This is a genomic window from Brevibacillus nitrificans, assembly GCF_003710965.1.
Classification (GTDB): Bacteria; Bacillota; Bacilli; order Brevibacillales; family Brevibacillaceae; genus Brevibacillus; species Brevibacillus centrosporus.
Map to the genome: position 1 here is coordinate 1 of NZ_RHHU01000021.1, position 115,343 is coordinate 115,343.

Annotated in this window: 113 protein-coding genes, 1 pseudogene and 1 riboswitch (1 of these 115 running past the window's edge); of the genes and pseudogenes, 99 read left to right on the forward strand and 15 right to left on the reverse strand. The window is 50.7% G+C overall.

Annotated features, from left to right (window positions below; translation table 11 throughout):
* Positions 1 to 427 precede the first annotated feature (427 nt).
* The 5 genes from EDM59_RS27725 to EDM59_RS27745 all read left to right on the forward strand — a co-directional run bounded on the left by EDM59_RS27725 (position 428) and on the right by EDM59_RS27745 (position 5,960).
* A complete protein-coding gene (locus EDM59_RS27725; protein ID WP_122926604.1) occupies positions 428 to 1,546 on the forward strand; it encodes an amidohydrolase family protein in 1,119 nt (372 codons plus the stop codon).
* Positions 1,547 to 1,563: 17 nt separating this feature from the next.
* A complete protein-coding gene (locus EDM59_RS27730) occupies positions 1,564 to 1,986 on the forward strand; it encodes a Rieske (2Fe-2S) protein (protein ID WP_183193065.1) in 423 nt (140 codons plus the stop codon).
* A 35-nt stretch (positions 1,987 to 2,021) separates the two neighbouring features.
* Complete coding sequence (locus EDM59_RS27735) at positions 2,022 to 3,395, forward strand: M20/M25/M40 family metallo-hydrolase (protein WP_122926606.1); 1,374 nt, start codon at positions 2,022 to 2,024, stop codon at positions 3,393 to 3,395.
* An 85-nt stretch (positions 3,396 to 3,480) separates the two neighbouring features.
* Positions 3,481 to 5,133: a peptide ABC transporter substrate-binding protein gene (locus EDM59_RS27740; protein WP_122926607.1), complete on the forward strand. Its 1,653-nt coding sequence runs from the start codon at positions 3,481 to 3,483 to the stop codon at positions 5,131 to 5,133.
* 173 nt (positions 5,134 to 5,306) lie between these two features.
* The gene (locus EDM59_RS27745; RefSeq protein WP_122926608.1) at positions 5,307 to 5,960 is read left to right on the forward strand and encodes a TetR family transcriptional regulator; all 654 of its coding nucleotides are present in this window, start codon (positions 5,307 to 5,309) and stop codon (positions 5,958 to 5,960) included.
* A 281-nt stretch (positions 5,961 to 6,241) separates the two neighbouring features.
* On the opposite strand, the gene EDM59_RS31525 is transcribed toward EDM59_RS27745, so the two are convergent.
* From EDM59_RS31525 to EDM59_RS27755, 3 genes and pseudogenes are all read right to left on the reverse strand, one after another.
* Entirely contained in the window at positions 6,242 to 6,655 is a 414-nt protein-coding gene (locus EDM59_RS31525) for a GNAT family N-acetyltransferase (protein WP_281274598.1), read from the reverse strand.
* A gap of 108 nt (positions 6,656 to 6,763) precedes the next feature.
* Positions 6,764 to 7,357: pseudogene (locus EDM59_RS31530) on the reverse strand (GNAT family N-acetyltransferase); the annotation flags it as partial.
* The gene (locus EDM59_RS27755; protein WP_122926609.1) at positions 7,272 to 8,162 is read right to left on the reverse strand and encodes a LysR family transcriptional regulator; all 891 of its coding nucleotides are present in this window, start codon (positions 8,160 to 8,162) and stop codon (positions 7,272 to 7,274) included. The pseudogene EDM59_RS31530 and the gene EDM59_RS27755, both read right to left, overlap by 86 nt.
* 185 nt (positions 8,163 to 8,347) lie before the next feature.
* Between EDM59_RS27755 and EDM59_RS27760 the strand changes: the two genes are divergently transcribed.
* The 3 genes from EDM59_RS27760 (at position 8,348) to EDM59_RS27770 (ending at position 11,767) form a co-directional block, all read left to right on the forward strand.
* Positions 8,348 to 9,538, forward strand: a complete 1,191-nt coding sequence (locus EDM59_RS27760; protein ID WP_122926610.1) for an acyl-CoA dehydrogenase family protein — start codon at positions 8,348 to 8,350, stop codon at positions 9,536 to 9,538.
* A gap of 252 nt (positions 9,539 to 9,790) precedes the next feature.
* The gene (locus EDM59_RS27765; protein ID WP_122926611.1) at positions 9,791 to 10,798 is read left to right on the forward strand and encodes an AraC family transcriptional regulator; all 1,008 of its coding nucleotides are present in this window, start codon (positions 9,791 to 9,793) and stop codon (positions 10,796 to 10,798) included.
* A gap of 177 nt (positions 10,799 to 10,975) precedes the next feature.
* Positions 10,976 to 11,767, forward strand: coding sequence for an SDR family NAD(P)-dependent oxidoreductase (locus tag EDM59_RS27770; protein WP_122926612.1), 792 nt, complete (start codon positions 10,976 to 10,978; stop codon positions 11,765 to 11,767).
* 44 nt (positions 11,768 to 11,811) lie between these two features.
* Here EDM59_RS27770 and EDM59_RS27775 read toward each other — a convergent pair whose 3' ends face one another.
* Entirely contained in the window at positions 11,812 to 12,633 is an 822-nt protein-coding gene (locus EDM59_RS27775) for a DUF6492 family protein (protein WP_122926613.1), read from the reverse strand.
* Between the two features lie 116 nt (positions 12,634 to 12,749).
* Here EDM59_RS27775 and EDM59_RS31260 point away from each other — a divergent pair, with 116 nt between their 5' ends.
* Positions 12,750 to 12,902 (forward strand): cupin domain-containing protein, encoded by a 153-nt coding sequence (locus tag EDM59_RS31260; protein ID WP_183193067.1) that lies wholly within the window; start codon positions 12,750 to 12,752, stop codon positions 12,900 to 12,902.
* A gap of 31 nt (positions 12,903 to 12,933) precedes the next feature.
* A complete protein-coding gene (locus EDM59_RS27780) occupies positions 12,934 to 13,413 on the forward strand; it encodes a YbaK/EbsC family protein (protein WP_122926614.1) in 480 nt (159 codons plus the stop codon).
* Between the two features lie 249 nt (positions 13,414 to 13,662).
* Here the strand turns inward: EDM59_RS27780 and EDM59_RS27785 are convergent, their stop codons facing one another.
* A complete protein-coding gene (locus tag EDM59_RS27785; RefSeq protein ID WP_122926615.1) occupies positions 13,663 to 14,775 on the reverse strand; it encodes an N-acetylmuramoyl-L-alanine amidase family protein in 1,113 nt (370 codons plus the stop codon).
* Between the two features lie 182 nt (positions 14,776 to 14,957).
* On the opposite strand from EDM59_RS27785, the gene EDM59_RS27790 reads away from it, so the two are divergent.
* The 3 genes from EDM59_RS27790 to EDM59_RS27800 all read left to right on the forward strand — a co-directional run bounded on the left by EDM59_RS27790 (position 14,958) and on the right by EDM59_RS27800 (position 17,198).
* A complete protein-coding gene (locus EDM59_RS27790; RefSeq protein ID WP_122926616.1) occupies positions 14,958 to 15,848 on the forward strand; it encodes a fumarylacetoacetate hydrolase family protein in 891 nt (296 codons plus the stop codon).
* Positions 15,849 to 16,140: 292 nt separating this feature from the next.
* Positions 16,141 to 16,404, forward strand: a complete 264-nt coding sequence (locus EDM59_RS27795; protein WP_122926617.1) for a CD3324 family protein — start codon at positions 16,141 to 16,143, stop codon at positions 16,402 to 16,404.
* Positions 16,405 to 16,559: 155 nt separating this feature from the next.
* Positions 16,560 to 17,198, forward strand: a complete 639-nt coding sequence (locus tag EDM59_RS27800) for a FusB/FusC family EF-G-binding protein (protein WP_122926618.1) — start codon at positions 16,560 to 16,562, stop codon at positions 17,196 to 17,198.
* Between the two features lie 68 nt (positions 17,199 to 17,266).
* On the opposite strand, the gene EDM59_RS27805 is transcribed toward EDM59_RS27800, so the two are convergent.
* A complete protein-coding gene (locus EDM59_RS27805) occupies positions 17,267 to 18,793 on the reverse strand; it encodes an alpha/beta hydrolase domain-containing protein (protein WP_246011279.1) in 1,527 nt (508 codons plus the stop codon).
* 186 nt (positions 18,794 to 18,979) lie between these two features.
* Here EDM59_RS27805 and EDM59_RS27810 point away from each other — a divergent pair, with 186 nt between their 5' ends.
* The 7 genes from EDM59_RS27810 (at position 18,980) to EDM59_RS27845 (ending at position 26,482) form a co-directional block, all read left to right on the forward strand.
* A complete protein-coding gene (locus tag EDM59_RS27810) occupies positions 18,980 to 20,692 on the forward strand; it encodes a sigma 54-interacting transcriptional regulator (protein WP_122926619.1) in 1,713 nt (570 codons plus the stop codon).
* Between the two features lie 17 nt (positions 20,693 to 20,709).
* Complete coding sequence (locus tag EDM59_RS27815; RefSeq protein WP_122926620.1) at positions 20,710 to 21,423, forward strand: endonuclease/exonuclease/phosphatase family protein; 714 nt, start codon at positions 20,710 to 20,712, stop codon at positions 21,421 to 21,423.
* Positions 21,424 to 21,573: 150 nt separating this feature from the next.
* Entirely contained in the window at positions 21,574 to 22,344 is a 771-nt protein-coding gene (locus EDM59_RS27820) for a 3-hydroxyacyl-CoA dehydrogenase (protein WP_122926621.1), read from the forward strand.
* A 382-nt stretch (positions 22,345 to 22,726) separates the two neighbouring features.
* Entirely contained in the window at positions 22,727 to 23,875 is a 1,149-nt protein-coding gene (locus tag EDM59_RS27825) for a stalk domain-containing protein (protein ID WP_122926622.1), read from the forward strand.
* Positions 23,876 to 23,924: 49 nt separating this feature from the next.
* Positions 23,925 to 24,794 carry a hypothetical protein gene (locus EDM59_RS27830; protein WP_122926623.1) on the forward strand — a complete coding sequence of 290 codons (870 nt, stop codon included), beginning with the start codon at positions 23,925 to 23,927 and terminating at the stop codon, positions 24,792 to 24,794.
* Positions 24,795 to 25,060: 266 nt separating this feature from the next.
* A complete protein-coding gene (locus EDM59_RS27840) occupies positions 25,061 to 25,519 on the forward strand; it encodes a RidA family protein (protein ID WP_122926625.1) in 459 nt (152 codons plus the stop codon).
* A 12-nt stretch (positions 25,520 to 25,531) separates the two neighbouring features.
* Complete coding sequence (locus EDM59_RS27845; protein WP_122926626.1) at positions 25,532 to 26,482, forward strand: threonine ammonia-lyase; 951 nt, start codon at positions 25,532 to 25,534, stop codon at positions 26,480 to 26,482.
* On the opposite strand, the gene EDM59_RS27850 is transcribed toward EDM59_RS27845, so the two are convergent.
* Entirely contained in the window at positions 26,483 to 29,086 is a 2,604-nt protein-coding gene (locus EDM59_RS27850; protein WP_246011281.1) for a winged helix-turn-helix domain-containing protein, read from the reverse strand.
* Positions 29,087 to 29,319: 233 nt separating this feature from the next.
* Here EDM59_RS27850 and EDM59_RS27855 point away from each other — a divergent pair, with 233 nt between their 5' ends.
* The 10 genes from EDM59_RS27855 to EDM59_RS27905 all read left to right on the forward strand — a co-directional run bounded on the left by EDM59_RS27855 (position 29,320) and on the right by EDM59_RS27905 (position 38,466).
* A complete protein-coding gene (locus tag EDM59_RS27855) occupies positions 29,320 to 30,402 on the forward strand; it encodes a CapA family protein (RefSeq protein WP_122926627.1) in 1,083 nt (360 codons plus the stop codon).
* A 269-nt stretch (positions 30,403 to 30,671) separates the two neighbouring features.
* A riboswitch (cyclic di-AMP (ydaO/yuaA leader) is annotated at positions 30,672 to 30,806 on the forward strand.
* 210 nt (positions 30,807 to 31,016) lie between these two features.
* Positions 31,017 to 31,928, forward strand: a complete 912-nt coding sequence (gene ehuB / locus EDM59_RS27865) for an ectoine/hydroxyectoine ABC transporter substrate-binding protein EhuB (RefSeq protein ID WP_122926629.1) — start codon at positions 31,017 to 31,019, stop codon at positions 31,926 to 31,928.
* Positions 31,929 to 31,955: 27 nt separating this feature from the next.
* Positions 31,956 to 32,612, forward strand: coding sequence for an ectoine/hydroxyectoine ABC transporter permease subunit EhuC (gene ehuC / locus EDM59_RS27870; protein WP_122926630.1), 657 nt, complete (start codon positions 31,956 to 31,958; stop codon positions 32,610 to 32,612).
* Between the two features lie 3 nt (positions 32,613 to 32,615).
* Positions 32,616 to 33,266, forward strand: a complete 651-nt coding sequence (ehuD, locus tag EDM59_RS27875) for an ectoine/hydroxyectoine ABC transporter permease subunit EhuD (protein ID WP_122926631.1) — start codon at positions 32,616 to 32,618, stop codon at positions 33,264 to 33,266.
* 14 nt (positions 33,267 to 33,280) lie between these two features.
* Entirely contained in the window at positions 33,281 to 34,069 is a 789-nt protein-coding gene (gene ehuA, locus EDM59_RS27880) for an ectoine/hydroxyectoine ABC transporter ATP-binding protein EhuA (RefSeq protein ID WP_183193068.1), read from the forward strand.
* A 46-nt stretch (positions 34,070 to 34,115) separates the two neighbouring features.
* Positions 34,116 to 34,619 carry a diaminobutyrate acetyltransferase gene (gene ectA / locus EDM59_RS27885; RefSeq protein WP_122926731.1) on the forward strand — a complete coding sequence of 168 codons (504 nt, stop codon included), beginning with the start codon at positions 34,116 to 34,118 and terminating at the stop codon, positions 34,617 to 34,619.
* Between the two features lie 11 nt (positions 34,620 to 34,630).
* Positions 34,631 to 35,923 (forward strand): diaminobutyrate--2-oxoglutarate transaminase, encoded by a 1,293-nt coding sequence (gene ectB / locus EDM59_RS27890; protein WP_122926633.1) that lies wholly within the window; start codon positions 34,631 to 34,633, stop codon positions 35,921 to 35,923.
* On the forward strand, positions 35,920 to 36,303 hold the full coding sequence (locus tag EDM59_RS27895; RefSeq protein ID WP_122926634.1) for an ectoine synthase: 384 nt from the start codon (positions 35,920 to 35,922) through the stop codon (positions 36,301 to 36,303). The genes ectB and EDM59_RS27895 overlap by 4 nt, the downstream gene beginning before the upstream one ends.
* 33 nt (positions 36,304 to 36,336) lie before the next feature.
* On the forward strand, positions 36,337 to 37,209 hold the full coding sequence (gene thpD / locus EDM59_RS27900) for an ectoine hydroxylase (RefSeq protein WP_122926635.1): 873 nt from the start codon (positions 36,337 to 36,339) through the stop codon (positions 37,207 to 37,209).
* Between the two features lie 42 nt (positions 37,210 to 37,251).
* Entirely contained in the window at positions 37,252 to 38,466 is a 1,215-nt protein-coding gene (locus EDM59_RS27905) for an aspartate kinase (RefSeq protein ID WP_122926636.1), read from the forward strand.
* Between the two features lie 27 nt (positions 38,467 to 38,493).
* Here EDM59_RS27905 and EDM59_RS27910 read toward each other — a convergent pair whose 3' ends face one another.
* A complete protein-coding gene (locus tag EDM59_RS27910; RefSeq protein WP_246011289.1) occupies positions 38,494 to 38,922 on the reverse strand; it encodes a GNAT family N-acetyltransferase in 429 nt (142 codons plus the stop codon).
* Positions 38,923 to 39,050: 128 nt separating this feature from the next.
* On the opposite strand from EDM59_RS27910, the gene EDM59_RS27915 reads away from it, so the two are divergent.
* The 29 genes from EDM59_RS27915 to EDM59_RS28055 all read left to right on the forward strand — a co-directional run bounded on the left by EDM59_RS27915 (position 39,051) and on the right by EDM59_RS28055 (position 68,224).
* A complete protein-coding gene (locus tag EDM59_RS27915; RefSeq protein ID WP_122926638.1) occupies positions 39,051 to 40,430 on the forward strand; it encodes an aminotransferase-like domain-containing protein in 1,380 nt (459 codons plus the stop codon).
* 249 nt (positions 40,431 to 40,679) lie between these two features.
* On the forward strand, positions 40,680 to 41,597 hold the full coding sequence (locus EDM59_RS27920; protein WP_122926639.1) for a VOC family protein: 918 nt from the start codon (positions 40,680 to 40,682) through the stop codon (positions 41,595 to 41,597).
* A 45-nt stretch (positions 41,598 to 41,642) separates the two neighbouring features.
* Complete coding sequence (locus EDM59_RS27925; RefSeq protein WP_122926640.1) at positions 41,643 to 42,434, forward strand: SDR family oxidoreductase; 792 nt, start codon at positions 41,643 to 41,645, stop codon at positions 42,432 to 42,434.
* Between the two features lie 22 nt (positions 42,435 to 42,456).
* The gene (locus EDM59_RS27930; protein ID WP_122926732.1) at positions 42,457 to 44,142 is read left to right on the forward strand and encodes a thiamine pyrophosphate-binding protein; all 1,686 of its coding nucleotides are present in this window, start codon (positions 42,457 to 42,459) and stop codon (positions 44,140 to 44,142) included.
* A 16-nt stretch (positions 44,143 to 44,158) separates the two neighbouring features.
* Entirely contained in the window at positions 44,159 to 45,604 is a 1,446-nt protein-coding gene (locus EDM59_RS27935; protein ID WP_122926641.1) for an aldehyde dehydrogenase family protein, read from the forward strand.
* A 91-nt stretch (positions 45,605 to 45,695) separates the two neighbouring features.
* Positions 45,696 to 46,973 (forward strand): MFS transporter, encoded by a 1,278-nt coding sequence (locus EDM59_RS27940; protein ID WP_122926642.1) that lies wholly within the window; start codon positions 45,696 to 45,698, stop codon positions 46,971 to 46,973.
* 39 nt (positions 46,974 to 47,012) lie between these two features.
* Positions 47,013 to 48,317: an aromatic ring-hydroxylating dioxygenase subunit alpha gene (locus tag EDM59_RS27945; protein ID WP_122926643.1), complete on the forward strand. Its 1,305-nt coding sequence runs from the start codon at positions 47,013 to 47,015 to the stop codon at positions 48,315 to 48,317.
* A 22-nt stretch (positions 48,318 to 48,339) separates the two neighbouring features.
* Positions 48,340 to 48,849, forward strand: coding sequence for an aromatic-ring-hydroxylating dioxygenase subunit beta (locus EDM59_RS27950; protein ID WP_122926644.1), 510 nt, complete (start codon positions 48,340 to 48,342; stop codon positions 48,847 to 48,849).
* Positions 48,850 to 48,870: 21 nt separating this feature from the next.
* Positions 48,871 to 49,656 carry an SDR family NAD(P)-dependent oxidoreductase gene (locus EDM59_RS27955; RefSeq protein WP_122926645.1) on the forward strand — a complete coding sequence of 262 codons (786 nt, stop codon included), beginning with the start codon at positions 48,871 to 48,873 and terminating at the stop codon, positions 49,654 to 49,656.
* A 12-nt stretch (positions 49,657 to 49,668) separates the two neighbouring features.
* On the forward strand, positions 49,669 to 50,628 hold the full coding sequence (locus EDM59_RS27960; protein ID WP_122926646.1) for a VOC family protein: 960 nt from the start codon (positions 49,669 to 49,671) through the stop codon (positions 50,626 to 50,628).
* A gap of 58 nt (positions 50,629 to 50,686) precedes the next feature.
* Entirely contained in the window at positions 50,687 to 51,484 is a 798-nt protein-coding gene (locus EDM59_RS27965) for an IclR family transcriptional regulator (protein ID WP_122926733.1), read from the forward strand.
* 1 nt (position 51,485) lies between these two features.
* Complete coding sequence (locus EDM59_RS27970; protein WP_122926647.1) at positions 51,486 to 52,304, forward strand: dienelactone hydrolase family protein; 819 nt, start codon at positions 51,486 to 51,488, stop codon at positions 52,302 to 52,304.
* A 211-nt stretch (positions 52,305 to 52,515) separates the two neighbouring features.
* Positions 52,516 to 53,550 carry an ABC transporter substrate-binding protein gene (locus EDM59_RS27975; protein WP_122926648.1) on the forward strand — a complete coding sequence of 345 codons (1,035 nt, stop codon included), beginning with the start codon at positions 52,516 to 52,518 and terminating at the stop codon, positions 53,548 to 53,550.
* 109 nt (positions 53,551 to 53,659) lie between these two features.
* The gene (locus EDM59_RS27980) at positions 53,660 to 54,454 is read left to right on the forward strand and encodes an ABC transporter ATP-binding protein (protein WP_092275825.1); all 795 of its coding nucleotides are present in this window, start codon (positions 53,660 to 53,662) and stop codon (positions 54,452 to 54,454) included.
* Complete coding sequence (locus tag EDM59_RS27985) at positions 54,454 to 55,215, forward strand: ABC transporter permease (RefSeq protein ID WP_092275822.1); 762 nt, start codon at positions 54,454 to 54,456, stop codon at positions 55,213 to 55,215. The genes EDM59_RS27980 and EDM59_RS27985 overlap by 1 nt, the downstream gene beginning before the upstream one ends.
* A gap of 6 nt (positions 55,216 to 55,221) precedes the next feature.
* A complete protein-coding gene (locus tag EDM59_RS27990; protein WP_122926649.1) occupies positions 55,222 to 55,971 on the forward strand; it encodes an ABC transporter permease in 750 nt (249 codons plus the stop codon).
* 115 nt (positions 55,972 to 56,086) lie between these two features.
* Positions 56,087 to 56,626 carry a cupin domain-containing protein gene (locus tag EDM59_RS27995; RefSeq protein ID WP_122926650.1) on the forward strand — a complete coding sequence of 180 codons (540 nt, stop codon included), beginning with the start codon at positions 56,087 to 56,089 and terminating at the stop codon, positions 56,624 to 56,626.
* A 119-nt stretch (positions 56,627 to 56,745) separates the two neighbouring features.
* Positions 56,746 to 57,549: an alpha/beta fold hydrolase gene (locus EDM59_RS28000; RefSeq protein ID WP_246011282.1), complete on the forward strand. Its 804-nt coding sequence runs from the start codon at positions 56,746 to 56,748 to the stop codon at positions 57,547 to 57,549.
* Positions 57,550 to 58,332 carry an aspartate dehydrogenase gene (gene nadX, locus EDM59_RS28005; RefSeq protein ID WP_122926652.1) on the forward strand — a complete coding sequence of 261 codons (783 nt, stop codon included), beginning with the start codon at positions 57,550 to 57,552 and terminating at the stop codon, positions 58,330 to 58,332.
* 107 nt (positions 58,333 to 58,439) lie between these two features.
* The gene (locus tag EDM59_RS28010; protein WP_122926653.1) at positions 58,440 to 59,216 is read left to right on the forward strand and encodes an IclR family transcriptional regulator; all 777 of its coding nucleotides are present in this window, start codon (positions 58,440 to 58,442) and stop codon (positions 59,214 to 59,216) included.
* A 209-nt stretch (positions 59,217 to 59,425) separates the two neighbouring features.
* The gene (locus EDM59_RS28015; protein WP_122926654.1) at positions 59,426 to 59,608 is read left to right on the forward strand and encodes a YezD family protein; all 183 of its coding nucleotides are present in this window, start codon (positions 59,426 to 59,428) and stop codon (positions 59,606 to 59,608) included.
* A 41-nt stretch (positions 59,609 to 59,649) separates the two neighbouring features.
* On the forward strand, positions 59,650 to 59,931 hold the full coding sequence (locus tag EDM59_RS28020; RefSeq protein ID WP_122926655.1) for a DUF2325 domain-containing protein: 282 nt from the start codon (positions 59,650 to 59,652) through the stop codon (positions 59,929 to 59,931).
* A 237-nt stretch (positions 59,932 to 60,168) separates the two neighbouring features.
* A complete protein-coding gene (locus EDM59_RS28025; RefSeq protein WP_122926656.1) occupies positions 60,169 to 61,794 on the forward strand; it encodes a peptide ABC transporter substrate-binding protein in 1,626 nt (541 codons plus the stop codon).
* Between the two features lie 110 nt (positions 61,795 to 61,904).
* Positions 61,905 to 62,801, forward strand: a complete 897-nt coding sequence (locus EDM59_RS28030) for a serine hydrolase (protein ID WP_246011283.1) — start codon at positions 61,905 to 61,907, stop codon at positions 62,799 to 62,801.
* Complete coding sequence (locus EDM59_RS28035; RefSeq protein ID WP_122926658.1) at positions 62,801 to 64,225, forward strand: serine hydrolase; 1,425 nt, start codon at positions 62,801 to 62,803, stop codon at positions 64,223 to 64,225. The genes EDM59_RS28030 and EDM59_RS28035 overlap by 1 nt, the downstream gene beginning before the upstream one ends.
* A 104-nt stretch (positions 64,226 to 64,329) precedes the next feature.
* A complete protein-coding gene (locus EDM59_RS28040; protein WP_122926659.1) occupies positions 64,330 to 65,496 on the forward strand; it encodes a sensor histidine kinase in 1,167 nt (388 codons plus the stop codon).
* A gap of 115 nt (positions 65,497 to 65,611) precedes the next feature.
* A complete protein-coding gene (locus EDM59_RS28045; RefSeq protein ID WP_122926660.1) occupies positions 65,612 to 66,265 on the forward strand; it encodes a helix-turn-helix transcriptional regulator in 654 nt (217 codons plus the stop codon).
* A gap of 5 nt (positions 66,266 to 66,270) precedes the next feature.
* Positions 66,271 to 67,314 carry a dipeptidase gene (locus EDM59_RS28050; RefSeq protein ID WP_122926661.1) on the forward strand — a complete coding sequence of 348 codons (1,044 nt, stop codon included), beginning with the start codon at positions 66,271 to 66,273 and terminating at the stop codon, positions 67,312 to 67,314.
* Positions 67,315 to 67,507: 193 nt separating this feature from the next.
* On the forward strand, positions 67,508 to 68,224 hold the full coding sequence (locus EDM59_RS28055; RefSeq protein ID WP_122926662.1) for a 3'-5' exonuclease: 717 nt from the start codon (positions 67,508 to 67,510) through the stop codon (positions 68,222 to 68,224).
* Between the two features lie 91 nt (positions 68,225 to 68,315).
* On the opposite strand, the gene EDM59_RS28060 is transcribed toward EDM59_RS28055, so the two are convergent.
* Entirely contained in the window at positions 68,316 to 69,284 is a 969-nt protein-coding gene (locus EDM59_RS28060; protein WP_122926663.1) for an MraY family glycosyltransferase, read from the reverse strand.
* A gap of 189 nt (positions 69,285 to 69,473) precedes the next feature.
* On the opposite strand from EDM59_RS28060, the gene EDM59_RS28065 reads away from it, so the two are divergent.
* From EDM59_RS28065 to EDM59_RS28115, 10 genes are all read left to right on the forward strand, one after another.
* Positions 69,474 to 69,992: a GNAT family N-acetyltransferase gene (locus EDM59_RS28065; protein WP_122926664.1), complete on the forward strand. Its 519-nt coding sequence runs from the start codon at positions 69,474 to 69,476 to the stop codon at positions 69,990 to 69,992.
* A gap of 434 nt (positions 69,993 to 70,426) precedes the next feature.
* A complete protein-coding gene (locus EDM59_RS28075; protein ID WP_122926666.1) occupies positions 70,427 to 71,017 on the forward strand; it encodes a TetR/AcrR family transcriptional regulator in 591 nt (196 codons plus the stop codon).
* Positions 71,018 to 71,037: 20 nt separating this feature from the next.
* Positions 71,038 to 71,730 carry a DUF2306 domain-containing protein gene (locus tag EDM59_RS28080; protein WP_122926667.1) on the forward strand — a complete coding sequence of 231 codons (693 nt, stop codon included), beginning with the start codon at positions 71,038 to 71,040 and terminating at the stop codon, positions 71,728 to 71,730.
* A 184-nt stretch (positions 71,731 to 71,914) separates the two neighbouring features.
* Positions 71,915 to 73,288 (forward strand): YfcC family protein, encoded by a 1,374-nt coding sequence (locus tag EDM59_RS28085; protein WP_246011284.1) that lies wholly within the window; start codon positions 71,915 to 71,917, stop codon positions 73,286 to 73,288.
* Positions 73,289 to 73,340: 52 nt separating this feature from the next.
* Positions 73,341 to 74,492, forward strand: a complete 1,152-nt coding sequence (locus tag EDM59_RS28090) for a M20 metallopeptidase family protein (protein ID WP_122926669.1) — start codon at positions 73,341 to 73,343, stop codon at positions 74,490 to 74,492.
* A gap of 108 nt (positions 74,493 to 74,600) precedes the next feature.
* Positions 74,601 to 75,131 (forward strand): VOC family protein, encoded by a 531-nt coding sequence (locus EDM59_RS28095; protein WP_183193069.1) that lies wholly within the window; start codon positions 74,601 to 74,603, stop codon positions 75,129 to 75,131.
* Between the two features lie 77 nt (positions 75,132 to 75,208).
* Positions 75,209 to 76,093 carry a LysR family transcriptional regulator gene (locus tag EDM59_RS28100; RefSeq protein WP_122926671.1) on the forward strand — a complete coding sequence of 295 codons (885 nt, stop codon included), beginning with the start codon at positions 75,209 to 75,211 and terminating at the stop codon, positions 76,091 to 76,093.
* 37 nt (positions 76,094 to 76,130) lie between these two features.
* Positions 76,131 to 77,138, forward strand: a complete 1,008-nt coding sequence (locus EDM59_RS28105; RefSeq protein ID WP_122926672.1) for a histidinol phosphate phosphatase domain-containing protein — start codon at positions 76,131 to 76,133, stop codon at positions 77,136 to 77,138.
* Positions 77,139 to 77,274: 136 nt separating this feature from the next.
* Positions 77,275 to 77,895 (forward strand): C39 family peptidase, encoded by a 621-nt coding sequence (locus tag EDM59_RS28110; protein ID WP_122926673.1) that lies wholly within the window; start codon positions 77,275 to 77,277, stop codon positions 77,893 to 77,895.
* A 123-nt stretch (positions 77,896 to 78,018) separates the two neighbouring features.
* Positions 78,019 to 78,492: a hypothetical protein gene (locus tag EDM59_RS28115; RefSeq protein ID WP_122926674.1), complete on the forward strand. Its 474-nt coding sequence runs from the start codon at positions 78,019 to 78,021 to the stop codon at positions 78,490 to 78,492.
* A gap of 10 nt (positions 78,493 to 78,502) precedes the next feature.
* Here the strand turns inward: EDM59_RS28115 and EDM59_RS28120 are convergent, their stop codons facing one another.
* Both EDM59_RS28120 and EDM59_RS28125 read right to left on the reverse strand, forming a co-directional pair.
* Positions 78,503 to 78,931 (reverse strand): DMT family transporter, encoded by a 429-nt coding sequence (locus tag EDM59_RS28120; protein WP_122926675.1) that lies wholly within the window; start codon positions 78,929 to 78,931, stop codon positions 78,503 to 78,505.
* Between the two features lie 21 nt (positions 78,932 to 78,952).
* Positions 78,953 to 79,633, reverse strand: coding sequence for a Crp/Fnr family transcriptional regulator (locus EDM59_RS28125; RefSeq protein ID WP_122926676.1), 681 nt, complete (start codon positions 79,631 to 79,633; stop codon positions 78,953 to 78,955).
* Between the two features lie 118 nt (positions 79,634 to 79,751).
* Between EDM59_RS28125 and EDM59_RS28130 the strand changes: the two genes are divergently transcribed.
* Complete coding sequence (locus tag EDM59_RS28130) at positions 79,752 to 80,732, forward strand: NAD(P)-dependent oxidoreductase (RefSeq protein WP_122926734.1); 981 nt, start codon at positions 79,752 to 79,754, stop codon at positions 80,730 to 80,732.
* Positions 80,733 to 80,968: 236 nt separating this feature from the next.
* On the forward strand, positions 80,969 to 83,890 hold the full coding sequence (locus EDM59_RS28135; protein WP_122926677.1) for a WG repeat-containing protein: 2,922 nt from the start codon (positions 80,969 to 80,971) through the stop codon (positions 83,888 to 83,890).
* A gap of 135 nt (positions 83,891 to 84,025) precedes the next feature.
* Here the strand turns inward: EDM59_RS28135 and EDM59_RS28140 are convergent, their stop codons facing one another.
* Positions 84,026 to 84,202 (reverse strand): hypothetical protein, encoded by a 177-nt coding sequence (locus tag EDM59_RS28140; protein WP_246011286.1) that lies wholly within the window; start codon positions 84,200 to 84,202, stop codon positions 84,026 to 84,028.
* A gap of 144 nt (positions 84,203 to 84,346) precedes the next feature.
* Positions 84,347 to 84,865: an acyl-CoA thioesterase gene (locus EDM59_RS28145; RefSeq protein ID WP_092275738.1), complete on the reverse strand. Its 519-nt coding sequence runs from the start codon at positions 84,863 to 84,865 to the stop codon at positions 84,347 to 84,349.
* Positions 84,866 to 85,021: 156 nt separating this feature from the next.
* Between EDM59_RS28145 and EDM59_RS28150 the strand changes: the two genes are divergently transcribed.
* Positions 85,022 to 85,558: a GNAT family N-acetyltransferase gene (locus EDM59_RS28150; RefSeq protein WP_122926678.1), complete on the forward strand. Its 537-nt coding sequence runs from the start codon at positions 85,022 to 85,024 to the stop codon at positions 85,556 to 85,558.
* Positions 85,559 to 85,614: 56 nt separating this feature from the next.
* Here EDM59_RS28150 and EDM59_RS28155 read toward each other — a convergent pair whose 3' ends face one another.
* Positions 85,615 to 86,730: a flavin monoamine oxidase family protein gene (locus EDM59_RS28155; RefSeq protein ID WP_281274597.1), complete on the reverse strand. Its 1,116-nt coding sequence runs from the start codon at positions 86,728 to 86,730 to the stop codon at positions 85,615 to 85,617.
* Between the two features lie 176 nt (positions 86,731 to 86,906).
* Here EDM59_RS28155 and EDM59_RS28160 point away from each other — a divergent pair, with 176 nt between their 5' ends.
* From EDM59_RS28160 to EDM59_RS28250, 19 genes are all read left to right on the forward strand, one after another.
* A complete protein-coding gene (locus tag EDM59_RS28160; RefSeq protein ID WP_183193070.1) occupies positions 86,907 to 87,410 on the forward strand; it encodes a GNAT family N-acetyltransferase in 504 nt (167 codons plus the stop codon).
* Positions 87,411 to 87,413: 3 nt separating this feature from the next.
* Positions 87,414 to 87,929, forward strand: a complete 516-nt coding sequence (locus tag EDM59_RS28165; protein ID WP_122926681.1) for a phage tail protein — start codon at positions 87,414 to 87,416, stop codon at positions 87,927 to 87,929.
* Between the two features lie 67 nt (positions 87,930 to 87,996).
* A complete protein-coding gene (locus EDM59_RS28170) occupies positions 87,997 to 88,518 on the forward strand; it encodes a phage tail protein (protein WP_122926682.1) in 522 nt (173 codons plus the stop codon).
* A 12-nt stretch (positions 88,519 to 88,530) separates the two neighbouring features.
* Entirely contained in the window at positions 88,531 to 89,070 is a 540-nt protein-coding gene (locus EDM59_RS28175) for a phage tail protein (protein WP_122926683.1), read from the forward strand.
* A gap of 35 nt (positions 89,071 to 89,105) precedes the next feature.
* Positions 89,106 to 93,914 carry an Ig-like domain-containing protein gene (locus tag EDM59_RS28180; protein ID WP_122926684.1) on the forward strand — a complete coding sequence of 1,603 codons (4,809 nt, stop codon included), beginning with the start codon at positions 89,106 to 89,108 and terminating at the stop codon, positions 93,912 to 93,914.
* Between the two features lie 211 nt (positions 93,915 to 94,125).
* On the forward strand, positions 94,126 to 95,184 hold the full coding sequence (locus tag EDM59_RS28185) for a putative 2-aminoethylphosphonate ABC transporter substrate-binding protein (RefSeq protein WP_122926685.1): 1,059 nt from the start codon (positions 94,126 to 94,128) through the stop codon (positions 95,182 to 95,184).
* Positions 95,185 to 95,245: 61 nt separating this feature from the next.
* On the forward strand, positions 95,246 to 96,304 hold the full coding sequence (locus EDM59_RS28190; RefSeq protein WP_122926686.1) for a putative 2-aminoethylphosphonate ABC transporter ATP-binding protein: 1,059 nt from the start codon (positions 95,246 to 95,248) through the stop codon (positions 96,302 to 96,304).
* Between the two features lie 4 nt (positions 96,305 to 96,308).
* Entirely contained in the window at positions 96,309 to 98,009 is a 1,701-nt protein-coding gene (locus EDM59_RS28195) for a putative 2-aminoethylphosphonate ABC transporter permease subunit (protein WP_122926687.1), read from the forward strand.
* Between the two features lie 14 nt (positions 98,010 to 98,023).
* Positions 98,024 to 98,818 carry a phosphonoacetaldehyde hydrolase gene (gene phnX, locus EDM59_RS28200; RefSeq protein ID WP_122926688.1) on the forward strand — a complete coding sequence of 265 codons (795 nt, stop codon included), beginning with the start codon at positions 98,024 to 98,026 and terminating at the stop codon, positions 98,816 to 98,818.
* Positions 98,819 to 98,820: 2 nt separating this feature from the next.
* A complete protein-coding gene (phnW, locus tag EDM59_RS28205; RefSeq protein ID WP_122926689.1) occupies positions 98,821 to 99,933 on the forward strand; it encodes a 2-aminoethylphosphonate--pyruvate transaminase in 1,113 nt (370 codons plus the stop codon).
* A 5-nt stretch (positions 99,934 to 99,938) separates the two neighbouring features.
* Positions 99,939 to 100,724, forward strand: a complete 786-nt coding sequence (locus EDM59_RS28210) for a DeoR/GlpR family DNA-binding transcription regulator (RefSeq protein ID WP_122926690.1) — start codon at positions 99,939 to 99,941, stop codon at positions 100,722 to 100,724.
* A 134-nt stretch (positions 100,725 to 100,858) separates the two neighbouring features.
* Entirely contained in the window at positions 100,859 to 101,239 is a 381-nt protein-coding gene (locus EDM59_RS28215; RefSeq protein WP_122926691.1) for a BMC domain-containing protein, read from the forward strand.
* A 3-nt stretch (positions 101,240 to 101,242) separates the two neighbouring features.
* Positions 101,243 to 101,524, forward strand: coding sequence for a BMC domain-containing protein (locus EDM59_RS28220; RefSeq protein WP_122926692.1), 282 nt, complete (start codon positions 101,243 to 101,245; stop codon positions 101,522 to 101,524).
* A 61-nt stretch (positions 101,525 to 101,585) separates the two neighbouring features.
* Complete coding sequence (locus tag EDM59_RS28225) at positions 101,586 to 103,064, forward strand: acetaldehyde dehydrogenase (acetylating) (RefSeq protein WP_122926693.1); 1,479 nt, start codon at positions 101,586 to 101,588, stop codon at positions 103,062 to 103,064.
* Positions 103,065 to 103,077: 13 nt separating this feature from the next.
* The gene (locus EDM59_RS28230; RefSeq protein WP_055744965.1) at positions 103,078 to 103,365 is read left to right on the forward strand and encodes a BMC domain-containing protein; all 288 of its coding nucleotides are present in this window, start codon (positions 103,078 to 103,080) and stop codon (positions 103,363 to 103,365) included.
* 11 nt (positions 103,366 to 103,376) lie between these two features.
* Positions 103,377 to 104,165 carry a phosphate propanoyltransferase gene (pduL, locus tag EDM59_RS28235; RefSeq protein ID WP_122926694.1) on the forward strand — a complete coding sequence of 263 codons (789 nt, stop codon included), beginning with the start codon at positions 103,377 to 103,379 and terminating at the stop codon, positions 104,163 to 104,165.
* 2 nt (positions 104,166 to 104,167) lie between these two features.
* Complete coding sequence (locus tag EDM59_RS28240) at positions 104,168 to 104,950, forward strand: hypothetical protein (RefSeq protein ID WP_122926695.1); 783 nt, start codon at positions 104,168 to 104,170, stop codon at positions 104,948 to 104,950.
* 12 nt (positions 104,951 to 104,962) lie between these two features.
* A complete protein-coding gene (locus tag EDM59_RS28245) occupies positions 104,963 to 105,238 on the forward strand; it encodes a EutN/CcmL family microcompartment protein (protein ID WP_122926696.1) in 276 nt (91 codons plus the stop codon).
* 90 nt (positions 105,239 to 105,328) lie between these two features.
* Positions 105,329 to 106,195, forward strand: a complete 867-nt coding sequence (locus EDM59_RS28250) for a DMT family transporter (RefSeq protein WP_122926697.1) — start codon at positions 105,329 to 105,331, stop codon at positions 106,193 to 106,195.
* Positions 106,196 to 106,347: 152 nt separating this feature from the next.
* Here EDM59_RS28250 and EDM59_RS28255 read toward each other — a convergent pair whose 3' ends face one another.
* Positions 106,348 to 107,532 carry a saccharopine dehydrogenase family protein gene (locus EDM59_RS28255; RefSeq protein WP_122926736.1) on the reverse strand — a complete coding sequence of 395 codons (1,185 nt, stop codon included), beginning with the start codon at positions 107,530 to 107,532 and terminating at the stop codon, positions 106,348 to 106,350.
* Between the two features lie 296 nt (positions 107,533 to 107,828).
* On the opposite strand from EDM59_RS28255, the gene EDM59_RS28260 reads away from it, so the two are divergent.
* From EDM59_RS28260 to nikB, 8 genes are all read left to right on the forward strand, one after another.
* Entirely contained in the window at positions 107,829 to 108,911 is a 1,083-nt protein-coding gene (locus tag EDM59_RS28260; RefSeq protein ID WP_342769257.1) for an MFS transporter, read from the forward strand.
* A gap of 242 nt (positions 108,912 to 109,153) precedes the next feature.
* Entirely contained in the window at positions 109,154 to 109,675 is a 522-nt protein-coding gene (locus EDM59_RS28265) for an MgtC/SapB family protein (protein WP_183193071.1), read from the forward strand.
* Between the two features lie 259 nt (positions 109,676 to 109,934).
* Entirely contained in the window at positions 109,935 to 110,837 is a 903-nt protein-coding gene (locus tag EDM59_RS28270; RefSeq protein ID WP_122926698.1) for an acetamidase/formamidase family protein, read from the forward strand.
* 102 nt (positions 110,838 to 110,939) lie between these two features.
* Complete coding sequence (locus EDM59_RS28275; protein ID WP_122926699.1) at positions 110,940 to 111,566, forward strand: GntR family transcriptional regulator; 627 nt, start codon at positions 110,940 to 110,942, stop codon at positions 111,564 to 111,566.
* Positions 111,566 to 112,384 (forward strand): carbon-nitrogen hydrolase family protein, encoded by an 819-nt coding sequence (locus EDM59_RS28280; protein WP_122926700.1) that lies wholly within the window; start codon positions 111,566 to 111,568, stop codon positions 112,382 to 112,384. Before EDM59_RS28275 ends, EDM59_RS28280 begins: the two co-directional genes overlap by 1 nt.
* 19 nt (positions 112,385 to 112,403) lie before the next feature.
* Positions 112,404 to 113,183, forward strand: coding sequence for an HpcH/HpaI aldolase family protein (locus EDM59_RS28285; protein ID WP_183193072.1), 780 nt, complete (start codon positions 112,404 to 112,406; stop codon positions 113,181 to 113,183).
* Between the two features lie 87 nt (positions 113,184 to 113,270).
* Positions 113,271 to 114,830 (forward strand): ABC transporter substrate-binding protein, encoded by a 1,560-nt coding sequence (locus tag EDM59_RS28290; RefSeq protein WP_122926702.1) that lies wholly within the window; start codon positions 113,271 to 113,273, stop codon positions 114,828 to 114,830.
* 44 nt (positions 114,831 to 114,874) lie between these two features.
* Positions 114,875 to 115,343, forward strand: partial view of a nickel ABC transporter permease gene (nikB, locus tag EDM59_RS28295; protein ID WP_122926703.1) — the 5' portion only. It continues 452 nt past the right edge of the window; only the first 469 of its 921 coding nucleotides appear in the window; its start codon is at positions 114,875 to 114,877; its stop codon lies off the right edge, out of view.

The following is a 115,343-nucleotide window of genomic DNA, read 5'->3' on the forward strand; positions in this document are numbered from 1 at the left end:
ACGAATACTAATCGGTCGAGGACTTACCCACACATCTTAGCAAACATGCAGATTCAGTTTTGAATGAATGAAAAAGCCATTCCGTAAAGGAATGGCTTTTTTGCTGCTGAAAAACACAAAAATTTGCCTGACGGCATCTGCTCCATCAGGCGAAATTAGCGCTAAGCTATCCCCTCCCAAAGGGAATCTCGTTGGAAAACCAAACACCGGCCGAGGAATGTGGTAGCGGGGCTGTGTCCTTCGCTCGTTAATCGTTAGCTAAACAAAGGAAATAACAGAATTAAATAAATTAATTGACAATTAATCCAACGGAATATATGATTTGCTTAATAAATGACGGTGTTCATTTATAAAACACGTTCATATTTTTATAATATAAAAAATATTTCGGTGTTGTGAGGTGCAAATAACTTTGAAAGTGAAACCTATGGAAACGAACCCCCCAACCTTTCCAACAACAAGCCTAATCGATTGCGATGTCCACCCATTTTTGAGCGACTTTTCTGAGCTGGTTCCGTACTTGGATGAATCCATCCAGCGGTACATGAACATTGGGATGTTTAGCAAAGGAGGATTGACGAAGCAGAATGGTGGAGCTTTTCTGTTTCCGACATCTGCCTATGCAAATCCACTGAATAGTCCATTGCGTGCGGATGCATTACCGCCTAGCGGAGACGTTCCGGGTACAGACCCGAAATTTCTGGCAAAGGATTTGTTTGACCGCTGCAACACAAGCATTGGAATCTTGAATGTGGGTCATGGAACGATGGCGGCCTATCACAATGTCGAGGTCGCAGCGAAATATACTTCGGCTGTCAATGACTGGTTGCTGGACAAATGGGTAAAAAGCGACTCGAGATACCGGATGACCATGGAGATCACTCCGTTGGATCCGGTTCAGGCTGTGAAGGAAATTGAACGAATCGGAAAACGGCCAGAGATTGTCGGAATTAACATGCATTGCGTAAATATTCCGATGGGCAAACGTCATTTTTGGCCTATTTATGAGATTGCAGAAGCGTACCAATTGCCAATCGTTTTGCACCCGGACACAGAAGGGACGGGAGAATACGCAGCCAGCTTCGGCGTAGGTCCTGCTTCCACGTATATGGAATGGCATTCGGCGCTTGGGCTGATTGGGGCACGAAATGTCATCAGTCTTGTATGTGAAGGGGTTTTTGAAAAATTCCCCAACCTGAAAGTGAATTTCATTGAATACGGTGTGTCCTGGATCGGATCGGTCATGTGGAGACTCGATAAGAACTGGAAGGCGCTCAGACACGAGATACCCTGGGTAAAAAGACTGCCAAGCGAATATATCAGACAAAACATCCGTCTCGGAACGCAACCCATCGAGGAACCGTTCCGTCCAAAGGATCTGGTCGAGCTCATTGAGATGATGAAGGCGGAAGACATGCTTCTCTTTTGCAGCGATTACCCGCATTGGGACGGTGATGAATTTGACCGGGCTTTCGTGCACTTCCCGAAAGAGCTGAAAGAGAAGGTGTTCTATAAAAATGCGCTTGCGTCTTACAGGCTATCGTGATGGAGAGGTGTGAAGAAATGGGAACAAGCATATCCAAAAGCCGGATTGTTGCTTGCTCGGCGCAGGAGCTGCAGGACGGCGATCGCCAACTTCTTGAGGTTGATGGGGTTGACATTGCTTTGCTCAACGTGGCTGGAAGCTACTACGCATTCCGCAACAAGTGTCCACATCAAGGGGTATCTATGATCTATGGGGCAGTCTGTGGAACCCAGCTTCCTTCCAATCCGCAGGAATACATCTATGGTCGCCATAATGAGCTGATTGCTTGTCCACTGCACGGGTGGGAGTTTGATATGAAGACAGGAAAATCGCTATTTGCCCCGGATCAGGTGTCGATCAAGGCGTACGAAATCGCAGAGGAAGCGGGAGAAATCGTGCTGTATCTCGACAGGGAACCGAAGGAAGTATGCCGCAGAGAATTCGTCTGCTTCAGTCGATAAACCATCAAAAATAATGAGGAAAGAAGGTCCTTACGATGAAGAATTGGGAAAACCTTGTGAACGAACAAATGTCAGAAGCCATTGCTGCCTTGCAGCGCTACAGCCAGCAGCCGAGTATCAGCGCCCAGGGAAAAGGGATTTTGGAGACAGTGGAGATTTTGAAGGAATTCATTCAAGAAGCACAAGGTGAATGGAAGGTGCTGGATGATTGTGGGGGCAATCCCGTCATCTATGCCGTTTTTGAACCGTCTGCAAATGGGAACCCGAATAAATCGATCCTGTTTTATAACCATTATGACGTTCAACCACCGGAACCACTTGAGGAATGGCTGTATCCTCCGTTTGGAGCAGAAATTCACGACGGAAAAATGTATGCTCGCGGAGTCTCTGACAATAAAGGGGATCTCATCGTGCGGCTGCAAGCCATCTCTATTTTGCAGAAAAATGGAGGTCTTCCATGCAGGGTAAAATTCATGATTGAAGGCGAAGAGGAGATTGGTTCGCCAACCTTGAGCCAAGTGCTGGAAAAGCACGCCGATCTGTTCAAAGCCGATGCAACCATCTGGGAGTGGAGTCAAAAGAATAAAGCAGACCAGATTGAAATGATTATGGGTGTAAAAGGGATGTGTTACATGCAGCTTGAGTGTGAAGGATCGGATATCGATGTCCACTCCCAATATGGATCTGTATTTGACAATCCGGCGTGGCGCTTGATCCAGGCACTCGCTACGATGCGCAGCGTTGATAACCGGATTACCGTGGAAGGCTTCTACGACAATATCATCCCTCCAACAGAAGAACTGCTGGCGTGGTCCAAAGCGTATCCTTTTGATGCGAAAGGGGCAAAGGAGATATTCGGACTGAAGCGCCCACTCATTGCAGAGGAAAGCAATGCTCGGGACGCCTTTTTGTTCGAGCCTACCATGACGGTTTGCGGAATCGAAAGCGGATACAACGGCCAAGGAACCAAAACTGTGCTTCCAAAGCGTGCGCAAGTAAAGCTGGACTGCAGGCTCGTTCCTGGACAAACACCGGAAGATATTGCGAACAAAATTAGCCGGCATCTGGAAATACATGGATTTGGCGACATACAAGCTCACATGCTGAACGGTCTCCTGCCGTTTCGCTCGGATGTTAACCATCCATTTGTACGTACTGCGATCAAAACGGCCGAAAAAGTTTACGGCGAAAACAACATCGCGCTCTTGCCAAACTTTGGTGGCTCCGGACCGATGAGCCAATTTGGAGAGTTTTTAGGTATGGAGCAGCCGATCGTATCCATTGGATGCAGTTGGTGGGATGACCGAATTCACGCTCCGAACGAATCGATTCGCCTTGCCGATTTTGAGCAAGCCATTCGCTATATGATTGAATTGTTCGTGACGTATGGTAAAGAAGAATCGAATTAAATTGTCCCTTTTCATATGGTGAGATATTCGCCTCATTTGGACTGGGAATCAATTCGAGACAACAAAAGAGAATGGGGGGATTTTGATGAAAAAGAGAGCGTCATTTGTTATTAGCACTTTTGCCATATTGGGAGTATTATTGGCTGGATGTGGTGCAAGCCAGCAAACGAGCCAGCCAGCTACAAATAACACTGAGAATTCAGGGGGTCAACCGACGGCGGGGGAAAAGCCAAAGGTAGAACAAGTTCTGCACATGAATATGCAGGGAGAGCCGGCGAGCGTGGATCCGGGAATAGGCGCAGACATGATCTCCAGTAACCTGCTGCTTCAGCTTTATGAGGGGTTGACCCGGTATAGTCCAGACGGAACCTATGTGAATGCAGCAGCTGAGAAAGTGGAGCTGTCTGAGGATAAAAAAACATACACATTCACACTTCGAGATGCAAAATGGAGCAACGGCGATCCGGTAACGGCACATGATTTCGAATATGCGTGGAAACGCGTGCTTGATCCGAAAACAGCAGCTGGAAATGCTTATCTGTTGTACTATATTAAAAATGCAACCAAGTTTAACAGCGGGAAAGCAACGGCGGATGACGTAGGAGTAAAAGCGCTGGATGACAAAACGCTGCAGGTTACACTGGAAATCCCAACGCCCTATTTCCTGCAGGCTACCTCGCTCATCCCGTATATGCCTATCAACCAAAAAGTGGACACGGAAAATGCAAAATGGGCATCGGAGGCATCGACTCATGTAAGCAATGGTCCGTTTAAGTTGGAAACCTGGGAACACAAGAGCAAGATGGTTATGGCGAAGAACCCAAATTATTGGGATCAGCAAGCAGTCAAATTGGAAAAAGTAGAATTTTCCATGATCGAAGACGAGAATACGGAGCTTTCTATGTATGATAATGACGAACTGGATTGGGCGGGAAAGCCATTCAGTTCACTACCGACCGACGCAATCCCAGCCCTGAAGGAGTCCAGTGAGCAAAAGGCAAATCAAATTGCAGGTACGTATTGGTACGTCTTCAACACCGAAAAGCCACCTTTCAATAATGCGAAAATTCGCAAGGCACTTGCGTATGCGATCAATCGCCAGCTCCTCGTTGACAACATCACACAGGCAAACGAAGCTCCAGCATTGAGCGCGGCACCATTGAAAACATCCAACCGGACGGAAGGCTACTTCAAGGATTATGATGTGGATACGGCTAAGACGATGTTGGCAGAGGGCCTAAAAGAGCTGGGACTGACCACGCTTCCTCCAATTACGCTCTCGTTTGATACGGGGGATCAGAATAAGAAAATAGCCGTGGCGATTCAGGATCAATGGAAGCATGTTTTGGGTGTAGAAGTGAAGTTAGAAAACAAAGAAAAGAAAGTATTCTTTGACGACTTGGCTACAGGCAAATTTGAGGTTGGTCGTATGGGGTGGTTTGCGGACTTTAATGATCCAGCCAACTTTATCGAAGGCTTCAAGAATAAAGAGAATGCCATCAACTTTGCCAAATGGGAAAATGCCGACTTTGCAAAGGTGATGCAGCAGTCTGACTTGGAACAGGATCCAGCCAAACGGATGACACTTCTCAACCAAGCAGAAGCGATCATGATGGATGAAATGCCTATTTTACCCCTGTATCATTATATCAGTCTGTCTATGATCAAGGATAAAGTGAAAAATGCGCAATTCGACATGCAAGGGAAAGCAGATTTAAAGGGGGTATATTTGGAGTAGCAAAGCGATTGCACTGTACTCCGAAAAGGGAAACAGTTGCTACGTTGTTTTTTCGTGGCAGCTGTTTTTCGATGAATTGGCGTAGAAATGTTTTGAACGATAAAAGGACAATTTCACTGGATTCGTGCTGATTGGCGCGATTCACTTCAAGTTTTTAAAAAGGAGAGGAAGCGATGAATCGCAAAGAGGTGAAGCTCAAGCGAATGCTCCAGTATTTCGTGGATGCGACCGTGGAAATAATCAATGAAGAGGGGCTTGAGAATGTAACCGCGAGAAAGATCGCCGATCGAGCAGGGTATACAGGCTCTACTATCTACAATTACTTTGAGGAGTTATCTCACCTGGTCTACTTCGCATCGATGCGATTCGTAAATGAATATATGCAGGACCTCCCCAATTATTTAGCGAAAAGCGATTCATACTTGGAAAAATATCTTCTCAGCTGGGAATGCTTCTGTAAGCACTCCTTCCATAATCCAAAGATTTACCATGCCATTTTCATCTCAGATTTAGGCAAAAAGCCCAAGGAAGTGCTGGAACATTATTTCTCCATCTATTCAAGTGAACTGTTGGGGTTCCCGGAGGAGATAAAGCCATTGCTGTATAATCCTGATCTAGTCTCGCGTAGCCGGGAAATGCTAGAAATGGCCAAGAAAGAAAGCGACATTGACGAACAAATGATTGAGGAAGCAAACGAAATGGCGGTCTTGATTTGGGAAGGTATGATGACTACGCTATTAAACAGACGACGTGATATGGATATACAAGAAGGTATCCAAAAAACCATGCTGTATATCCGAAATAGCATGAAAATACTGGAGCGATAAGAAAGAATCCAGCACCACTATGCTTGAGAATCCCGGACACTGATCGAGGAAAAGGGGAAAAGCGTAGTCACTTGGGATGCGGCCGAGGTGGAAAACAACAAGCTGAACCTGCCCTTAGCGTCCACCTCGGAATGAGCATTCTTGAGGTGTCGCTTTGGAAGCGGGTTCAGCTTTTGTAACGGAACCGTCGAGGTACGGCCCTCAGCAAGTGGCTCTATTACGAAACGCTCCCTTTTCCTCCCCTCCACAACGGATTGACCAAGAGTCGGTCTACGAACCCTTCACAAATCCTTTTTCAAATAGTAATGCGTATACCCTCCAGCATTAGGCAACTGCCCGTACACCTCAAAGCCCAGCTTGCGATAGAAATCCAATGCCTGAAAGCTCAGCGTATCCAGCTTGATGAAGTCACATTGTTTTTCCCGGGCGATTCTTTCTGCCTCCCGCATGAGCTTGTTGCCGTAACCGGATTGGCGAAGCTCATCGCTCACATATAAGTAGTGCACCTCGAGCCAGTTCCAGCAGATCTCACCGAGCAAGCCGCCAAGAACTTCTCCATGCGCATTCTTGACGAAAAGATTGACCTCCTGATACCGCCCTTTCAGCTCGGCAGGGAAGTGTGCCGCATTGAATGCGTACATTTTTTTGCGCACGTAGTCTTTATCGGCTTGCGTCGTTTCACTGGAAATGTGCAATTTCCGCGGGCGGCCTTCCCTTTTGATCGAGTAATAACTGTAGGATTCAAAATCGGAAAAATCCTCGGGCAGGTTATGCAGGGAGTGAGAGTAGCTCATTCCGATTTTTTGCAGAATCCGTAGGGAGGCGTGGTTCTGCGGATGGACAGTGGTGATGATTTCGTCCAGCTCCAGTACATCCAGTCCATAGGAAAGAACGGCTGCTGCCGCTTCTGTAGCAAAGCCCCGACCCGTATAGCGCTCCGAGATCCCGTAATAGATTTCTATTTTCGTAGGGTCGAGATCGTAGGGACCGAGCCCGCAGTACCCGATGAGACGATCGGTTTCCTTGCAGATGACACCCAGATTGAATTTATGGATTTGCTCCTTGGTGTTGCGCTGGCAGCAGGAGATGGACCAGTCTATGATCCCTTGCACCTCTTTTAAGGTAGGGGTGCTTTCGCCTGGGATGAAATCATAGAAATGCTGACCTGATACGGCTAGAAACAAGTCGTGGGCATCATCGGGCTGATAGGGACGAAGGAGGAGTCTTTCGGTTTCGATCCTCGCATCGACAAAGAGATGATGAGCGATAGGAATCACAGCCTTTCGTTTTGACAAAGAAACAATCGGTGCACTATTTCTCCAGCTGCATGGCGACTTCCTCCATAAACAAGGCGATGGAACGGTTGGGGGTGTCGTTCTTCCAGCAGGCGACGACATCAGCTTCGTATCCGTCCCCCTCCAGATCGATCAAGCGGAGGCTGGGAGTCGCATACATCTGAACATGCTTGGATTGGACCGTAATCCCGATCCCGGCATCGACCATGAGCATGACAGCATCGATCCGAGAGGCATGGCTGACGATCTCAGGGGAAAAGCCATGCTTTGCACAAAGTGTCAAAATGTGATCATAACCCTGTGGCGACTGTGCACGATCCAGCATCACGAAGGGCTCGGCGGCCAGCTGCACAAGACGCAGAGAAGTGCTTGCTGCAAGCCTGTGATCATGCGGCAGGATGACACAGTACGGCTGCGCCCACAGCTTCTGGTAAGCGATTCCTTTCATGCTGCCCAGTCCGTGTGAGAGGGTAAAGGCGAGATCGATTTCATCTCTCTCCAGCTTTTTGTTGATTTCTCCTACGTTGTAAAAAGCAAAATGAATGTGGATGTTGGGATATTTCTTGCGGAAGGACCTCACGACCAGCGGGAGAAACGTCCGTACCGAAACACTCAAAAGACCGATGCGAATCGTTCCGATCATTCCTTCTTCTGCCAGACGGACGTTCTCGACTGACTCCTCCAAGCGCTGCACAATCTCGCGGGCATCTTTTAAAAAGAGTGTTCCAGCCAGTGTCAACTCGACGGAATGCTTGCTGCGGGTGAACAGCTTGACGCCCAGCTTCTTTTCCAGATACGCGATCTGCTGGCTAACGGCGGGCTGAGCGACGAAAAGGCTGCGTGCGGCCTCGGAAAAATTCAAGTGCTCGGCGACGGCAATAAAATAGCGAAGCTGACGGATGTCCATCTGTGCCTCCTGTGTCTATTTTCGAGAGAGTAAGGGAAGCTTTGCTTTATCATAACACAGAGGCGCTTTTGAGTAAGTTTGTAATAAGGAAAGCTTATAACGGAATAACGAACGGATATTTCAGCTCTGCGTGTGTCCAGGTGTACCATGATTGATAAGGACACAATAGTCGGGAGGAAATTACGATGCAACGTTTACAGTCCCTTACTCATGAGAAGGCGATGAAGCTAGTCCGCGAAATGCTGCCGGCGATCCGCTCCCGGGCAGCGCTCTCTGAAGAGCTCCGCTGTCAGCCAAAGGAAACGATACAGGCGTTTCGCGATGCCGGACTGATCCGTGCGCTCATGCCCAAGCGGTGGGGAGGATCTGAGCTGGGGATCGACACGATGTACCAAACGACACGTGAGATTGCAAAAGCCGATCCTGCCGCTGGCTGGTGCTTTGGATTACTGGTGCTGCATTCCTGGATGCTCGCTTATTATCCGGAAGAGGCGCAAAGAGACATTTGGGGAGAGGATCCGGATGCATGTATTGCCTCTTCCTTTGGCGGTTCGCCTGCCAATCGGGTCGTGCGGGTAGAGGGAGGATACATGGTCGAAGGAGAATGGGGCTTCTCCTCGGGAATCGATCACAGTGACTGGGCCATGATCTTTGCCCACGTGGCTTCCAGTGAGCATGACGTACCTTCGCAGGCGATGATGATGCTCGTACCCAAAAGCGATTTTACGATTCTCCCCACCTGGAAGACGATCGCGCAAAAGGGAACAGGAAGCAACAATCTCCGTGTACAGCAAGTCTTTATTCCAGAGCATCGAACGATTGATATGGTGGCTTGGTGCCAAAAGGGAGAAGGGCCGGGCAGTCAGCTGTCTGACAATGGGCTGTACAAGCATCCGCTGTATGCAGTGATACCCGTGAGTCTCGCGTCCGCGCTGATGGGAGCAAGCATTGGGGCTTATGAGCTGTGGAGAGATGGGATCAAAGGGAAGTCCACCGTACGAAATGCCAAGGTGGCTGACTTTACCCATCAGCAAATTCGCGTCGCGGAGGTGTCTGCGACCCTGGAGGCAGCCCAAGCGCTGTTTGAAAAATCACTGTCGAGACTGGAAACAGGTGAGCCGATCGATACGTACGAACGCTTGCGTTTACGCCGAAATTACGGCTTTACAGCGAGGCTGTGCAACCAAGCCGTGAAGACCATGATGGAGTCGAGTGGCGCAGGCAGCATGTTTGAAGCCCATCCTCTTCAACGCTACTGGAGAGATGTCCAGGCATCGGCTATGCACATCACCTTTAACATGGATCACCTAGGGGAGATGTTCGGCAAGCTGGAGTTGGGATTGACCTTGAACGAAAAGGATGCACAGCTTTCCTGATCGATGAGAGAAAGGAAAAAGCGGTAGTCCGGGGGAAGGAAGATCCCTGGTCTACCGCTTTTGTGTGTCAATCAATCCCATGGTTCACTCATGATGAGGCTCTTCATCAACGGGGATGACGACGCTGCCAGCGCCAGTATTTTCATACCAACTGTTAAGACCGCGATCATTTGTATTCCCTATTAGAATGTGATGGTGTAGGATAGTCTGCACAAGAGACAGGCGATCAGAAGCTAAAGGAGATCCAGACGTATGAGATCAAACCGTATGAATGTCCCGGCGGGGTTTTGGGCTGGATTGCAGCGACTAGGGATTGACCCATACGATGTCGTTCGCAAAGCGCGCCTACCCCTCACCATCCTCACAGAACCAACTGCAGTCACCACTGCCCAATATTATAGCGTCTGGCAAGCGTACGCCGATCTCTCGGGTGACACGGCTGCCGGAATTATTCAGCTTGCAACTGCCTTTGAGACGGCACACTACCCGCCGACCGTTTTAGCAACGTATCATGCCCGTGACTATCGTGACGCTCTTCATCGAATGGCTCGGTACAAACGACTCTGCCCACCGGAAAGCTTGCGTATAACGGAGAAGGGTGATCGCAGTACAATCGAATTGGAGTGGGGACGCAACGAGCAACCAGGACCGCCCGTGCTGGTTGGAACTACGTTAGCCTTTCTGCTAGAGCTTGGGAGACGTGGCACGGGCAAGCCGATAACTGCACAGTACGTAGAATTTTCTCACTCGATGGGGGATGCAGCCGCCCTTGAAGCTTACTTCGGGTGTCCGATAAGGATTGGTGCTACCGCTAACCGCTTAACGCTGCAGCGAAGCGATCTGGACCTTCTCTTTCTTTCGTATAACAAAGAATTGCTAGAGATCCTGACTCCCGTATTGGACCGATCCCTGGATGAACAGTGCAGCCCCTCCCTTGCTGAGACGGTCAAGTGGATTTTGAAGCGAGGTCTAATGGGAGGACGCCTTGATATTCAAGCTGTTGCGAGCGAGCTGAGCATGAGCGATCGTACTTTGCAGCGTCGTCTTACGGAAGATCGCACAACATTCAAGAAGCTGCTAACACAGGCTCGACATGAAAAGGCACGCGAATACTTGGCCGACCCCACGCTCGATATAAAAGAAGTAGCGTTCTTAATCGGATATGAGGATCAAAACTCGTTTTACCGGGCCTTTCGACTATGGGAAGGCGATACCCCGTCAAATTGGCGGACCGCATATTTCGGTTCAAACCCGAGTTGATTCGTTGACCTGCCCGATGCCAAGCATGCTTGGCGGGTGAAGCAAGAAATTTGGCGTTGTGCGCTAGTTACCGAACGATCCAGACAAAGTACGATAATCCCTATCCGGGGCACAAGGATGTTCCCAGATCAACTTCTAGTCAGCTTGCCGTGAATGACACCAAAGGAGACAAGGGTTATGGATATGGGATTAAGGAACAAAACGGCTTTCGTAACGGGATCGACGAGGGGCATCGGAAAAGCAATTGCCATTGAGCTTGCCAGAGAAGGTGTCAATGTCCTCGTAAATGGACGAAATCAGGAAGAGGTAGAACGAATCGTAAAAGAATTGAAGGAGGAATTCCCTGCTACTTCTCCTCAGAACGCTACCGCCGATATAGTCGATAGGCAGCAGAGAGAAGTTTTGTTTGAGAAATATCCTTCTGTGGATATCCTCGTTAACAATATGGGCATTTATGAAATCATGTCCTATGAAGACGTCAGCGATGAAGTATGGGAAAAGTACTTTCGAACAAATGTCCTTGCTGCTAATGGCTTATCCAAATTTTACCTGACAAGGATGCTGAAAAACGATTTCGGACGAATCATCTTTATAGCAAGTGAAGAAGCGATTATGCCCTCAGGTCAAATGCCGCAGTATGGCATGACGAAATCTATGCTATTATCTCTGTCAAAAAGCCTATCTAAATTAACGAGAGGAACAGAAGTCACATGCAATACAATCATGCCAGGACCGACGCTCTCTGAAAATGTCTACCAAATTATTGATCGTTTGTTTCCCGATGATCTGCCATTTTCGGAAAAAGAGATTCAATTTATGGCTGCAAACCTGCCCCACTCCGAATTACAGCGGTTTATCCGGCCTTTTGAAATAGGCAGGCTGGTTGCATTTCTCTCCAGCCCATATGCAGCGGCTTTTAAAGGTTCGCCAATCCGTATGGACGGAGGGATGGTGCCAACTATTTTTTAACAGAAAATCACATCAGAGGCTGCTGGATCTTCTCCAGCAGCTCTTCATTTTCTCACGCCTCTCTTTCGGATATACCAGCGGCGTTTATGAAAGGAAATGGACCTGTACTTCTGGGCCAGTCTGATGATTCTTTTTCGAGAAAATGATGACGGTCTTGAAGAGAAGCTTTTATTCAGGGAACTTCTTATCATGAAATGACCGGGGTAGTGAGCTTTCACGAAATTACCGTACGTTTCAAACTCGGAAAAACCAGCATAACTCTGTTTGTTGGTTTTCTTGATAATCGCCCAGTACCACCTCGTTTTATGTCTGGACTCAATTTTGCGCTTCAGCCGGGAGAGCTTCGATTTGTCGAACAGCATATAGTGGGCAACGAAAGAGCGCGAGGCGGTTGGCTTGGTCCCCAGCAATTTCTTATAGGTGCGAAAATACGCGGGACGACTCCAGTTACGGCAGTAAAAAATGGTTTTTCCCATGACGAGAAAGACATGAGGGCGGATGAGGATGGTGTCTGCGTCTATCACGAGATAATACCTTCGTTTGGTCAAACTTCCTCCCGCCAGCTTCAACAATTGCTGGAGCAGCCAGCCTGAGCGATTTGTGCGCTTGGTTTGGTAGTGAATGTCTTTCTTTGTAATCGGCAGAACACGTCTTTCATGGATGAAGGCGCAGTTCTTACGACGGCAAAGTGCCTGAATTCGCTTGCTTGCTGGCGATACAACCATAATTTTACCGATGGGGTGCTTCACTTGCTTGCGGATACTGTCAATGACATAGGGAAGAGTGCTGAGGTCTTTCTCAATAGCTGGGATCAGAACATCAATTTTGATAGAGCGGTTGAAGGCGCTTTTCGCTGAACGTCTCAACGTCCCAACTCCTTTTCGCGAGGCAGTTTCAATCATACGTGTCTGAACAGGTAGGCTAGGGTGTCCGACTTTCCAGATAGGATATGATTTTCTTTCTTGGGGTGAATAAGACATATATGGAGAAGCTGCGAAATGGGTGTAAGGAAGAGACCTTTTCACTGGGCCAAGGCGAGGCCATCCGTTTTGCTGGCAATGTTCCGCACTGCTACAAGAATCTGACCGCGCAGGAAACTACGATACAGGTCATCATGCATTATCCGGAAGCGTAATGTACCAAAAGCATAAGGGGAGGGAATCGAAGTGAGTCAGAGCTTGAAAGAGAGTGCGCAGCGCGTTCAGAATGTGCTGCGAGAGCTGGGATACACCAATGAGGTCGTAGAACTGCCGGACAGCACACGAACGGCGCAGGAGGCCGCAAGCGCTATCGAATGCGAGATTGCGCAAATAGCCAAGTCGATCCTGTTTCGCCTGAAAAAGTCCGAGCGCCCCCTGCTCGTCGTGGCAAGCGGCGTGAACCGTGTAAACGAAAAGCTCATCTCGACGTATGTACAGGACGAGCTGGGAAAGGCTGATGCCGATTTCGTACGGGAGAGGACGGGCTTTGTCATAGGAGGTGTCGCGCCGGTTGGCCACACGGAGGCGATTGAGACGATCGTGGACGAGGATTTGTTCCGGTACCAGACGATCTGGGCAGCGGCAGGGCATCCGAAAGCCGTTTTCCAACTGACGCCAGATGAGCTGGTCAAAATGACAGGCGGGCGAGTATTGCCGATCAAATAGCGAATTCGCATACGGAGTAAACAAGAACCATCCCACACGTCAGTAGGTGGGATGGTTTGCTATTTGGCCAGGCTGTTTGTTCCAATCGTTTTGCTTTTTGCCATCTTTCATAGCCCGGTGGAGTCATTTGCAAATCGTTATGTGCTGATATGCTTGTGCAAGCTATCCCTTATGGTAAGTCTGAGGGGAATTTGGCTATCTTCCTCTCTATCCGCTCTTTTCCCCTTTTTTGCTGCAAGCTCTCAATACCTACTCTCCAAAGTAGTCACTCAGCCCTTTCACGATTGCATCCGCCGAGCGCTGCTGATAGTCGGCTGTGCGCACCAGCGCCTCATCTTTGGCATCCGTCAGAAAGCCCAGCTCGAGAAGGACGGAGGGCTGATCGTTTTCGCGCAGAACGTGGTAGTTGCCAAAGGAAATCCCATTGCTCTTGGTTCCATAGACCTGTCCGAGGCGCTCTTCGATGGCTTGGGCTAAAGGCTTGTCTTTTTGATCGGAATAGAAGAAGGTCAGGGTTCCGTTTACCTTCTTCGGGGAGGAGTTGTAGTGAATGCTGATAAAGGCATCGGCTCCCTTTTGTTCACTGATACTCACCCGATCGTGCAGCGCCGGGTTTTCATCATTCCCTGTTCGTGTCATGACGACCACGGCTCCTTTTTGCCGGAGCAGTTGGGCCAGCTTGTTCGCGGTTTGCAGGTTGATCGTCTTTTCCAATGTGCCGTATTTGGTACCAATGGCCCCCACATCGCTTCCACCATGGCCGGCATCGATGACGATGAGCTTTCCTTTCAGACCTGGCTTTCCGGCTGATTGGGAGTGGCTGGCTTGGGAAGCAGCGGATGCAGCACTTTTCTGGTTACCGATATAGGCTCCGGATACCCAGCCCGTTTCCCCGGAAGCTAGACGGATACGCAGCCAATCGTTCTGTTGACCAAGGATCGTGACAGATGTATTCATCGGCAGTACACGAATCACGCCTTGATCCAGTCCGGGGCCGGTCCGCAGCCGCAGGGCATCGGCTAAAACGGAGCCCGTCTTCTGAGCAGGCTTGCTGGCTGGTGCGGGAGCAGGATTGGACACGCCGTCCGTGTTCTTCAAATAATGTCCGGCGACCCATCCTGCTGTTTTGCCTGCACTGATTTTTGCCCATCCATATGACTCTGTACTTACGGACACGATGGTACCGTAAGGAAGGGATCCTACAATGCTTGCCTGTTGGGCAGGCTCGCTGCGCACATTCAACGAAGTAGCCAAAACAATGGCGTTGTCCATGGATGCAGCAGAGGTTTGTTCGGGAAGTGGCAGGGAGGTGGATAGCAGCATGGCGGTGATGAGAGCTGCTTTGCTAGTAATCTTCTTCATGGCTTCTCCTCACGAATGGATGGGAATCTTTTGCAGATCATTATAGGAAACCTTTTCCGTTTCGTGTAGGGCATTTCTTCCTGAATTGGACAAGGAAGTTCCAGACGGTCGTGTTGCAGGACTTGTGTGGATGGATGCCGAATCTGCGAATGAGCAGGTCTAACAGTAGGAGGGATTCAGTCATGATTACCGTCTCATTTTACAAGCAGGATGGGGTTGCCCTGGGAGTTCGCACAGAGAGGGGCATTCTGGACGTACAGGCGGCAGCCAGCCGATTTACGGAGTGGAGCGATGCGCCTGTGACCATCGAAGCACTCATCGACGGAGGGGACAAAAGTCGGCAGCTGCTGGACAAGCTAACAGATGCAGCATACCAAGACGAGAGCCTGTTTCTGCAGGAAGAAGAGTTGAAGCTCGCTCCAGTCGTACCAAGGCCTTCGAAAATTGTTTGTGTAGGGCTGAACTATCGAAAACATGCGGATGAGTGCAACCTGCCTTATCCGGAAACCCCGATTTTGTTCAGCAAGTTTGCCAACGCCTTGGCGGGGCATGGAGAGGACGTACCGCTGCCGAAAGAATCCGAAAAGATCGACTACGAAGCAGAGCTTGCGATCGTCATCGGGAAGCGGGCGAGCAACGTCACAGAAGAGGAAGCGCTATCCTACGTGTACGGGTATTGCAGTGCCAACGATGTGTCTGCTCGTGACCTGCAGTTTGCGACATCCCAATGGCTTTTGGGCAAAACCTGCGATAAATTTTGTCCGATCGGGCCCTACCTCGTCAGCGCCGACCAAGTAGGTAATCCTGACCAGCTCCAGATTCGTACCTATGTGAACGGGGAGCTGCGTCAAAATTCCAACACGTTCGATATGATCTTCTCTTGCTCCCAAATCATTAGCTACATCTCCAGGCATTTCCCTCTCCTACCGGGAGACGTGATCCTCACAGGCACACCGGAGGGAGTCATTACGGGGCTTCCTGTGGAGAAACAGGTTTGGCTCAAGGATCAGGATGTCGTCTCCGTCGAAATCGAAAAGCTGGGGAGACTGACGAATACTTTCTGCCAAGCCTAAGCGCCTAAGTGCAGCTGACACATGGAAAAAAGGAACGAGATGCAAAAGGCACAGTTTTGCATTATACTAGCACGTAGCAGCCATTTTTCACGAACGACGGAGGTGTAAGGGATGGCAAATCACGTTTGTTTGCCGGATACTGCAGCCACTCATGCAAAGCCTGAAATGGAAGAGGCGATACTTTGCATGGGGCGGACAATCTGATTTACTATCGCCCATGAGCGTAGAGCATTTCCATTCATTTGGCTTTGCATCCTTATTTTTATTCCTTCAAAATAAGGGGCTGGCAGAAATGAAATATGTGAATGCAACCGCGATCCTACCGGAAAAGCTGATCGAGGAAATCCAGAAATATGTGCAAGGCGAGACGATTTACATTCCGAAGCCGGAGGGTACCTACCAGAGGTGGGGGACCCGCTCAGGTGGAAGGAAGCTGATTGATGACCGCAACCGTGCGATCAAAACGGCTTTTTCATGTGGAAGCTCCATTGATCAGCTGGCTGTCGAGCATTGCCTTTCTGTGGAGACGATCAAAAAAATCGTGTATACGAAATGAACCCAAAAGGATAAAAGCACTGTATGCGTTAGATGCGCACAGTGCTTTTTTGTGTATGCCAAGATTATTTCCCAATCGTCTTCTCCCTTTCGAGCCTTGCGCGGAGCGTGTAGTCTAAAAGAGCAAACACGCACACAGGAACAGGAGTGAGAAGAATGACCCCCTTTATGAAGAGCTATCAATACAATTATATAAAAGCGCAAACCAAGATCCTGCTGAATGGACTTTCCTCCAGCAGCGATGCGAGCGTACACCGGGCACGCAAGGATATCGCCAAAGAAAACGTGGCAAACCTGTTTCCCGTGCTGAGCGAGGAGCAGCAGCAGCTTCTTTATCCGATTGCCCAGATTGCCGAGGCGGCAGATGTGAAGCGGTATTTGTCCGAGCTGATGCCATACGTCAACCCGTTTCCCGTCATTACCGATCAGACGCTGAAAAAGCTTTTTCCTAAAGCGAAAAAGCTCAAGGCGCCGTCTATCAAAGACTTGAATCTGCAAGAGCATTCCTACGTCAGCTGGCAGGATGACGGAACGCAAAAGAAATTCGTCATCGCCGAGTACCAAGGGAAGCTGGTCGGCTTTAACGGTACGTTTACCCCCATGAACCAAAAAGGAATGTGTGCGATTTGCAACCGATTGGATGAAGTGGGCATGTTTATTACGGAAATCAAAAGCTCGGGTGACGGTTCTTATCTCAAACGAGGGAACTATGTATGCCAAGACAGTCAATCCTGCAATCAGCAGATTACCATGATCGAAAAGCTGGACGATTTTGTCCGGATGATGACGCAGTAAAAACAGTAAAAAGGAAGACCGAGCGCTGATGTCAGCAAGCTCGGTCTTCTTTCTTTCTCAGAGTGTCCCTAGTAAGGCTGGATTTCTTTCCCTGTCTCCAGATCGATGACCTGCGTGTTGTCTTGTGGGGTAGGAATGGTCTTGCTCTTTGGTGCCTTCTCGTTTTCTTCCACCCATTTGATCAGCATGTCAAAGCTCTGATGGACATAGGGGAGAAGGGGCTGCAGCTCTTGATCCGGGTCCGATTTGCTCCAGACGAGGCTGTCGACGTGATTTCCTTTCTCAACCATGTACAGGCGATGCAAATCTCCTTTCCCGGCTTTTTTCACGAGCTCCTCATATCCTTTTGCATGCACATCAGGGAAGATGAGGGTGTCCCAGGAGCCGGCAACCGTAATGAGAGGAACGTTGATATTTCCTGTGTTCTCGATCGCGGCGACGTTGTTTTTCACACTGCTCGGTCTTTTGAAGTAATCGTAGCTTGCAAATACGTCGTCATGACTGCGGTCGCGCAGCCCATTTTGATCGAAATGCAAATAGTCGCGCCAGTCCAGATGGCGTGGTGCCTTTGGATCAAACTCGTCCCGGTAAATATTCAGGCTGATAAACCAGTAGACCTGATCATGGTAGGCCCACAGCTTTTCAGAGCCCTTGGGGACGCCGGCAGCGTACAGGGCTTCTGCCGCCTTTTCCTTTTCTGCACCAGAGCCGAAAATGGCTGCTTGGGCATGATTGACAACAGGGGTCAATGTCGAGATGAGATTGGCTTCTTTCGCACGCCACAGGACGCCTTCCCAGTCTACGCCTCCATCGTAGAGCTTTGGCTCCTTTGTCTTTTTCGGATCGTCATTTTCCAAGGCGTAGCGGACGACGTAGCCGCCGTTGGAGATACCCACGGCATAGGTAGGGACCGGATGGTTTTTGGAAACGAGCTTGCTGGCAGGGTTTTTCCTGTCCTTGCTTGAAATAAGCTGGTCAGAATAATGGCTGGCCAAGTAAGCTTGCGCCGCTTTGGTTACCTGACGATAGCGGAGGTTCCATTCACGGAGGGAATCCTCCTCGGACACGAGCGCGTTTTTGTTTTTGGCTAAGGGATCGTTCGGATCGATCTCACCCTGTGTGCCTTTATCGATGGCAGCAAAGGCAAAGCCCTTTTCCAGTACATAGTCACTGAATAAAAGATCGGTGGAGGTTTCGTTACGTGTGGCTGGAATGCCTGCGACGACGAGCTTTCCATTCCACTCGGCGGGGACGCGGATGACGAATTTTGCATCCTCAAACATGCCATTGACCTGCGTTCCAGCTACCTCGGCGGGCTGGTACATGCGATACCAGCCGCTCTGATCATCCTTTGAGCCCCATGTGTACGGAGCGAGCCCGATGTTGCCAAACTGGGTCGCGGCAGCATACTGCAACGGATTTTTCGTGGTGAGCCAGTTTTCCGCTTTTCCGTCAAATGGGGTCACGGTCACACTGTGTGCGCCGGGGATGACGGGAGAGTAGGCAGCATGGACCTGGGTGACGGGATAGGATGGAATGACAAGGGTAGAGAGCAGCAGAGCAGCGAGCGAGTGGGACATCCAGTTTCTTTTCATACGTTCCTCCTTTTTGTTGAAAGCGGTTCCATTGTCCTGCTAGGAAAAGCAAGGATCGTACCGAATTGAAATGGATAGGTTTCATGCGCCCTTAAACCAGGAGTGTCGCAAAAGTGCAGCATACAGAATGATGCTTTTTTGCGACATGACGTATTTTTGCTACAGTTGCGACGAGGAGGTACGTATATGCTCACCCCCCAATTCCTTCGTTTTCTCGATTCGCTGCAAATCGGCATGATGATCATCGATCGGGAGGGAATGATTCTTCACGTCAATCAGGTTGGCTGTCAGCTACTGGGCCTGAGGCTCTCGGAAGTCAGGCAGCATCACGTCTCGAGAATTACACCGGGTGCAGACATCATGCAGGTCATACGGGATGGCAGAGCGAGCTTGCGGGTGGAAATCCGTTTCGGCGATAAAACGCTGCTCGTGGACCGGATTCCTTATGTAGAGGAAGGCGAAATCATCGGCGCCATTTCTGTCTTTCAGGATATTACCTCCTATGAGGCGGCGACGCGGAAAATTTCGGAGCAAGAACGGGAGCTCCATCAGTTTCGGGAGCTGGTCGAGCAGCTGTATGACGGTATCGTGATGTGCGATCGAAACGGAATCGTCACGATGATCAACCAAGCGTACTGCGATTTTCTGGAAACGACGATGGAAGAGGCGATTGGAAAACCGATTACCGAAGTGATCGAGAATACCAGAATGCCTCAAGTCATGGTGACGGGGAAAGCAGAGCTCGGACACCTGATGAGAGTGGGAAATCGGGACATCATCGTGAGCCGCATGCCGATGCGCGAGGACGACAAGATTATTGGCGCGATGGGAAAAGTGATTTTCAACGACCTGCGTGAGCTGCGCAGCATGGTGGATCGCTACAACATCATGGAGCGGAAGCTGGATTACTACCGTCAGGAGCTGAAGCGGGTAGTCGGGACCCGGTATTCCTTTGATTCGATTTTTGCGGATCACCATTTGTTGAAAGAGACGATCCATTTGGCAAAAAAAGTGGCTTCCTCGCGCTCCTCCATCCTCATTCTGGGGGAGAGCGGCACAGGAAAAGAACTGTTTGCGCAGGCGATCCACGGTGTCAGTGCCCGTGCGGAAGGCCCGTTTGTCCGAGTCAATTGCGCGGCGATCCCAAAAGACCTCATGGAAGCCGAGCTGTTCGGGTACGAGGATGGAGCGTTCACTGGAGCGCGAAAAGGAGGCAAGCCAGGCAAGGTCGAGCTGGCGCATGGCGGTACGCTGTTTTTGGATGAGATCGGGGATATGCCGCTGGATATGCAGGTAAAGCTGCTGCGGGTGCTCCAGGAAAAAGAGGTAGAGAGGATCGGGGCCACTCGTCCCACACAAGTCGATCTCCGGGTGATTGCAGCGACGCATCGTCCTTTGGAAAAGCTGATGGAGGAGGGACGTTTTCGCGAAGATTTGTACTATCGACTCAATGTTTTTACGATTAGCATCCCACCCCTTCGCGTACAGACTGGTTCCATCATCGCGATGGCACAGCACCTGATCCAGAAGCTGAATCGCGAGCTGTATACATCCGTGACAGGGCTCGGCCCAAGAGTGGAGGACGTCTTTCTCTCCCACAGCTGGCCGGGAAATGTCAGGGAGCTGCACAATGTGCTGGAGAGAGCGATCCAGCTGGCCGATCACGGGGTGCTTGAGACAGAGCATCTGCCGGCTTATTTGCAGGAGAGAAAGGTCGTAGTCAACGGAGAGAGTCTGACACTGGATCTGGAGGCAGAATTGGCCAAGACAGAGAAGAAGGTGCTCGCCATGGCATTGGAGAAGGCTGAGGGGAATAAGGTAAAGGCAGCGAGCCTGCTGGGGATCCATCGGGCGAGCCTGTATCGGAAGCTGGAGAAGCTGGGGATGGATGTTACCTAGGCGAGGAGAGATCATGGATGAACATCGTCGCATGGAACTGCCGGCAGGCCTTTCGCAAAAAAGTCGAGAAGCTTGCGCCGTTTTGCCCCGAGATCGCTGTCATTTCGGAGTGCGAATCACTAGAGCGGCTAGGTGATAAACACACTTCCCTGTTCCCAAACGCTCTCTGGTTTGGCGACAATCTGCACAAAGGACTCGGTGTATTCAGTACTTCCGCGTATTCACTTACCGTTCATCCTGCCTACGACCCACGGTTTCGCTGGGTTGTTCCTATCTGCGTGACAGGCTTGGAGTCTTTCACGCTGTTGGCCGTTTGGACAAAGGATCACAAAGATAGAAAGCAGGGCTATATCGGGCAGCTGTTCTTGGCTCTGGAGCAGTACCAGATGCTTTTGCAAAAGGAAACCTGTCTCGTAGTAGGGGATTTAAACAGCAACGCCATTTGGGATGCTCTCCCGCGTGTCGGAAACCATACGGCAGTCGTCCAAATGCTGAAGGAGTACGGGGTAGAAAGTACGTACCACTGTTTTTTTCAGGAGGAACATGGCAAGGAATCTGTTCCGACCTACTATTTTCATCACCATCGGGAGAAGGGCTACCATATCGATTTTTGCTTCCTGCCTGTCGAGTGGATCGAGCGAGTAGAGTCCGTTCAAATAGGGACATACGAAGAGTGGCGGGAATGGAGCGACCATGTGCCGGTGGCGGTAAAGGTTGGGGAGCGGGTATGAAAAGGCTGAAAGGGACCGCATTGCTGGTTGAACTTTCTAGAGATAACTGGGAAGGGATGGTAATAAGCTAAAGAGAGCGAGCACAATCTATGCGGGCTTCAGACAGACATTCGTTTTGGAAATGCGGATAACCAGAAGGGAGAGAATGGCATGGAGATTCAAAATGCAGTAGCCATTGTAACGGGTGGAGCCTCCGGTCTGGGAGAAGCAACGGTGAGGAGTCTGGTGCGGTGTGGGGGAAAGGTTGCGATTTTGGACCTTGCCCCGGAAGCGGGGCAGTCATTGGCCGAGGAGCTCGGAAAAGAAAACGCGATGTTTATTCCCACGGATGTGACGAGTGAGGGAAGCGTGCGGGAGGCCATCGAGCAAGCGACAGGCAACTTTGGTACGATTCACGTAGCCATTAACTGTGCGGGAGTCGCTGCTGCGCAAAAGACGCTATCGAGAAGCGGTCCCCATCCACTGGAGTCGTTCTCAAGAGTGATCAACGTCAATCTGGTCGGCACGTTTAACGTTATTCGCTTGGCTGTGGAGCAGATGGCAGGCAATGAGCCGAACAAGCATGGCGAGCGTGGGATAATTGTCAATACGGCATCCGTGGCAGCTTTTGATGGGCAAGTAGGGCAGGTCGCATACAGTGCGTCCAAGGCAGGGATCGTCGGCATGACGCTGCCGATCGCGCGTGATCTGGCCCCCTACGGTATTCGCGTGATGACCATCGCTCCGGGTCTTTTTGATACACCGCTGTTCGACAAGCTCCCTCGCTCGGCAAAAGAAGCGCTAGGCGCAACCATTCCTTTCCCGCCACGCTTGGGGAATCCGACTGAATTTGCAATGCTGGTGCAGAGCATCATCGAAAATGTCATGCTCAACGGAGAGACGATTCGACTGGACGGAGCGATTCGCATGCAGCCAAAATAAAACATAGGGACGTTTCTCACCTCGCAGTAGAGGGAAAGAGAGACCGTCCCTTTTTTTAACGTATAAGAATTGATAAGCGTAATGCTTATGAATTCTGGAGCGCATGACGAAGTGCCTCAGCGTCTGCTTCTGGCATTCCTTCGGTAAAACTTTCCACTAAAACGCGGTCGCTCCTCCTTGAGCAGGCCTCGATAGAGGTTTTTTTATTGGTGTGAAAAGCTTGAGGAATCAAGGATGCTGCCACGATTCGCCGGCATTTGGCAAATTGTGTGCAACAAATCGTCCCTAAGTTCACGTTTATATAAGCGTATGGAAAAGTTTGCGAAAAAGGTTGCTGCCTGAAAGAGACAAGGCACGGATTAGCCTGGTTAGGAGGAGTGAGATGCGCAAGATCATATCAGGGATGCTTGCAGGAGCGATTGTTTCTTCAGCTGCGGTAGCATCTGCCGCACCTCCCACTACACTTGTGCTGAACGGACAAGCGGGACATGCAAGTGACTCGGTGAAAATCAAAAAAGGGAGAGCTCTCGTTCCCGTGCGTGAAGTGGCAGAGGAGATGGGAGCTGTCGTGAAATGGGATGCATCCCGGCGCACGGTTTACGTTTTCACGGGAGAACCAGAGGTGGACAGGGCAGCTGAGGGGAGCAAAAACGAATCTACCTCTCCTACGATGCAGCTCGTCATTAACGGAAAAAAGGTAGATTCCCCAGTCCCACCCCAAATCATAAATGGGAGAGCATGGGTACCCGCTCGGGAATTGGCGGAGGGTCTAGGGAGTGGAATTCAATGGAGTGACTCCCGAAGATCCGTATCGATAACGAACAAGATCGTCAATCCAACAGCAAAGGACTTTCGTGGACAAGCCATGATTACGTTCTCGTACGACGACGGCTTGGACACCTTCTACGATTTTGCCTTGCCGCTGCACGAAAAATACGGGATCCCGGCAACGGACAACGTCATCGCCGGAAAGATCAAAGACGGCGCGCAAACGATGTATCTCGATGCCGATCAAATCAAGGAAATGCACGAGCGCGGGGTCGAGATCGGTTCTCACAGCTATTCTCACCAGGATGGGTTGACGACTCTCTCAGACGAGGATTTGGATTTTGAATTGAGAGAAAGCAAAGCGGTGTTGGAGAGAATCGTCCCCAAGGTGCAGACGATCGGGATTCCCTTTTCCATGTATGATGAGCGCGTAAAAGCTGCCGTGAAAAAATACTACCAGGCAGCGAGAAATTTTGAACATCTGCAGAACGACATTTCAGCAGTCGACAAACTCTGGCTCCATACCGCAATCGCTGTGACCAACGAAATGACGTTTGAGCAAATCAAGCTGCGAATCGATGAGGCTGTCAAAAACAAGCAGTGGTGCATCATCATGCTGCACGGCATCGACCCGGATAACCAGGATTTGTATGAAATAAAGCCAGCACTACTGGAGCAGGTGCTCGCTTATGTGGCGAGCTTGGGCAGAGATAAAATCTTGCCAGTCAACACGATCGATGGAGTGTCACTTGCCGCGAAGTAGAAGAGGGTGACGATACTAAAAAACAACGAGCAGATGGGGGACTGAGAAGATGAAAGTTCTACTAGCCGTATCACTGGCACTCGGACTGACTTTTGGGATTATAGGTGTGGTTCATATGAACGCTAGCGCAACGGAGAGTCAGTTCACGGGCTCAGCATTGCCAGGGGGAGGAATTGAGGTTCCGCACAACCAGCGATTCCATCTCTCTACGGATCAACAATGGGTATCCTCTCAGGGGCATTTATCTGATCTGATTCGTCTGCAGTGGACGGCAGACCGGGCAAAACCGGCAATCTCCTGGGTAGATGAAACAGGTAAGGATAAAACGGCCATCGTGTCCCATGCCAAGGCTAATGATCCGAATCAAGAGGACCACAACCATCTATCGATCGAAACCACCATGTCGCCAACAGGCAAGAATGCGAACCAGCTTTTTACCAGATTTGAGATTCCCTTTGATCAAGACGTAGCAGAAATCCGGACGCATTCATCCAATTTGAATGTGGTAGATGGACTCCTGCGAATGGCCGGTTCGGATGGAGTGAATCGCGATGTGCAGTTTGCCAAGACCTCAGATGGAAATGTAACGAGTCCGCGATGGACGCTGCGAGCAGATAGTACGAATGAAACGGGAGCAAACGCCGGATCGAACTTTCATATTATCCGTTATTCGGATACCGGGGAGGAGATCGACACCCCCTTCTCGATTAACCGCAAGACTGGCAATGTCGGGATTGGCAGTGCCGATCCTACAACTAAGCTGGACGTGGATGGGGATCGCATTCGAATCCGCCAATCAGCCGCTCCCGCCTCCTCGTCAGCTCCGGGCAACGTCGGGGAGATCGCATGGGACAGCAATTATGTCTATGTCTGCGTCGCACCGAACAAGTGGAAACGAACAGAGCTTTCCACGTGGTAGATGATTTAAAGTGTACCCTTATGTCTCCCAAAGGGTACGTTGATGGATGAATGTGCAGTGTACGTAACTATGTTTGCGTTCCCTGCATTCGGACCGCCAGTGACGACACTCTTAAGCAGATAGGTCCTACCGGATTCTAATTGAGCAATTACCATATGCATGGGAACAGAATGGAAGCTTTTCATCGCTTTTTACTCCTTTTTCCATCTATAATAAGAAGGAAATGCCAAGCAGAACATTCAGACATCCGAATAAAGGAGGCTGCTATGATCCGAGAAAGATTGCGAGAATTGGGACTGGAGTTGCCCGAACCGGTGCCATCCCTGTATCAGTATGTTCCAGTCGTCGTTCATGAAGGAATCGCCTATGTCAGCGGGCAGGTGCCGAGAGTAGACGGAAAGCTCCCCTACGTCGGTAAAGTAGGAGTGGACGTAACCATCGAGCAGGCGAGGGAGCTGGCTAAAATCTGCGTGTTAAAAGGGCTGAGCAGCCTGGAAGCGGAGATTGGCAGTCTAGACCGAGTGGAACGGGTATTGAAAGTGACAGGATACGTGCAGTCGACAGATGGATTTAATCAGCAGCCGCAGGTGATTGACGCTGCATCCGAGCTGTTGGAGCAGATTTTTGGCGAGCAGGGGCGTCACGCGCGAACAGCCGTAGGAGCGGCCGAGCTGCCCGGGAATACGCCAGTTGAAATTGATTTCATGATTGCAGTCCAACGATAGGAGGCAACTGTCATGATCGGAATCGCAGATATCATGGCTGCGCGGGAGCAGATCGCAGATACCATTCGCCAAACGCCGCTGCTGTCATCCGAGCAGCTATCGTTGCAATGCGGAAATCGCGTCTTTCTGAAAGCGGAGCATCTGCAGAAAACGGGATCCTTCAAGCTGCGGGGAGCCACCAACAAGGTCAAGCAGGCTGTATACGCCGGGGCAGCTTCTGTCACGACAGCTTCCTCGGGCAATCACGGACAGGCAGTCGCGTATATAGCCAACAAGCTGGGAATACCAGCGACGATCGTAGTTCCAGAGGATGTAGCTGCCTGCAAGGTCGAGGCGATCGAGGCTTATCAGGGCAAGGTGGAAAAATGCGGGCTGACCTCGGCGGAGCGACTACCGAGAGCGATGGAAATCGCGGAGCAGCAAAAAGGCGTCTTCGTGCCACCCTATGACGATCCGTACATCATGGCAGGGCAAGGCACCGTGGGATTGGAAATCCTGGAGCAGCTGGGTGACATCGATGCGATTTTCGTGCCAATCGGCGGGGGCGGCTTGATTTCAGGAGTGCTTACCGCCATCAAGGAGACGAAGCCCTCCATTCAGGTGATTGGAGTAGAGCCGCAGCTTGCCAACGACACCTACTTGTCCTTGCAGCAAAACCAGCTTGTCTCGCATAAGGGAACCACGACGATCGCGGATGGCTTGCGGACTAGCCAGCCCGGGGATTTGACGTTTCCTGTTTTGCGCAAATACGTAGATGATGTCGTACTGGTTTCGGAGGAGGAGATTCGCCAAGCGTTTACCTTCGTACTCGAAAGAATGAAGCAGCTGATCGAGCCATCCAGCGCGACTGCGATTGCGGCTGTCATGTTTGAAAAAACAGCCCTGCGCGGAAAGCGGATCGTCACACTCGTCTCGGGCGGAAACGTTGACCTCGCTGCCATGGCAGGGCTGATCGTCAAATAGTTAGATAGAGTCTGCTTCGACTAAAGAGAATTCCTGTGCCTTCAGCAAAGCCTGGGTCCGATTGTTTACTCCGAGCTTGCCGTAGATGCGGTGCAGATAGACTTTGACGGTTCCGACCGTATTGCCGAGTGCTTCTGCAATCTCTTTGTTGGAGGCTCCCTGACTTAGCATGGATAACAGGATCATTTCTTTTCCCGTCAGCGGTTCGAGCAGGGGAGAGGGATGATCCGTTTTTCTTTTCGAGCTGCTTTTGGTGGTCATGAGCTCGAGCAGCTGCTGCACGTAAGCCTCCGAGACGGATTGATGAAGCACCTGCTTCTTGTTCCGGCTCTTGCTGGACGACAGGAGCAGATACAAAGCCTCTCCATCGTCGAGGAAGCTGCGTACATAACCGTTCGCCTCGCCGATGAACAGGGCTTCCTGCAAATAAACGAATGCCTCATCCAAAGAGCCGCGTTGTTGATTCGCCAGGGCTTGCAGGACAGCGATTTCGACTTGGCTGGCGAGAAGCCCCTCTCGTTTGCTGGCGAGCTTCAGCGTGTCCAGAATCCGCAGCGCCTCTGCTCCTTGCTGGCTCGCAAGCAGGAGACGGACATAGGTCAAGAGCTCGAGCTCGCGCTGGATCACAGGCTTGTCCCAGAAAGAGGCAGGTATTTTGGCGATCCGCATTTGTGCCTGCTCGATGTGCCCCTCTGCGAGATCCAATTTGGCGAGAAACGCATGCAAAGGATTCAGCCAGTACTCTTCCCCCCAGGTAATGATCGCATCGAGTGCTTCTTCGACCCTTTTTCTGGCATGGGGAACCGAGCCTGAGGCAAAGGCAATCTTCGCTTTTGTCAAAAGGCATGGGACCAGCAGCCCAGGTATCTGATGCCGGCGGGCGATCGGCTCTACCTGCTCCAGCAGGGCATGACTTTCATCGAGGCGATTCCACTCATAGTATCCTTCAGCGAGGGCTTGGACGACATACATGTTGAACAAGGAATCCTGCCATCCGTGCTCCGTCAATTTGCCAATAAACATTTTGCCGACGAATTCCGTTTGTGCGGACAAGACGCCTTTGAGCCCGAGTGAGGTGCGCCGGATGAATGGCTCCGTAGTATTGTAGTTAAACGAAAAAAACAAAGGTGACTCCGGCAGATTTTGATAAAGGATATCTGACTCGGCAAGCAGCATCTCGAAGTGCCCCAGGGCAAAGGCGAGGTTGGATCTTACGAAAAACAAGCTGCTGAGCAATTGCTGCTTTTCAAATGAGTCCTCCATGGCAGCACATTCTGCCTCCAGCTCAGCAAAATCGCCTTGCGCAAGCTCCGCCTGTCCGCAAAGAATCTGGATAAAGGCAGCCAGCATGCGCAGCGAGGGGGAGAGCATCGCAGACTTGTCAGGAAAGCTGTTTAGCCAGCGCAAGAGCGTGGACAGCTCGCCCCGCTGGATCATCTGCGGAAAATGCTGCTCCAAAAGAACGGCAGCAAAAGAAAAGTGAGAGGCTGCCAAAGCATGGTCGATCGCCTCATCGAACAATTGGCGCTCGGCAAAGCATTCACTGGCGATCCGGTGAAGCTCAATGGCTTTTTGCGGATGCATCTCCTGGAGCTGTGCCAGCAGGAATTCGCCGAACAGATGATGGTAGCGATACCAGGTTTGGTACTCATCGAGCGGGATGAGAAAGATGTTTTGCGAGAGCAGAGAGGCAAGCATCTTTTGCCCGTTGTTTTGTCCGGTCAACCGATTGCAGATGGAAGCATCCAAGCGCGGCAAGACACAGGTCGAAAGCAGAAAGCTTTGAACATCGGGAGAGAGTCTCAGCCAGACCTCATGCAACAAATACTCGGAAATGTCGCGATGAGAGCCGGAAAATCCGTTGAAAAAGCGCTCCTGATGAAACGGATTGCGCAGGGATATCGCAGCCAGCTGTAGGCCTGCGACCCATCCCTCGGTGCTCATGGCGAGCTGGTCGATTTGCTTGGGACTGAGCGCCAAGCCGTGAGCATCCTGATAAAAGCGCGCTGTCTCCGTATGGGTAAACCGCAGCTGCTCGAGTGTGATGTGGCTCGCTTGCCCGCGGATCGTCCATTTGCTTGTTGCAAAAGGCAAGGATGTACGGGTGGCTATGTACACATGGATAGAAAAAGGCAGATAGTCCAGGAAATACGACAAGCTGGCATGGATATGCTCCTCGGTGATCAGGTGATAATCGTCCAGGAGCAAGGACACAGATTGTTCGGTGGATTCAAGCTCATACAGCAGGGAATCGATGAATGTGAAAATAGAAGTATGGGAAATCGCGCCGATCAGTGGCTCCAGTCTTTCGGATAACTCCGGAAAACCAGATTGAGAGAGGGTGGCGACGACGTACTTCCAGAAGCGAATCAGATCGTTATCCATCTCGTCGAGGGAAAGCCAGGCACAGCGTGAGGGGTGCTGGGCTGCCCATTGGCTGAGCAGCGTTGTTTTTCCGTAGCCGGCAGGAGCGCATAAAGTAGTCAGCTTGCGCGTCAAGCCTTCTTCTAGCTGTCGAAGCAGCTGGTTTCGCGCAACGTTGTTAGGGCGAATCGCAGGCGTAGTTGTCTTGGTTCTGAGCATAATGGAACGCAAGGGACTCATAGCTCCTCCTTTATTGAACATCCGGTCATCTATTACCTCTACCCACATTATACTTGCTGGTAACAAGAATCGACATTTGAAATAAAGAAATCCACGAAATGTCAGACCCCTTCCCTTTTTGCTCGAATTCGTCGGATTTGCGCGAGAAATGTTCCATCGCACCGGACAAGCTTCAACAGGCTTCACAGCTCGCTCCATCTAGAATGGGCGTAGAAGCGTGTAGAGAGAGGTGCATGGAAATCGGACGGTGGAAGATTCTGTTTGCAGGTGCGATTGCGATGCTCTTGGTCGCAGGAAGTACGATAGGGGCTGGACGAGTTTTGGCAAATGACACTTCTGTCAACGTCGCCACACCCAAAGAGGATGAGGTCATTCGTGTCGCATTTGCAGGAGACATCATGCTGGATAAAAGTGTGGGGGTGCAAATCGGACGAAACGGCGTCGACTACCCCTTTTTGAAAACGGCAGCCTTCCTCAAGCAGGCGGATCTAACGATTGGCAATCTGGAGACATCTGTCAGTACACGAGGTCAGGCACAGCAAAAAGAGTACACGTATCGCTCCAAACCGCAAACGCTCCAGGGCTTGGTCAACGCAGGGTTCGATGTGGTCAATCTGGCCAATAACCACTCGCTGGATTACGGCATGGATGCTTTGTTTGATACGATGGAGCATTTGAAAAAATACCAGCTTGGGTACGTCGGGGGAGGAAAGAACGAAGCGGAGGCTTTTGCGCCTTACATCCGTACGATCAAAGGAAAGCGGGTCGCCGTCATCGGATTGAGCCACGTCTTGCCCAATCGGCAATGGTTTGCTGGGAAAAACAAGCCTGGACTGGCCCACGCCTACTCGTATGAGCCGATGCTTTCCTATGTCAAGAAAGCGGTAGCACAGTCCGACATCACGATCGCGGTCATGCACTGGAATCTGGAATACAAGGACTACCCGGAGCCGTATGCGCGAGAGATGGCGCGCAAGCTGATTGACAGCGGAGTAGACGCAGTGCTCGGGTCACACAGTCATTCGGTGATGGGGGTGGAGTATTACAAAAACGTCCCGATCTACTACAGCGTGGGCAACTTCGTCTTTACCACCTCGTACAATCCGAAAGGGAGAGAGGCGATGATGGTGGAGCTGACTTTTGGAGAAAAGGATACAACCTCCAAAGTCATCCCGATCAAAATCGCCAACGGTCAGCCAGCTCCGATGGATGCGGCGAATCGGAAAAAGATGATCGATAAACTAAATAGACTATCGTTTCAAGTGAGGCTGGATGCTGAAGGAAATGCTGCCCGAGAGAGAGTGACCGATCATTGACGAAGAAGAGATCATCTGGTGCAGCACTTCCGGATGGTCTTTTTGTTTTGTCTCCGGAGAGGGGTAAATCTTTTTAATCAGAGTGGACAAGGTAGGATATGGGAGGGATTTTCTGGATATGCCTGGTAAAGACGGTTAACTCTCCCTTAGGGGACCTTAAGCCAGAATATAGGGAATTTTCAAGGGTGAGTCATCGAGAGAGGCTATGATAACATGAAACGCGTGTTAACCATAACGGATCATGAGAGGAGATAGACGAACACCTCCCAATCAAATATGGGCCTAGTTCCGTCACGTACGGAAGCGGGGGAACCACCTTAGGGGTTAATTCTGTGATGCACAGAAGGGATGCAGCTCTGCCATCCTACCCGTCAGCTAACCTCGTCGGCTAAAGCAGATTAACTTTACACCATTTGCTTGAAAGCGCATGTTTTGTACACAGGGAGCGCGTATTTCCTGTTGGGGAATTCCCTTGTACACAGCTTCTTTGACATGCCTTCCAGCGAGAAAACAGCCGGCGCATTTGCTTTTCCATGTGGGGATGGCCCTCCCGAATCATGGAAGGAAGTGCGCTGGCTTTTTCTATACACGGAAAGTGGAAAGGGGAAGGAAGGATGAAAAAGAGAAACTTCATGAGATGGGGATGGACAGTGATGCTGTCGTGCAGCTTGCTGGCAGCTGGCTGCGGATCCGGACAGGAAGCTTTGCCAAGTGCGGGGAATTCGCCGTCCCAAGCAACGGAGAGCACATTGGAAAAAGCGAAGAAACAAGGGTTTGTGACAGTGGGTTTTGCCAATGAAAAGCCGTACGCCTATGCGACACCTGATGGCAAGCTGACAGGAGAAGCTGTCGAGGTCGCTCGGGCTGTCCTCTCCAAGATGGGGATTAACGAGATGAATGGCGTGCTGACGGAGTTCGGTTCCCTGATTCCGGGTCTGGTTGCAAAGCGATTTGACATCATCACAGCAGGCATGTACATCACACCGGCCCGCGCCAAAGAAGTTGCGTTTGCCAATCCGGAGTACAGCATAGGGGAAGCATTGGCAGTGAAAAAAGGAAATCCGCTAGAGTTGCGCAGCTATCAAGACATTGCCGCTAATCCCAAAGCGAAAATCGCCGTCATGAGCGGGGCGATTGAGATGGAATACCTGGAGAAATCCGGTGTGAAAAAGGATCAAATGGTGCTCGTACCTGATCAGCCATCGGCTATCGCTGCCTTGCAGGCTGGCCGTGCAGATGCCATCACGATGACAGGCCCATCTCTGCAAGCTGTTCTGGAAAGTGCGAAAGACAGCAATGTGGAGCGGGTAATGGATTTTGTCCAACCTGTAATCGATGGGCAGAGCATCCGCGGATACGGAGCAGCCGCTTTCCGCAAAGAGGACGAGGAATTTGTCAAAGCGTACAATGAAGAGCTGAAGAAGCTTAACGATTCAGGAGAGCTGCTGAAGATCCTCGAGCCGTTCGGCTTTACCGAACAGGAGCTGCCTGGGGACAAAACGGCTGAAGAGCTGTCCACGCAATGATGGGGGCTGCGTCACGGAAAGGAAGGGATGAACATGAATGAGACCATGCAGATGATTCCTTTTTTGCTCAAAGGGGCAGCGACAACCGTGCAAGTGACAGCACTCTCGGTACTGGTTGCTTTCTTCGTTTCCTTTGCTGCGGGCTTCGGCAGATTGTCTAAATGGCTGTGGGTTCGTTCCCTGACTAGCGTTTATGTAGAAATATTTCGAGGAACCTCTCTTCTGGTACAGATGTTTTGGCTCTTTTTTGCCTTGCCGCTGTTGGGAATCGAGCTGCCCCCGATCGTTGCGGGAGTCATCGCTCTGGGGCTTAACTACGGAGCATACGGATCGGAAGTAGTGCGGAGCTCGATTGTAGCGGTACCAAAAGGACAGACCGAGGCAGCCATCGCATTGAACATGTCACCTTTGCTTCGTATGAGAAGAATCATCTTGCCGCAAGCATTTGTCATGATGCTTCCATCTTTCGGGAATCTGCTGATAGAGCTGTTGAAAGGAACCTCTCTTTTATCCTTGATCACACTGGCTGATCTGACGTTTCAAGGAATGCTGCTGCGCACCTTTGATTCATCCAGAACATTTGAAATATTCGGACTTATGCTGGTGATGTATTTCCTGATGGCTTATCCGCTGACTCTGGCAATGCGGTGGCTGGAGCGGCGTGCTTCGGTAGGGAGGGTGTAGCCTATGTGGAGCTGGTCATTCACTTGGGAAATCCTTCCCCAGATTTTAGAAGCGATTCAAACGACGATCCTTGCAACCGTGATCGGGTTTGCACTTGCTATTGTAGGGGGACTGATACTGGCATTCGGACGCAGAGCGAAGCAGAGATGGCTTTCTGTAGTAGTGGCGGGAATCATCGAGTTTGTGCGCAGCACTCCCCTATTGGTTCAGTTGTACTTTCTTTTTTACGGACTTCCTGCGATCGGGATCTCTTTTGGACCATTCACTGCAGGGGTCCTCGGGCTGGGCATTCACTACAGCGCCTATCTCTCCGAAGTGTACAGGTCGGGCATTGATGCCGTTCCCAAAGGGCAGTGGGAGGCAGCGAAGGCACTCAATTTTTCCAGAGGAAAGACGTGGTCACGAATCATTTTGCCGCAGGCCATTCGTCCGATTGTTCCCGTTCTGGGCAACTATTTGCTCGTAATGTTCAAGGAAACCCCGATTCTCTCCGCTATCACCTTGGTAGAGATGCTTCTGACAGCGAAAATGATTGGCTCCGCCTCGTTTCGTTATTTGGAGGCCTTTACGCTGGTAGGAATCCTGTTCCTTGTACTCAGCTATGTTTCCACTTTGCTGATTCGCAGGCTGGAGACGAGATGGGGACAGCTTTAAGAAAGGAGGACTATATGAAAACAAACCAAGGAGCATCTCCTGTCGTAGTCTACCGCGGCGTAAGCAAGTCGTTCGGAGACAATCAAATCCTGCAGCAGATCGACCTGTCCATTGCACTGGGAGAAAAAGTGGCTGTGATTGGTCCGAGCGGTTCGGGGAAGACAACACTCGCACGGCTGCTGATGACATTGGAGGAACCGACTTCAGGGACGATTGAGGTAGATGGCCAACAGCTATGGCACAAAACAGTAAAGGGGAAGCTTGTACGGGCGGATGAGAAGCATTTGCACGCGATCAGGGGAAACATCGGGATGGTTTTTCAGCACTTCAACCTGTTTCCCCACATGAACATTTTGCGCAACTGCACGGAAGCTCCCATTCACGTATTGGGCTTGAGCAAGCAGGAAGCCACGCAAAGGGCGATGGCCATGCTGGAAAAAGTAGGGCTGGCAGACAAGGTGGATGCTTATCCAGCCCAGCTTTCGGGAGGGCAAAAACAAAGGGTGGCGATCGCACGTGCTCTGGTTATGCGTCCCAAGGTAATGCTGTTTGATGAAGTGACCTCTGCGCTTGATCCCGAGCTGGTAGGCGAAGTGCTGAATGTAATCAAAGGAATTGCCCGAGAAGGCGAAATGGCGATGCTTTTGATTACGCATGAAATGGATTTTGCCCGAGATGTGGCAGATCGTGTGATATTTACCGATGGCGGCAGCATCGTGGAGCAGGGTACTCCCGAGCAAATCTTTTATCATCCGCAAAGTCCTCGCCTTCAAGCCTTTTTACGACGCTTTCGAGCGGGATGAATATCTGATGCTCGCCGAAACGATGAAAGGAGGTGATGAATTGAAAATGATTAGAGGTACACGTATTCAACTGCAAACGCCAAAAGCAGAGCAAGGATTTGCAATGTGGCAGTTGGCAAGTGATTCCGGTGTACTCGAACCGAATTCGTCTTACGCCTATCTGATGTTTGCGAAATTTTTTGCAGAGACCTGCGTGCTTGCGGTCGAAGAAGGGATACCCATTGGTTTTGTCACCGGATTTATTCCCCCCGGCTCTCCTCAGACACTGTTTGTCTGGCAGATTGGCGTCAGTGCCGCACACAGAGGCAAAGGAATCGGTAAGCATATGCTTCGTGAACTGCTTCGTCGACTAGAAAGCAAGAGCGTTTGCTACCTGGAAGCAACTGTGACTATGAGTAACGATGCTTCAAAAGCCTTGTTTACGAGTCTAGCAAACGAATATTCCGCCCGTTACCAAATCAACGAATGCTTTTCAGCCGAGATGTTCCCAGAAGGGGGGCATGAGGCAGAGTGGACGTATCGAGTTGGACCCATTCCCATTCAATCCTGAGGAGGTTACGCATGAAAGCCATTGCAGAAGCGAGAACACCCTTAACCGTATTTGAACAAATGGAATCCGAAGTGAGGAGTTACTGCCGCAGCTTTCCGGTTGTTTTTACCAAGGCGAGTGGCCACATGCTTTGGGATCGTTCGGGCAAAGCGTACATTGATTTTTTTGCTGGTGCAGGTGCTCTCAACTACGGGCACAACAATCCAGCGATCAAGAAAAAGTTGATTGAGTATTTGCAGCAAGACGGACTGACACATAGCTTGGACATGGCGACAGAAGCAAAGGAGGTGCTGCTGCAGACCTTTAGGGAGACCATTCTCAAACCGAGGAGCCTTTCTTATAAAGTCATGTTTCCTGGACCTACGGGAACCAATTCTGTGGAGGCTGCCTTGAAGCTGGCGCGCAAAGCTACAGGGAGAGAGACCGTCATGAGCTTTACCAATGGCTTTCACGGGATGACCATCGGCTCCTTGGCTGTTACAGGGAATCGGATGAAGCGAGGGGGGGCCGGCATGCCTCTTACCCACACCATCGCTATTCCGTATGACCAATACATGGGAAGCGAGCTGGACACGACGCTCTATATTGAGCGGCTACTCGAAGACGATGGCAGCGGTGTCTCTCTCCCCGCAGCTATGATCCTCGAAACCGTTCAAGGAGAAGGGGGGATTAATGTTGCGAGCATCGAGTGGCTGCAGAAAATGGAAGCGATCTGCCGCAAGCACGGGATTCTGCTCATTATCGATGATGTGCAAGCGGGCTGCGGTCGTACCGGTAGCTTCTTCAGCTTCGAGGAAGCCGGAATTGTGCCTGATATCGTCTGCCTTTCCAAATCAATAGGCGGCTACGGTCTGCCATTTGCCCTTACGCTGTTCAAGCCAGAGCTGGATATATGGCTGCCAGGCGAGCATAACGGCACCTTTCGGGGAAACAACCTGGCTTTTGTAGCAGCGACGGAGTCCTTGCGCTATTGGAAGAATGACCAGCTTAGCCGTTCGGTTCTGGCAAAAGGAAACATTGTCCGTACTCGTCTGGAGAAGCTCAAAAAAGCGTACCCCTTCCTCCAAGGAAAGGTGCGTGGGAAAGGCTTGATGCAAGGCTTGGCGGTAGGAGCAGAGGGCATGGCAGAAAAAATATGCGCGAAAGCTTTTGAGCGAGGACTGATTCTGGAGACGTCCGGTCCCAAAAGCGAAGTGATGAAGGTGATGCCGCCACTTACGATTACCGAGGAGGCATTGACAGAAGGATTGGATATTTTGGAGGCAAGCATTCAAGCGTGCAAAGAGGAGGAGAAAGAACAATGATCGTAAAACACCTAGCAGAAATCGTGGGAACGAAAGATGACATCGATACGCCTACATGGAGCAGCAGACGCTTTTTACTGAAGCAGGACCAAATGGGCTTTTCGCTGCATGATACGATTATTAAAGAAGGAACGGAAACCTATATTTGGTACAAAAACCATCTCGAGGCGGTCTATTGCATCGAGGGAGAAGGCGAAATCGAGGTTGTAGGTGGCGAAACCTATGCGATCAGACCAGGGATGATGTACGCCTTGTCCGGCCACGAAAAGCATTTTTTGCGAGCCAAAAGTCAAATGCGGATGGTTTGCGTGTTCAATCCACCTTTGACCGGGCGTGAGGTTCACGACGAAGAAGGCGTGTATCCATTGGACGCCGAGTAAAACGATAGATACCTGAAAAGGAGTGTTGTCGGTATGACGCAAGATCTCTATCCTTCCCGCATCAGGGAACAACCATCTATCATCGAGCGTGTCGATCCTGTTGTGTACCGAAATCACAAGACGGACGAAGGCCCTCTATCTGCACAATCGCTGGCCAGCTATGAGCAAAAAGGGTATCTCAGTCTTCGTGGATTTTTTTCCTCGGAGGAAGTGCAAGAATGGCGAGATGAATTGAAAAAGCTCTGGCGGGATAATCGGGGTTCTTCGCGCAAGGAAGTCATTGAGGAGCCATCCAGTCAGGAAATTCGCTCGATTTTTGCTGTGCATCGCGACAATGAGGTATTTCAAAGGCTCTCCCGGCATCCCAGACTCGTTGCAATAGTGGAGCAGATTCTGGGGAGCGAGGTGTACATCCACCAATCGCGAATCAATTACAAGCAAGGATACACAGGCAAAGAGTTTTATTGGCATTCTGATTTTGAAACCTGGCATGTAGAGGATGGGATGCCGCGGATGAGGGCACTCAGCTGCTCCATCGCGCTGGAGGAGAACTTCCATTACAACGGTCCGCTTCTGCTATTGCCAGGCTCGCATCAATCATTCGTATCGTGCGTGGGCAAAACCCCGGACTCTCACTATGAACAATCACTACGCAAACAGGAATATGGGGTACCGGATCAAGACAGCCTGCGCCTTCTGGTTGAGCGGCACGGTATTGATACGATGATTGGCCCTGCGGGGACAGTCGTGCTGTTTGATTGCAATACGATGCACGGGTCCAATGGGAATATAACGCCATTGCCCCGCAGTAATGTGTTTATGGTGTACAACAGTGTAAACAATCGCTTGATTGCTCCTTTTTCCGGGCAGCAGCCGCGGCCAGATTATATAGCTTCACGTGAATAATCTTATATATAGAAGAAACACGATTCGCATGGGAGGAGAATCATGGCTCTTATCGTGCAAAAATATGGCGGAACATCTGTTGGTTCGGTGGAGAGGATACGTGCAGTGGCACAACAAATTCTTCTTGCCAGGCAGCAGGGACATGAGCTGGTAATCGTGCTGTCTGCGATGGGAGACTCAACAGATGGGCTGATGAAGCTTGCTCTGGAAATAGATCCTCATCCCGATAGCCGGGAGCTGGATATGCTGGTGAGCACGGGAGAACAAATTTCCATTTCTCTTTTAACGATGGCTCTGCGTCAAAAAGGTTGTAAAGCCGTCTCACTGACGGGCTGGCAGGCCGGAATTGTAACGGATGAAGAACATCAAGATGCCCAGGTACGCGAGATTCACACAGCGTCTATTCATCAGTGGCTGGCAAGAGGGTATGTAGTCGTGGTTGCAGGCTACCAAGGGGTGACAGATTCTGGTCAGATAACCACCTTGGGCAGAGGAGGATCCGATACAAGTGCGGTTGCATTGGCCGCCCGTTTACATGCAGATTTGTGTGAGATTCATACGGATGTAGATGGTGTGTATACGGCAGATCCCAGGCTTGTCCCCGAAGCAAAAAAGCACACCCAAATCCCTTACGAGCAAATGCTGGAGCTGGCAGAAATGGGGGCTTGCGTCCTTCATCCGCGCAGCGTACGAGAGGCTCGCAAATTCCAGGTGCCTCTTGTGGTGCGTTCCAGCTTTCAAAGGGGGGAAGGTACCCGGGTAGGAGGAGAGTTGCAATGCGGAATCTCCTCAGCGTTTTGGGGGATTGCACACCAGGAAAAAATGGCAGTTCTTTCTATTAAAGGAGAAAGACGAGAGGAGGCATGCAGTCACCTCGCCAAGCATTTCGATACGGTGGGGGTTGAAGCGGAAGCTGTTGTCAGTGTTTCGGACTGCATGCAATACTCACTGTCGGCCCATGAACTTGAGAATGCAACGGCTATTCTTCAAAATGATGGGAAGCGTCTGGGAATTGAGGGCTGGGAATGCGAGCAGGATATGACAAAAGTCACTATCGTCCCGGCAGATCCATTCACCGAGAAGGACATGACAGGCAAGCTTGCTGAGCTTCCTTTTCCTGTTCGCTGGTTAAAACCTGTGAAGCGCAGGATTTCGTGTGTTATGCCCTCGGCTATGTCCAAAGCTGTCATGCAGACGATTCATCGATCATTGGCTATGAATCTGAATGCGGGAAGGTCAAAAGACTTCCTGCTTTAGAGAAGAACCGAGAGTACCCCCTGCGAGTCAAATCGCAGGGGATTTCTTTTGCTCATTCGCCATTCGCCGCATCGCTTCCCTGCGCACAAACCCGTACTGTTCGTACAGCCCGTGTGCATCCCGTGTTGCCAGCGAAATGTTTGTATGGGCAATCGCAGGATACTGGGTGATCACATCCATGAGCCATTTGCTTAAACCCTTTCCGCGGTGGGCTGGATCGATGAAAACATCGCATAACCAAGAAAACGTCGTGTAATCGGTCACGATACGAGCGAAGCCTACCTGCCCAGTATCGCTGTAGATGCCGAAGCAGATGGAGTGCTCAAAGCTTGTGAATATCACCTCCCTCGATCTCTCCGATGCCCAATAGGTTGTGGAGAGCCACTGGAAAATCTGTTCCCTGTCCAATAAGTCTTTAATATCACTGATGGAATAAGGTAATTCTGCATGCTTCATTTTCAATCTGTACCCTCCTATAACCACTTTACTGATTGGTATGTGATCAAATATACTGAACATAAAGAGTTATTTAAACAAATAAATTCACATCTGTACCCATACAGTTTGGTAAGAGGGGATGAGGGATGGAGAACAAATACGAAGTCGTGAAAGCGCTTTTAAAAGAGCAGCTGCTAACGCACGCAATCAAGCCAGGTGAAAAGCTGCCTTCCATACGGGCAGCGTCTGAGCTTTGGTCGTGCAGCAAAAACACGGCGATCCGTGCGTATCAAGAGCTGGAAAACGAGCATTTGATTTACTCTGTCCCGAAAAGCGGCTATTACGCCGTGGCACGATCCGAGAAGACAACGACATCTGCGATCGACTGGATCGATTTTTCCTCCGCCACACCGGATGCAGAGGTGATGCCGTATAAAGATTTTCAGCACTGCCTCAACCGTGCTATCGAGCTTTATGAGGACCATCTTTTTACGTATTCCGATCCACAGGGATTTTTTACGCTGAGAAGAGCGCTCGAAAAACATTTGGCGCATTCGCAGATTTTTGCGCCTCCTTCGCAGATTTGCGTCGTGTCTGGCGCGCAGCAGGCTTTGCATCTCCTTGCCTCTATGCCCTTTCCCAATGGGAAGAGCGCGGTGCTGGTCGAACAGCCGACCTTTCATGGCATGCTTCGTTCCCTGGATCTTTTGGGGGTCACAGCTCTGGGCATCGAACGGAGGATGGATGGGATTGACCTCGACGAGCTGGAGCGGCATTTCCGCAATAATCACATCAAGTTTTTTTACACGGTTCCGCGGTTTCATAATCCACTTGGGGCAAGCTATACGGAGGAACAGAAAAAGCAGATTGCCATGCTCGCGCAAAAATACGACGTCTACATCGTGGAAGATGACTTTCTGGCGGATATGGACACGGATGAAAAGGCCGACCCGATTTATGCGTATGATCAGGCAGGCAAGGTGATTTACGTCAAGAGCTTTTCCAAAATCATGCTGCCGGGGCTGAGATTGGCGTGTGTCGTACTCCCAACCTCGTTGATGGAGACGTTCCGGCTTTTCAAAGCGTCCAGTGATTCCAGCACAGCGGCTTTGTCGCAGGCAGCGCTGGAGCTGTATTTGAACTGCGGTATGTACGATCATCATGCTGGCTTGGTCAGAGAGAGGTATCGCATGCGAATGGAAAAGCTTGCAGAATGCGGAAATCGGCTGCTTCCTCCACAAGTGCAGCTAGCAACAGGACGAGGAGGAATTTTCGCCCGGCTGTCTCTCTCCGATGAAGTCAATCTTCATGATCTGATTACGGCTTTGCATTTAAAACAAGTAAGGGTGAATTCCACGGAGCAGAACTATCTGCGTTTGTTTCGCCGGGATCATGGCCTGCGGATCAGCATCATGCAAACGGATTTTGAAAAAATTGAAAGAGGGATTCAGATCGTGGCCGAGACGCTGGAGAGCCTGCTGGAACAACAAAAATCGAACCGGCTGCACGTCATTGACTGGATATGATTGGATATAGGAGGAATAATCAAAATCTTTAGTATTGACACGATAGTTACGAAAAATTTAAAATAAGTTCATATAGGAAACTGTGTTTTGTATATAAAACACACGAACGATAAAGTAGAGGTTTTCATCGAAAAAGAGCTTGAGGATACTTTGACAAGGAAGTAGCAGCAAAGCTCGCTTTTTTTTACGAAATAATCGAAACATTGTTTTGTATACAAAACACAAATCTAACAATCAGAGGTGAAATGGATGCTAGGTATCACCCATTTGCGGCATATCAGCTTGTTTACACCGGTCTTGAAGGAACAGGCAGATTTCTACGAAAAAGTATGGGGATTAGATAAGCTTCAGGAGGACGAAAACAACGTTTACTTCCGTGGAGCTGGATCCGAAAACCACATCCTCCATTTAACGGCTGGAGAAAAACGCGGACTGCATCATATCGCGTTTGGAATGATTGACAAGAATGCCGTAGATACAGCGGCTGAAAAGCTGAAAGAGCTGGGCATCCCTCTCGTCTCCGAGCCTGGCTACCTCGATGAAGCGGGCGCGGGCTACGGATTGCGTTTCCTCGATCCAGAAGGACGCTGCATCGAGCTGTCCTGTTGGGTAGAGATCCACACGAAAGACTGGAGCAAGAAAAACGTGGATCCGATCAAGCTGAATCATGTGGTCATGAACACAAAAGACATCGACATGATCACCGATTTCTACACGAAGATCCTGGGCTTCAAAGTAACAGACTGGAGCGAGCATCAGATGGTCTTCCTGCGTTGCAACAAAAACCATCACTCCCTCGCTTTCAACCAGGATGTACATGCTTCTGTTAACCATATTGCGTATGAAGTGGGGAGCGTAGACGAAGTGATGCGCGGAATCAGCAATGTACGCAAGGTGGATGTAGAACCGATGTGGGGACCTGGTCGTCACGGCCCTGGCAACAACATTTTCTGCTACTTCCGCGATCCAGCGGGCTACGTCATGGAGTACACCTGCTACCTGACTACGGTAGAAGATGACGATAAATGGCAAGCATTGGTTTGGAAGCGTGTTCCTCACCTGATGGACCAGTGGGGTACTGCGGGACCACCACCACCAGGAGCGCGTGCATCCATGCAGGGCGATCCAGACGAGGGCTGGGCAACCAAGCTTGCAGGTAAGCAATAAGAAAGACTACCTATTTGGCACGAGCGTAAGGGAGTGGATAAACCGATGGATTTGGGACTGAAAAATAAAGTCGCGGTAATCATGGGCGGAACGTCTGGTGTTGGCTTGAAGGCAGCGGAAATGTTTCTGCAGGAAGGCGCGAAGGTTGCCATCTGCGGACGCGATCAAAAACGCATGGAGGGAGCGCTTGCACACCTCGCTGCATTCGCCCCCTCTGAGCAGGTATTTGCTGAGACCTGCGACGTTACCAATAAAGAAGACGTAACCCGTTTTATCGACGGAGCAGCCGAAACGTTTGGCGGCGTGGATATTCTGGTCAATGCAGCGGGACAAAGCGTGATGGGCTACTTCTTTGACATCACCGACGAGCAGTGGAGACAGCAGATTGATCTGAAGTACTTTGCCATCATCAACGCGGTTCGTGCCGTTCATCCGCATCTGCTGAAGCGCGGCGGCGGCCGGATCGTCAACATCAACGCTACGCTGGCAAAGGAACCAGAGCGTCACATGGTAGCGACAGCGGCTACTCGTGCAGGACTGTTGAATCTGAGCAAAACCTTGTCCCACGAGCTGGCGCCAAACAACATATTGGTCAACTCGGTGAGCCTGGGATTGATTGCAACGGATCAATGGGAGCGCAGACGGATGAAAAACGCGCCAGAGATGGATCCGACGGAATACTACAACGATTTGGCACAAAAACGGAACATCCCGCTTGGCCGCGTAGGGCAGCCGGAAGAGGTTGCGAGCGTGATTCTCTTCCTGGCGTCTGAGCAGGCCAGCTATGTATCCGGTTCGACAATAGAAGTTGCGGGGGCTTTAGGAAAAGCGCTGTAATGTGAAGGGGCGAGAGAAGAACATGACAACGAATGTGCAAATGGAATTCACAACGGCAGACGCAGTTGTTGCGGAGCTTGTACGCGCCGGAGTAGAAGTCGTTTTCGGTGTAGTAAGTATTCATAACATGCCAATCTACGATGCGCTTTTGCGCGAGGGCAGCATCCGCATCGTTTGCTCCCGTGGTGAGAGCGGTGCTGCGAACATGGCTGATGGCTATGCTCGCGCGACTGGGAAACTCGGTGTCGTCATCACCAGTACGGGTAGCGGTGCAGGCAACGCAGCAGGCTCTCTGGTAGAGGCATGGGCTGCAGGAACACCTGTCCTGCATTTGACAGGGGAAGTTTCCTCCAAATACTTGGGCACAGGCAGAGGATACATCCACGAATGTAAAGACCAGCTGTCCATGATGAGCGGCTGCTGTAAAGAAGCGTATCGTTTGCGCAAGCCTGAGCAAGCGGCAGCAGTAGTACGCCAAGCGATTCAAAATGCAACAACAGCTCCACGCGGTCCTGTCTCTTTGGAAATCCCGATCGATTTCCAATCCGCGATCATTCCAAACAGCGTGCTTGAAGCAGTACAGCCTGCAATTGCTCCTGCAGCAGCTCCACATATTCCAGCGGAAGTTACCGCAAAAATCGCTGCCGCTCGTCGTCCGGTCATCTGGGCAGGGGGAGGCGTGATCTCCTCGGAAGCATCTGCTGAGCTGACCCGTCTGGCTGAACTGACTGGCGCAGCTGTTATCACGAGCCAATCTGGTAAAGGATCTATTCCAGAGGATCATCCACAATGCATCGGTCACTTCGCTGCCTATGAAGACGTGAAAAACCTGCTGAAGCAATCCGATCTTTTGATCAGTGTAGGCGTACGCTTCCGCGGCAACGAAACAGCCAACTGGAAAGTGACTGCACCAGAAGATCACATCAGCATCGATGCGGACTGGAGCGCATTCAACCGCAACTACGAAATTACACACGGTCTTTTGGGTGAAGCGAAAGAAATCCTGAACGCGATCAATGAAGAGCTGGCAGCCAAAAACGCTGCGCCAGATGCTGCGTATGTAGCAGAAGTAAAAGCCGTAAGAGAAAAAATCCGCGGGATTCTCCGCGATACATTGGGTCCGTACGAGAAATTCGTCGATGGCATGCGCAAAGTCCTGCCAAAAGACGCTATCCTCGTTCGCGACGTTACCGTTCCTGCTAACGTATGGGGCAGCCGCTTGTTTGAAATCTACGAGCCGCGTACATCCATTCACGCATCTGGCGGTGGTATCGGACAAGGTTTGCCAACAGCACTGGGTGCACAAGCAGGTCGTCTGGATCGCGTCGTCGTCCTGATGGCTGGTGACGGTGGATACATGCTGAACGTAGGCGAAATGCCGGTAGCCGTTCAAGAAAACCTGCCGCTGATCGTCGTTCTCTTTGACGACCAAGGCTATGGCGTACTGCGCAACATCCAGGATGCCGCATACGGTCGCCAAGTTGCCGTAGATCTGGTGAGTCCAGACTTTGTGATGCTGGCAAAATCCATGGGCTTTGAAGCCAATCGCATCGGTAACCCGGAAGAGTTCGTAGCAGAGCTGGAAGCAGCCGTTGCACGCAGAAAGCCATCGATGATCGTTGTCGACATGAATGCTGTCGGTCCAATGGCCAAGCCGTTCGGAGGCCCTCCTGGAGCAGCAGATGCATTCAAGCCGAAAAAATTGTAAGGAGGCCTGATCATCCATGTCAAACGCATATCCTAGCATTTCCGGCCAATTTCTGATCAATGGTGAGTGGGTAAAAGGGGCAAAGGTCACAGATGTGACCAACCCCGCTTCTCTCACAGAAGTAGTAGGGCAAGTCGCTCTTTGCTCCAAAGAAGATGTGCAGCAAGCAATCGACGCAGCAGAGCAGGCGTTCCCGGCTTGGGCATCTACGCCTGCCGCAAAACGGGCGGAGCTGGTAAAAGAGGCGTCCAAGCATTTGTCGCCGATCATTGAGCAAACGGTTCCCCTGTTCGTTCGTGAAAACGGGAAGCCGCAAGTAGAAGCGAAAAAGGACATCATGCGCTGTGTGGAAATCATGAGCCAGGGGGCAGATGCCTTGGTCAAATGGTGGGAGCCGCAATCCATCCCGGGTGGACAAATGGTTCAGCTGCGCAGAAGACCAAGAGGCGTTACAGCTGTCATCTCTCCTTGGAATTCTCCGATGATTCTTACGTTCAAACGCGTGATCCCTGCGATTCTTGCAGGAAATACGGTCGTAGTAAAACCGGCTACAGACTGCCCGTTGACGGTTCTGGCAACGCTGAAAGTCGTAGCAGAGCAATTGCCTCCGGGTGTCATCAATATCGTAACGGGTTCCGGCGCTTTGGTCGGAGAGCAGATCTGTGCTGATCCGCGCGTTCGTACCATTGCCTTTACAGGTAGCACGGAAACAGGAAAGCGTATCATGAGCATGTCTGCCGGTACCGTGAAAAAGCTGTACATGGAGCTGGGCGGGAACGATCCAGCGCTCATCCTGCCAGATGCCGTTCTCGACGAAACCGCGATGACACGCATTCGCATGGGGATCCTCCGAGCAGCCGGTCAGGTTTGCTCCGCAATCAAACGTGTATACGTGCATGAGTCGCGCTACGAAGAGTTCATGAGCAAGCTGACTCGCGAGTTTGGCCGCATGATCGTAGGGAACGGGATGCAGCCGGATGCCATGATGGGTCCAATCAACAACAAAGCACAATACGACTACGTGACAGGCTTGATCGAGCGCACAAAGCAAGCGGGTGCTCAGGTAGATACACTCGGTATCAAGCTGGATGAAGAATCCTGGGATCAAGGCTACTTCCTGCTTCCTTCGATCGCAACGGGTCTTGATCAATCGAGCGAGCTGGTACGTGCTGAGCAGTTCGGTCCAGTCATTCCCGTACTGAAGTATTCCGATTTGGACGAGGCGATCGCGATGGCGAATGACACAGAGTTCGGCCTGCGTGCTTCGGTATGGACGGCGGATCAGAGCGTTGCCGAGACTTTTGCCGATCGTCTGGATGCAGGGGCGGTTTTCTTCAATAACCATACGATCTTCCAAGATCTGCACTACGATTTCCCAGGCCTGAAAGAGAGCGGACTTAGCCGTGAAACACAAATGTGCGGTATCGACCTCTTTGCGGATACCTACGGATTTGCCAACTAACGACGACTAACAGACCAGAAGTATTTGCCAAAGTTGCCATTCAACTAAGACTGAATATTGCGTGTCCAGTCACCAGGGGGTTGTTGCTCACATGCTTAGCAAAAACATGCGATGGGTTTACATTTCATTGCCAATCTTCTTCTTTTGGTTCTTTGGCCAGATCGACAAGCTAGGGATTTCTGTCATTCAGACAGATCCGGGCTTTCTGCAGGACATGGGACTGATCGGTCCGGATAAAAATGCGAAAATCGGGTTCTTGACCTTTATTTTTACGGTAGCTTACGCCTTGTCTAACTTGTTCTGGGGCGTCGTGATCGACAAGCTGGGAGCGCGGAAGACAGCCATGCTGGGGATTGCGGTATGGACCGTCACCATGGTGATGGCTGGTCTCTCCACTTCGTATGAAATGTTTGTACTTTCTCGTATTATCCTGGGGATCGGGGAAGGAATTATGATCCCGGTGTCCGGTAAATTTATTGCCAACTGGTTTAATCGAAATGAGCTGGGTCGTGCACAAGCTTCGTGGATTTCCGGGAACTATCTGGGACCAGCGCTTGGAGCACTTGTATTGTCCGTCTTGATTGCCAACTTGACCTGGCACTCGTCCTTCTTCATTCTGGCTGCTTGTAACCTGATCTTGAACATTCCGATGTTCTACTTCATGACGCGTGATAAGCCGGAAGATCATCCGAAGCTGAGCAAAGAAGAACTGGCCTTTATCCGCAGCAACGATGGACCTGTAGAAGAAAAGCAAAACTTTGCGCAAGATTTCCGTTACTGGATCGTTTGGATCGGGATGCTGGTGGCGTCCTTCCTGTTCTTCGGATTGAGCATTTGGCTGCCGACCTACCTGACACAAGGCAAGGGCTTTGCCCGCGAAGCAATGGCAGGGATTACTTCACTCTCCTGGCTGTTTGCCCTCGTCTTCGTCCTGGTGTGCGGCTACTTGGCCGATAAAACGAAGCGTCCTGGCCTGCTCGCAGCCATTTTATTCGGACTCTGTGCGCTCTTCCTCGGCATTGCCGTGAGTGCGACCAACCCGATCATCGCGGGGATTTCCATCGGACTCGCCATGGGAACACAAGGCGGCGTATTCCATCTGAGTAACCTGTTTATTGTCAAATTCTCTACCCCGGAAACGGCCGGGCGCGCAGCTGGCTTGATGGGCTTCACGAACATTCTGGGCGGTTTTGCGAGCTACATCATGGGCTGGATGCGCGACCTTTCCGGCGGAGATTTCGGACCATCGATCTTGATGCTGATCGCCATTTCCCTGATCGGCTTCGTCGCTTACCTCTTTACCTTGAAACGCGAAGCAGCAGAGGCCGTGCAAATCAAGCAGGCAGAACGTGCTCGAGCTGTGTCATAAGTTTTTGAAACTGTAATTCTGAGATTGGAGTGAATACGCATGGGCAAACCAGAAGTGCGCTTGGATGAAATGACAAGGGAAGAAGCCCTTCAATACCTGAACGAGACAATGAACCCGGAAGAGGGGGCCATTCCCGCCTATATCTTGTCTGACCCTACGATCTACAAGCTGGAGCACGAAAAGATCTTCATGAAAACGTGGGTCTTGCTCGGCCACGTTTCCGAAATTCCAAACAAAAACGACTACATGCTCCGCGATCTGGCTGGCTACTCTGTTATTGTTTCTCATGGACACGACGGTGAAATCCGTGCCTTCTACAACATGTGTACCCACCGCGGTATGAAGCTCTGCCGTGCGGACCATGGAAACAAAGCGAATTTCACTTGTCCGTACCATGGCTTCAACTTTAAAAACAACGGCGACCTGATCGGGGTTCCACTGCAAAATGACATTTACGGCGGTAGACTCGATACCTCCAAAATGGGCCTGAACAAAGTAACGATCGATACGTATCGCGGACTGATCTTTGGTACATGGAACGACAATCCGCAGCCATTGGATGATTTCCTCAGCGACTTCAAATGGTATTTGGATATTGGCCTCGGCCGTACAGAGATGGAAGTTGTGGGGCCACCGCAAAAATTCATCGTCCATTCCAACTGGAAAATCGGTTCCGATAACTTCGTGAGTGACTCCTATCATACGATGGTGACCCACGGATCGATCGCACAGCTTGGCATGGTGCCAAGTGCAACCTACTCCAAAAAAGGCTATCAGGTTCATACAGATAACGGACATGGATGTCTGATCGGGATGCCAAACCCAGACTTCCCGTTCCCGGAAGAGCTGAAAGACGAGTACAAGGCAAACCTGACACCTGAGCAGTTCGATCTGATTTCCAATATGAAAAATCTGATCGGTACCCTGTTCCCGAACCTGTCCATTCTGGTATCCCATACCAAAGTAAAAGGACAGCTTGTTTCCAACACCACGATGCGCCTGTGGAAGCCAGTCGGACCAGACAAGATGGAAGTCATGACCTGGTTCCTGGTAGAGAAAAACGCTTCTGAAGATTGGAAATACCGTTCCCGCGAAGCGTATATCCTGACGTTTAGCCCGTCCGGTATTTTTGAGCAGGACGACACGGAAGTATTTACCGATATCACCCAAGCGGCTTCGGGAACGATGCCTTTTGCCAAGCAACTGACTTATAACTACACAATGGGCATGCACCGTGAGCCTGTGACCGATTTCCCTGGACCTGGTGTTGCCTATGGAGATAAATTCTCGGAAGCCAACTCCCGGAACTACTACCGCTACTGGCTGAACCTGATGAACTCGTAATTGCCTTAAGGAGGAAGAGTCGATGAGCATGGAAATGATGCTGGCTACTTACGAATTCCAGCAATGGTTGTACCGTGAAGCAAAATTGTTGGATGATATCGATTTTGACGGCTGGTTTGCTTTGATGCATCCCGAAATTATGTACTCAATGCCAGTCCGCGTAAACAAAGAAGGGATCGAGCGTCCTGACTACGCGACAGACATGTTCGCCTTCCATGACGATCACCACCTGCTGTCCCTGCGCGTAGAGCGTTTGAAATCCGACTACGCTTGGGCGGAGATTCCTCCGTCCCGGACACGCCGCTCGGTGAACAACGTACGGGTAGAGGAGTACGTTCCGGGCGAAAAAGCAGTGGTGAAAAGCTATCTGCTTCTGTATCGCAGCCGTTCGACCGACATTCACCACGACATCGTATCGGGTGAGCGTACCGATGAATTCGTGTATGTAGACGGCGAATGGAAGCTGAAAAAGCGCTTCTTCGTTATCGACCAAACCACCATCAATACACGTAACCTGGCAATTTTCGTATAGAGAGAGGGAGGCATGACGGGCATGGCAGAGCTTGCGGGAAAATCAGTGTATATCACAGGGGGAGCCTCCGGGATCGGCAAGGCGGTAGTGGAGGCCTTCATCAAAGAAGGAGCTGTTGTAACGGTACTGGATCGCTCGGCGGACGGCCTGGGCGAGCTGGAACAGCAACTCGGCGACAGCGTCCGTACCATCACGGGTGATGTGACTGTGTACGAGGACCATCAACGAGCGGTGCAATGTGCAGTCGAGGCATTCGGGAAGCTGGACATTCTCGTATCCAATGCCGGCGTGTTTGACGCATTTGCAAAATTCGTCGATGTTACCCCACAGGCGATGTCGGATGCCTACGACATGTTGTTTAACATCAATGTAAAAGGTAGCTTTTTCGCTGCCAAAGCGGCAGTGGATGAACTGAAACGGACGCGGGGGAACATGATTTTCACCGTGTCCGGTGCAGGCTTTTACCCGGATGGCGGGGGCGTGTGGTACACCGCGAGCAAGCATGCGCAGATCGGTCTCTTGCGGCAGCTCGCTTTCGAATTGGCACCCGATATTCGGGTAAATGCAGTGGCTCCCGGCGGTACATTGACAGCCTTATCCGTGATCCCACCTCTGCGTCCTTTTGTCAATGTGGTTGACAACGAAACCAAGGCGAAGAGCATCAAGCGCCGCAACCCATTGCAAATCGCAATGGAACCAGAGGATCACGTAGGGGCGTACGTCCTGCTGGCATCAGATAAAGCACGTGCGATTACCGGTGAAGTATTGGCCAGCGACGGAGGATTAGTCGTACGCGGACTTGGATAGGGGGAAACAGATATGACACAAGCACTGCTCGGAACAAGCGAGATCAACCAGATTTGCTTTGTTGTGAAAGACATTGAAAAAGCGGCCGAGGCTTTTGCCACTCTTCTCGGAATCGAGAAGCCGAACTGGTTTTTGACAGGAACACAGGAAATTTCTCAAATCGTATACAACGGAGTACCAACTCCTGCACGCAATAAGCTGATCTTCATCAACACACCATCCGTACAGATTGAGCTGATCGAGCCAGATCAGGAGCCAAGCACCATGCGTGACTTCCTTAACCAACAGGAAGGTATCCACCATGTGGCCGTCAATACGGACGACATGAAAAAGCAGCTGGCACTTCTTGGCGAAAACGGCTATGGCGTCATTCAAACAGGCGAGTTCACTGCGAGTAAAGGACGCTATGCCTACGTAGATACCGTTCCTGCCTGCAAAACGATGGTAGAGCTGTTGGAGCGCGATGAGCCACAGCCGATCCCTCCTGTAAAACCAAGAACGGCAGACGATCCACAGCCTCTTCTGGGCACCGACACGTTGACGCAGATCGCGGTTGTCGTAAAAGATCTGGATGCAGCTGCGGAAGCGTACTGCGCGCTTTTGGGTGTAGAAAAGCCGACCGTGCTGAAGGAAGGCGACAGCAAAATCACACAAGTCGTTTACCGTGGCGAGCCTACTGAGGCGAAAGCACGCTTCCTGTTCATCAAAACGCCGATGATCGAGATTGAGCTGATCGAGCCAGGCGATTCTCCAAGCACCTGGAAAGAACACCTCGAGACAAAAGGCGAGGGTATCCATCACATTTCCTTCCACGTGAAAAACATGGATGAGAAAATTGCCATCCTGGAGGAAAAAGGATATCCTGTGATTCAAAAGGGGAACTTCTTTAACGGTACAGGCCGCTATGCCTACATGGATACGACTTCTGACTATCATGTCATTATCGAGCTGCTGGAAAAGTTCGAAGCGTAAGTGGAGTAAATGGTAGGTGGGACGGATGCCGCAGGTTCCAGAAAGGAGAGACAAGACGTTGGCAAAAGAAGAAAAAGATCGGTACAGTTCCAGCTCCCTGGTAAGGGGATTGGAAATATTACGGCTATTCAGAGCAGAGCAACCAACGCTTTCTCTTGTGGAGATTGCAGGCCAATTGGGGATTAGCCGGACGGCACCGTTTCGGTTATTGTTTACACTCCAGTCACTCGGTTATTTAAAGCAAAATGAAGATACAAAACGTTACGAATTGACACCAAAAGTGCTGGAGCTCGGATTTGCTTACCTGAACACGCTGCAGATTACCGAAGTGGCGAGGCCGTTTCTGGAGCAGCTGCGCGATGAGACGGGCGGCTCCTCCCACATCGGCATTCTGGATGATACGGCTGTCGTGTTTGTAGCGGTGCAGCAGGCGAGAGGTCCTTCTACGGTCAGTGTGTCGGTCGGCTCGCGTCTGCCAGCGCATGCGACGGCGGTCGGCAAAATTCTGTTGGCCTTTCAGCCGCGAGAGCAGTGGGAGGAGCTTCTTCTGCTATCTGACCTCCAGTCGTATACGAAAGATACGAAGACCATGATGACATCGATCCTCAAAGAGCTGGACATCGTTCGCAGACAAGGCTATTCGGTCAGCAGCGGTGAGTTTGAGGTTGGAATCCGTTCGGTATCTGCCCCAATTTTTGATGAATCAGGCCGTGCAGTCGCCGCCGTGAGTGTAGCTGCCCATGAATCGTTATTACCGATGGAGCGTGTGGAACAATACGTACTGCCGGCGATTTGCGAATCCGCTGAAAAGCTCTCTGCTTTTTACGGCTATCGGCAACCACAAAGGAGGGTATGAGTTGTCCTTACAAACAGAGTGGATTCATTTTGAGCAAGACGGTGTGAAGCACCGCCTGTACACATCCCGGCTGGCGCGCGCGAAAACGCCTCTGCCTGTGGTCATCGTCATTCAGGAGATCTGGGGGACAGATGCCCATATCCGTGACTTGACGGATCGATTTGCAAAGGCAGGGTATTTGGCCGTAGCGCCTGACCTGTTTGCGGTAGAGGGAAAACGTCCGGAAGCATTGACGGAGGAGCGCATCGAGCAAGTGAAGGCTTTTCTCGAAACGCTGCCGCCGCCGGCTTGGCACGACGCGCAGGCGAGGGAAGCGGCACTGGAGCAGCAGCCACCAAAAGCACGCGAAGAGCTGCGCGCTACATATGCGGATGTGTTTGCCCATCTGAAGATGTTCCCGCAGCTGCTGGAGAAGCTGAAGGCAGCGGTGAGCTTCCTCGAAGGCTACGAGCTTTCCAAAGGGCAAAAAATCGCCTCTACGGGCTATTGCATGGGTGGAGCTCTCTCCCTCCAGCTGGCATCCTCTGTACCGAGTCTGGCAGGCTCTGTGGTCTACTATGGGCATCTGCTGAACAAAGAACAGGTAGCGACGATTGCGTGCCCGGTTCTCGGATTCTTCGGGGAGCTGGATGCGAAGATCAATGCCCACTTGCCTGAGTTCGTCAGCGCGATGAAAGAGGCGGACAAGTCCTTCACCTATGAGGTATATGAGGGAGCGCATCACGCTTTCTTCAACGATACGCGCGGAGCTTATCATGTGGAAGCTTCTCGTGACGCTTGGGAAAAGACATTGGCTTTTTTCAAGCAAGTATTGGTATAAAAAAAACGCAACCCTTATCTCTTCGAGCGGATATGGCTCAGGAGATGGGGGTTTTTTTACTTTCAATAACTTTTCGTTTATAAGTAAATAATTTTGTGACTTTTTAAACGGTTTTCAATATTGACAATTATATAACCTGGACATTATATTTAAATAGCAAAACCACGTTTTTCATGTAAAACACTAGTAATTTATTTCCAGGGGGTTGCGTATGAGAAAAAACATGGGAAAACTGGCAATGATTTTGGGCCTGGCGGTAGGGTTGACAGCTTGTGGGTCAGGGCAATCTGCCCAGCCGTCATCAGGAGCCGCTTCTGGCGGACAAGCCGCAGCGGGAGGAAATCAGCCGGTAGAAATCAGATTAGGCGGCGGTTTTTCATCTGAGGAGCCGTTGTGGCTGATGCAGGTCAATCCAGAATTAACACCACACCAAGGGAAGAGCTACACCCTGAACATCACCCAGTTCCGTGCCAATGCCGACCGACTGAACGCTTACCAGGCAAATCAGATCGACATCGCTTCGATCGGTCAAGGCGCGACACTGGTCGCAGCTTCCCAAGGTATTCCGCTCAAAGTAATCGCCTCTGTGATTAAAGAAACACCTGGTAAAGGCTTTAATACACCGTTCATGGCGTTGAAAGATTCCGGAATCAACAGCATGGCGGATGTCAAAGGAAAGGTAATCGGAATTCCTGACTTTAAATCCCCGACAGACATGTGGGCACGCGCCGCGATTCGCTCCGCAGGGATGGACCCGGATAAGGACGTGAAATATGCGATTATTCCGATTCCTTCGATGGCAGAAGCAGTGAAGTCCAAGAAGATCGACATCGGGATGTTCCCGCAGCCATTTGGAGCAACCGCTCTGAAATCGGGAGAATTTAAAGAAGTGTTCAATGCAAAAACTGGCGTGCAAGCAGATGAGGACTTTTTGTCCATGTTTGTAAACCCAGAGTTTTTGAAAAACAACGAGCAAGCCGTGAAAGACTTCCTCAGTGATTACGTGGCTGCACTGAAGTACTACAACGAAAATGGAACAGAAGCACGTAAGTTGTTGATCGAAAAACAAAAAGTCAAAGCGGATCCAGATACGTATATCAATCTGACAGACAACAACCGTTCTACAGACGGAAAAGTGGATCCGGAAGGCTGGAAAGCGGTACAAGATATTTTGTTGCAGGAAAAATGGCTGGACAAGCCAGTTGATCTGAATACGATCATCGACATGTCCTATTTGCCACAATAGGCAAGCACCACGTAAAGCCTATTTCGTGAAGTGGCGGTCCCTATGTCCCGATATAGGGGCCGCTTTTATATGGTTGTAAGACAAAAAACACAGCGAAGGAGAAGTTGTCATGTCAACACAGACACCCGCTATTGATATCGAGAAATTGCGCAAGGTATACACACGAGGCAAAGAAGAGGTCACAGCGATTCAGGAAATCAGCCTGCAAATTCCGGAGGGCAAATTTGTCAGTATCGTAGGACCCAGCGGATGCGGAAAAAGTACCTTTTTGCACATCGTGGGCGGGTTCATTCCGAAGTCTACAGGGACTGTCCGCATTCGCGGCAAGGAAGTAGACAAGCCTGGTCCAGACCGGGGAATGATGTTTCAGGAATCGGCTTTGTTCCCCTGGAAAAACGTCTACGACAACGTGGCGTGGGGACTCGAGGTGCAAGGGGTGGAAAAGGCAAAGCGGGATGAAATCGTGGAGCATTACCTCAAGCTGGTCCACCTGTGGGACTTCCGCAACAATCTTCCGTCCGAGCTGTCCGGCGGGATGAAGCAGCGGATCTCCCTCGCGCGTGTTCTTGCTTTCAATCCGGATGTTCTGCTGATGGATGAGCCGTTTGGGGCACTCGATGCCCAGACGCGTGAAAAGATGCAGGTAGAGCTGCAGCGCATTTGGCAGGAATCGAACAAAAGCGTGATGTTCGTCACGCATGACATCGATGAAGCTGTCTTTTTGAGTGACATCGTAGTCGTTTTCAGTGGTCGTCCCGCCGTTATTAAGGAAATCATCGAAATTGACTTTGCGCGCCCTCGCCAGCTCGATGTTCACAAAACACAGGAGTTCATGGATATTCGCAACCACATTTGGGACTTGCTCCATCAAGAACACAGCAAGAGTGGAGAGGATGAATTTTAATGGATAAACGCCTTCATAAAATCGCTTTGATCGAAGTCGTTGTTCTCCTGGTGCTTTGGCAGCTTCTCGCCATGCTGCAGTGGATTCCGGAGTATTTGTCCAGTCCTGCCGTGATCGGCAAAGAGCTGCTTGCCATGGTCATGAGCGGGGATCTGTTCTCCAATGCGGCAGCCAGTCTTTATCGCTCGCTTCTCGGATTTTTGCTGGTGGCCGTCGTGGGGATTGTGCTCGGGATCGCAGCTGGTTACTTTAAGCCGATCGGAGTATTTTTCACGCCGATCGTGGATGTATTGAACCCGGTACCGAAGATCGCGTTGCTGCCCATCCTGATGGTTTGGTTCGGCATTTCCGATACCACGCGGGTTCTGCTCATCTTTTTGACAGCCTTTTTCCCTTGTTTTATCGCCACTCAGGACGGCGTACACGGAGTGAAGCAGGTTTACGTCTGGGCTGCGCAAAACATGGGAGCAAGCCGCATACAAATCTTGTGGAAGATCATTCTGCCAGCTGCGCTGCCCAAGATATTTGACGGGCTGCGCGTTTCCCTCGGTTTAACCTTCGTCATGCTGTTTTCCTCCGAAATGATTGGTTCCTCCAACGGTCTGGGGCTAGGCTTTATGATTTTGACTGCCGATATGGCGGGCCGGACCGATTTGATGTTTGTCTCCATCTTTGTCATTGCTTTGCTGGGCTTTTTGTTTGACCGCATCTTATTGGCTGTCCGCGCACGTTTGCTCTGGTGGTCGGAGAACAGGGGGTAGAGAGATATGAAAAAAGGCTGGAATATCATCGTTCAATACCAATCACTGATTTGGATCGTCGTGGCATGGGAAATCATTGCCTTTATGCAAATCATGCCTGAGCGCCTGTTTCCCTCTCTCGGCAAGGTCGTGGTAGTCGCAATCGATCTGATCTCGTCCGGCATGCTGATGGAAAACCTGCCGACGACACTGTTTCGGGTATTCGCCGGATTTGCGCTGGCAGCGGTAGTCGGTGTACCGCTCGGGCTTTTGATGAGCCGTTCGGCCAAGCTCAATGATGTGATGCAGCCGATGTTTTCCCTCGGATATCCGATCCCGCGTGTGGCTCTATACCCGATCCTCGTGTTTATTCTCGGACTTGGCTCGGCGTCGAAGGTTTCTCTGATCTTCATCGAATGTCTGTTTCCGATCGTGCTCAACACCTACTATGGAGCGACCCGCGTCGGCAAAATCTATCTGTGGGCAGGTCAAAACATGGGAGCGAGCAGCAGCCAGATTTTCTGGCGCATCTTGTTGCCTGCGACGATGCCTACTATTTTTACGGGACTCAAAATCGCTCTTCCACTCGCATTCATTATCGCCGTTCTGACCGAGATGATTGGCTCGACCATTGGAATGGGGTATCTGCTCAGCTACATGTCTGCCTCTCTGATGCAGGAAAAGGTACTGGCCTGTGTGCTGCTGATCACGCTGGTCGGGTATTTGCTCAACCTGCTGCTGCAGGTGATTCAGAGAAAATACGTATTTTGGCAGTAGTTTCATGCAATTATCTCACACTTTCGAATATTGACTTTTGATGAAATCGGCCGTATAATCATTTTAAATACAAAACAATGTTTTTTATATAAAACAAAACAGGGAGGCATTACCCATGAGTGAACAAAACATCACAATCGAAGAATTTGAGCAAAAGTATGTAGCGCGTCTGGAAACTAGAAAGCTTGACTACAATGCACTCTCTTTCCAAGAGCAAGTAAATCCAAACTACCGTCGTGCTCAATGCCGTTATGTGGGTACCGGTGGCGTAGCTACAACTGACAGCAACGTAATCCAAGCGCAAAACTTCACTTTGAGCAACATGTACCTGCCAGTAGGCGCTGAAGGTCCTCTGCACCTGCACAGCGACGTAGAAGAAGTATTCTTCGTGATCAAAGGGAAAATCGTAGCTTTGGTTCAATTGGGCGACACTGTTCATGAAATTCCACTCAGCGAGCGCGATTGCATCTGGTCTCCTCCAGGCTACTACCGCGGTGTTCGCAACGTAGGTGACGAAGAAGCGATCATGGCTGTTATGCTGGGCGCTCCAAAACCACAAATCCCTACTTATCCAGAAGGCAGCGACCTGGAAGCCATCCGCGTAGAGCGCGCGAAAGCAAAAGCAGCGGCAGCAGCAGCTGAACAACAAAAATAAGAGCGAACTGTATGGGGGCCTGCCACCACAGGCTCCCTTCTATACAGCGAAAGGACCGGCATTTACAGCACAGCCGGGTCTTTTCATTTCTGGACGAAAATGATTGTTCGAGGTGATCGATGATGCCATACACACAAGTAGGAAACCTCTCCATTCACTACCGGACGGCAGGAGAAGGGGCACCGCTCCTTTTACTGCACGGCTTGGGCAATAATTCTCAGTCGTGGGCAAGACAGCTCGAAGGCTTGCAGGACCATTTCCAAGTCATTGCATGGGACACGCCTGGCTACGGAGACAGCTCCGATCCAGACCCGGAGTTCCGCACCTTTGGCGAGCTGGCAGATATTTTGAAAGGCTTTATTGAGTCTCTGGGCTTTAAAAAGGTGTTCCTGCTCGGACATTCGATGGGAAGTACGACCGCGATGGAGTTCTGTGCGAAGTATCCGGACTTTGTGGAGGCGCTGATTTTGGCGGCGAGCACACGCGGTGGCCGGACAAATCCGGAGACGAACGAACGCAAGCTGCAAAACCGCATTCACAACGTGGAAACGTCACCCGAAAAGCTGGCTGAGCTGAGGACGCCGGATATGTTTTCTCCATACGCCAAGCCGGAGATGATCGCGGAGGCGAAGCGCATCATGTCGATGGTAAGGCCGCCAGGATACCGATCCGTCGCCTACTCGCTTTATAACGCGGACCAGACAGAGCTGCTTTCTTCTATTAAAATGCCGACCATGCTCATTTGCGGAGAAGACGACAAAGTCACGCCTGTAGCGGAATCGCGCATTGTCGAGGAGAAAATTGCCGGCTCTACTCTGAAGCTCATCCCACGGGCGGGGCATTTGTGCTATTTCGAGCAACCGGAGGAATTCAACCGTCTCGTGCTTTCCTTCCTGCAGACATACAACAAGGGGGAAGCGTAAATGAAGATCGGGATCATTGGCGGGGGTACGGTAGCGACATTTTTGATCAAAAGCATCAACGTAGATCAAAAGCTGCCGGGCAGCCTGGTCGAGTCTGTTTATCTGCGCAAGCCTGAGGTGGCAGACGAGTGGGAGCGCACGTACGGGACGCGGGCCTTTACGGATATGGAGGCGTTTTTGTCTTCCGGAATCGATATCGTCGTGGAAGCAGCAACGGTAGAGGCTGTCCGCGATTATGCGGAGCTGGTCATCTCCAAGCGCAAGGAATTGGTGGTGATCAGCGTAGGAGCACTGGTAGATCCAGAGCTGTACGGTCGTTTGAACGAGCTCTGTCGCCAGCTGGGAACCAAAATTTATCTACCCTCCGGAGCCATCGGCGGGCTGGACGTGATCCACTCGGCAATGGCTCTGGGGCAGCTGGACGAAGTAGCTTTGACGACACGCAAGCCAGCAGCCTCCCTTTTGGGGCGTCAGGTAGAGGCAGAGGAAGTCGTATTTTCCGGTACAGCTACAGAAGCCATCAGCAAATTCCCGAAAAATATCAACGTGGCGATCGTGCTGTCACTGGCTGGACTCGGCTGTGATCAAACGAGCGTGAAGATTGTCGCAGACCCAGAGGCAACGAAAAACACTCATTGCATCGAGGCAGTTGGATCCTTTGGGAAAATGAGTATTCGTCTGGAGAACGACCCGATGCCGGACAATCCAAAGACGAGTTACTTGGCTGCATTGAGTGTTCTCTCAACGCTGAAAAAGCAGACAGAGCGAATTACCATAGGCTAAGCAGTGGATTTTCCACGGTTCGCACTTGTTACGCCACCCTGTGACGACTACAATAGGTGAAAAGGTACCAATTGCATGTCCCTTAGTGAAAGGAGTAACAAGCGCTCATGCCGAAAACGGAAAAAGATCGGTATCTGTCCAATTCCCTGATCCGGGGTTTGGAAATTTTAAAAATGTTCGATGCTTCTCATTCCACGCTGAGCTTGGCAGAGATCGCCTCCAAAATGGGGGTGAGCCGGACGGTTCCCTTCCGTTTTCTCTACACGCTTCAGCATCTGGGGTATCTCTTCCAGGATGAGACGACCAAGCGCTATCAGCTGACTCCAAAAGTCATGGAGTTGGGTTTTGCTTTCTTGAACACCATGCACCTTCCCGAATTGGCACGGCCATACTTGGAGAAGCTGCGGGATCAGACTGGAGCATCCGCGCATATCGGCATTTTGGATGGGGCGGAAGTCGTGTATATTGCACGAGCGGCTACATCCACCAGTTTTTCTACCTTGAATGTCATGATCGGCTCGCGACTGCCTGCTCACGCCACTTCAATGGGAAAAGTATTACTGGCCTTTTTGCCTGAGGACAAACGGGCGGCCATGCTGGAGAAGATCGAGCTGCAATCCTTTACGAATCAGACGAAGACGATGATGAAGGATTTGAGCAAGCAGCTGGATGAGATCCGCAGGATTGGATATGCCGTCAGCAACGAGGAGTTTGAGATCGGGATCTATTCTGTGGCGTTTCCGATTTTTGACCGGGACGGGGTCATTATGGCTGCGGTCAATATCGCTTCGCCGACGAGCATGATCAACGAGGATATGATTGATTCGCAGATTATACCAGCCGTTCGCGAGGCTGCTATCGCCTTGTCCGGATACTCCAAGTAAGACCACGATCGTGATTGCAAATAGCAGCTGTCGCTACCGATTGAACTGCATCCCGCTTGTTAGACAGAACTAACAAGAGGAGGTGCAGTTTTTTGCTGTGTGCGTTGACAAAATAAGGGGCTGGGAGTATGATTGTAAATATAAAACATAGTAAAACGGTAGGAATAATATAAATTGAATCAGGGATGGAATCGTGAGGAGGGGACCGAATGGCAAAGAAACGGGAAGCGTTGGACGATCAACTGAGGGAGCGGATCTTGAAGGCGTTGGAAGGCTTGGAGTACGGCTCCATTCACATCGTGGTCCACGACTCACAGGTGGTTCAGATTGAGAGAACCGAGAAGTACCGCGTTCCAGCTGAGAAGGCGGAGGGCATGCGCGCTAGCAAATAAATCGGATTTTGGAATCTTGCAAGGAGAGGGGAGGATCTAGTATGGCAGGTGTTCTGGTTATTGGTGGGGATCGAGTGGGGGAAATTGAAAGCCGGCTTCAGGAGAAAGGGTTTCGCAGGGTCTATCACGTTTCGGGAAGAAAGAAATCGGATGTCAAAGCCATGATTCCTTCTGACACCGAGCTGATTCTGGTATTTATCAACTTCGTCAATCACAATCTCTGTAAAAATATCAAGAAGCTTGCCAAGCAAAGACAGGTACCGATCGTCTTCTGCCGGCGCTCCTGTGAAGTCGTGGAGCAGTATGAACCGATTATCAGCTAGTCATTGATAATGGACAAAGAATCAAAAGAGGGGTATTCGTTGGTGAATAGTCATATTCACTCGCGAATACCTCTCTTTGCTGTCGATTGAACACGAAAAGAATCGAAGCGAAGACAAGCACTCGCAAAACTATTCAACGCTGAATAGGGCAAGGGAGTGTTATCGGCAAAAATGAAGTGGCACGGAATTTGCAGAATATTTATATATCAACGATTGAAGACACTTAGGAGGGAAAACATGAAACGATCTTTCGCCATCATGAGTGTGCTCGTTCTGCTAACTGGACTGTTTGCAGGCTGTAGCAACAACAGCACGAGCCAGCCCCAATCATCCCCATCCGCTTCTCAGAGTGACCAAGCCAATGCCGAGCCGCAAATCCTGCGGATGAATGCAGCGGAACCGGAAACACTGGATTCCGGCATGTCCAACGATGTGATCTCCGGAGCCTTTATCCGCTCCCTGTACGATTCCTTGGTGCGTCTGGACAAGGATGGCAAGCCGGTAAACTCGGTTGCGTCAGACATCAAGGTTTCGGACGACAAAAAAGTGTACACCTTTACGCTGCGCGACTCGAAATGGAGCAACGGCGATCTGGTAACGGCAAAAGACTTTGCCTTCGCCTGGATGCGCGTACTCGATCCGAAAACGGCGAGCGGTTCTGCTTATAAATACTACCCGATCAAAAATGCCCGTGCCTTTTTCCAAGGGAATGCCAAGGCAGAGGATGTCGGCATCAAGGTCATCGATGACAAGACGCTTGAGGTCACGCTGGAAAACCCGACTCCGTACTTCCTGACGCTGGCGACCTTCTACTATCCGGTCAATCAAAAAGTGGTCGAAGGAAATGCCGACTGGGCGAAAAAGCCAGAGACGATCGTGACCAACGGACCTTTCAAGCTGTCGGTCTGGGAGCATAAGAACAAGATCGAGCTGGTCAAAAACGATCAGTACTGGGAGAAAGACGTCGTCAAGCTGGACAAGATCGACTTCTCTATGATCGAGGATACGAATACGGAGCTGGAGATGTTCAACAACGACGATCTGGATTGGGCAGGTGCTCCGATCAGCGGATTGCCGGCCGATGCGATCGGTCCTTTGCATGAGGAAGGCAAGCTGCAAACGATGGAACGCGCGACGAACTACTACCTGCTGTTCCAGACGGAAAAGGCACCGTTTACCAATGAGAAGATCCGTAAAGCCTTCTCCTATGCAATCAACCGCAAAGACATCGCCGACAACATCGGTCAGGCAGGACAAACGCCGCTGATGGGCTTCGTTCCGCTGTCCGCTTCCCTGAAAAAAGAAGGCTACTTCAAGGATAATGACACACAGACAGCGAAACAGTTACTGGCAGATGGAATAAAGGAGCTGGGTCTCACCAAGCTGCCTGAGATCACGTATCTGTACAACACCTCTGATTTGAACAAAAAGATCGCAGAAGCCCTGCAAGCACAGTGGAAGCGGGTGCTGGGCGTCGACGTGAAGCTGGTCAACAAAGAGCTCAAGGTCATGTTTGACGACCAGGAGCAAGGAAACTACATGATTTCCCGCTCAGGCTGGACCGGTGATTACAACGACTCGGTCAACTTCCTCGAGCTGTTGATGGAAAAGAACAGCTCCAACAACTCGACCCTCTGGCATAGCGAGAAGTACGCCGAGCTGGTGCAAAAAGCCTATGCGGAGCCGGATGAGAGCAAACGAAACGAGTATCTGGTAGAAGCAGAGGGGATTTTGATGGATGAAATGCCTGTCACGGGTATTTACAGCAGCGTAAACTCGTGGGTGCAAAGCGAAAAAGTAAAAGGCATTACCGTCGATCCATTGGGCTACATCGACTTCAAATGGGGCTACAAGGAATCGTAATGGACGTGAGGATTGGCCGACACTCTGCAGAGTGTTGGCCTTTTCATGGCAGCTACGAATCACATAAGCAAGGTCCAGAGTTCTTCACCACCAAAGTTGGAGGGATTGTTATGGGGACATGGCAGCAAGTCATCCAGGAAACATTGATCGACGCTCCAGGCGTGTTTGGCTTGGCGGTCACACATTTGGAAACAGGAGAAACAGCGGGAAATCTTGAGAATGAGCTTTTTCAGCTGGCAAGCGCCTTCAAAATTCCGATTCTCGTCACGCTCATGCGCGATGTAGAAGCGGGAAAGATCACACTCGACCAGCGGGTGACATTGAAATGGGAGGAGCGTGTACCTGGCTCAGGCATCCTGCAGGAGCTGGATGCGGGCGCTGCCTTGACGGTAAAGGATCTGGCGACGCTCATGACAATCGTCAGCGACAATTTTGCCACGGACCTCATTCTCCAACTGGTTGGGCTGGACAATGTCAATGCGCATATGCGCGAGCTGGGCTTTACGCAAATCCATCTGCGGCACAACTGCTGGCAGCTGCTGAACCATTGCGTGGGTATGGAGGAACCGGCGGCTTCTCCAGAAGGCTTTGCCGAATTTGAACGGCGCGAGGAGACGGACGATTATGAAATTTTGCTGGATGTTTCCCAGGGGACACTGGAAAATAACGTAGCGACTCCAGCAGATTTGAACCGCCTGCTCGTGATGATCGGGAAGAAGGAGATTTTGACGCCTGCTTCCTGCGATTTGATGCTGGATATCCTGCGCCGTCAGCATTACAACAGTCGTTTGCCGTATTTGCTGCCGCCAGGGACCAAGGTGGCGCACAAGACGGGTACGGTAAACGAAGTCGTCAACGACGCCGGCATCATTTATTTGCCTGATAACAAAGGAGCCGTCGCTGTCACGGTTCTGTCGCGCGGGATCAAAGACAAGCAGGCAGCAGAGCTGACGATAGCCAAAGTGGCAAAAGCAGTTTATGACGTGAGCGTAGGGAGCGGAGAATAATGAGTCAATGGATACCTGCTTTTGAGGAGTTTGCGGAGAAACTGCTTAAGGATGCAAAGGCTCCCGGAGCGGCCATCGGCATCATGCAGGATGGGGAATGGGTGTATGAGCGCACCTTTGGCTTTCGGGATGAAGAAAAGGCGCTGCCGCTGTCGATGGACACCGTTTTCGGGATTGCGTCTGTGACGAAATCCTTCACGTGCGTGGCGATCATGCAGCTGCAAGAGGCAGGCAAGCTATCCGTTCACGATCCGGTCGTAGTGTATTTGCCGGAGCTGACGATGGGCGAAGAGGCGTGGAGAAACAAGATGACGATTCATCATTTCATGACACATACGCCAGGAATGCCGCCACTTCCATATCTGGATGGCGCGATGAAGCGCAGTATGGAAGCAGACCCCGCGATTCTCGGAACGGAGTCTGAGCTGGAGCTGCAGAAGCTGCCTTATCTCGATACGTATGAAGAGGTGCTGCAAGCGATCTCCAGCTATGAAGGAAAACCGCTGGGGAACCCCGGAGAGGTGTTCAGCTACAATAATGATGCCTACGGACTCTTGGGAGCTATCATCGAGCGTGTGAGCGGCAAGCCTTACGAGCAGTATGTCACGGACCATATTTTGCGGCCGCTGGGAATGACGCGGACGGTGTTTGATGTGCAGGACTTAGAGGATCAGGAGGATGTAACGATCCTGTACACCAATAAAAAGATCGAGGGTGTCAGTCAGGTTATCGCAGCCCCTTTGTGGCATGATGCTCCTGCCATGCGTGCAGCTGGGTTTCTCAAGTCGACGGTGCGCGACCTGCTGACGTACTTGAACGTCTTTTGCTCCCAGGGGGAAGCGGTGGGCTCGACTGTCTTGTCACCGGAAAGCGTGCAGCAGATGAAGGGCACCTATGCTCGTGTCGACGGCTATCGCTCGTACGGGTATGGTCTGATGGTCTCTCCTGCTTTTCCAGATGGTCTTCTGATGGAGCATGGCGGCTCGCTGAAGGGGATTAGCTCCCATATTTTCGCTTTGCCTGAAAAAGGGCTGAGGGGCGTTGTTTTGATCAATCTGGACGGCGTATCAGTGAGAGAGCTCGTGGTTGGACTCCTGAATTCGCTCGCTTCCCGACCGGCAGCGGCAGAGCTATACCCGGTCGTTCCGATGCCATTGACCGAGGAAGCACAAAGGGCGTACATAGGCCGCTACGAGTCTGACGAATGGTTGAATGCAACCATTGACCAAAAGGAGGGGCAGCTGTTTATCGAAGTGGACGACGTTTCTTATCCTCTGATTCCGGTAGAAACGGACAGCTTCGTGTTTAAAAGAGGAAACTCTGTGGTCTGGATCGACTTTTTCCGTTCCGAGTCGGGCGAGGTTCGCCGTATGAGCTACGCACTGCGCCAGCTGCAAAAGAAGCAAAGCGTGCAACAACCGTAACCACGCAACCGAATAGGCTCCATAGAAGAAGGGACAATTCGCATTTCTAGCGAATTGTTCTTTTGTTTGTGGTTACCAAATTTTAGAATAAACAGGAGAGTGCCATGATGAAGCCAGCACCTGCGACACCAAAGTGTTTGAAGAACCTGATGGCAGCACTGGACGCGATCGTAGACAAGCATATGGAAATCATGCTCTCCTTTGGAGAACCGATCTCGCGTTACTATCGGCAGTACGAGTATCAACAGCGAATTGGTATTCAAGGGCTTTTGACGGAAACGTTTCATCAATTGTTTACGGAAGCCGATGAATTTGAAGTCTATCAGCAGGTCCTTGCTATTGAGGGATATAAATGGGGAGAGAGATGGGCGCAAGCAGAAATCCCCAAGGAAGTCTTGCTAGAAGTGCTCTATCAGCTGCGGCACCAAATTTTCCAGGTCGTTCGAGAGATATGCGAGAATTCGGAGCGCAAGGAGGGTGTCTTGGCCAGGGTGCACGATATTCTCAATCTTCGCTATCACCATACGATACGAGGCTATTTGGCCTATAAAGATCAGCAGATCAGCCATTTGCATCAGCAAAAAATCGGAATCATCGGACAGATGGCGGCAGGAATGGCGCATGAAATTCGCAACCCGCTGACAGCCATCAACGGTTTTCTGCAACTGATGCAAACAAGCATCAGCCAAGAGCAGTCGATCCGGGAGCAGGAAAGATTCAAGCAATATATCAATATTTGCCAGCATGAAGTTCAGGCGTTAGAGCAGCTTGTAAGCAGCTTTTTGATCCTGGCCCGAAAAAACGAGACAGTAGAGATGCAAAACAAGCGAGTAGAGCTGCGTCCTTTGCTGGAGAGAGTCCATGAGCTGGCAAAGCATTACGTGGTAGAAAAGGACGTGCAGCTTTCGTTTCACTACGATCACGAGGAGTATCAGGTCTGGGCGATTCCGTCCTATGTCGAGCAGATTGGGCTGAATCTGATCAAAAATGCCGTAGATGCCGTGCAAACAAGCGGAGAGGTGAGGGTGAGCATGCAGCGGGGAGGCACGGAAACGCAGGTGGTTGTGAGTGTCGAGGACAACGGCTGTGGCATACCCGAGCAGCGGCTGCGCCATTTGTTCGAGCCCTTTTATACCACGAAGGAAAAAGGGACGGGGATGGGGCTATCCGTCTGCAAACAGCTGATCGAGGAAATGGGAGGGAGCATCGTGGTGGAGTCCAAAGTAGGGGTGGGGACTCGGGTAGATATTCACTTTCTTCAAAAGCTGTAGTAAGTTTTTAAATATTTTTTAAAGTGTACAAAAAATTGTTGAACTGAAATGTTCGGAATAGTATGGTTAAAGAAAATCTGCTGACAAGGAGCATACTAGAAAAAGTGAGGAAGTCATGAAAAAAACTCATCCTATTCTAGCGAGCTATATCCCCGTGGTAGAAGGGTTGGCGAGAACGTTCGGAGAGCATTGCGAAGTGGTTCTGCACGATCTGACAAATGATATTTCTTCGTCCATTATTGCGATACACAACGGCCACGTCAGCGGCAGGCAGATTGGTTCACCTGTCACCAATCTAGCGCTGCAATCTTTGCGCAATGCGAAGACATCGGAGGAATCGTTTGATCTCAATTACCGGAATGACACGATCAAAGGCAAACCGATCAAATCCAGCTCGATTTACATCAAGGATGAGGACGGGACGATCATCGGCAGCCTGTGTATCAACATCGATATGACACACCTCGTGATGGCGCAGGCGGTCTTGGAATCGATGATGGTCATCGAGGACAAGCGTGGAGCGCAGAGCACGGAAGAGAATTTTGCACCAACAGTCGCCATCCTCATGGAGCAAATGATTGAGGATTGCTTAAAGCGTACAGGAAAGCCGATTGCGCTGATGCAAAAAGAGGACAAGATTCAGTTTATTCACCTGCTGGATGAGGTAGGTCTTTTTTTAATCAAGGGAGCCGTGCAGCATGTTGCTGATTTGCTGGACGTATCCAAGTTCACGATCTACAACTACCTGGACAAAAAAGATGGGAGATGAGCTTTATGGCAGAAGTGACGAAAGAGCAGGCACGAGAGCTTCACGACCGTTTTCACGTATTGGATGGGCATTTTGATCTGTTGATGGACGTGGAAATTCAGCGTGGCTATGGCAAGACGAAAATGATCGAGACGGAGTATCTGCCGCGGTTTCAGCAGGGAGGCGTGCACTCGATCGTCGCAGCCGTGTTTGTCGAGGATGCCTTCGTACCCGAAATGAGCATGCGCAAGGCACTCAATCAGATCAGCGCCTTGCACGCAGAAGCAGCCGAGTCGCCTGAACATATCGTCATTGCCAAAAGCTTGGAGGACATCCACAGGGCCAGAGCAGAGCAAAAGGTATCCTTTATCCTTTCTCTGGAAGGAGCAGAGCCGCTGCACAACGACCTGAGTCTTCTGCGCATTTACTATGAGCTTGGTGTGCGCATGATGGGACTTGTCTGGAGCCGCCGCAACTTTGTAGGAGATGGCAGTTTCTTCGCCCCGGTGCGAGAAGGGAAAAAAGGGGGCATCACAGATTTCGGGGTGCGCCTGATTGAAGAAGCAGAGAAGCTGGGGATCGTGATTGACGTGAGCCATTTGAACGACGAAGGGTTCTGGGATGTCATGGAAATATCGGAAAAGCCTGTGATCGCGTCCCATTCCAACAGCCGTGCCCTCGTACCAACGATGCGCAATCTGACGGATGATCAAATCAAAGCAATCGCGCTGAAAGACGGACTGATCGGGTTGAACGCTTTCAGTATGTTTACGGCGAGCACGAGTGCGGAGGCGACCATTGAGCGTTTGGTCGATCACGTCGACCATATGAGAAAGCTGGTCGGAGCAAAGTATATCGGCCTGGGGCTGGATCTGTGCGATGATCTGACCAAGTATTTGCCGCTGGATAGAATCGCGAAGACAAAAGAAATGCCTTTTGACGTGGTGAAGGGGCATGTCTCGCTTCCGGAAATCACGCGCGAGCTGATGAAGCGCGGCTACAAGGATGAAGAAATCGAAGGAATCCTCGGCGGGAATTACCTCAGAGTCTATCAGGAAGTATGGAAATAGAAGCATCACCAAGACCGCTACGACAGCCACACAGACGATCTTTCAAAGGACGCGGGTGATGTTTCCCGCGTTTTTCCTATTCGTGGGCTGAAAAAAACTTTTTCTACCCGTACAAGTAGGAGATTTCCGTCAAAGATGATAGGATAGGAGCATCATAGAAATAGCAGGAAATTATTCAGGATGTGAAACCATCATGCAAATCATTGTGTTTGACTTGGAGACGACTCTTACTCACCAAAGAGATAAAATACCGGAGATCATCGAGATCGGAGCAGCGAAAGTCGTACCTGGCAAAAATGGCGTGGAAGTAGATACGTTTCAGCGGTACACTTTTCCTGCGATCGAGCGGAGAATTTCTGACCGTACACGCAAGTTCATCGGGCTAGATAAAGAGAACATGCCGACGTTCATCCCCTTTCGCAAGGCGTTTGCTTCCTTCATGGAGTGGATCGGGGAGGACCAGGATTTTTATTTGTGCACGTGGGGAATGGATGACAAGCGGCTGATGATCGAGCATTGCGCTCGCTTTGGTCTTCCCTTTGACTGGATGCGCAACTACAATGATATCCAGCCGCCGATCAGCATGATGCTGGCCGATCGCAAACAAATGAGCTTGAAGGAAGCGATCGATACAGCAGGCATCGTTCAGGAAGGCCGGCTGCATTCTGCCCTCGTCGATGCGATTCATACGGCGCATCTGCTGATCAAGTTCAACAAGCAGGTCCACCTGGCGAGAAACACGCCGGAGGAAAACTACAATCTGTCCAGCTCCCTGTACATTACTTGCCGCTCGTGCAAAAAGAGCAAGTACTATACCGATTTCGGGCGAAAGAGCAAGCGCTGCATAGCGTGCTTGCAGCACAAAAAACAGCAGGAGCAAGCTGCTTCCACGGTGGTGCCGCAAACATAAAGCGAATCTGATAGAGCGGAAAAACAAAAAATGCCGAGGGCGGGGAAGCCAGCGGCATTTTTATTTGTTTGTACGTCTTCACAAATCCTCGTCAAACCCCAAGCAGCAGCAAAATAATAGAGGTCAAGCTGAAGCATACGCTGATCAAGCAGAGGAAGGCAACAACCTGCTTGGGATTCAGCCCTGTGCGCAGCAAGCGATAATGCACTTGACTGGCATCAGCCTGATAGATGGGCTTGCCTTGCAAGAAGCGCTTGGTCACCACGAAGAGATTGTCAAAAATCGGTACGCCCAGCGCCAAAATCGGGATGAACAGCGAAAGAATAGTCGCTTGCTTAAAGGCTCCGTCGAGCGCAATCACGGCGAGAATAAAACCGAGAAAGGTCGCGCCGGCGTCGCCCATGAAGATTTTGGCGGGCGGCTTGTTGTAGCGCAGGTAAGCCAGTGCCACCCCGATAAGACTGATGGCCATTACGGCCGAGGTGCTCTGTCCTTTTGCCAAGGCTACCACGAACAGGGTTCCGGCCAAGATCGCCGAGAGTCCGCCGGCAAGACCGTCCATCCCGTCGGAAAAGTTGATGACAGTCGTGACACCGAAAATCCACAGAATGGTGAGGATAAACTGCAGCCAGACAGGGAGCAGGATATATTCCCCGCTGAACGGGTTGTAAAAGCCCGAGAACGTGATGCCAGACAAGTATACAAGCACGGCTGCCGATACTTGTACGATCATTTTTGGCAAGGCTGAAAAGTCTTTGCCTTGGGTCTTGTACCAGTCATCGATCGTACCGATGATCAGGAGCAAAAGAGAGCCAGCCAAAACAGCCAGGGTCTGTACGGTCGATTCCTTGGAAAAGAGCAGAAAGGAAGCGGCGAATCCAATGAAAATGGCGTAGCTGGCAGTCAACGGAATCGGTTCGCGATGTATTTTTCGTTCTACGTCTTTGCGGGGCTTGTCCACAAAATCCAGTCGAAAAGCCAGTTTCCCCAAAGGCGGGATCAACACGAGCACGATACAAAACGACAGTAGAAAGGATAGAGCGTATGTAATCGTAACCATCTCCTATGAATGATAGAGAGCTGTTTTTCCACATGTTCATTATAGGGAGTATTCCAAAATTTGTCGACTCTTGGTAGAAGAGAAGTTTATGTAAGAAAACCTAACAATTACCTATGCAAATGGGTACTCCTCCCTTATAGTAAAAGAAAGAGTTTTCTGTCTTCCTAAAAAGCTAAGGGGAGTGTCGCGATGTCAGCCGAACTGGTTTTTGAGGAGATTACGGAAATGAGTATCGAGGATGCCAACGATCTGACGCGGCTTTTGGTTGATGTGGTGGCGGATGGTGCATCGATCGGGTTTTTGCCCCCACTCGATCCGCATGTGGCGCGTGTGTACTGGTCAGACGTCCTGGCAGATAACGTAGTGGTATGGGTAGCGCGGCTGGATGGGGTCGTTGTCGGCAGCATTCAGCTGCATCTCGCGGCCAAGCAAAACGCCCAGCACCGGGCTGAAATCGCCAAGCTGATGGTTCATCCGACCCAGCAGCGAAAAGGAATGGGCCGGACGCTGATGGCGATCGCAGAGAAAAGGGCGCGAGAGGAAAATCGGACACTGCTCGTCCTAGATACACGGGAGAAAGATCCGTCTAACCTGCTGTACCAATCCATCGGCTATACAGAAGCGGGGCGCATTCCGTTCTACGCAGAATCGCCTGGCAAAAAATTTGACGCTTCCGTTTTCTACTACAAGATTTTGGAGAACAGGTAAGCGAAACGGTTGGAAAGGGGAGACTGCTGATGATCGGATCGGCAGTTTTTTTTTGTACAGCTGGGAATCAACGATAGGGAATAGGGATGAATTGCGCTAAAATAGGTGGAAAGGAGAAGGGGGGTACAGTAGTGTGAAAAGGCTGTATACAGCTCTTTTTTTCTGTACATTGCTCTTTTTTGCAATAAGCGGGTGTACAGATGGCGGACACCCAAATGAGCAAGTGCGGGAACCGGAACACGAAAGTAAGCCGGCTGTTACTCACGGCCCCATTTCGTACGAAAATGATCTGTATGGCTTTCGCTTTTCTTTGCCAGAGAGCTGGAAGGGGTATTCGATCGTCACTGGCATTCCCATTTGACAAACCGCCAGTCGGTTTGTATAGTAGAGATAGAAGAGGGACAGGGCTTACGACGCACATAACAGGAGGAGCTATGCAATCGATTCATCAAAATCCGACTTTCCAGCTGCTGCTCTCGGTCACGGAAGAATTGGTCGTGGAAAAGGGCTGTCACCAAACGACTTTGCAGGACATCATTAAGCGCTCCGGGGTTTCCAAAGGAGCCATTTATCACTACGTCAAAAGCAAGGATGAGCTGCTCGGGTTCGTGCTGAGAAAGCGCTTGGACCAGATCGGCAGAGACTTTTATCAAAGCGTCGATCAAGGGAACCAGAGCTTGGAGGGAGCCTTGAAGGCCATTTCCGGGGCATTGGGTCATATTCACGACCCGAAGGACATAACCAATCTGATTTTTATTTACTTGCTCAGCAAAAAGGAGGACCCGGCGATTGCGGAAATGCTGGAGACGCTTTATGAGCGCAGCATACAGAACTCCCAGGAATGGATTGAGGTCGGTCAGAGAGCAGGTGAGATCTCTGCCACTCTCGATGCGAAAAAAACCGCAGCATTGTTTTCCATCCTGACTTTTGGTGTCCGTGTGCAGACGGTAGTTTCTCCCAACATAAAGGCTTTTACGGGAGAAGATGTGTTTCAGGTCATGTATGATACGTTGTCGAAGGGATAAGAAGAAAGGGTGAAAGCTCGATGTTCTTTTTCACGCTCTTCAAGGTATTGCACATCATTGCCGGATTTACCGCTTTGGCTGTCTTCTGGATTCCGATTGTAACGAAAAAGGGAGGAAAAGCGCACAGCCGAATTGGCTGGGTATACGTCGCTTCCATGGCGATCGTGGCGATCTCCGCCTGGTTCATGGGAATTTGGCGGATTGGATTTGACCCCGATGGAACGGTGGAGTCTGTGGCGTTTGCCTGGTTCTTGATTTTTATCGCGATTTTGAGCTCGGCGACAGCCTGGTATGGACTGCGGGTGCTGCGCTTCAAGAACCGCAAGACCGGGCATCGTCAGTGGGGAGATCTGCTGTTTCCCGCAGTCCTGCTCATCTCGGGGATCTGCATCTCCCTCTATGGAGCGAGCATCGGCTTTACGCTCCTTACGTGGTTCCCGCTGATCGGAATCCTGCTCGGAGCATCCCAGCTCTTGTATTGGCTGCGGCCTCCTGCGAAAAAGATGCATTGGTGGATGGAGCATCTGGGAGGCATGCTGGGCTGCTGTATTGCCACGATCACGGCTTTTACCGTGTTTGGCGCTCCCAGGCTGCTGGGCGTAAGCTCGGTGCATCCGATCGTATGGTTTCTCCCAACCATCGTTCTCGTCCCTGTGATTGCTGGATTCTCCGCGTATTATCGCAGGAAGTTTAACCAAACCAAGCAAATGTAAGTAAGGAATGAAGCCGTCTGGACAGCCAGGCGGTTTTTTGTGTGCAAAACGGACAACCATTTCAGTTTGAAATGCCTGCCATAGCAACTTGTAATTTTCGAAGAATTCCAAACGGTGCTACTATTACTTTTATATCGAATGAAATAAAGAGTGTTAGGGGGCGAGTCATCTGAAGCGTAGTTCTTTGGCAAAACTTACGGAAATCAATGTGTTTGTGCTCTTATTGGCTATTTTAGCTATCTGCGTGGTTTTCACTTACATTGTACCTTCTGGTGAGTATGCGAGGGTGGAGGTAAACGGGAGAAGCGTCGTACAATCGGACTCCTTCCAATACACGGACGCATCACCGATCAGCTTTATGGGTTTCCTAAACAGCATTCATACCGGGATGGTTGATTCCGCGAGCATTATGTTTTTCGTGCTCATCATCGGGGGCTCCTACGGCATTCTGAGTGCAACGGGAGCGATGGAAGCGTTCATTGTGACGTTGGCACGAACGCTCGGTCATCGGGAAAAATGGTTGATTCCCATCATGATGTTGTTTTTCGCAACAGGCGGTTCCTTGATCGGGATGTTCGAGGAGACGCTGCCGTATATTGCGATTCTCGTGCCTTTGGCAGTCGCCCTTGGATTTGATGCGATGACGGGTGCCGCAATCGTTCTGTTGGGTGCATCGGTTGGTTTTACATCGGCAGTCATGAATCCGTTTACAATCGGGATCGCCCAAGGTATCGCTGAGCTGCCGCCGTTTTCGGGGATGGGCCTGCGGATCGTCATCTTTATCGTCATGTACTTGACCGCCGTTGCGTTTGTGTACCGGCACGCGATGAAGGTAAAGAAGAATCCGGCTCTCGGTATTTACGGCTCCTACGATCCAGCCAACATCGACCAGATGATGAGCAAAGGCGTTGTTTTTGAAAGACGCCACAAAGTGATTCTGACCTGCTTCTTGCTGAACATGGTGACGATTGCGATCGGTGTCATCGAGTTTGGCTGGTACATTACGGAGATTGCCGGATTGTTCATCCTGCTTGGCGCGGTTGTAGGGATCATTGGCCGCCTGTCTGCGAATGAGATGGTCGATGCTTTCATGAAGGGGGCAGCCTCGTTGCTTGCGGGGGCCATGATTATCGGGGTAGCAAGAGCGATCGTCGTGGTGTTAAACGATGGACATATCATGGATACGATTCTTTATTACTCAGCTTACATGATTAAAGAGCTGCCACCGTCTCTCACAGCAGTAGGCATGCTCGGCTTCCAGACTCTGCTCAGCTTCGTCATTCCATCAGGAAGCGGCATGGCCGCTCTGACCATGCCAATCATGACACCGCTGTCCGAGCTGGTGGGCATTACCCGTCAAACAGCTGTGCTTGCGTATCAATTCGGGGATGGGATCTCCAACATCATCATACCGGGGATCGCGGTTGCTGGTGTAGGCATGGCAGGCATTTCCTATATCCGCTGGCTCAAGTGGATATTCCCGCTGATCATGATTCAGTATGGGATTGCCATCATCGCAGTCATTGTTGCACACGCCATTGGTTATGGCCCATTTTAACAAAAAGGGATGAAAAACGTTGAGACGTTTTCCCAAAAAAGGAGTGAAGCCTATGCGTACCGTCGTTGATAAAGAGCTGGCAGATTGGGCGGTTGCCCATCGCCGTTATTTGCACGAGAATCCGGAGCTGTCCGGTCAAGAATACGAGACATGCGCGTACATCAGAAGGTGTCTGGAGGAGCTCCAGATTGAGATTCTGGATTACCCGGCGCCGAATCTGGTAGGATTTTTGCCAGGAACGGAAGGACAGAAGACGATTGCGCTGCGAGCAGACATCGATGCCTTGCCGATCGTGGAGGAAGGGGAGAAGCCGTACCTTTCCAGAGTCCCTGGGGTGGCACATGTTTGCGGACATGATGGACATACCGCTATCTTACTCGCTGTGGCAAAATGGATGTCGGAAAATCGCGGCATGATCCGCCACAACATCCTCTTCCTGTTTCAGTCCTCGGAGGAGATGTCGCCTAGCGGAGCGGAAGCCCTCGTTGAGCAAGGGGCGATTGATGGGGCAGACGTCGTGTTCGGCCTGCATCTGATGCAATCGCTGGAGAAAGGCAAGATCGGGTATCATTACGGAGCCATGATGGCATCCTCAGACGACTTTCGGATCAAAATCACAGGCAAAGGCGGTCACGGATCATCCCCGCATGAAACCGTAGATCCTACCTACGTAGCCGGACATATCCTGCTCGGTCTGCAAGCCATCGTCAGCCGCAAAGTGAATCCTGTGCAGCCTGCGGTGATTTCGGTAGGCCAGGTACTGGCAGGCTCCAACTACAATATCATCCCGAACGAGGCGATCATGACAGGAACGATTCGTACGTTCTCGGAAGAAACGCGGCAGTTTATTTTTGAGGAAGTCAAAAGGCTGGCGGAGGGCATGAGTACGACTTTCGGTGCCGTAGGGGAAGTTTCGTACATTCTCGGCACGCCTCCCCTCGTGAATGACAAAGACATGAGCCGCTATGCAGAAAGCGTCATTCGTGAAAGCTACGGCGAGCATGTGGCCGTTGAAATCGAGCCAGTCATGGGGGCGGAGGACTTCTCCTTCTACGGACAAAAGCGTCCAAGCACCTATCTCATGGTCGGCATGGGCGGGGAGAAGAGCCAGTACCCGCATCATCATCCGCGTTTTGACATCGATGAAGAAGAGATTGGCACGGCCATCGATTTGTTTTTACAGCTCGTAAGTCGGTTTGAATAAGGCAGAAATCAAAGGAAAGGCAAGTGATCTGAGAAGGATTGCTTGCCTTTTTTGTGAGGATTGAGGATGATGAAAGGAAGAATATGGATTGTGGAAGGAGTGAGGTCGTTGAAGTTTCGAAGGGTCATCCTGCAGACCAGTATGCTGGAGGAACTGAAGCGATTTTATACAACTGTCCTGCAATTTCCCTTATGTGAAGATGATGCCGATGCTTTTACCGTAGAAGTCGGCGCGACCCAGCTGACGTTTCACAAACAGAAAGAATCCGACTCCGCACCCTTTTACCATTTTGCCTTTGGTATCAGCGAACGAGGTTTTGAACCCTGCTACCAGCGTTTGCACGCAACGGGATGCACATTGAGGAACAAAGATGGCGAGGAGGTAGACACTTCGTACATGTGGAAAGGCAAGCAGGTATACTTTGAGGATCCGGAAGGGAATATCGGAGAAGTACTGGCTTTTGCAGCAGATGCCGATGCGCTGTGGCTATCCGTGCAGGAGATGGGATTGCCTGTAGAAAATGTGAAGGAGGCAGCGAAACAGCTGGCTGCAATCCCGACTGAATATGCCCCCTCATTGACCTTCCCGATCACCCGTATCGAATCTCTCGGTAAGTCCCGGCGCCATGTGGTACGATAAATGAAACAAGCGACGCTGGCAGAGGGAAACAGAGCTGTGCCGCAGCGTTACAGCAGGGAAGCGAGTGAGTCAGCGAGATGGAGTTGCGCCATTTAAAAACGTTTCAGGTCGTAGCGGAACAGTTGAACCTGACAAAGGCTGCGGAACAGCTCGGCTATAGCCAGCCAGGCATTACCTTGCAGATCAAGGCACTGGAAAAAGAATTGGGACGGACGTTGTTTGCGCGTGTCGGAAGGCAAACGTATCTCACTGCGGCGGGCAAGCTGCTGAAGACACATGTAGATCGGCTGTTTGGGGTCATGCATGAGCTGGAGGATGATTTTAAAAAGCTGGATCAGCCGTACGGACCGCTCGTTGTTTCCGGGGCGGAATTTTACTGCTCCCACTACATGCCTACGATCATAAAGCGTTACACGAAAAGCTATCCCGATGTGCGACTGAGCCTGATTTCGGCTGACAGTGCAGATACCGCCAAACGGGTTTTTTCCAATCAGGCCGACGTGGGGATTGTCGCAGGAAATTGCGATTATCCGGATCTGGAGGTCGTGCCGATCAACGAAGAGGACTTCGTGATGGTGGCGTCACCCGCTGTGGTTCAAGGACGTTCGTACATGGAGGTGCTCACCGGGTATCCCTTTTTGCGAAATGGCGTCTTGGAGAAGCTTGGTGAAAAGATCATGGAGGAAGTGACGTTTACTCCTCCCGCCGTCATTGAGTGCAGCAGTGAAGAGACGATCAAGCAGACGGCCATCCGCCAAGGGGGAGTTTGTGCCGTTGGAGAAGACGTGGTAAGCGATGAGCTTGCGACAGGAGAGCTTGAGGTCATCTATCGCTTTCGCAAAAAAATGATCACGTCTCTGATTTTTCTCAAGGACCGGGCAGACGAAGCATCGATTCGGGCATTCGTTTCCTTGGTACAGAAAGAATGGAACCAGTCGAGAAAATCAGGGCTAGTAAAATAAAGAGAGAAGCTCCCAAGCCAAGAGAGGGGAAACGTAAATGAAAGTCGACTATCATGTTCATTTAGAGGAAGGGCCGTACTCGCTGCGCTGGTGGAATCGGACGGCAGATGCACTGCTTGCCTTTCGCCAAACTGGTTACGAACGTCACACGCGTGAATGGATGGAGCAAATTTCAGAGTGGATGGCAAGCCGCATCCAGCAGGGAGCGTTTCACTCGCAATGGCTCGACCTCTACCGCATGCGCGCCAAGCAGCAGGGCTTGAAGCAAGTCGGGATTGTCGATCACCTGTACCGCTTTCGAGAGTTCAAACCGTATTTTGAACAGCACATCCTAGTCGGTGATGATGAGCTGGGACAACTCCAGAGAACGTGGCTGGATCAGGTATGCACAAATTCCATTGATGAGTTCGTGTCGTTCATCGAGTCACAAAAGCCTGCGTGGGAAGCGGACGGCATCCAGCTGCGCCTCGGGATAGAGGCTGACTATTTCGTCGGAGGAGAAGACGTACTTGCTCCCATGATCGCTGCTTATCCTTGGGATTATGTCATTGGCTCCATTCACTTTGCCGATGGCTGGGGATTTGATAATCCGGATACTCAGGAACGCTTTGAGCAGCAGGACCTTCTGGGTCTGTACGAGAGGACCTTTCACGTGATCGAAAAAGCGATCAGGAGCCAACTGTTTGAGATCGTCGCCCATTTAGATAATTTGAAAGCCTTTGGCTATCGCCCCAAAGAGGAACAGCTTTTCCCGCTTTATCAGCGAATCGCCCGTGCCCTGCAAGAGAGCGGGGTCGCAACAGAAATCAATACGGGCCTCTATTATCGCTATCCAGTCAAGGAGATGTGCCCGAGCTACAGCTTCTTGCAAATCCTGCATGAGCATGGGGTGCCGATCACGACTTCCTCCGACTCTCATTTTCCAGATCACATTGGGAGCTATCTGGCAGGGGCACGGCAACAGCTTCGCAAAGCTGGCTACAACCAGATCGCGACGTTTGAAAAACGAGTCCGTCAGCTGGTTGCTTTGGGGGATATAGAGTAATGAGCAAAGGCATTCCTGCTACGGTCGGGGGTGCCTTTTTGTATTTGCATGCGGCAGGAAGTCTAGTTGCCCGCTGCAGAGAGAATAGCGTAAGATTAGGAGAATATTGGAGCGATTGGGAAAGGGGAGACGAGAGATGAAAGTGCCTTATTACAGTCAATTCGAGTCTCGCGAGCGGGTTCTGGACTTGATTTCGGGAAAAATGAATGCTGAGGATGACCCGCTATGGCAGCTGTCAGGGGCAGCAGATCCACAAGAGTATGCGCGCTGGAGCTCCCATATTTGTGGAATGGCTTGCTTGAAAATGCTGCTCGCACAGGAGCAGGGCCGGGTCATTCCCACGCTTGCGCTGATGCGTCCGTGCAGGGAGTACGGTGGCTATGTGGTCGAAGAGGATGGTTCTATCAAAGGACTGATCTATCGGCCGTTTGTGACCTATATCAACGAGCAGTTCGGGCTTTTGGCCGAAGTAAAGGAACAAACGCCGATCGAAGAAATCTACGATCTTCTCGATCAGGGCTATGTGTACATCGCTTCTGTTCATCCTGCCATTCGCACACCCGAGGTAACGCCGCCAAGACTTGGAGGTCATCTTGTGTACGTGTTCGGCAAAAACAGCGAGAAGCGGGAGCTCATTTTTCACAATCCATCCGGGCATACGGCGGCTACCCAGGAAAACGTCCATCTGGGTCTTGACGACTTTTCTCGTTTTTATGCGAAGCGTGGGGTATTGATCGCATTGTCGGATCGCAAGTAAAGCTGCTGCGAAAGATGTGGAATCTAGCAAAGTACTAACTTTCGTTAGATGCGCTTCGCCAAATCATTTTGCTAAGGTAGAGAAGGAACTCGAATAAGCTGCATGGGAGGGGACAACCCAGGTATGTATGAATCGCTTCTTTTCTCGCTGCAATCTTATTTGCTGACTTTTGTGATGACGCCTTTTGGACTGGTTTTTATTCCACAGGGGATGAGCACGCTCATTCAGCACACGTCCTTAGCGCTGATCTTTTACGGCTACTTGCTGATCAATCCACTTTTTTATCGCTTTTTCCTCAACTGGCTGAAAAAACGAGAGCTCCGACAGCAAGCGACGTCTGCCATTCACCGGAAGCATTGGATATGGGCGGGAGGCTGGGCGCTGTTCTCTCATTTTTGGCTGTTTCAGATTCTTCATGCCTATTTGCACAGCGGCAGAGAGGGAGAGGCGGCGATGACTCCTTCGATGGAGCTGGTAGGGCTTTCTGCCATCGCCTTGTTTGTCGTGGCGGGGAGTACAGCATTTATATCCTACAAGTACACGGTGCTAGGAAAAGAAGGACGCTACGACAGTTTGTCTTCTCTCTTTCGGAAATAGCTGTTCTTCACTACTTCAGCTTGAAAATGATCAGACCTGCGATCATGATGCCTATACCCATGACCTTGTTTAGATTCAAAGGGACCTTTTCCACGCCAAAAAGGCCGAGGGAATCGATGATCAGCGCGACGAGAAGCTGCGAGATAAGCAGGATGGATACGGAGTACGCAGGACCGATCGAAGTAATTCCTTTCATCACAGCAAATACGATCAAAGCTCCGAACACGCCTCCGAGCAAATAAACTTTGTTGACCTCCCCGATTTTTTGCCACTCTCCGTCACGGACAAACAGGAAGATCGAAAAGGATACGAGAAAGCCTAAGCCATGTACGATGGCGTTTGTCTGCCACAGTCCCAGCTTCTCGCTAGCTTGCGCGTTAAACACACTTTGCAAGCAAATGAATACGCCAGCCAGTAAAGAATACAAAATGCCCTGCAAGAAAATGACCTCCTGAGCGTGCTATTCGTAGATACTGCCGTTTGCCAACTGCTTGATTTTGTCCCTGTCGATAATGAGAAGGGATCCTTTTTTGCGTTCAATGATATGGGCTGCGCATAAATCACGGATGACTCTGTTCAAATGACGGTAGCTGGTGCCGAGCAAATCCGCTATCTCGGTGAGCTTGCCCGTGTGAAGCTCCGATTCATCGGACAAGGTAGAGAGCAAGTAGCTGGCAAAGCGGTTTTCCACCGGATACAAAAGATTCAGGCTCGTAGAGTTGGAAGAGGTGTACAGCTTATGACTTATTTTTTGCAGGATAAACTGGAGAAAGGGAGGATGATTCAAATAGCGCTCCTGCAAAGTCTTGTAGCTGATCGCCACCAGCAAGCTGGGGTAAACGAATTCCACCGTGTTGCGGACCTCGCAGGGGGTAAAAAATTCGATATCGCCAACGATGGCAAGCGGGTTATTGAACCGCAGCAGCAACGATCGGCCATTGGGTGAGGTCGTATAGATCTTGATTTTTCCGGTCAGCAAAAAATACATATGCTTCAGCTGATCGCCTTTTGCACACAAGATGTCCCCTTTTTCCGCCTGATACAGATGCATCTCGCAGAGGGTGTCTTCACTAAAGATATGCTGCAGCTGGCTGCCAGCGATCAGGGAGTGCAGCAGCGCTTTATCTGTTCGTTCCTTCATCAGATGCCTCCTGTTCTCTCTTTCCTAAGTAAATCCCAAAATGGAACTGAAAAAAAGGACAAATGTCCTTTTTGCGATGAAGAGGTACCTTGTTTTTTCTTCGACAAAGCAGAGAGAAATGTGGTTAATCATTCCAGGTACACCCGAAGCAGGAATAATAGAAGGATTCAGAGAAATAAGAGAGTCGGATAGAGATGAACGAAGAGGAGTGGCGAAATTGACTTTACAACCAAAAGAGACCGTAATCGGATTTGTCGGAACCGGCGTAATGGGCAAAAGCATGGCATCTCATTTCTTGAAAGCAGGCTACCAGGTTGTCGTGTACACGAGAACGAAGGCGAAGGCAGAAGACCTGCTGGAGCAAGGGGCAGTGTGGAAAGAGCATGTTTCGCAAGTCGCGCAGGCTTCTGATGTCATCATTACGATGGTAGGATACCCGAGCGATGTAGAAGAAGTGTATCTCGGTGCAGAGGGAATCGTTACTCATGCGAAGCCGGGGTCTTTTTTAATTGATATGACGACCTCCAAGCCATCCTTGGCGAAGAAAATTTACGAGGAAGCGAAAAAACGCGATCTGCATTCGCTGGATGCACCCGTTTCCGGCGGAGACATCGGTGCTCGTGAAGCGCGTCTGACGATCATGGTCGGCGGCGATCAGGAAGCGTTTGACGCCGTAGAGCCGCTGCTGAAGGTCATGGGGACAAATGTCGTTCTCCAGGGAGGACCGGGTGCGGGGCAGCATACGAAAATGTGCAACCAGATTGCCATTGCCACCAACATGATCGGTGTATGCGAAGCGATCTCCTATGCGAAAAAGGCAGGCCTCAACCCGACTCGCGTGCTCGAAAGCATCGCTGCCGGTGCCGCAGGAAGCTGGTCCCTCAGCAATCTGGCGCCGCGCATGATCGCAGGGAACTTCGAACCGGGCTTTTACATCAAGCATTTTATCAAAGACATGGGGATCGCCCTGGAAGCTGCGAAAGAGATGGGTCTCCTGACACCAGGTCTGGAGCTGTCCAAATCGCTGTACGATGAGCTGGCGGCAAACGGCATGGAGGACAACGGTACGCAGGCTCTGATTAAATGGTTTGAGAAGTAAGTAAGCTGTATCGGTATCGCATCAAGGAAAAGCCACTGCTGACGGTGATGGAAAACACCGTTATGCTGTGGCTTTTTCTCATCATTGCTATGATGTAGGATGATAGGTCCGTTTTCTACAATGGAAAAACAATCTGTGGGAAATCGTTTGGAATCCGGCTTGGGGAAATTGAAACCTTTTCCACCGTCCTTCGTCTGATTAATAGCAAGAAGGGATGAGGGAGAGGGGACGACTGGATGAATAGAAAGATATTCACGGCCTGTACGGCCTTCCTGCTCGGTGCAAGCGTCGCGTGGCTTCCCGCTGCGCAGGCAGCAAGCTTTTCCGAGGTGCAGCCGTATATTACCGATTATAAAATCGGTTTTACCGATGGGGCGAAGCTCGTAACATCTCCTGTCTATGATGGATACAGCCGATATTCCAGCTACACAACTGTCACAAAGGCCGGAAAATACGGTCTTCTCGATAACAAGACGGGAAAAGAAATGACCTCAGCCATCTGGGACAACATCGAGTTGATTTCCTCAGGAAAGATCGCCATCGTTCAAAAGGGCGGATGGTTTCAATACCTGGACCTGACCACTGGAAAGCTCTCAGCCACAAAATACGCTGGAGGACACGCGTACTATTTGTCAGCTGAGCATGACACTGTGGTTGCGATGATCGGTCAGACATCCACGCTGCTGGATTCGTCAGGAAAGGTGCTGATCCCGCCTTTTGCAGGCAAGCTATCAATGGTACAGCTAATGGATCCGGCTAGGGAGGACGACCAGTCAGCTGAGCCGGTTCGCTACTTCCTGGGAAGTACCACCAATCAAATTACCCTGTATGATCCGGTCACGTTTGCGCCAATATTTACGCTGAAAAATGCATCGCTGATCCCCAATGAGGGCGGTCCGAAAACGGCGTATCTGAAAGTCCGATCAGGGGGCAAGGAGGGGCTGGTGGGTGTCGATGGGAAATACGCGCTGGCACCGAACTACAAAGCCTTGTATTTCCTGAATAACGGGTTCGTGCGAGTAGAGGGACCAAAGGGTGTAGGGCTGTGGAAAGGTGGAAAAATGCTGGTCGAGCCGCAGTACGCGGATGTTGGCACTGAGTTTACCCGTCCTGATGTTTACACTACCTTAACCAACGACAGCATCACTTACCATTCCTTGTCGAAAGGGACCGCGCAAACCTTTAAAAAGGGAGCGGAAATGCTGGAAAGCCGCTATGTGCTGGGACAGGATCCGAAAACGGGGCTTTACGGCATTGCCGAGATCGGAGGAGAAACGCTCGTGCCCTTTGCCTACCCGCGGGTAGAAGGGCCGCCAGCAGCACGGTTACTGGTTCGATCCGATGGAAAGAAAGGACTCATTCCCGGTTGGGGGCAGCCGATGGCAGAGCCTGCCGTCTGGTTTGATTCCCTCACCACGATCGGCGGAACTTACAGTATGCTGAGCATTCAAGACGGTAAGCGCATAGGTCTTTACTCCGACAGCAAGGGATGGATCCTTGAACCGCAAGAGAATACGGTAATCCGCTACGATGAGAGGTCCAATCGGATACTTGTTGAAAACAGCACGGAACACACGACGACGGCATACGGCTTTGATGGACGAATCATCCATGATACAGAGCCAAGAGAAGAAGCGCTGACAGATTACGTGACGACCGCTGGCAGCATCGAGAAAGGGTACGTACTCGTCGATCTTGCGAGCAAACAGCCAATCAGCAAAGCCTATCGCTCCATCTATTACGAGGGTGGGGAGACAAAGCTGATCGTCGCACTGGATGAAAAAGTGGCTGATTTGTATACACCGCAGGGAGAGCTGCTGACGAAGGATATCCAAATACCGTTGCAGCAAGGACAAATGAGTCAGGCACCTGTTGTTTGGACGCAAATGGACAATCACGTTTATACGGCGGGAGTAAAAGTGGGTTCAGCTGGCGTGGCTTTGGTTCAGATAGCGGACGGTCAGCTTCAGCCGGTAAGTGACTTCGAATATGCAAGTGTTTCTGCGACAAGCACGTCGGGACACAAGCTTATGGTGCTGCAGCGCACGGATGGCACCAGTGATGTATGGACGAGTGAAGAGGGGCAGATGACGCGAACGCTAGAGCAAGTCAGCTCGATAGAAACCGCGAATGGCTTGGATAACCTATTTGTTCAAAAAGGTACGGCCTGGGACGTTTATTCTCCAGAGGGTCGACGATTGAGCAGCCAAAGCTATCGTGCGTTGAAGTACCTGACTACGGGCAAAACAGGTGCGATCGCCTATCAGGATCAACAAACCGGTTTGTACGGGCTGTTGAAAGAGGATGGTACGGTCCTGACAGCTGCCAAATTTGAATCAATCGCTTTGGCGAAGGACGTGTTTCCAGGTCAATGGGATGAGGCTGCGGGAGGAATCCCGACGTACGTGTACACCATGGGCCAGCAGTTCGGCTACCTCGATCGGGAGGGACAGGAGCTGTTTCAGACAGCCTTCCTCACGAAAAAGCCGACGATCACTTACCGGCCAATGACCATGCAGAGCTTTCCTTCGTACGCGAGCCAGATGCGGCAAAATCCGCTGGAGCTGCTTTCATTTGACCAACCGTACAGCTGGCCGGCGGGCGTGCCTAGCGAGCAAAAATTCTTTGCGAATCTGGCATTGTACCTTGGGCTGCCAAAAGAAGCTGGGAGGCAAGAGGTGCTGACAGAGCTGGCAGCGAAAGGAATCATCCCAGCAAACCCGGATCGGGTGGCTGTAAACGATGAAGATATGTTTGCTCTCTCCTATTTCATGGAGACAGGGCAGGTAAGCAAAATGACAGCTGCCCAGCTGTGGGAATGGGCGGGCAAGCGCGGCTTGGTGGTGGAGCGAGGCAAAATGAGCTACTACCAGACGATGGACCTGTATAGAGAGTATCATGAGATGTTCTTTCGGGAGCTGCTGCGTACCCCGGCAGGGAAACAGGCTGCCAAGGCAAAGAGCCTGTCGGCGGCCACGCTCACTGCAGCACAGCAACAAATGCTCACCCCGATGATCCTCGTCAACGGGAAAGCATGGGAAGAGCTCGCGCTGCCTTTGCCACAGGCGGAGTGGGCAAATGTGTCAAGCACCTTGGTCGACCAATACAACCAACAGGCTGCCCAGCTTCTGGCTGCCTATCTCAAGCAAAATCCATAACAAAACAAAAGGCACAACACCACTTTATAGGTGGGCTGTGCCTTTTCTTGTACAGGAAGAATTTATAAGATTCTTATCCAGTCTAAGGGCAACTAAGTCTCCACCAAAAGGCTTGGTGGAGCCAAGTTTTCTAATTTACAACGCAGGCCAGTATTTTGCCATGATGACGTAAAAGAGAACAGCCAGTACAGCCGTTGCAAGCAAAGCGATAATAAGTCCGAGCAGGGAAAACTGATCCAGCTTGTACGCGACCAGAAAAAAGACCGTAAATGCGAGATAGGCAATCAGGGTCGTTACTTCCAGTTGTGACATAGCAATCACCTCTTATATGGTGGGCTTCAAAAAGTATAAAGACTTTTGACTGCGTTTGGCAAGGGGGTGGCCTGAATACAGGAGATCGAAAACAGTCCCACTCCGGGTAGAAGTGGGACGTGGTTGCCTATCGTTATGGTCGCTTCAGGTCTCCCAAGGTCTGGATGTTCCCAGGAGATCGGCCAAATGTTTACTGCGCGTGCGGCGCTGCTTGCGGGCATCTGCCCGTTCCGGAGCGCTTTCATGCAGGAAGATTTCTTCCTTTGTCTCAGGGATGACTTTCGGAACTGTCGTCGGCTTTCCATCTGCTCCTAAAGCGACGAATGTCAAAAAGGAAGTCGCACAAACATTTCGTTCGCCTGTGAGCAAATCCTCTGCTACGATTTTCACGAAGATCTCCATCGACGTCTTGTGCGTCCACGTGACGAAAGCTTCCAGGGAAACCTCGTGGTCGATCGGGATAGGCTGCAAAAAGTCAACGGAATCGGTCGAGGCTGTCACTACAGGGCCACGCGCAAGCTTCATGGCAGAGAGTGATGCGACGTCGTCGATATAGGACATTAGCTTGCCACCGAAAAGAGTGTTGTGGTTGTTCGTGTCAGGGGGAAGGACATGGCTCGCCTTAAAGGTGCGTGTCTCCCGGACAAAGCGTTCTACTGTCATGCAGAGGACTCCCTTTCGAAAGCTTATTTTCATGAGAATGGGGGTATTGGCTATATTGTTTTATTGTTTCACAACCCTATGCGCGAAGCAAGCCAGAAGCTCCCTCCTATGGTAGCATAAAGAAATACCATACAAGGCAGAGAGGATGCGAGATCTATGGAAGAAATCCGCTACAGAGAGCTTTCGCCTGCAGAGCTGGACGCTTCTTTGCTGCGATCCTTTAACCGCTATCAGGAGACAAATCGCGTCTGGTATATCGAAGACGGGGAATGGAAGCAAAAAGACGATCATTTTGTGGATCACTGGGACGACGACAAAAAGCGGCTGGTTTTGCAGGATCTGCAGCGGTGCGTACGCGAGGGCGGTATTGTCGTGGGTGCTTTCGCTGCCGATACGCTGGTTGGCTTTGCCAATATCGAGGGGGAGCTGTTTGGCAGTCAGGGTGAATACGTAGAACTTCCTTACATCCACGTCAGCAACGAGCAAAGGGGCAAACGCATCGGAGGGACGTTGTTTGCCCTCTGCTGTGAAAAAGCAAAAGCTCGCGGAGCCAAAAAACTATACATAGCGGCACATCCGTCTATCCAGACCCAGCATTTTTATCGTTCGGCAGGCTGCGTGCTTGCTGCTGAAATCAATCAGCGAATCTATGAAAGAGAGCCGCTGGATATTCAGCTGGAGCGGGTGCTGTAAAACGAAAAAGGACGTTCTCTCGGGGCAGTAGCTGCTGAGCGAATGTCCTTTTTTCTTTAGGCAAGGCTTATGATCTTTTGGGCTTCGCGCAAGCCGGTCATGTACGCACCGTGAACACTGGCGCTGTGATGGGGATTGGTAGCTTCGCCAGCAAAGAAAAGGCGGTTGTTCACACTTTCTCCGAGGGCCAGAATGTCTTCTGCCGAGGAAGCGGAAGAGTGAGCGGTAAAAGAACCGAGCGCATAAGGATCAGAGCCCCATCGTGTCACTCTGCTGACTGTCGGGAGGGGGATGCTGCTGCCATACTTCTGCATGAGCCCTTCCATTACTTGATTCGTAATCCGTTCGTCGCTCCACTTTTCCATGCTGGCAGCTGTAGCTGCTGTGAACGAGCCGAGAAGAATAGGTAGATTCGTATATTTGTAAAGGTTTAGAAATTCATCCTTGCTGCCGTTCAAGCGTTCCAGGGAGATCGTCTTCTGGTCCTCTTCCCAAAACGTATACGGGAAGTGGAGGTAGAGCTTGTTCATGAGGCCGGTGTTCAAGCGGGTGATCGCAGTTTTTTTACTTTCGGACAGCTCGGGCGAAAAGGTAACGCTGCCGCTTTTCAAGACGCCTAGCGGTAGGGTGACGACACCGTATTTCGCTTGAAAAACATCGCTGTAGGTGGCGATCTTTACCGAGCTGTCATCATGGTGAATCTGGTGGACAACCTGATTTTGGCGGATGTCCAAATTCTCCGTCCATTTTCGATAAAGCTGATCAAACCCTTGACTGCTGTCAGATACGATATCCGGGGAAAGCTCGTACATCTCAGCCAGATACGGGATCGGATCTCCGTACTGGATACCATGCATCCATGAAGCTCCCAGCTCGGTAGGATATCCGTTCGCATAATCCGTCCAGATGCGGCCGCCGATCCTGTCGCGGGCTTCCAGCACAACGACTTTCAAGCCGTTCTTTTGCAGTGTATGTGCTGCAGCCAATCCGGAAATACCTGCGCCGACTACGATGACATCCGGGCTGGTAGTATTGGATTTGTGGGAGACAGACGCTGCTTGCGCCGTTTCGATCGGTAGCAGCCCTCCCGTGACATCACCCAAAAACAGGCCTGAAACAGTGGCGGCGACACCGGTCTTGATAAAAGTACGCCGACTTACTTTGTGACCCATCTCCAATTCTCCTCTCATATGGAAGACGATCCATTCTTCTCTATCCATGTTATACCATAGACTTTGTCGAAGCATCTATCACAAGTTTGAGAGAATGATTGACGAAGAATAGCGGATTTCATAGAATAATAGTATGAATTATGGATATATGCAGAATTTTACATGTGAGGGACAAAATGATAACAACTGCTCCTGCTAGTGCCGACGACGCCCCCTTTTTATTTGAACTTTTCTGCTCGACGCGCTGGGATGAGATATCTTCCTGGGGGTTGGAGCCCAAAATGGCAGAGCAGATTTTGCACATGCAGTGGAGGGCGCAAACGCAAGCGTACCAGCAGCAGTTCCCGCATATGAAGCATTGGATCATTTTTGCCGATAAGAAAAAAGCGGGAAGAATCATCGTAGACCAAACGCAAAACGAAATACACGTGGTAGACATTTCTGTACTGCCTGCTTTTCGCAACCAAGGGATTGGTACGCATTTGCTTCGTGCATGGCAACGAGAAGCTAGTGAAACAGAAATGCCCCTTACCTTGAGTGTGTATGCTTCAAACCCAGCCAGACGATTATACGACAGGCTGGGTTTTTCGGTGAGTTTTACGGATGACTTGTATGTCTGGATGAAGTGGTGCGGGGAAAATCAAACGTGTGCAAAAGAACCAGAAAAGAAGGAGGTTTAACAGATGGCAGCACCGTATGTTGGAGAGATTCGTATGTTTGCCGGAACTTATGCTCCGGCGGGTTGGGCATTTTGTAATGGCCAGATATTGACCATATCAGGAAATGAGACTCTCTATCAATTGATTGGTACAACGTATGGCGGTGACGGCGTGGATACGTTTGCACTGCCTGATTTGCAGGGAAGGATTCCTTTGAGTATGGGGACTTCCACCACGGGAACGACCTATGTACAAGGACGAATGGCAGGTGTGGAAAGCGTAACTTTGATGATCAATCAAATCCCCAATCATACCCATGTTCCTATTGCAGAATCAGGAGCAGGGGCGGATACGCCCGCAGGTAATACGTGGGCGAAGCAGCCGCAGAGCGGGTATTCAACGAGTACTACCGCATTAACCCAAATGAATGCTACTGCCGTGGGCGTGGCTGGAGGAAGCCAGCCCCATAACAATATGATGCCTTCGCTTACAATCAGCTTTATTATCTCATTATATGGAATTTACCCGAACCAAAACTAGCGTACCAGACCTGTTAGCCGTAACGAATGGTATATCTATATAGGAAAAAGAAAGGGAGGAATCTTTAGTGGGAGATCCGTATCTTGGTGAAATCCGTTTGTTTGCTCAGAATTATGCACCAAAAGGATGGGCGTTGTGCAATGGTCAGCTTTTGCCGATCAACCAAAATCAGGCTCTGTACGCCATTCTAGGCACAATGTATGGGGGGAATGGTCAAAGTAATTTTGCCTTACCTGATCTGAGAGGAAGGGCACCTGTGCACGTTGGACAAGGTAGCTCTTTAAAGAATATTTTACTAGGGGAAATGGGCGGAGAAGAAAACCACACGTTGACCAGTTCGGAGATGCCGGCTCATACTCACATGGTGAATGTATCCTCTGGGGATGCTCAAAAGGCTTCCCCCAAAAATAGTTTCTGGGCTGCAAGAGAAAATAGCTACGCTGCTGTCAACTCTAGTATTCCAGATATGGGGTTGTCCCCTAATGCAGTAACAACGACAGGTGGAAATCAAGCTCATCAAAATATGCAACCCTATACGGTACTGAACTTTTGTATCGCCCTACAAGGAATTTTTCCATCACGAAATTAAGGAGGGATCCGAATGTCAGATCAATTTGTGGGAGAAATCAGGATGTTTGCCGGCGATTTTGCTCCCCAAGGATGGGCATTGTGCAATGGGCAATTGCTTCCCATTTCCCAGAATACAGCTCTTTTTGCACTGTTAGGAACCAATTACGGAGGGGATGGAAAAACTACGTTCGCACTACCAGACTTGCGAGGGCGTGCTCCCATGCATCAGGGCCAAGGAGACGGCCTAACAAATAGAAGGGTAGGGGAGCAGGTTGGTAGTGAGACTGTTACTCTTCTTCAAAACGAAATGCCAGCCCATACCCATTTGGCTATGGCGGTCGACCAGACAGGAGACACCAACTCTCCGCAGGGTACAGTTTGGGCTCAGGCTCCCAAGCAAGGCAAGTTCGTCAAGAGAGATACCCCGCTATACAATGATGCTGCTGGCGCACAGATGAGCCCCATGGCTCTCTCTGTTGCTGGCAGCAGTCTTCCCCACAACAATCGACAGCCGTATCTAGGTGTGAATTTTATTATCGCTTTGCAAGGGATTTTTCCGCCAAGAGGGTAACAATCAAAGTTTAAAAATAGAAAGGAGGGTGGATAGTGGAAAGTTCAACAATACAAGACCACACAAAGAATCGTTGGTTGGGTAGGCTTTGGATCTTGCTGTTATGCGTGCTCGTACTGACTGCCGGATTCCCAGTCACACAGTCAGTGAAGGCAGCAGCAGCTTTGTGGACCAAAGTGCCGAAGGCTGGTCTGGCGACGTCCAGTTTCTTGCAAACCGTTCGCTACGGCGGCGGAGAATGGCTCGCTGCCGGCCAGTCAGCGACTGTAGTCGTATCGGACGATGGAGAAGAATGGTCTGGTGTAACAGTGGGGAATGCATTCAATGATTTGACGGATGCTGTTCACGATGGATCCCATTGGCTGCTAGTTGGCAGTGGGGGACAGATTTTCAAATCCACAGGAAAAAACGCCGCAAGCGGTTGGAGCCAGTTGAACTCCGGAACAAATGAGTACCTGTCAAGCCTTGCGTACGATGGCAGCGGTACCTACGTCGTCGTAGGAGACGCAGGCGTGATTCTGACTTCGAATGATGGAGCCACATGGACAGATGAGTCGTCTCCTGCTGACAGCAGCGAAACGCTATACAGTGTGACGTATTCAAACAATCTGTTTGTAACGGTTAGTTCCGAAGGTAAGATTTATACTTCACCAGACGGGAGCACTTGGACGGAACGGAAAAGCGCATCTGCACCACTGTTCTCCGTTCAATACGGAAACGGTAAATTTGTCGCAGTAGGCTCTGGCATCATCTGTGTTTCTGCGGACGGATTCTCCTGGCAAGTGGAACAGCCGAGTGGCGCACCAGACTTGTACGCGGTCGCATATGGCAGCGCTAAATACGTGGCTGTAGGTGCAAATGGCGAACTAAGGACGTCGGCAGATGCAGAAAATTGGTCGGATGAAGAAGATTCCTCCACGACCGATGATTTATACTCGATTGGATATTCTGCAGAGCTTAAACAGTTTGTCAGCGTAGGAGGAAATACTTCGGCTGTTGCTCTGACGCAGGAAGAGCCTTCTGAGAAGCTGAAAAAACTGACGCTCAGCACGGGACCGTTTTCTCCAGACTTTTCTCCGGAAGTGAACAGCTACACGGCGAATGTCCCGGATACGGCGACGACGCTGACGCTGACCGCGTCAGCACAGGAACGAAAGGCAACGATCAAGCTAAATGAAAACGGGAAGAGCACGACAATTACTAGCGGGAGTCCAAGTGGAAACATAGCGATTGGAGTAGGCAGTACGACGATTGAGATCGAAGTAACCTCTAGCACGGGAGTAAGCAAGACCTACACAATCACTGTAAATCGCCAGGAGCCAAATGAACCACCGACAGCACTGACGCTCTCTAACTACAAGATCGAAGAAAACAAACCTGTAAAAACGGTTGTTGGTACCTTGACCGCAACTGATTCCAATGCAGGCGAAACCTTCACCTACTCCCTTACCGCAGGTGATACTGGAAGCTTTGTAATCGAAGGGAATCAATTGAAATCCAACGAGATATTCGATTACGAGCGAAAGAATAGCTACAGCGTGACGATTTTGGTGAAAGACTCACGAGATGCAGTCTTTTCTCACACATTTCCTATCGAGGTCGTGGACGTGAACGAGCCGCCTGGCGTCACGAACAACAGCAAGACAGCGCTCGAAAATAATCCGATTACGTTTAGCGAAAGTGATTTTACTTCTTTCTATGCGGATCCTGAATTGAGTCCTTTGAACAAGATTCAGATTACGAAGCTTCCGGATAATGGAACACTGACTCTTGATGGCAATTCTGTGGCAATTAATCAGGAAATACCTGCGACCGAAATAACTAAGCTTGTCTATACACCTACCGCCAAATGGTCGGGTACTGACTCCTTTAGGTGGAAAGGCAGCGATGGCACGGTTTATTCCACGCAAGCAGCAGAGTATTCGCTCATCATCACAGATGTAAACGGTCTGCCAATCGTTAATGATTTTGCGAAGTCCGGTTCAGAGGACAATCCGATCACTTTCACAGTGCAAGAGTTCCACGATGCGTTCGAGGATGAAGATGCAGAAGATTCTCTTGTTCAGATTCAAGTGAGCAGCCTCCCTGCCTTTGGCAGCTTGCAGGTAACTGGAGTGCCTGTGACCGTCAATCAGATCATCCCGGCATCCACGTTATCGAGTCTAAGCTACATACCTCAGCCAGGCTGGAATGGCACAGTCAACTTTACGTGGAAGGGATCCGATGGCAAAGACTATTCCATTAGCGCGGCTCAGGTAACCATTACAATATCCCATGTGAACCGCGTGCCAGTGGTCAGTGACGCAAGCAAGAGCGGACTGGAAGACAATCCATTGTTCTTTGCAAAAAGCGACTTTACGTATCAGGATGATGACGGGGATCAGATGACAGCGCTCAAAGTAGAGAGCTTGCCAAGCCATGGTACCTTGGCGCTTGATTTAACTCCTGTGGCCGCAGGGCAAGTAATCCCCGCATCTGAACTGTCCAAGCTCAGTTTTACCCCGGATCCCAACTGGTATGGAACCACGGACTTCCAGTGGAATGCTACGGACGGACAACTGTATGCTACGTCACCAGCACAGATGACCATTCTCATTACCTCCGTAAACGATGCTCCAGTGGCACAAAACGGAACGCTTCGAGTCACACAAAATCAAAGCAAACAAGGCACAGTGACCGCAAGCGATTTGGAGGGCGATCCGCTCTTGTACCAAGTGGTGAGTTCGCCAGGAAAAGGAACCGTCTCGATGGATCCAGCCACAGGCGAATACACTTATACGCCGAATCGCAATGCCACAGGAAGCGACTCCTTTACCTACAAAGTAAACGATGGAGTGGCGGACTCGAATACGGCGACGATCAGCGTGACGATTACTGCTGTTGTCGTACCGCCGACACCGGTGTATGGCCCGTCGATTAGCGACATCAAAGACCAGAGCATCGCTCAAGGTGGGCAAACGGAGAAGCTGGACTTTACAGTAACGGATCCAGACGATGATCCGCGTACACTGGTTGTTACGGCGAGCTCGGGCAATCAAGACCTCGTTCCCGATGAGAACATCGAGCTTGCGGGCAGTGGAACGAACCGGACGATTCAGGTAACGCCGCTCGCAGGAAAACATGGTACGGCGACTATCTTCGTAACGGTCAGCGATGGAAGATCGAGTGCGAGCGACTCCTTTACCGTCAGCGTCAGTCAGATGAATCATCCGCCGCGTGCTTTGAATGGCTTCCTGCTCGCTGAGAAGCAGGAGACGGTAAAAGGCAAGCTGCTGGCGACAGATGAAGACAACGACCCGTTGACCTTTATTGTGGTGAAAGAGCCGACCAAAGGAAAGGTCACCATGACCAATGCGCAGACTGGTGCTTACACGTACACACCGAATAAAGGCAGCACAAGTACGAGCGATGACAGCTTTACCTTTAAAGTAACGGACGGAACCTCCTACTCCAACACAGCGACTGTGACGATCAGCCGCAAGATTAGTAGTGACGCGACTTTGCAAGAGCTGCTCGTCTCGGATGGCAAGCTGGCTCCAAACTTCAGCAGCAAACGCACCAGCTATGAGCTCCAGGTGAAAAACGACGTGACGAGCCTCACACTCACTCCGACAGCTGCCCATTCAGCCGCACAAATACGTGTGAATGGGGAAGAGGTGGAGAGCGGTACAGACAGCTCGGCGATTGACTTGAAGCTTGGCATCAACCAGGTCGAGATCGTCGTAACCGCGCAAAATGGCACGACCAAGAAGACCTACAAGCTGGAGGTTGAACGCGAGTATCCGCGGATTACAGACATTCAATTATCGAAGCATAGCCTGAAGCTGACAGAAGGCGATGATCCTGTAGACCTCGCCGTCCGCATCAAGCCAGCCCAGGAAATCGGCAATCAGCTTGTCTGGAAATCGAGCCGGACATCGGTTGCAACTGTGGATGAGAACGGACGTGTGACCCCGCGCAAGAAGGGAACCGCGACGATCACGGTATCCAGCTTGGATGGAAAAGTGAAAGACAAAGTAACGGTCACCGTCGAGGCGGGTAAGCTGCTGTATCTGTCTACGGACGATATACTGTACGTCATGCAGCCTGGCAACACCGAATCGATTAAGATCTACGCCCATTACAAGCAAGGCACGATGCAGGATGTGACCGATGAAGTACGCTGGTCAACGAAAAATAGGAAAGTGGCAACGGCAGCGAAAGGTGAAATTACGGCCAATGATGCGGGAGCGACTTTGCTCACGGCTAGCTTTAACGGCGCTTCGCTTTCGATCCGGGTCCATGTGTATGAAGAACCCTGGGTAGATGATCGGGATGTCGAGGTAACGCTCGAGAAAGCAGAGGATTCCGGTAGACATGAGCTGCACATCAGCGGCAAATTGCCAGACAAGGAAAGGGTGTCTGTCAAAGTACAAATCGGCAAAAAGCAATACAGCGCCGAAGTTGACCGCGAAGACAACACCTTTGCCTTGACCCATGAATTCGCCGAGAAAGACGAGCTGCCAGAGCTAGTCCAACTGATTATCAAGCCAAGCAGCTCGAAGAAAGAGGAGCAAGTCATCATCCTCCCGATCCAGCTGTTCGATGCCAGCAGTTTGCAAATCAAAGAGCTGAAGTCGCAAAAGGACAAGAAGAAAAGCTACAGTCTGACGGGCAAGCTCTATGACGAAACACAGGTACGAGTAGTGGAGCTGATAGAGGAAGATGAGGTCGTTGCCACAGCGACGATCAAGCGAGGCAAGCTTGAGATTCCTTCCTTCTCCTACGATGGCGAGGATCTCATCCTGCGGGCTACCTCCTATACAGGCTTTACGCAAGAGTGGAAAGTAGAAATCAAAGAATAAAAGAAAAGACACAAAAAGGCAACCTGTCTCATTGGGTTGCCTTTTTACTTTTTCAAAAAAGATTTGAAATGTTTAGACAATTAGGTATAATGAAAACAAAAAACAACGAAAAAACGGGAAAACAAACTAATTACTGTGGGATTAGATTTGTCTTAACCGGAAGTACAAGTGGAGTGGAAGGCTCGTGCAGGTAAATAGGGGAGGGTTATGGATGAAAAAATGGTACGGCTCTTTCTTCGCAGGTGTAATGCTTCTAGCAGCAATTACAGGTTGTGGACAGTCTTCCAATCCGGCTTCCGGTGGCGGCAAGGGTTCATCAGAACTGACCGTATACACGGCATTGGAGGATGACCAGCTCAAAGCGTACGTCGGTGCTTTCAACAAAGCGCATCCCGAAATCAAACTGAACATTGTCAGGGATTCGACGGGGGTTATCATCGCCAAGCTGATTGCGGAAAAGGACAACCCGCAGGCTGACGTCGTCTGGGGAACAGCTGCGACGGAGCTTTTGGGGGCAGAAAAGCAGAAGGTGCTGGAAGGATACTCCCCGAAAGGGATCGAACGCATCGTCCCCGAGTTTAAAGACTCCAAGGATCCTGCTCACTGGGTTGGCATCGACGCGTTTGAAACAGCATTTGTGGTGAATACCAAAGAACTGGAAAAGCACAATCTGCCTGTCCCGCAGTCGTACGCTGACCTGATCAAACCCGAGTACAAAGGGATGATCGTCATGCCAAATCCATCCTCATCCGGCACCGGCTTTTTCACGGTCTTCGCTTGGCTGCAGCTTCAGGGAGATACAGAAGCTTGGAGCTACATGGATAAGCTGCACGAGAACATTGCCCTGTACACCCATTCCGGTTCCAAGCCGGCGAAAATGGCAGCTTCCGGAGAGTACCCGATTGGCATCTCCTTTGGCTACCGGGGCATCACCGAAAAGAAAAAGGGAGCGCCGCTCGAAGTCGTGTTTCCGAAAGAAGGAGCGGGCTGGGATGTGGAAGCCAATGCTCTCGTGAAAAAGTCCCAAATCAAGCCAGAGGCAAAGGTATTTCTCGATTGGGCCATCTCGGATGAAGCGATGAAGGAGTACAACAAAAACTTCGCCATCATTACGCTGCAAGACGCGGCTGGCGGCATACCAGAAGGCTATACGAAGGAACCAAAATCGCAGCTGATTAAAAACGACCTGAACCAGGCAGCGGAGGATCGGGCCAAGATCCTGGCAGAGTGGGATAAACGCTACAGCACGAAGAGCGAGCCGAAACAGTGAGTTGGTGCGCAAGGTCACTGCCTCTTACTACCCCACGTAATAGGAAGAAGGGAGGAGCCGTATGACAAAGCCATACCTCAGCATTCAGGGAATCCGGAAAACGTTTGGCAAGTTTGTAGCGCTCACATCGATTGATATCGATATCCAAAGAAATGAATTCATTTGCCTGCTTGGCCCGAGCGGCTGCGGCAAGACGACGCTACTTCGCATTCTGGCAGGTCTGGAGCAGCCTACGAGCGGACGAATCCTCGTCAATGATCGCGATATTACGACTCTCCCGCCTGCCAAACGAAACTTCGGGATGATGTTCCAATCCTACGCACTCTTTCCAAACCTGACCGCGGCACAAAATATCGCCTATGGACTCCAAACGAAAAAATGGTCGAAGAAGGACATCGAGGAGAAGGTGCGGGAAGTGCTGGCATTGATTGATTTGGAACACATCCGAGACAAGTATCCATCGCAGCTCTCTGGCGGTCAGCAGCAGCGTGTCGCTTTAGCCCGCGCGATTGCGCTGTCCCCCGACTTCCTGCTGCTGGATGAGCCGCTATCTGCACTCGATGCCAAAGTAAGGCTCAAGCTGCGCCGGGAGCTGCGCAGCCTGCATGAAAAAATCGGCATTACGACAATTATGGTGACACACGATCAAGACGAAGCCTTAACGATGGCGGATCGCATCGTGGTGATGAACAATGCGGAGGTCGTTCAGATGGGATCTCCGCAGGAAGTGTACGAGCGGCCCAACAGCCCGTTTGTCGCTGATTTCGTAGGAGCGATCAACTTTCTCGAGGAGTCCGTGCTGAGCGCAGGGACGATCACGCAGGACAGACTTTTTGCGATTCGGCCAGAAAACATCCACCTGATGGAGCCAGCAGCCGATTACAGTCTCCATGCCATTGTGCAGGATCTGGAGTTTCGCGGCTCGTTTTACCGCGTCACGCTACAGCTGATCAGTCAGCAAAACGGTCTGTTGCCCCAGCTGGTCACGATTGATTTGCCTGTCAACCAGACGCATCGAATGGGGCTTTCCCGCAACAAACGGGTGGCATTCGAGCTGCCGATGGAAAATCTGATTTCGTTTGACCAGACCGCTGTCACGAAGAAGACGGGGAGTGGGTAAGCCGATGAGCACACGAACCGTTCGCCAAAAAATGGGCCGGGATGAATGGCTGCAGAAGGTTCTCGTCAGCGGCATTGTCATTGTTCTGTTTGTAAGCGTGCTGCTGCCACTGGGGGATTTATTTAGCCGCGCCTTTATTGATGAGGGCGGCCAGTTCATCGGCCTTGCCAACTTCGTCAAATATTTCGCGACGCCGTCTCTCGTGCAATCCTTTGTCAACACGATGTACGTATCCGGTGTGACGACCATCCTTTCCGTAGCCCTCGCGTTTTTGTACGCATTCGCTCTGACACGAACGGACATGAAAGGAAAGGTGTTTTTTCGCTACGTTGCTTTGCTGCCGCTGTTTGCCCCGACGATGATGCATGGGATTGCGCTGACGTACTTGTTTGGCAACCAAGGCATTTTGACCACAGGCTTTTTCGGCGCATTGCCCGGCTTTGATATGGAGCTTTACGGTCCGCTTGGCATCATCTTGTCCGAGATCATTTACACCTTTCCGCAAGCCTATCTGATCATGGCCGTATCGCTCGCTTTTGCAGACTACAATCTGTACGAAGCGGCGGAGACGATGGGGGCGGGCAAGCTGCGCAAGTTTCTCACCGTCACACTGCCAAACGTGAAATACGGGCTGATCAGTGCCATCTTCGTCTGCTTCACGCTGAGCTTTACGGACTTTGGGGCTCCAAAGGTCGTGGGCGGACAATTCAACGTACTGGCTACGGATATTTACAAGCAAGTGATCGGGCAGCAAAACACGACGATGGGGGCAACCGTGGGGATCATATTGATCCTTCCAGCGATTCTCGCCTTTGTCGTGGACCGGATTGTTGAGCGCAAGCAAAATTCATCCGTTTCGGCTAAGTCCACGCCTTACAAAATTACACCGCAGCGTGGGAGGGACACGGCTTTCTTTCTCTACTGCTCCCTGATCACGGCATCCATTTTCATCATGCTAGGGACTGTGATCTTCGCATCGCTGGTCAAGGTGTGGCCCTATGATTTGACCATGACGTTTACGCATTACGACTTTTCCAAGGTCGCAGGAGAGGGACTTAAGCCTTTCTGGAACAGCTTGCAAGTTTCCTTCTACAGTGCAGTAGTGGGCACAGTCATCACGTTCATCAATGCGTACTTGATTGAAAAGACGCGCTTCATGAAAGGGCTGCGGCAGGTAGGCTATTTCCTTTCCATTTTGCCGCTCGCCTTGCCTGGCCTCGTTATCGGTCTTGCCTACATCTTTTTCTTCAACCATCCAGATAATCCGTTGAACTGGATGTACGGCTCAATCCTGATCCTGGTTTTGGCGAATCTCATTCACTTTTACGCCGTACCGTTCATCTCGGCAACGACCGCGCTGAAAAAACTGGACAAAGAATTCGAGCTCGCCTCCGAATCGATGGGTGTCCCGTTCTATGTCACGTTTTGGCGGGTGACGGTGCCGATGTCATTGCCAGCCATCCTCGAAAATGCCGTCTATTATTTCATCAATTCGATGGTGACGATCTCTGCAGTCGTCTTTCTGTACTCGGCTGATTTCAAGCTGGCGTCCGTATCCATCGTGAACATGGATGACGCGGGTGATGTGGCTCCTGCCGCTGCCATGTCCGTGCTGATCGTTCTGACCAATGTGATCGTGCGGATCGTCTATGAAATCGGAACGAAGAAATGGCGAGAGAAGACAGGGGCATGGCAAAAAAGATAAAGGTGGGGAGTTTAATGATTCAAGCAGTGATCTTTGACTGGGCTGGAACTACCGTAGACTATGGATGCTTCGCGCCCCTCGACGTCTTTTTGGAAGTATTTAAAAAGCGGGGTATCGAGGTCACCCACGAGGAAGCGCGCGAACCGATGGGGATGCTCAAGTGGGATCACATCGATACGATGCTGAAGATGGAGCGCGTCGCAGGTCTGTGGAAAGCCAAATTCGGCAGGCTCCCGGAGAAAAAGGACGTCGATATGCTGTACGCCGATTTCGAGCCGATGCTGTTTTCCATTTTGAAAAACTACACGACACCCATTCCTGGAGTGTTGGACCTGGTGGGCCGATTGCGGGCAGCTGGGATCAAGATCGGATCGACCACAGGCTATACGGCAGAAATGATGGCCGTCGTGGCTCCAGAGGTAAAAAAGAAAGGCTATGCCCCTGATTCGATGGTCACGCCGAGCGAGATGCCCGCTGGACGCCCGTTGCCGTGGATGTGCTACCAAAATGCCATCAACCTCGATGTCCATCCGATGAAGCACATCATCAAGGTAGGGGACACGACCAGCGACATTAAGGAAGCCGTCGCTGCAGGAGCATGGGCAGTGGGCGTGATCAAAGGAAGCAGTGAGCTCGGAATGACGGAGCGGGAAGTACAGGAGTGTGACCCGGATGTCCTGTATGACAGGATGGAAGCAGTAACCAAGCGGTTCAAGGCCGTCGGCGCCGATTATGTGATTGAATCCATTGGCGACCTGGATACCCTCATTCCCAAAATCAACCTGCGCCTGGCGCAAAAGGAGAGATAACGATGAACCTCACCCAATTGCCTGACAATCCGTACCTGCTGTTGACTCCGGGACCGCTTTCCACCTCAAAGGGAGTAAAGGCAGCCATGCTGCGTGACTGGTGCACCTGGGACAACGAGTACAACGATCTCGTCCAGGTCATTCGCCGCAAGCTGGTAGGTTTGGCTGGAGCGAACCACGATGATTATACGACTGTGCTCATGCAGGGCAGTGGGAGTTTTTCCGTAGAAGCGGTGGTCGGCTCGGTGGTTCCGACAGATGGAAAGCTGATTGTATTAACCAACGGGGCTTACGGTAATCGTCTCGCCCAAATGGCGCAGGTACTCAAAATCGATACACAGGTGCTCGACTTTGGCGAAGTATCTCCTGCAGAGGCAAGTAAGCTGCAAGAAATCTTGGAGAACGATCCGCAGATTTCGCATGTGGCAGTAGTGCATTGCGAGACGACGACCGGGATGCTCAACCCGATCGATGAAGTGGCAAAAGTGGCAAAGGAAGCGGGCAAGGTTTTGATCGTGGATGCGATGAGCAGCTTCGGCGGGATCTCGATCGATGTGGCTGGACTGGGAATCGACTTTTTGATCAGCAGTGCCAACAAATGCATTCAGGGTGTACCCGGCTTCGGATTTATTTTGGCCAAGACAGAAGAACTGAAAAAATGCAAAGGCCAGGCAAGATCGCTCTCGCTCGATCTGTACGATCAGTGGGAGACGATGGAAAAGCATAACGGAAAATGGCGCTACACCTCTCCTACGCACGTTGTTCGAGCCTTCTATCAGGCATTGGTGGAGCTGGAAGAGGAAGGCGGTGTGGAAAAGCGACATGTACGGTACCGCGAGAACCAGCGCACGTTGGTAGAAGGTATGGAGCGTTTAGGCTTTTCGACTCTGTTGACCAAGGAGTGGCAGTCGCCGATCATCACGTCCTTCTACTTCCCGGAAAGCCCGGCATTTACATTTGCAGCGTTTTACGAGCGGTTGAAAAAGGAAGGCTTCGTCATCTATCCGGGCAAAATCTCCGTGGCAGATACGTTCCGAATCGGAAACATCGGGGAAGTCTACCCGCATGACATGAAGCGGCTCGTGCAGGCTGTAGAGCAAAACATCTTCTGGTAAACGCGATGTCTCTAGCAGGTGAAGAACGCAAAGAACGCATCGTGGATTGGCTCAACTACGCGGGCAAGGTCAGAACGAGCGACCTAGTAGCAAAGCTGCAGGTCTCCTCGGAAACGATTCGGCGCTATCTGGAGGAGCTCGAGCATGATAAAAAGCTCAAGCGCGTTTACGGCGGAGCGATCAAAGTCCAGTACGATCAGGAAGAACCTCCGCATCTGACACGGGAGGTAGCTTTTGCAGACGAGAAAAAGCGAATCGCGCGCACCGCAGCTCAGCTTGTACAGGATAACGATGTCGTTTTGATCGATGATGGAACGACGACCATGCATATGCTGCCGCATCTGCTGGGCCGTAAGAATCTCTGCTTTATCACAATCTCGGTGCCCGCCCTAAACCTCTTGATGGACTACCAAAACAAAGGACTGCTCCAAGCAGAGGCGTACTTCATCGGAGGGAAAATACAGCCGAAACATTTTCGTTCAGTAGGTACGCTGGCCGAGAAAATGATGCAAGATTTTTTCGTCGACAAGTCCTTTCTCTCGATCGACGGTATTCAGGCTCAATACGGAATCTCCAGCTACGATGCGGAGAAAGCGATGCTCTCCAAGCGATTTATCGAGAATGCAAAGGAAACGATCGTGCTTACGGACCACTCCAAGATTGGCGTCAGTACGTTTTACAAGATCGCGGATTTGAAAGAAATGGATGTCGTTGTGAGCGACGTTCCCTCTCCGGAAGAATGGAGCAGTGAGCTCGAAGCGAAAAACGTGAACTGGATAGTGGCGCAGTAAAGGAAAGGGCATCAAGGAGGCCCTCCATTTTTCGCAGTAAGTCACAACGAAAATCAACATAAACAACAAAATAACATAATAATAAGCTGATATAACTTGTCTTATCTAGAGTGTCACTGAAAGGAGGATGCTACATGCTCGAAAATGGCTACGCCTTGGGGATGATCGAGACACTCGGTTTCCCTGCATTGGTCGCGGCTACAGATGCAGCTGCCAAAGCGGCGGATGTTCGTTGTGTGACGTATCAGGGAGCGGATGCCGGGATCGTCACGATTTACATCGTCGGCGATGTTGCTTCAGTGACGGCTGCAGTCTCTACCGGGGAAGCAGAAGCGAGAAGAGTGGGACAGCTTCTTCACTCCCGTGTCATTCCACGACCGGAGCGAAATGTCATGGAAATGGTTCTGCAGCAGCTGGAAAAAGAAAAAGCGAAACAGACGACAAAACCGGCTAACAAGCCGAAAAATAGCAGCCAGGCTGCAACCTCGACTACGCAAACAAGCAAGGAGGAATAGAACATGGGTGACGCATTGGGCATGGTGGAAACGAAGGGCTTGATTGGCTCGGTGGAAGCGGCAGACGCTATGGTGAAGGCAGCGAATGTGAAGCTGATCGGAAAGGTGCACGTAGGCGGTGGTCTTGTGACCGTCATGGTCCGCGGAGATGTAGGCGCCGTGAAAGCGTCCACAGATGCGGGTGCGGCAGCAGCGGAAAAAGTGGGAGAGCTGGTATCTGTGCATGTCATTCCGCGTCCGCACTCGGATATCGAGTTGATTTTACCCAAGCTCGAGCAATCGTAAATTCCATCCGCCGCAACTATCACAAGACTTGCAAACGGCTGAGGAGAGGTGACGGTATATCGTGATGCTAGATATAGATTTGCAATCAGTCCAGGAAGTACGCCAGTGCTTGGCACAAGCCGCGGCAGCGCAAAAGCAGCTGCAAGCCATGTCGCAGGGTCAAATCGATCAAATCGTACAGCGAATGGCGGAAGCTGCTCGCTCAGAAGCAAACCGATTGGCAGCCCTCGCTGTAGAGGAAACCGGTTATGGCTGCGTGGCAGATAAAACGGTAAAAAATTTGTTCGCCGCAAACGAAATCTATCAATCGATCAAAGACCAGAAGACGGTCGGGATCATTCGCCGTGACGAGCAAAAACGAGTGTGGGAAATTGCACAGCCAGTGGGAGTCATCGCGGGAATCGTGCCTTCTACGAATCCTACCTCCACGGTTATTTTCAAAGCTCTGATCTCTGTAAAAGCGGGCAACGCCATCGTCATTAGCCCACACCCGCAAGCTGCCAGATGCACGAAGGAGGCGGCAGCCGTCATGCAAGCAGCGGCAGAGCGCGCAGGAGCCCCGGCTGGTTTGATCTCCTGCATTTCGACGCCGAAGCTTTCTGCCTCGCAGGAGCTGATGCGGCACCGCCTTACAGATGTCATTCTCGCCACAGGCGGGACAACGATGGTTAAGGCCGCCTACAGCTCTGGAAAGCCAGCATATGGTGTCGGTCCAGGCAATGTGCCAGTCTACATCCACACCAGCGCAGATATCGCTGCGGCTATTCGCCAGATCCTCCAAAGCAAAACGTTTGATTACGGAACGATTTGCGCTTCCGAGCAGGCTCTCGTGGTAGACAAAGCGATCAAGCGAAAAGCCGTTGCGCAGCTCAAGCAGCAAGGGGCCTACTTCCTCGACGACCATGAGCGAAAACGGGTAGCGGCGATCATCAAAAAGGACGGAGGACTCAATCCGGCTATCGTAGGGAAGTCCCCACAAGCGTTAGCTGAGCTGGCTGGCATCCTCGTTCCGGAAAACGCGAAAGTGCTGATTGCAGAAGAAAGCGAAGTCGGGCTGGAGCATCCCTACTCTATTGAAAAACTGGCTCCGATCCTGGCCCTCTATACAGCGAGCGATATGGAAGAGGCGAGCGGCCTATGTACGCGGCTGCTGGAGCTGGGCGGATTGGGCCATACGATTGGCTTGCACTGCCAGGATTCTCAGGTGATCGAGAAATTCGTGCTGGATAAACCGGCTTCCAGAATCGTGGTCAATGCAGGCACGACATTCGGCGGAATCGGCGCAACGACTGGCATCACGCCTTCGCTTACGCTAGGCTGCGGCTCGCTTGGCAACAATGTGACCTCAGACAACATCGGACCCGAGCATCTTATCAATATCAAGCGCGTCGCCTTTGGACTGCGCGAGATGGAGCTGGCACACTCGCCAGCTGCACCCACGATCGCCAGCTCTACGCCAGCGCCTGCCTCTATCAGCAGGGATGAGATCGCAGACATTATCAAGAGTGTATTGCTAGAATTGCAATCTACCAATCGGTAAGGAGGTATAAAGAATGGCAGGAGAAATGGGAGCACTGGGAATGGTAGAAACGAAGGGCTTGATCGGCGCGGTAGAGGCGGCAGACGCGATGGTGAAGGCTGCCAATGTCAAGCTGATCGGAAAAGTGCACGTGGGTGGAGGACTCGTGACCGTCATGGTTCGCGGGGACGTAGGAGCGGTAAAAGCGTCGACCGATGCGGGCGCGGCAGCGGCGGAAAAGGTGGGGGAGCTGAAATCTGTGCACGTCATCCCTCGCCCGCACTCAGATATCGAGCTGATCTTGCCGAAGCTGGAAGGGTAGCGGTCTAGCCGATGGCTTTGATCACGGAGACGACTTTGCGGGCCATGCTGCGATCGGGGATTCCCAATCCTTATCTTGTCCGCGCCGAAGACAAATTCACCCCGGCAGCTATGGATTTCCTAAAGGGGAGAGGGATCAAAGTGGAAGCTTTTCAATCGTCAGAAGCCTTTTCGCAGAACAGCGAGCAAAAAAGTGCACTCCGTATTCCAGTAGGCGTATCCAATCGACACGTTCACTTGTCCCCCGAGGATGTCGAGAAGCTGTTTGGGGCGGGCTATCAGCTGACTCCACTGCGGCCCCTTTCTCAGCCAGGACAGTTCGCAGCCAAGGAAACGGTGACGCTGCTCGGCCCAAAGGGAAGTATCACAGGAGTGCGAATCCTTGGGCCAGCGAGAGGGGCAAGTCAGGTCGAAATCTCGAAAACAGATGGATTTGTGCTCGGCATTCATCCGCCGATCCGGGTGTCTGGTTCTCTGGAGGGCACACCCGGCATCACACTCATCGGGCCAAAAGGCTTCGTGTCGCTCCCAGCTGGGGTCATCGTCGCGAAGTGTCATGTCCACATGTCCGATACAGATGCGCGAGCGTCGGGTGTACAAGAGGGCGATAGTGTGATGCTGCAGATGAGCGGGGAACGCGCCTTGATCTTCCCCGATGTGACCGTACGCGTCAGCAATCGGTACGCGCTGGATTTTCACATTGACTTGGACGAAGCGAATGCCGCCAATCTGTCTACGGGCGACCACGTACATCTGATCGGCAAAAATGGCAAACTGTTTTCTACGGCGGGGAGGTGGTAGAGGTGGATGTCCGCCAAATGATTGAATCGATCACACGTGAAATTTTACAGTCCATGAGCACGCCGCAGGAGAAAAAGCCGAAATGGCTGTTCATCTTCTGCGACAGTACGGCGCACGAGGCATTTACCGACCAGTTTATCGCCCTCCAGAACCACGGTATCTGTCACGACATTCTGTTTTTGGACGGAGAGACCTCCTCTTGGCTGGGCATGCATCGCATAGAGTGCGCTGGTGCAGGGAAAATCATTGCCACAGACGAGTATGCTCCGGCACCTTTGGAGCTGCCGAAGGAATACGACGGGATCGTGATTCCGGAGATCGATCTGGACAATGCGGCGCGGGTAGTCGCTGGGCTAAAAGGAAGCATCAAGGCAGAGGTCATTTTCTCGGCGCTTGTGTTGGGCAAGCCTGTCCTCGTTGGAGAAGATGTGCCTGGGATCAAACGCTCCGATCGCCGCTGCCTGAAGGCGTTGTCGCTGCCTGGCCCGTATCAAAAACTCTTTCAACGGCATGTGAACGACATGAAAGAGCTCGGGATCGAATTTGCCGCGCAAAAGGGATTGGCTGACGCGATTATCCGCAAAAACCGAGTGAGCTTGCCCAATCACGAGCCAGGATCAGGTGGTCAACAACCGGTAACGGCAAAGCTGTTGACAGCAGACTGGGTAAAAGCGCAAAGCGAGTTTACCGAGGATAAGCTGGTCCTGCGGCAGGGAGCGATCGTCTCGCCCCTGGCGATGGACTTGCTGAAGGAAAAAGGGGTAGCGGTCCGCTACGTCCGCTAAAGGGGGAGCGCCATGTTTTTGGGAAAAGTGATCGGCAGTGTCTGGTCTACACAAAAAGAAGAGGGCATGGAGAACTTGAAGCTGCTGGTTGTCCAGCCCATCGACTGGAACGATAAGGAGGGGGGCAGAACGGTGATTGCAGCGGACCGCATCGGAGCGGGCTTTGGGGAAAAGGTCATCGTTTCGACGGGCACCTCTGCGCGGATCATTTTTCAAAACAAGGTGGTCCCCATCGATGCCGCAATTGTAGGAATCGTGGACTCTTTTGAAGTGACACAAGAGACATAAGAAACGCCTTGGTGTAGTCTGTAGAAGACTGCACCTTTTGACGTTTATAGTAGCCATCCTATCACGAATATACAGAAAGCTGGGAGAAGAATGTCAACGACCATTTTGCTGATCCTGCTGTTTGCAGCGGTTTGTCATGCCATCTGGAATGCCTTGTCCAAACGAATTGAGGAGAGGGACGCTTTTTTTACGTTAATCTTGGGCGCCTCCGTGATTTTGTATATACCGCTGGCGATTTACTTGTGGAGGACCTCTTTTTTTCCACTGGCTGCGATGAAGTGGATGCTGCTTAGCACCGTTTCAGAAGTATTGTATTTCGTAGCGCTAGCGAAAGCGTATCAAACGAACAATTTGAGCTATGCCTACCCAATCCTGCGGGGGACAGCCCCCATCGTGACGACGGTGATCAGCACATTGTTCATCGGTGCCGCGATCGCCTGGACAGGATTCCTGGGAATTCTGGTCATTGTGGCCGGGGTCGTCTTCATGAATCAGCGTTCCTTTTCGCTGCGCGAACTGAGCCACCTTTTAAAGGACTGGCACAATATGAAATGGGTCTTCATGGCAGGCAGCTTCTCGGCTTGCAGCAGTGTACTGGATGGCATGGGCGCGTCGATGATGTCCGGCTTGCTGTTCAAATACTTCGTGTTTATCGGCATGTTTTTAGGGAAATGGGTTCTTGACCGCAGAGCGCAGTCAAAAGTCTCTTATGTGGATCTGGCGAAACGGTATCCCTGGCACACACTCGCAGGCGGACTTTTCGTTTTCGTCTCCAACTCACTCGCTGTTTATGCCATGCAGACGACACCCGTCACGTATGTAGCCTCCGTGCGGGAGATCAGCATTGTCTTTGCCACTATCATTGGGATTGTATGGCTGAAGGAAAAGGTGAGCGTTGTCAAATGGGTGTCGATTGGGCTGATTTTGGCGGGTGTCGTCATCATTAAGCTGAGCTAGGAGCGCTATACAGACCAGCTTAGTAGTAGTGTACTTGCCAATGCAATTGAGTCAGAGAAGCCGGCGCGTACTGGCAAAAAGGTTTCGTGCAGACTAGGTGAAACGAAAAGACGCGGGAGTGTTTGCCCGCGTCTTTTATACGTATGGAAAGGCTATCGGGCCACCTGAACCGATTCATCGAGCTGCGTAATCTCCTCATGCATGAAGATTCCACGCTTTTCTAGCTCAGCAAAGATTTCCGCCGGTTCAAACGCATCCTCGGGTATCAGAACGCCTGTTTTCTTCACCTGGCCTTTGGCGATGAGCTCCGTAGCAATTGCCATTGGGATTCCGACATTGCGGGTGTAAGCTCGCAGCTTTTCCCAGCCCTCTACCGATCCATCGGAAGCCGGATGCGTATGGTAGAGGACATGCTGCACGCGGCGTCCGTCTTTGATACCGACGACTTCCACGTGCAAGGAGTAACCGTACAGCTGCGTCTCCTGTCCTTCTGTGGAGTGGAACAGGTATTCACTGATGCAATCGAGGATGCCAATCTCCTTGCCGTTCACGGTAATCGGGTCATTGCGCATGAAGCCCCAGTCGTAGAGCGCTCGAACCAGCTGCATGTTTTTGGCTGGCCATGTACCGCGCACTTCGATGAGCTGCACGTTTTTAGAAGCGAGGGCTTGCGCCAGCGTTTTGGTTTCGGCATGGGGGATGATGTACTGGACGGTTTTTCCATAGGGCTCTGGCAAAGCGATCTCGCGCGGTCTGGCAAAAGGAGGTACCTGGACGAACTCGCCGTTTTCATAAACGACACGCCCTGGCAGCAAAGGATCGTATTCATACGTAGTGGTCTCGGTGATGGAGCGTGAAAAAGCAATGGGACGAAAAGCGCCATGGCTGACCCGCACGGACTCTACTGCATCAAGCTGGTTTGCTGCGTGCATGGCCATCATCTGTGTAACGCCTGGCGTCATGCCGAATCCAGGGACGCACGTCTTGTTATTCTTCTGGAAGATTTCATGGTAGGCATCCTCTGCACCAAATCCATTCAAGTTGATGCCGTGACAGCCTGCTTCCGCGATGCAAGCAGTGGATAGGCCATTCAGTGTGATTGTCGTCCCATCCATGACGATGTCGTACCCTTTCATCTTGTTGACGGTGTCTTCGTGGTCGCGTACGTTGATTTGGACAAAATCGACGCGCGGATCGTTTAAGGCTTCGACGACAGCGCGCCCTTCTGCTTCATTAAAGTCGGCGACCGTAATCTTCTCAAAGCTGGAATACTGCACCAGATCGAGAATCGATTCCCGGCAGATTCTACCGGCACCACCCAAGCATAGTACTTTCACGTCCATTCACCCTCCATACAGGTTTGTTTTCTGAAGATTCTGATGCATGGTTAGAGTATAACACATGAATATTGAATTGTGTGTATTTTGTTGTAATTAATTTGTGTTTTTGATTTGTATTACGTTTGATATAGGGTTTTAATCAAACAAAGGCAACTAAAAGAATGTTAGCAAAACGAATTCCAAATAAATACAACAAATGTATGGACAGCATAGCAAAGGTGGGTGTAAAATTTAGAAAATTCAATTTAATGAAAGGCAAGATAGATCTGTCGCGTGACAGAGGGGGAGGGATCATGCAAAAAAAGCAGGCTACACAAACGAGAAGGGCTTTAGTGGCAAGTCTGATTGGCAGTTCCATTGAGTATTACGACTATTTACTGTTTGGAACCATGGCATCACTTGTTTTCAACAAACTCTTTTTCCCTACACTCGATTCTTTTGCGGGCCTGCTCCTGGCGTATGCTTCCTTTGGTATCCCGTATTTTTTTAGGCCGCTGGGCGGCGTTATTTTCAGTCATATTGGCGACAGACTTGGACGCAAAAAAACATTGGTGCTGACGCTGGCCTTGATGGGATTGTCTACTGTATTGATCGGATGCCTGCCTGATTATGAGAGGATCGGGTTCTGGGCTCCCTGCTTGCTCGTTTTGCTTCGTCTGATTCAAGGGATTGGAATCGGCGGAGAATGGGGAGGGGCTTTGCTCTTGGCAGTGGAGTATTCTCCCGAAAGCAAGCGAGGTTTTGGCGGCAGTATTCCGATGATGGGATCAGCTGTGGGAATGCTGCTCGGTACGGTGACCATTTCCATCATGACACAACTGCCGGAGCAGCAATTTTTGTCGTGGGGCTGGCGAGTGCCGTTTTTGCTAAGCATTGTACTGGTTTTTGTGGGGTTGTGGATTCGTCGTGGTTTGGGAGAGACGCCCGATTTCCAGAAGATGAAGGACAGCGGATCGGTCTCCACGTTTCCGTTGGGAGAGACCTTGCGCTATCACCGCAAAGAGGTTTTGCTGACAATTGGTGTCAAATTGGTAGAATCGGCACCCTTTTATATTTTCGCGACGTTCGTCCTCTCCTATGCAACAGGGCAGCTCCATATGGACCGAGGAGCGGTTTTGAACGCAGTCACACTAGGCACATTGTTCTCCGCTTTTGTCATTCCTTTCACCGGGATGCTTGCAGACAAGATCGGTAGAAAGAGAATTTTTATCATGGGCACATCTGGAATGATGCTCTTCGCTTTCCCGTATTTTCAGCTGCTCTCCTATCAATCGGTCTATACCCTGACGCTGGCTACCGTCTTGGGAATGGGGCTGTGGGGCGTGATCACAGCGGTTATGGGGCGCTTGTTTCGGATATGTTTGGCGCTAGGGTGAGGTATACAGGTATTTCGGTTGGGTATCAAGTAGGGGCTGCGCTTGCAGGAGGAATGGCTCCTTTGATCGCAACTACGCTTATCCATTCCTTTAACGGCTCTTGGGTGCCAGTAGGTCTGTTCATCCTTGTCATTGGTGCCATTTCGCTGGTATCTGCTTTGTTCGTCCCAAATTCAGTTCCGCCGGTCTTTTCAACAAACGAGCGCATATAATGTCTCTATCGCAAAAAGAAGGTGCTAGGGATGGAATATTTGAATGTCATTTACGAACAGCAGGTCTTCATGAATCTGGAGATGTATATCCGTGTTGTCGTTAGCGCGGTACTCGGCATGTTCATCGGATGGGATCGCTCGCATCGAAACAAGCCAGCCGGTCTGAAAACGTATATGTACGTTTCCGTCGCCTGCACGTTGATTACGCTGGTCTCCATTTACAGCGCAAAAATGTACAGTACCCCGAACAGCGGAACGATGATGGATCCGATGCGTTTGGCTGCGCAAATCGTGACTGGGCTGGGCTTTTTGGGAGCAGGCGTGATCTTGAAAGACGGCTTGCAGGTAAAAGGCTTGACCTCGGCTGCGATGATCTTTTTCGCCGGAGGCATCGGCATTGGAATTGGAGCAGGGTTTTATGGAATTGTCATTTTCTCCGTAATTATTTCCTTTGTCTTGGCGCGGCTGAGCCAACGCTTTGAAGATGTCCAGCACAAGCGAGGGGAAAGCAGCGAGAAAACAAATACCGTCAAGCAGCAAGGCGTGGGTTGAAAAAAGAGAATACAGGAAGGCTCGGATCGAATCAGATGATGATAGATCTGGGCTTTTTTGTTGACATTGGAAACTTGTAGATAGTCAGGTGACAGGTCACCCAGCCTTAGTTTTATTAGGCGATTGATATTTCAGATAAATTTAAGTTGAACAAATAGGTGGAATTGTCATATAATTAGCCAAGAAGAAACTTGTATACAAGTTGGTATTCAAGATAAAAGAAACAGAAGCTCATGATGTGTAGAGGAGGATGGTGTTTATGCAGGTAGTGGAGCGTAACCAATGTGTATTCAGTTTCTCCGGCAACCACGCGCCAGTTTTGACCGTGTCAAGCGGGGAATGCGTCATATTGCAGACGAACGACTGCTTTTCCGGACAAATCAAGAAGGATCAGGACCTCGTAACTTCCATTGACTACAGGAAAATTAATCCTGTCACCGGACTTATCTTTGTGGAAGATGCGCTGCCGGGGGATGTATTGAGGGTAGAGATTATCCGAATTTCGATTGAAGAGCAGGGGGTCATCACGACACTTCCAGAAATCGGAACCTTAATCCATCGTGCAGAGACTCGGACAAAAGTGGTTCAAGTCATAGAGGGGCGGACCGTACTTTTTTCTGAAAAGATACAGTTCGATTGTGCTCCGATGATCGGAGTCATAGGTGTAGCCCCGGCCGAAGGCGAAGTCGCATGTGGACATCCTGGGCTGCACGGCGGGAATTTGGATACGAGCTGCCTCATGGAAGGATCTACGATTTATTTGCCGGTGTTCATTCCCGGGGCTTTATTTGGGCTTGGAGATCTCCATGCCTCGATGGGGGACGGAGAAATGTGCGGGACCGGAGTAGAAATTGCCGGTCAGGTCGAGGTGCGCCTAACGGTACTAAAGGACGAGCCACTTCGGGCACCTGTAATCGAGACCAGCGATTCATGGTATGCCGTCTCTAGCGATCATGATGTCCAGTCCGCGGTCCGAAAGGCGAGTGAAAGCATGCAGGAAATGATCGCGGGTCGCTGGCAGCTGACACCGACGGATGCGTATTTACTGATGGGAGCGATTGGCGATGTACAAATGAGCCAATGCTGCAAGCCTTGTCCGGTAGAGACAGTTGTTCGTGTACGAATGCCTAAGCTGGAAGGATTGACGGGGTTAATAGGATAAGGAGTATTTCCTTGAGAAACAAGGAGCTTTACGTTACATTCTAGTTGTATACCAGTTGATATACCAGGTGTGGTTGATACCCCGTTTAAGGAGTGAGTTCGTTTGATTGAGAGAAACGAAAAGGTTTTCTTAAAAGACATCGCTTATGAAAAGATTAAAGAAAAGGGGATAAAGGGCGAGGAAGAGTATACTTCGGAAAATTATTTGGTACAAGAATTAAACATGAGCCGAACCCCAATTCGCGAAGCGTTAAACCGTCTGCAACACGAAGGCTTTTTGAAAATCATGCCAAATCGAGGCATCGTCTTCACTGAGCTCTCGGTCGAAGAACGCAACGAGTTGATCGATATGAGAATTGCAATTGAAACGTATTCGTTGAGACTGGCTTCTACTCAAATCAATGACGGTGACATCGAAACATTGTCTGAGATCATCAAGATGCAGGAAAAAGCGTACCTGGCAGACGATTTTGTTGATCTATTAGAGAAAGACGCATTGTTTCATCAGTGCTTGTTGGAAATCGTGGGGAACTCGCAATTTATCAAGATGTACCGTCATGCGAGAGAGCGTCAGTTCACTGTTAGGGCAGGAAAATGGCTCAAAAATAAACCAGATGTACTGCAAACTTTTATTGAGGAACACAGGGGGATATTGGATGCGATCATCCAAAGAGATATCCCGGTTGCGGTTCAATATTTAGAAGCGCATTTGAAAAAGGGGAAATTGTAATGACAACTAAATTTCGCTTAGCTATGGCTCAAGTGGGATCGACTTCCGATAAACAAGCGAATTATGAAAAGGCAGTTTCAGCGGTTCGTGAAGCTGTCATTGACCATCAGGCCCAAATGGTCGTTTTTCCAGAAATTTTCATGAGCTATTTCCCTGCCCATACCCCTATGCAGATCATCCTGGATGATGCCGAGCCTTTGGAAGGGCCGTTTGTCACAAAGATGAAGAAACTGGCGGAGGAGAATGGGGTATGGCTGATATTCGGAATGAAGGAGTCAGGAATAGAGGCTGAACGTGTATTTAACTCGGTTGTCATTGTTGCAAGCGACGGTTCAATTGCCGGAACATATCGAAAGACACACTTGTACGACGCGTTCGGATACAAGGAATCCGATACGATTGAGCCAGGAAGCAGCCTATTTGAGCCAATTCAGACCCCCTTTGGAAAAATCGGATTGTTGGTATGCTATGAGCTGCGTTTTCCCGAGATTGCTCGTTACCAGGCAGCCAAAGGAGCGGAAGTAATGATTGTACCATCCGGTTGGGTGCGTGGGCCGATGAAGGAGCATCACTGGAGCCATTTGGTAACAGTTCGTGCATTGGAAAATACGGTTTTTGTGGTCGCCTGTAATCAAGTGAGCGATTTTTACAGCGGCCAAAGCCTTGTCGCAGATCCGATGGGTGTGCAGATGGTTACCGGTCCTGAGACGGAAGCGCTCATCGTTTGCGACATTGATTTGTCCAGAATCGAAAGTGTACGTACCAAACTGCCATCGTATGGACATCGAAGACCTGAACTTTATACAATATCTCACTGATTTTAGAAGGAGCATCTCTATGAATAAATTGAGCAAATTACTACACAATCAACAATCTGCTTACGGAATGATTGTAACGATGAAGGATCCTGCTGTTGTGGAGATGATGGGGTATGCTGGGTATGATTTTGCCATCATTGACTTGGAGCATACGACTATGGACCTCGGCTTAGTAGAACATATGATTCGCGCTGCTCGATGCGTTCAAGTGACATCTGTCGTCAGAACTCCGCAAAGCGACTATGGTGCGATGCTTCGTGTTGTCGATGCAGGGGCAGACGCCATCATGGTTCCCCACCTTACATCGAGGGAACAAGCGGAACGGGTAGTCGGGGCAGCTAAATACCGCCCGATCGGCTACCGGGGGCTTGATGGCTCCTCAAGGTCTGCTGCTTATGGCACGATTCCCTTGTCACAGCATATTGAGCGGCAAAACGAAGGAGTTACCGTAATTGGAATGATTGAAGATGCACTTGCTCTAAACAATCTCAATGAAATTGTAAGTGTTCCCGGACTTGACTTGCTCTTTATCGGCCCTGCAGATTTGGCCGCCTCGCTTGGGTATCAAGAACAGTTCGATCATCCGGTAGTCATGGAGGCAATCGAAGAGATTATTGCAACTACACGCAAGGCGGGACTCGGAATTGGAATACCGGCTTTTACCGGTGAGGAAGTGGACAGGTATGCTCGGATAGGTGCGAATTACTTTACGGTACCACCTATTGATACCCTTTTCTTTAGCAAGGCTTTGACTGTTCATTTGCGCGAGGTAAAGCAAAAAGAAAACCTGACGAGATGACAAGCTAATTTTTACAGAACGCTCAGGTTGGCTAGGTAATGGGATGTGAGAGAAGTAGGTCGTAGCATAACTAAGGGGGAAAAAAGTATGAGCTGGAATCCATCTTTGAGAGTAATAGGTATTATGTGGATTGTATTATCTTTACTGGTATCTGCGTGTGGTTCCACACCGGAAACCAACGAAGGAAAGGCTTCAGGGGGTGGAGGCAAAGATTTTACTGTTGCGGTATCCGGTGACCCGGTAGGCCTGGATCCGCAAAATACGACGGATACGATCTCCGCCCTGATTAACTATCAAATCTATGACAGACTTGTCACGTTTAATGAAAAAATGGAGATCGTCCCTCAATTAGCCAAAAGCTGGACTGTCACAGAGGACGGGAAGACCTGGACCTTCGAACTTAACTCGGGTATCAACTTTACGGACGGAACGCCATTTAATGCGGAAGCAGTAAAAATCAGCTTTGAACGAGTAGCGAACAAGGATAAAAAATTAAGCCAGTATACGCTGGTAGGTTCCTTTATCGATACGATTACAACCGAAGGGGAGACGAAGGTAATCTTTCATTTGAAAGAGCCACAAGGAGCCTTTTTGGGCAATCTGGCTTCTTCTAGCAGCGGTATTATTAGTCCCAAATCTATTAAAGAAAACGAACAAGGGATCAGCAAAAATCCGGTTGGAACGGGTCCGTTCGAGTTAAAAGAATGGACAACTGGCGATGCAGTGACACTTAAAGCCAATCCGCAATATTGGGCTGGAGAGCCGAAAGTAAAAAGCGTTATATTCAAAAACGTTCCAGAAAATTCTGCGCAAGTGATCATGCTAGAAACAGGGGAAGTGGATCTGATCGGTAGTCTTCCTCTTGCGGAATTAAAACGTCTGAAAGAAGAAGGAAAAATCGTCGTCCATTCCATTAAGGCAAATAGGATTGCTTATGTCGGATTCAATACGACCAAAGAGCCATTCAATCAAGTGAAGGTGCGGCAAGCGATAAACTATGCGATTGACAAGGATACTATGGTGAACAAATTGTATGAGGGGCGAGTCAATAAAGCTACCTCAGCTATTTCGGAGACGACGATTGGTTACAGCAATGTTGGCTCCTATCCTTTTGATATGCCTAAAGCGAAGCAAATGCTCCAAGAAGCGGGAATCGTACCGGAGAACGTACCACCGCTCCGATTAATATTTGCAGCAAACGTAACGCAGGATTTACCGGCCGCCGAATTTGTTCAGAATAGTCTGCAACAATTAGGGTTCAAAGTCGAATTGCAAAAACTAGAATTGGGAACCTATTTGCAGACCTTGAAGAACCCTAGCAAATACGATTTGTTTATGAGAGGGGCATTAGCGACTACAGGTGATGCCGACCCGTTGTTCCGAGATGCTCTACTGTCGACTAGCGTCACGAATTATGCCCATTATAACAACGCTGAGGTCGATAAATTGATTTTGGCAGGGCAAACACAGGTCAACCAGGCTGAACGAATGAAAATTTATGAGAGCGTGCTGAAGCAGGTCAAAGAGGATGCGCCGTGGATTTTTCTTCATAACGATATGGTACATCCAGGATATGCCAAAAATGTAGAAGGCATTACGTTCCTTCCAACCTATATGTATGACTTGCGCCAGGTGGACAAAAAATGATCCGGAATATGTAGCCACAATACCTATCTAGGAGGAATCCTTTTGTGTTTACCTATATCATCAAACGCGTGTTGCAAATGATTCCGACTTTGATCGGCGTATCCATCCTAAGCTTTATTATCATCCATTCGGTTCCGGGTGATCCCGCGCATTTGATTGCCGGAGCGGATGCCACAGCAGAACAGGTTCAGAGCGTTCGAGATCGGTTAGGATTGGATCTCCCTTTATACGAACAATATCTCGGCTATGTCAAGGGCTTGCTGAGAGGCGATTTGGGCATGTCGATGCACTCGGAGAGACCGGTTTTGAACGAAATTATGACGCGTTTTCCGAGCACGCTCCAATTGACAGCTTTCTCTGTGATCATCATGGTTATCGTCGGTCTTTTGGCCGGAATACTTTCCGCAACAAAACCGAACAGCATCCGAGATAATGTTACGATGATGTTCTCGCTGCTAGGGATATCAATGCCAGTCTTTTGGTTTGGGATTATGCTTATTCTGGTGTTTTCCT

Bases quoted from the DNA above. Each gene is read 5' to 3' on its own strand.
- EDM59_RS27815 (WP_122926620.1), top strand. From the start codon at position 20,710: ATGAACATCGTCGCATGGAACTGCCGGCAGGCCTTTCGCAAAAAAGTC.
- ehuC (WP_122926630.1), top strand. From the start codon at position 31,956: ATGAACATGAATGAGACCATGCAGATGATTCCTTTTTTGCTCAAAGGG.
- EDM59_RS28040 (WP_122926659.1), top strand. From the start codon at position 64,330: ATGATGAAGCCAGCACCTGCGACACCAAAGTGTTTGAAGAACCTGATG.
- EDM59_RS27830 (WP_122926623.1), top strand. From the start codon at position 23,925: ATGAAAGTTCTACTAGCCGTATCACTGGCACTCGGACTGACTTTTGGG.
- EDM59_RS28290 (WP_122926702.1), top strand. From the start codon at position 113,271: ATGAGCTGGAATCCATCTTTGAGAGTAATAGGTATTATGTGGATTGTA.
- thpD (WP_122926635.1), top strand. From the start codon at position 36,337: ATGACGCAAGATCTCTATCCTTCCCGCATCAGGGAACAACCATCTATC.
- EDM59_RS28045 (WP_122926660.1), top strand. From the start codon at position 65,612: ATGAAAAAAACTCATCCTATTCTAGCGAGCTATATCCCCGTGGTAGAA.
- EDM59_RS27895 (WP_122926634.1), top strand. From the start codon at position 35,920: ATGATCGTAAAACACCTAGCAGAAATCGTGGGAACGAAAGATGACATC.
- EDM59_RS28030 (WP_246011283.1), top strand. From the start codon at position 61,905: ATGGGGACATGGCAGCAAGTCATCCAGGAAACATTGATCGACGCTCCA.
- EDM59_RS28050 (WP_122926661.1), top strand. From the start codon at position 66,271: ATGGCAGAAGTGACGAAAGAGCAGGCACGAGAGCTTCACGACCGTTTT.
- EDM59_RS27925 (WP_122926640.1), top strand. From the start codon at position 41,643: ATGGATTTGGGACTGAAAAATAAAGTCGCGGTAATCATGGGCGGAACG.
- EDM59_RS28280 (WP_122926700.1), top strand. From the start codon at position 111,566: ATGACAACTAAATTTCGCTTAGCTATGGCTCAAGTGGGATCGACTTCC.
- EDM59_RS28100 (WP_122926671.1), top strand. From the start codon at position 75,209: ATGGAGTTGCGCCATTTAAAAACGTTTCAGGTCGTAGCGGAACAGTTG.
- EDM59_RS28160 (WP_183193070.1), top strand. From the start codon at position 86,907: ATGATAACAACTGCTCCTGCTAGTGCCGACGACGCCCCCTTTTTATTT.
- EDM59_RS27975 (WP_122926648.1), top strand. From the start codon at position 52,516: ATGAGAAAAAACATGGGAAAACTGGCAATGATTTTGGGCCTGGCGGTA.
- EDM59_RS28165 (WP_122926681.1), top strand. From the start codon at position 87,414: ATGGCAGCACCGTATGTTGGAGAGATTCGTATGTTTGCCGGAACTTAT.
- EDM59_RS27740 (WP_122926607.1), top strand. From the start codon at position 3,481: ATGAAAAAGAGAGCGTCATTTGTTATTAGCACTTTTGCCATATTGGGA.
- EDM59_RS27785 (WP_122926615.1), bottom strand. From the start codon at position 14,775: ATGAAGAAGATTACTAGCAAAGCAGCTCTCATCACCGCCATGCTGCTA.
- EDM59_RS28000 (WP_246011282.1), top strand. From the start codon at position 56,746: ATGATGCCATACACACAAGTAGGAAACCTCTCCATTCACTACCGGACG.
- EDM59_RS27850 (WP_246011281.1), bottom strand. From the start codon at position 29,086: ATGAGTCCCTTGCGTTCCATTATGCTCAGAACCAAGACAACTACGCCT.
- EDM59_RS27810 (WP_122926619.1), top strand. From the start codon at position 18,980: ATGCTCACCCCCCAATTCCTTCGTTTTCTCGATTCGCTGCAAATCGGC.
- ehuD (WP_122926631.1), top strand. From the start codon at position 32,616: ATGTGGAGCTGGTCATTCACTTGGGAAATCCTTCCCCAGATTTTAGAA.
- EDM59_RS27990 (WP_122926649.1), top strand. From the start codon at position 55,222: ATGAAAAAAGGCTGGAATATCATCGTTCAATACCAATCACTGATTTGG.
- EDM59_RS27955 (WP_122926645.1), top strand. From the start codon at position 48,871: ATGGCAGAGCTTGCGGGAAAATCAGTGTATATCACAGGGGGAGCCTCC.
- EDM59_RS28135 (WP_122926677.1), top strand. From the start codon at position 80,969: ATGAATAGAAAGATATTCACGGCCTGTACGGCCTTCCTGCTCGGTGCA.
- EDM59_RS28025 (WP_122926656.1), top strand. From the start codon at position 60,169: ATGAAACGATCTTTCGCCATCATGAGTGTGCTCGTTCTGCTAACTGGA.
- EDM59_RS28245 (WP_122926696.1), top strand. From the start codon at position 104,963: ATGTTTTTGGGAAAAGTGATCGGCAGTGTCTGGTCTACACAAAAAGAA.
- EDM59_RS27735 (WP_122926606.1), top strand. From the start codon at position 2,022: ATGAAGAATTGGGAAAACCTTGTGAACGAACAAATGTCAGAAGCCATT.
- EDM59_RS27760 (WP_122926610.1), top strand. From the start codon at position 8,348: ATGCAACGTTTACAGTCCCTTACTCATGAGAAGGCGATGAAGCTAGTC.
- EDM59_RS28125 (WP_122926676.1), bottom strand. From the start codon at position 79,633: ATGAAGGAACGAACAGATAAAGCGCTGCTGCACTCCCTGATCGCTGGC.
- EDM59_RS27940 (WP_122926642.1), top strand. From the start codon at position 45,696: ATGCTTAGCAAAAACATGCGATGGGTTTACATTTCATTGCCAATCTTC.
- EDM59_RS28220 (WP_122926692.1), top strand. From the start codon at position 101,243: ATGGGTGACGCATTGGGCATGGTGGAAACGAAGGGCTTGATTGGCTCG.
- pduL (WP_122926694.1), top strand. From the start codon at position 103,377: ATGGCTTTGATCACGGAGACGACTTTGCGGGCCATGCTGCGATCGGGG.
- EDM59_RS27945 (WP_122926643.1), top strand. From the start codon at position 47,013: ATGGGCAAACCAGAAGTGCGCTTGGATGAAATGACAAGGGAAGAAGCC.
- EDM59_RS28265 (WP_183193071.1), top strand. From the start codon at position 109,154: ATGGAATATTTGAATGTCATTTACGAACAGCAGGTCTTCATGAATCTG.
- EDM59_RS27755 (WP_122926609.1), bottom strand. From the start codon at position 8,162: ATGGACATCCGTCAGCTTCGCTATTTTATTGCCGTCGCCGAGCACTTG.
- EDM59_RS28195 (WP_122926687.1), top strand. From the start codon at position 96,309: ATGAGCACACGAACCGTTCGCCAAAAAATGGGCCGGGATGAATGGCTG.
- EDM59_RS28215 (WP_122926691.1), top strand. From the start codon at position 100,859: ATGCTCGAAAATGGCTACGCCTTGGGGATGATCGAGACACTCGGTTTC.
- phnX (WP_122926688.1), top strand. From the start codon at position 98,024: ATGATTCAAGCAGTGATCTTTGACTGGGCTGGAACTACCGTAGACTAT.
- EDM59_RS28150 (WP_122926678.1), top strand. From the start codon at position 85,022: ATGGAAGAAATCCGCTACAGAGAGCTTTCGCCTGCAGAGCTGGACGCT.
- ehuB (WP_122926629.1), top strand. From the start codon at position 31,017: ATGAAAAAGAGAAACTTCATGAGATGGGGATGGACAGTGATGCTGTCG.
- EDM59_RS27930 (WP_122926732.1), top strand. From the start codon at position 42,457: ATGACAACGAATGTGCAAATGGAATTCACAACGGCAGACGCAGTTGTT.
- EDM59_RS28110 (WP_122926673.1), top strand. From the start codon at position 77,275: ATGAAAGTGCCTTATTACAGTCAATTCGAGTCTCGCGAGCGGGTTCTG.
- EDM59_RS27765 (WP_122926611.1), top strand. From the start codon at position 9,791: ATGAGATCAAACCGTATGAATGTCCCGGCGGGGTTTTGGGCTGGATTG.
- EDM59_RS27770 (WP_122926612.1), top strand. From the start codon at position 10,976: ATGGATATGGGATTAAGGAACAAAACGGCTTTCGTAACGGGATCGACG.
- EDM59_RS28105 (WP_122926672.1), top strand. From the start codon at position 76,131: ATGAAAGTCGACTATCATGTTCATTTAGAGGAAGGGCCGTACTCGCTG.
- EDM59_RS27995 (WP_122926650.1), top strand. From the start codon at position 56,087: ATGAGTGAACAAAACATCACAATCGAAGAATTTGAGCAAAAGTATGTA.
- EDM59_RS27725 (WP_122926604.1), top strand. From the start codon at position 428: ATGGAAACGAACCCCCCAACCTTTCCAACAACAAGCCTAATCGATTGC.
- EDM59_RS28015 (WP_122926654.1), top strand. From the start codon at position 59,426: ATGGCAAAGAAACGGGAAGCGTTGGACGATCAACTGAGGGAGCGGATC.
- ehuA (WP_183193068.1), top strand. From the start codon at position 33,281: ATGAAAACAAACCAAGGAGCATCTCCTGTCGTAGTCTACCGCGGCGTA.
- EDM59_RS28130 (WP_122926734.1), top strand. From the start codon at position 79,752: ATGTGGTTAATCATTCCAGGTACACCCGAAGCAGGAATAATAGAAGGA.
- EDM59_RS27840 (WP_122926625.1), top strand. From the start codon at position 25,061: ATGATCCGAGAAAGATTGCGAGAATTGGGACTGGAGTTGCCCGAACCG.
- EDM59_RS28010 (WP_122926653.1), top strand. From the start codon at position 58,440: ATGCCGAAAACGGAAAAAGATCGGTATCTGTCCAATTCCCTGATCCGG.
- EDM59_RS27980 (WP_092275825.1), top strand. From the start codon at position 53,660: ATGTCAACACAGACACCCGCTATTGATATCGAGAAATTGCGCAAGGTA.
- ectB (WP_122926633.1), top strand. From the start codon at position 34,631: ATGAAAGCCATTGCAGAAGCGAGAACACCCTTAACCGTATTTGAACAA.
- EDM59_RS28060 (WP_122926663.1), bottom strand. From the start codon at position 69,284: ATGGTTACGATTACATACGCTCTATCCTTTCTACTGTCGTTTTGTATC.
- EDM59_RS27985 (WP_092275822.1), top strand. From the start codon at position 54,454: ATGGATAAACGCCTTCATAAAATCGCTTTGATCGAAGTCGTTGTTCTC.
- EDM59_RS27730 (WP_183193065.1), top strand. From the start codon at position 1,564: ATGGGAACAAGCATATCCAAAAGCCGGATTGTTGCTTGCTCGGCGCAG.
- EDM59_RS28175 (WP_122926683.1), top strand. From the start codon at position 88,531: ATGTCAGATCAATTTGTGGGAGAAATCAGGATGTTTGCCGGCGATTTT.
- EDM59_RS27825 (WP_122926622.1), top strand. From the start codon at position 22,727: ATGCGCAAGATCATATCAGGGATGCTTGCAGGAGCGATTGTTTCTTCA.
- EDM59_RS27960 (WP_122926646.1), top strand. From the start codon at position 49,669: ATGACACAAGCACTGCTCGGAACAAGCGAGATCAACCAGATTTGCTTT.
- EDM59_RS27795 (WP_122926617.1), top strand. From the start codon at position 16,141: ATGAAATATGTGAATGCAACCGCGATCCTACCGGAAAAGCTGATCGAG.
- EDM59_RS27790 (WP_122926616.1), top strand. From the start codon at position 14,958: ATGATTACCGTCTCATTTTACAAGCAGGATGGGGTTGCCCTGGGAGTT.
- EDM59_RS28035 (WP_122926658.1), top strand. From the start codon at position 62,801: ATGAGTCAATGGATACCTGCTTTTGAGGAGTTTGCGGAGAAACTGCTT.
- EDM59_RS28260 (WP_342769257.1), top strand. From the start codon at position 107,829: ATGCAAAAAAAGCAGGCTACACAAACGAGAAGGGCTTTAGTGGCAAGT.
- EDM59_RS28250 (WP_122926697.1), top strand. From the start codon at position 105,329: ATGTCAACGACCATTTTGCTGATCCTGCTGTTTGCAGCGGTTTGTCAT.
- EDM59_RS28285 (WP_183193072.1), top strand. From the start codon at position 112,404: ATGAATAAATTGAGCAAATTACTACACAATCAACAATCTGCTTACGGA.
- EDM59_RS28055 (WP_122926662.1), top strand. From the start codon at position 67,508: ATGCAAATCATTGTGTTTGACTTGGAGACGACTCTTACTCACCAAAGA.
- EDM59_RS28210 (WP_122926690.1), top strand. From the start codon at position 99,939: ATGTCTCTAGCAGGTGAAGAACGCAAAGAACGCATCGTGGATTGGCTC.
- EDM59_RS27950 (WP_122926644.1), top strand. From the start codon at position 48,340: ATGAGCATGGAAATGATGCTGGCTACTTACGAATTCCAGCAATGGTTG.
- EDM59_RS27805 (WP_246011279.1), bottom strand. From the start codon at position 18,793: ATGAAAAGAAACTGGATGTCCCACTCGCTCGCTGCTCTGCTGCTCTCT.
- EDM59_RS27920 (WP_122926639.1), top strand. From the start codon at position 40,680: ATGCTAGGTATCACCCATTTGCGGCATATCAGCTTGTTTACACCGGTC.
- EDM59_RS27820 (WP_122926621.1), top strand. From the start codon at position 21,574: ATGGAGATTCAAAATGCAGTAGCCATTGTAACGGGTGGAGCCTCCGGT.
- EDM59_RS28190 (WP_122926686.1), top strand. From the start codon at position 95,246: ATGACAAAGCCATACCTCAGCATTCAGGGAATCCGGAAAACGTTTGGC.
- EDM59_RS28230 (WP_055744965.1), top strand. From the start codon at position 103,078: ATGGCAGGAGAAATGGGAGCACTGGGAATGGTAGAAACGAAGGGCTTG.
- EDM59_RS27915 (WP_122926638.1), top strand. From the start codon at position 39,051: ATGGAGAACAAATACGAAGTCGTGAAAGCGCTTTTAAAAGAGCAGCTG.
- EDM59_RS28270 (WP_122926698.1), top strand. From the start codon at position 109,935: ATGCAGGTAGTGGAGCGTAACCAATGTGTATTCAGTTTCTCCGGCAAC.
- nadX (WP_122926652.1), top strand. From the start codon at position 57,550: ATGAAGATCGGGATCATTGGCGGGGGTACGGTAGCGACATTTTTGATC.
- EDM59_RS27800 (WP_122926618.1), top strand. From the start codon at position 16,560: ATGACCCCCTTTATGAAGAGCTATCAATACAATTATATAAAAGCGCAA.
- EDM59_RS28075 (WP_122926666.1), top strand. From the start codon at position 70,427: ATGCAATCGATTCATCAAAATCCGACTTTCCAGCTGCTGCTCTCGGTC.
- EDM59_RS28065 (WP_122926664.1), top strand. From the start codon at position 69,474: ATGTCAGCCGAACTGGTTTTTGAGGAGATTACGGAAATGAGTATCGAG.
- EDM59_RS28090 (WP_122926669.1), top strand. From the start codon at position 73,341: ATGCGTACCGTCGTTGATAAAGAGCTGGCAGATTGGGCGGTTGCCCAT.
- EDM59_RS28140 (WP_246011286.1), bottom strand. From the start codon at position 84,202: ATGTCACAACTGGAAGTAACGACCCTGATTGCCTATCTCGCATTTACG.
- EDM59_RS27745 (WP_122926608.1), top strand. From the start codon at position 5,307: ATGAATCGCAAAGAGGTGAAGCTCAAGCGAATGCTCCAGTATTTCGTG.
- EDM59_RS31260 (WP_183193067.1), top strand. From the start codon at position 12,750: ATGGAGAAGCTGCGAAATGGGTGTAAGGAAGAGACCTTTTCACTGGGC.
- EDM59_RS27905 (WP_122926636.1), top strand. From the start codon at position 37,252: ATGGCTCTTATCGTGCAAAAATATGGCGGAACATCTGTTGGTTCGGTG.
- ectA (WP_122926731.1), top strand. From the start codon at position 34,116: ATGATTAGAGGTACACGTATTCAACTGCAAACGCCAAAAGCAGAGCAA.
- phnW (WP_122926689.1), top strand. From the start codon at position 98,821: ATGAACCTCACCCAATTGCCTGACAATCCGTACCTGCTGTTGACTCCG.
- EDM59_RS28020 (WP_122926655.1), top strand. From the start codon at position 59,650: ATGGCAGGTGTTCTGGTTATTGGTGGGGATCGAGTGGGGGAAATTGAA.
- EDM59_RS28080 (WP_122926667.1), top strand. From the start codon at position 71,038: ATGTTCTTTTTCACGCTCTTCAAGGTATTGCACATCATTGCCGGATTT.
- EDM59_RS28185 (WP_122926685.1), top strand. From the start codon at position 94,126: ATGAAAAAATGGTACGGCTCTTTCTTCGCAGGTGTAATGCTTCTAGCA.
- EDM59_RS27855 (WP_122926627.1), top strand. From the start codon at position 29,320: ATGGAAATCGGACGGTGGAAGATTCTGTTTGCAGGTGCGATTGCGATG.
- EDM59_RS27910 (WP_246011289.1), bottom strand. From the start codon at position 38,922: ATGAAGCATGCAGAATTACCTTATTCCATCAGTGATATTAAAGACTTA.
- EDM59_RS28155 (WP_281274597.1), bottom strand. From the start codon at position 86,730: ATGGGTCACAAAGTAAGTCGGCGTACTTTTATCAAGACCGGTGTCGCC.
- EDM59_RS28145 (WP_092275738.1), bottom strand. From the start codon at position 84,865: ATGACAGTAGAACGCTTTGTCCGGGAGACACGCACCTTTAAGGCGAGC.
- EDM59_RS27935 (WP_122926641.1), top strand. From the start codon at position 44,159: ATGTCAAACGCATATCCTAGCATTTCCGGCCAATTTCTGATCAATGGT.
- EDM59_RS27845 (WP_122926626.1), top strand. From the start codon at position 25,532: ATGATCGGAATCGCAGATATCATGGCTGCGCGGGAGCAGATCGCAGAT.
- EDM59_RS28115 (WP_122926674.1), top strand. From the start codon at position 78,019: ATGTATGAATCGCTTCTTTTCTCGCTGCAATCTTATTTGCTGACTTTT.